This window comes from Prevotella merdae, assembly GCF_900290275.1.
GTDB classification, from domain to species: domain Bacteria; phylum Bacteroidota; class Bacteroidia; order Bacteroidales; family Bacteroidaceae; genus Prevotella; species Prevotella merdae.
Genome location: NZ_LT985323.1, coordinates 1,248,989 through 1,364,331 on the forward strand (window position 1 = coordinate 1,248,989; position 115,343 = coordinate 1,364,331).

A 115,343-nucleotide genomic window follows, 5' to 3' on the forward strand; every position below is an offset into this window, starting at 1 on the left:
TGTATCAACAACGGCATACTCGTCGGCGATAGGCAACCAACCCTCCTTTTTATGATCGGGTAGTATAGGCTTAGATAAGCACAGGTGCTCGCGTGATATGCACCACTTCTGCTTCTGCTCAGGCTTTGTGATAAAGGCATAATCGTCGTTGACGGTAGGTTCTGACACATAGCCCGACTCGCGAGAAAGATTATTGTAGAGCATCTTGAGCAATGCCTGATTGGCAAATGTATAGCCAAAGTACTCCTTAATCTCCTGCTCAGGTATAGCAAGACGCTTTATGCCGAAACTGTTGTACTTGAAGCAATGAGGTGTATCATAGTCGGAATACTTAGGATTCTCACCCTTCTCCACATCGTTAAAGAAGTGGGCTGCGCTCTCAGTTCCGTTCTCACCGATACGGCGGTCGCTCAAAGCTACGCCTACCGTCTTCTGATATATCAGTTCGGCAATGGTAGATGGGATAACCTTACCAACATCAAATCTAACGCTTTCGCGGTTGGTGTCGGTAATGAGGTAAGCCGAATAGAATGGCAACTCAAGCTCAAGACGCTCCACATCGTAGTCGCGCTCGCTAAGGTTCCAAGGTTTGAATAGTCCAAGGTCCATAGCCGACAACTCGGTAAGTGCAACATATCCGTTGGGTTGATAATTATTGGTAGAAGCCCATGACGGATTAGGATGCTCTTCTGGTAGGAGAAGATAAAGAATGATTTTGTTGCTTGACAAATCGGGGAACTGGCGTCTTAGCTGCGCAATAACGTCAACAACACTACCAGAGCCAGTACCACCAGCCAAGCCAGCTATAACATGATATGTAATCTTACGTCCATCTGGATTGTAGCTAAGATTACGCGCCTTAACGCCAACCATACGGTTGAACTCGGGAGCACCGTTGGCAAAGAGCAAACGTCCAAGGCGACGCTTCTGTCCTGCTGCACCTTCACTGATTTTAGGATCATTGATAATATTGCGCCAATCATCAGAATTGCCAAGCCAAGGAGCAAGATAAGGGAAACGAGAACGGTTATTAACATAGTCGGCAAGGTTAGCAGCCGGTATCTTCACGATGCTGTCGGCATCGAGAGCTATGTTGTTGCCCATAACACTCCACTGTGCAGGATCCTTCATCTTGAGATCTTGCTCACTTGAGTCTACATACAAATAGTCGAGCCAAAGGTCCTTAGGCTTTACTTCGCCATTGAATCTCTCGTACATTAGTTTTCGGAAAGCAGCAAGAACACGTCCGCCTGTACCTCCTAGTCCGATAAGCAAATGATTTTCCATGTTTTTTTCGGTTTTATGTTCTGTTTATTTGTTGCAAGTGTTGAACAGTTTTTGTAGAATTGTCTGAAATCAGTATAGAGCGCGTATATATAATTGTCAGAATGTCTAAAGCTCGGTTGTTGAATTTAATACCGAGTCGTTAGAGTGTTGAAGCAAGGTTGTATGGGCATTAAAAGCCCCAGTCAGTACCGCTGCTGCCAGATGAGCCGAAGCAATCGTCTGTGTTAGACGACAAACTCTTTCCGCTTCCCTTGCCAGTACCCGGAACAATGAGCACCACGAATAATGCTACAACTATCATTCCAAGCATCCACCATACACGGTGCCATATAAAAGAACTGAGGTAGCTACGCATAGTTTCGGCCATACGTTCAGGCAATTGACTATAGTCGTTGCCGCCAAAGTCGCAAATACCACAATATGTTCTGATGATAGGAAACTCTTCTCCAACTTTGTCGAGAACCCATTGCGACTCGTTTGTGGAGATTGTTCCATATTCGTTTTCGGTAAGTTGCGTGATGTATATCTCGGCAGCGTCTACCATACCTTTTGCCTTGACAGCACCTATCAGTAACGACGACTGAATAGTGAGTAATACAGCGAGCACCACACCAGTAATGAAGAAAGGAATAGTGCGTACAATGTTTTTATTGTATTCTTTCAGAAAGAAATACATAATAGCCATAAGTGTGGCTGTGACAAGAAGACCGTATAAGATGCAGCTTGCCCCCGTCTGGAAAAGGTTGTATATTGTCATAATCAGTTAGATTTCTGTGGTTAATATATTATATGGTTAGGGTGATTGCGAGTTGTCTCGAATTTTGTGCTTTATTGAGTGAGAGTGAGGTGTTACACCGCAAAGTTATAATAATTTTTGCAATAGAGAAAGTAATGTAGAGGAAAAGTTACACTTTTGTACGAATAGAACCCTTTTTTTACCGTATGACACTAATAGTTGTCGTAGTGTTGTCTTTTCTTTTAACAAGTAGGTAGAGCAACCAAGCTTACAGATAAGCCAAACATCAACAAAAATAAGTGGCTATCGCCCTTTTTATTGCAAATAATCCACTTTCAAGTACGTCTAAGTGGAAAAAGATGTGTATATTTGCCGTAAAAATCTTTAATATACATATTATATATATTCTTTAGATGAAATTTATTAAAATGATAAGGCGTATACTCGAATTAGTTATGCTGCCATTGCGCCGTAACTGGTCGTTCTTCGTGTTTATGTATCTGCTCGGCTGTGTTACGGCATGGGCAACGTTGCCTAATGCGCGTGGTGCAAGGCTTTATGACAATCTTTATCCCGAACTCTTCTTTGACGTGTATGTGCTTGCAGCTATACTTACAGTGTTGCCACATAAGGTGCGTATATGGGTAAGAGGAGTGTTTTATGCGGCATTATACATGGCATCCATTGTGGATGTATATTGCTTTGTAAAGTTTCAGTCGACATTGACACCTACAATGCTATTGCTTGTAGGCGAGACAGACACGCGTGAGGCAAGCGAGTTCTTAAGCTCGTGTGTGTCGCCAGATATATTGTTGAGCAATGTAGGTTGGGTACTTATGCTGCTCTTAATACATATATTAATGACGTTGCGCCTGCGTTTCCCACATTTTATACCTAAGGACTGGTGTCGACTGGTGCGCTCCATACATGCACGTGGCATATACTTCATGCGCCGAGTACGCCCTGTTACAGAGGTAGCTGTGCTTGTGATGCTTGTAGTGTCGATAGTACTTAGCGCGCACAATAAGGCAGCCACCTTTAAACTTATGACAGGCAAGACTATAGGCGAGGTGGAACACACCCTTACAGAATCAAAGCATGCTGTGCTTTATCAGCCTATATACCGCTTGGTGTTCAGTGTGTATGCCAATACGCTAACGGCAAAGCAGGTAGACCGCCTTGTAGCAACTGTGGATAAGGTAAAGGTAGACTCGTGCTCATTCCGATCGCCTAACATCATACTTATAATAGGCGAGAGCTACAACCGTCATCACTCAAGTCAGTATGGCTATGTAATGCCAACAACACCGCGCCAGCAAAAGATGGAGAAGCGCGGACGCCTTGTTAAGTATACCGATGTGGTTAGTCCGTGGAATCTTACAAGTTTTGTATTCAAGCATATCTTCTCTACATATACTGTAGGAGATAAAGGCGAGTGGTGTGACTATCCGCTCTTCCCGGCTGTGTTCCGTAAGGCAGGCTATCATGTAACCTTCATTACCAACCAGTTCTTGCCCAAGGCAAAAGAGGCTGTATACGACTTTAGCGGAGGATTCTTCTTGAATAATCCCAAGCTGTCGGCGGCTCAGTTTGACTCGCGCAATACAAAACTACATGAGTTTGACGAGGATTTGTTGCGTGACTATGAGGAATTGCAAAGCCAAAACCGCGACAACAATCTTATTATATTCCATCTCTTAGGACAGCATGTGCAATATAGACAGCGCTCGCCAAAGGACAGAAAGAAGTTTAAGGGCGATGATTATAAGGAACTAAAGCCAAATCTGAATGCACGCGAACGCCAAACACTTGCCGACTATGACAACGCTATACTGTACAACGACTCCGTTGTTACGGAGATAGTGAAGAAGTTTGAGAACGAGGATGCCATAGTGTTGTATGTTCCCGACCATGGTGAGGAATGCTACGAAGGCGACATGCACTTCTTCTGTCGTATGCACTCGGCAAAGGTAGACGCACGTTTGGCACATGCCGAGTTTGACATACCTATGTGGATATGGTGCTCGCGCAAGTATATAAAGCGACATCACGAGATATTCCGTGAGGTAGTAAATGCGCGTAACCGCAAATTTATGACTGATGCGCTGCCGCATCTGCTGATGTATCTTGCTGGTATAGACTGTCCTTACTATAAAGACTCGCTCAATCTGCTGTCGCCCGAATACAACGAGAGTAGACCGAGAATACTAAAGGGAACAGCTGACTATGACAAGTTGTGAATTAGGAATTAGCAACTCTCAACTCTCAACTCTCAACTTTCAACTCTCAACTCTCAAAATATGTTATCACGTACAGAATGTTCCGCCTTGCGCGGACTCGCAATAATAGGAATCTTCCTGCACAACTACTGCCACTGGCTGGGTTTTGCAGTAAAAGAGAATGAGTATACCTTTACAGTGTCGAAAAGCTCGCAACTGATACAGGCATTGGCTCATCCCGACTTGAATCTGCCTATACATCTATTGTCGTTCTTTGGACATTATGGTGTGCCGGTGTTTCTCTTTCTATCGGCTTATGGCCTGGTTATGAAATATGAGAACCGTGGAGGTGTAAAGCCATCTGCTAAGCAGACATCCTTTCTGCCATTCATCAAGCACCACTACGTTAAGTTGTTCAAGATGATGATAGTGGGCTTTGTAATATTCACCATGGTAGACGCCATAACACCCGGTCCGCATAAGTATCAGGTGATGGATATATTGGGACAGCTATTCATGTTCAACAACATTATGCCCGATCCCGACCATATAATATGGCCAGGTCCATACTGGTTCTTCGGACTGATGATGCAGCTGTATATAGTATATAGACTGATACTTTGGCGTCGTGCCGACATATTTGCAATCTTGCTAATTGTGGCATGTTGGGCATTGCAGGCATTCTGCGACCCAGAAGGCGATACACTCAATCGTATACGCTACAACTTTATGGGTGGTGTGCTGCCATTTTGTGCTGGATTGTTGTATGCACGTAGAGGCAAGACAATGTCGCATGCCTTTTGGGTGACAGAGACAATAGTGAGCATTGCCATAGTGTTCTTCTTCAGCTTTAACTTCCAGATGTGGCTTTGGGCTCCATTGTTTGTGTGCTCAGCATCTGTAGGATTGGCTAAGCTTATGCCACGCAGAATAAACGAGTGGATAGCATGGATGGGTGGCATATCTGCAGCACTCTTTGTGCTTCATCCTATAACACGCAAGATATTTATACCAATATCACGCCATGGCGATGTGTACACCGGACTGCTGCTGTATATAGTAGCGTCAGTAGCACTGGCATGGTTCTATCACAACTTCTCGAAATTGCGTTCAGATAAGAAATCATAATGAAAATACCGAACATTGAACTTGGAAACATATCACGTTATCGTGCCGAGCAGATGGGAGCAGCAATGCTCTTCGTCATACTCTTTCATGTGGCTCTTGACCGTGGCGATCCATTCTATGGATTGCGACGTTGTGGAAATGTGGGTGTAGATATATTCTTGTTCCTTAGTGGTGTAGGACTTTGGTTTGCATGGACCAAGACACCTTGTATAAGTCATTTTTATCGTCGGCGTTTGTTGCGCATATTGCCTACATGGCTTGTATGTTCTACAGCGTTTTATCTGCCAGACTATCTTGGAGCACGACGCTACTCGCAGAGTATTGTTGACCTTATAGACGACATAACAATAAACTGGGACTTCTGGTTGCACGATGAGCTAACGTTCTGGTATGTGCCAGCCATTATGTTGTTGTATCTCTTGGCACCGTGGTATATGATGCTTGTACAGCGACATCCCATATACCGTTGGCTGCCTTTACTAATGGTTGTATGGTGTGTTATGGTGCAATGGGTATTGCCTATACATCATGCTGTAGGCCATTTGGAGATATTCTGGAGTCGTGTACCGATATTCTTTATCGGTATCAACTTTGGCGTTTTAGTAAAAGAGAAGCGCACTATTGGCAGCGATGCGGTGTGGCTGTTGCTGATTACATTTGCCATGACATTCGGCACATGCCTTTATCTCGAACAGGTAAGACATGGCAACTTTCCGCTATTTGTAGAGCGTATGTTGTACATACCCTTTACTGTTTGCTCGGTATTGGTAATGAACCGTATCTTCCGTCGCACACCAGAATGGTTGAACCGTGCTTTCCGTTTGGTAGGAGCATTGAGTCTGGAGGCTTATCTCATACATATACACTTTGTGCTTGTATATGTACAGCCTTGCGGATTGGGCTATTGGGGAACCTTTGCTGTAACGGTGGCCATAACATTGCCATTGGCATGGCTGCTGCAACGCAGCATAGGGTTGATAGAGAGATTTTTTCAAGTAAGAAACTGTAAAAAACAAACTATATGATAAAGGACATACTACGCCTAACGCGTCCAAAACAGTGGATAAAGAACTTCTTTGTGTTTATCCCAATGTTCTTCGGCGGCGAATTGTTTAATATCCACTCTATGTGGCTCACCGCTTTGACCTTCTTTGCATTCAGTCTTGTGGCATCGTCAATATATTGCTACAACGACATAGTAGATGTTGATGCCGACCGCAATCATCCGGTAAAGTGTCACCGTCCTATAGCGTCGGGGGCTTTAAGCATACGTATGGGTTATACGCTTATGGCTGTTACCTTCATGTTAGGAGTAGGTGTTATGCTACTTTTACCGCCAGAGGTAAAGAGTGAGGTAATGGCTGTTGTGGTGTTCTACTATGTGCTAAACCTTTCATACTGCTCAAAGCTTAAGCAGTATGCCATACTTGATGTATGTATTGTGGCTTTCGGCTTTGTGTTGCGCATACTTGCCGGAGGCTTTGCATGCGAGTTGGCTCTTAGCAACTGGATAGTTATTATGACCTTCTTGCTAACCCTCTTCATGTCGTTTGCTAAGCGACGCGACGATGTATTACGTATGAACGAGACAGGAGAGGCACCACGCAAGAACACCGTGCGCTATAATCTAACATTCATCAACCAAGCCATTACTATCACGGCATCGGTTACGCTTGTATGTTATATAATGTATTGTGTGTCGCCTGATGTGGTAGAGCGTTTCGAGACACCTTATTTATATCTTACGTTTGTATTTGTGCTGCTCGGACTGTTGCGTTACATACAGATAGCTGTTGTAGATAAGAAGAGTGGTGACCCAACAAAGATTATCTTGCGCGACCATTTCTCGCAGGTGATAGTTGTGGCATGGACACTTACATTCCTTGTGATGATATACGTGATATGAAAAAGAAGGTATATTTGTTCGACTTTGACGGTACGTTGACAAATGCCGATACATTGCTTGAGTTTATACGCTATGCGTGCGGCAGACGTAGGTTCTACTTGGGTTTTGCTCTGTTCTGTCCGATACTTGTGTTGATGAAGTTGCATCTCTATCCCAACTATCGTGCCAAGGAAAGACTCTTTGCATGGTTTTTTCAGGGAATGGCTGTAGATGACTTCGACATTGTGTGCTGTCGCTTTGCTTGTCATAACCAACGACTTATGCGACTGAAGGCACTTGACAAACTGCGTGAGGTGTTTCATTATAACGAAACAGTATGCGTGGTGAGTGCAAGTATAGACAATTGGGTGCGCCCTTTCTTTGACAATATATCAAAGGCAAGCCATTCCGAGTTTATGGTCATTGGTACAGAAGTGGAGGCTGATACGGATGGTTTGCTTACAGGACGATTCAGAACACACAACTGCTATGGTGCAGAAAAGGTGAGACGTGTGCTTGAAGCAATGCCACAACTAAGGAATTGCAGAGAGGATTTCTGGGTAATAGCTTATGGAGATAGTAAGGGTGACAAGGAAATGCTGGAGTTTGCTGACGAGGCACACTATAAGCCTTTCAGATGATTCTGAAATATGAGAACAATAGAATTGAAATGAATATTAAATATAACAAACAGTTGGGAGAGGTTATACGCTTCGGCATCGTTGGCGTTGTGGCAACATTGGTGCAGTATGCCATCTACTGGGTGCTGGTGATGTGGCTTAATCCAACCTTGGCAATGACCATAGGTTATGCCATAAGTTTTGCATTCAACTTCATTGCTTCTACCCGATATACATTCCGTGTTGAGGCATCAAAGAAACGTGGGGCAGGATTTGCATTGAGTCATGCTGTTAACTATGTGCTGCAGATGCTTATGCTCAATGCGGCTATATGGTTAGGTGTGCCAAAACAATGGGCACCAATACCTATGTTCTGCGTGTGTGTGCCAGTGAACTTTATACTTGTGAGATACTTTTTAAAGGTAAAAAAGTAGAAGAGTAAAAAAGTAAAGAAGTAAAGAAGTAAAAAGGGTAGGGTAAATAAAAAGAAATATAAAATATAGAGATGAAAAATAAAGGCAATTCTTTCTTCCGGATATTCTCGTCCATCTTCTGTGTAAAGCGTGAGGAGCGACTACTTGCTTTGGTTATGCTTGTGTTGCTAATCGCACTCGACACTTTGGTGGTGTGCAAGTACTATGATGTATTCACTCCGCTTAATTCGCATTATTGGCACCTCTTTATAAGCAAGTTTCATATCTCTGGTTTCGACCCAATAACCTATTCGGTTGTGAGCGACTGGACAGCAGGCTATAACGTATATCGCCATCCGTTGTTGGCGTTCTATATGTATATACCATATCTTATAAACCAAGGACTGATATGGCTCACGGGCATCAACTGTGCCGTGTTTGTGGTGTCGGCAATACAGACATTCTCTGCTTTCTACTCAGCATTGTTCATCTACCGCATATTCCGCGAGGTGGTGGGAGTGAGCCGAACCGATTCAACATTGCTGACATTCTTCTATTTCGGATTTGCCTTTGTCATGATATCTGCTATGGTGCCCGACCACTTCATTATATCAATGATGTTGTTGTTGCTCGCCCTATATGTATCGGGCAAGCTTATATTGCGCCGTAGAAAGTTGACTATATGGCAGTCGATGCTATATTTCTTTATAACAGCAGGCACATCGTTGAACAACGGACTGAAGATATACTTGTCCGAATTGTTTGTCAATGGTTGGCGTATATTTCGTCCAAAGTATCTCTTTCTTGCAATACTTCTACCAGCAGGCCTAACTTGGGGAGCCGCCCGATTAAGCTACGACTATATAGTATGGCCACGTGATATGGCTGCCAAGCAAGCACGTGCTAAGGCAAAGGCAGATAAGCAGCGCAAGCAAAAGCAGGAACAGGCAAAGAAAGCACATGAGGATTCTATACGTATTGCATCGTTTACCATTGTACAACGCGATTCATTGCGACGCGATTCTGTTGTTCGCGACTCAGCTGCACGAGTTAAAGCTGCTGCCGATAAGGCTAAGAAGAAGCGTGTAAGCAAGGGAGTACCTATATCTCATAAGCAGTTCCTCGATTGGACCGACGTAACTACATCTCGTACCGAGTCAATAGTAGAGAATCTTTTTGGCGAGTCGATACAGATACATCAGGATTATTTGTTGGGTGATGTTATGCGATCGCGCCCCATAATAGTAAATTACAGATATGCCATCAACTATGTGGTAGAGGGTGTCATCGCATTCTTCTTCATCCTTGGAATATGGGCAGGACGCCGTTCGCGCTTCTTGTGGCTCGTTATGTCTTACTTTGCTCTCGATATGGTGCTGCACGTTGGACTCGGTTTTGGTATCAACGAGGTATATATTATGTCTGCCCATTGGATTTATGCCATACCAATAGCTACGGCATATTTGCTTAAGGCAGCCAAGCCACGTCGTACATCGTTGTTGCTTAAGGGCGTGATAGCAGCGTTGGCTATATTCCTTTGGATATGGAATGTCAATCTGATAGTACAGTATCTTTATTTCTAAAGTTATATGATTATACGCAAGGAAGAGCGTCCGTTAGCGCTCATAGCACTGGTAGTGTTTGTTGTACTCAACGCAATGTTGATATGCAATCACTACGACTCGTTTACACGTGGTGCGCATGTAGGCTTTTGGTCTGTATTCTATAACCACCTGGGCATGTCGGGATATGATGTGTTCTCGCTCATCTTTATCTCGTGCATGCGTTTGCATTGGAATGTTCTGCGCCATCCACTATTTGTTGCTGTGTTGCTGCCGTTATATTGGGTGAATCATTGGCTTATGCCTTCAACCGAATTCAACTTTGCCATATTCCTTATGGCAATTGTTCTGGTGGCATGTGATGTATGGGGAGCAGTGCTATTGCATCGTATACTGCGTGACATTGTAGGATGTACACGCGTGGATGCAATATTGTTGACAGTGCTGTTCTATGGTTTTGCGCATATAATGATAACCGTTATGGTGCCCGACCATTTTGCTCTGTCGCTGCCTTTGCTTCTCCTTACGTTACTGCTTATGGGACGCAAGCTGCAACAAGGCAAACGTTTCACCTATTTGCAACAGGCTTTGCTCTTTATGCTTACAGCCGGCATTACGCTCACAAATGGTATAAAGGTGGCTATTGCCGCATGGTTTGCGGCAGGCAAAAAGGTATTTGCATGGCGCAGCATATTGTCGTTTGTTGTGCCAACCTTGCTATTGGGACTTGTTGTCTTGTGGCAACAAAAGGCAATAATAGAACCACAAGAACAGGGTATAAAGCGTATTGAGGCAGCTGTTAAGAAGAAAGATCCTGGTCGTGTGGAGAAACTAAAGGTGCATGACGACTTTGTAAAACAACAGAATGGTAAGGCTCTTGTCGAAAAAGTGCCATTGCTTGAGTGGAGCGATATAACAACACCTCGACTACAATCGGTTGTAGACAATCTCTTTGGTGAGTCATTGCAGCTGCATCGCGACTATCTTCTTGAGGATGTACAACAAACCCGACCAGTGTTTGTTGGCTATCGTTGGATAATAAACTATGTTGTTGAGGCTGTCGTCCTGCTGTTGCTTCTTGCAGGAGCTTGGGTTGCACGTCGCAGCAAATTCTTTTGGGTTGTAGCATCATGGTTTGGATTTGATATGCTCATGCATATAGGCTTTGGCTTTGGCATAAACGAGGTGTATATCATGACAGCCCATTGGGCATTCATCATACCTATTGCCATTGGCTATCTGCTATGTCATACACGCAGTATATTGCTACGCTTTGCGGTTGCTTCTTTAGCGGTGTGGATGTGGGTATACAATGCCACGATTATAGGTGGATATCTGTTGTAGGAAACTTAAAACTGATAGATGTATGAAAGTGTTTCATCTCATAACCCACTTCGACCTTGGTGGAGCCGAACGAGTGGCTGCCAATATAGCCGAGTCGGCAACATCAGGCATAGAATATCATGTTGTAGAGATAATGCGAGGCCGCTCTGCCTATACCCCACGCTTTATCAACGAGCTACGTTCTGCCAATGTGCATATACACCGATCGGTTGTGCCTGACATCAATTGGCACTTTCTTGTACAAAGAATAGCAGCTCTGCTGTTTCCTATACGACTGCTCTATATAATGTTGCGTTGGCGACCAGATGTTATCCATTCGCATACCGAGACACCAGATCTAGCATTGTATGTAGCATCACTTGTTCTGCCAAGGAGTCTCTTTAGTCATACGCGCATTGTGCGAACTATTCATAATACACGCTTATGGACAGGACTTGATGGAGTAGGACGTCGTGTTGAGACTTTCTTCCGATGCAATAATGCAAATATAGCCATATCCGATTCGGTACGCAATGCATATGCCGAGCGTTATGGTGTCGAAGCTCCTATAATAAATAATGGTGTGGCAGAGGAGAAACATCCGCAGACCTTTAAACCATTGTCTGCCGACCGCATCAATATCTTATTTGCCGGTAGACTTGAACCACAGAAGGGAGTAGCTACTCTCTGCAATGTACTTAAACGTCTTTCTGCCGACCAACGTTATTTCTTTACTATTGCCGGAGATGGTTCGCTGTGTCAGCTTGTAGAGCAAACCATTAATAATGGTGGTATAGATGGAACACCATTGACTAATGCTCGTCTTCTGCCTCCCGTATTCTCTTTGGCATCGTATATGGCTTCATTCGATTATCTGTTTATGCCATCCGAGTTTGAAGGGTTAAGTATGTTGTCTATGGAGGCAAGCATAAACCATTTGCCAGTAATAGCCAATAGTGCACCAGGTTTGAGTGATACGTTGCCACCCGATTGGCCATTAATGGTATATAATAATAATGTAGACGATTGGACTAAACTATTTGCCAACTATCTGCCAACCGTAAACCGCCAGCAACTTGCCGACAAGGCACATACCTTTGCTGTAGAGCATTTCTCGGTAAGAAAGATGCAGCAGAGATACGAGGAGGTGTATAATAATAAAAATGTGTAACTATGAGACAAGCCATATCTTTTGTATTGCCTACATACAACTGCCATTGTGTGCAGTTGGTAGATACATTGTGTAGCCAGTGCCGCAAGGTGCAGGCTACTTATGGCTTTGATTATGAGATAGTGGTGGCTGACGATTGTTCTACCGATCGTTCGTATGTCATTAGTAACAGTGTTATAGAGCGTTTGGACAATGTACGTTATTTAAAACTCGAGCATAACTTAGGCCGTTCGGCAGTACGTAACTTTCTTGCACGAGAGGCACGTTATGATTGGCTGGTATTTATTGACGGCGACTTGACAGTAGATAAATCTGACTTTATAGAGAATTATGCCTTATCTGAGGGTGATGTTGTTGTAGGTGGCACTGCAATAGGAGGCGATGTCAAGTTATGGCGCAACAACTTACGTTATTGTTATGAGAAACGTTGCGAGCCTGCCCATTCGGCAAAGCAACGTATGTTGCTTGCCAATCGTGAGTTTCGTACCACTAATTTCCTCGTATCTCGTCGTGCTGTTATAGCCAATCCTTTTGATGAGGCTTTCAAGCATTATGGCTATGAGGATGTGCTCTTTGGCAAGCAGCTCACAGCCTCAGGCTACGCTATAAACCATATCGACAACCCTGTGCTTATCGACGACTACGAATCTAACCCCGTATATATGGATAAGACAGAAGAGGCATGTCGCACACTGATAGAGTTTAGAAAGCAACTTAATGGTTACTCGTCCTTGCTTTCATTCTCAACAACCCTTGTGCGTTGGCACTTGCAGCCTTTGTGCAAGCTTGTTTACCGTATTATAGGGGCATCATTGCGCCACAACCTTAGTGGCTCAAATCCCAAACTAAGCCTCTTCAACATCTACCGCCTGCTGTATACGCTAAGCGTTTGGGCGTGATACAGCCTTAATAAATAATGTGGTATATAGACATACAAACAATGCCGCTAAAGAGAAGAATATATTAGGCATAATAGTAGATTCCAACTTACTGATATCTATACCTAAAACATATACAAGCAGCCCCTTTAATAGGGTGAATGTTAGTAGATGGTAACCACAGATCCAAAGTGTGTTTGCAGATATTTGTTTAATTAATCGTGGAACTGTAGATGTTGCCGAAAAGAGCATAATTACAGAGAATATCGCTATGGTGGTCTCAATGAAGTAGAGGGGATAGAAGGCATATTCTCTCTTCTGAAGATTAACGGCACCTGTAATACGGAGCAGTATCAGACTTACTGCAAACAGTAGGATGGCAATAAAAATTCTTACTACTACAGCCTTAGCTGCATTATTGCTCATGAATGTATTTATTGTTTTACTGTTTCTCGTCTCACAACCAAGTGAATAAAACACAATCCCTACAAGTGTATGGCTTATAGAGAACGGCAATTCCACAGAATTAAGATAATAGTCAATACCACCGAGAGTGACAAACAACAAAGTTGTTAGTATTCTTGCAATACATCTCTTATGTTTGAATAAGATATAGTATACAATCTCGATATTGAATAGCGTGGTGAAGAAGTACATTGTGGCATTGTGTACCATACCTGTGCTGTTGGCAGTAAGTAGACTTGTCAGTGGTTGCCATATAGATATATTATTGTTGCTGTCAGCACCGTAATGTCTTGCAACTATCAGCCAAAATAGGTATGTCACAATGTTTATCGTGACATATGGGATGATAATTTGTCTAAAGCGTTTTATGGCAAATACCTTGAATATGGGATGCCTGTCGAAGCGGAACAGAAATCCAGACATAAAGAAAAACAGCGGTATTTCAACCATAAAAGCCCAGTTGGCTATAGGGCGTGATATGGTTGTATGGCTCATTACTACAAGGTATATGGCTAAAGCCTTAGCCCAGTCGGCCATTGGTATTCTTGTTGTGGATACATTCATAATTTATTGTTCCTTCCTACTAAGAATGGCATATAGCGGTAAACGATGTAGGTTATAGCCGTTGCACATAAATATACCAATATAAACGCCAGGACTACATAGAGATAATTGCCATTATACATCATTCCGGCTTTATTAAATATCTTGCTCACTAAAAGTGGTACACCGCCACATAGAAAATAGTAAACAAGGCTATGCTTGCCAGTCCAACTGAGTAGCCTAATCATAGGCAGATGCTTAAATATTTGTACCATAAGAAGCGTGCATACACTTAAGTCAAGCAAGAACACAACATAATTGTCAATATTTATATGCCATACAATCAACTGTATATCATTGGCTTGTTCGTATAGTTTTATTGCTACAAGTGCTGCCAATAGGATAAGGTTGACTATTGGCTTGTTTAACATGTAGAGTTGATGCTCGTGTTTGTGATAGAGGTATCCAGCACAAAGAAAGAGTAGAGCCTGCATGGCATTATCCAATTGCCATACGTATGCCTTGCCTTCTTGTGCTAAGAATATAGAAGCTATAAACCCAGTAACACCAGTTGCCAACAACCATAATTCTTTACCTTTTGAAACATGTATAACAACAGAAAATATCAGTTCTGCCACACATAGTGCCGCAATAAACCATGATGCTTGACCATATAATATGTCTGTTATCATATTGACTGTACTGAATGTTCCGTCGTGTACAAGAACTTTTGGTATATATATTATAGAGGTGAATATAAAGTAAGGTACAACAAGAGTTCTAAGTATGGAGTTAGCTTTGTGTCTCAGACTAAACTCCACAATCTCTCCGTTGGTAGTTTTACGAAACATTAGATAACCAGAGATGAAGAAAAACACAACAAGTGCATTGACTACATATAGACTATAGTCGATGATACAGTTGCCAGAGTAGTAGGTCTCTGTATGATCGATTAGAATAGCGAGCATACAAAGTCCGCGCAAGTTATCAATCCAATATTTTCGTTTCGTTGTCATATACATCTTTTATTTCTTTAGTAACATCAACTCGTATAGTTGTTTATGCTTCTTGGTGATAACCTCCAATACCACACCGCAGAAGAAGGTTAGCAGTGAGGCAATACCTATAAATCCACTAACGATAAGAGTAGGGAATCGTGGCACGAGTCCAGTCTGCATATACTCTATAAATACTGGTACAAACATAGCTATGGCTATCAACAGCAGCAAGGCACTAATGATGGTAAAGAATTTTAGAGGGCGATAGTCGCGGAACATCATGAATATAGTGCTCACAACCTTCATACCGTCAAGATATGTGTTGAGCTTGGAAACGCTGCCCTCTTGGCGGTCGCGATAGTTTATCTTCAACTCTCTGATAAGGAAGTTTTTATCAAGTGCATGTATAGTCATTTCCGTTTCTATCTCGAAGTTGCGGGATATGATAGGAAAGTTCTTGACAAATGTGTGGCTCAGCGCACGGTATCCAGTCATGATGTCGTGTATATTGTTGTTGAATATCTTGTTTATGAGAAATCGTACCAGTCGGTTGCCGTCGTTATGGAATGGTCGTTTATTCTCTGTAAAATATGTTGAAGACAATCTGTCGCCAATTACCATATCAGCACCCTCTTCCACAAGTTGGCACATTTCTTTTGCATTCTCGGCAGGATATGTATCGTCTCCGTCTACCATCAGATAGCAGTCGGCATCTATATCTCTAAACATGCTTCTTACTACATTTCCTTTGCCTTGACGGAATTCGTGCTTTACCACAGCTCCAGCACGTCTTGCAATATCAGCTGTGTTGTCGGTCGAATTGTTGTCGTACACGTATATAGTGGCATCAGGCAGTTGTTGCTTGAAGTCGTTTATAACTTTCTCTATTGATGTAGCCTCGTTGTAGCAAGGTATAAGAACGGCTGTTTTCATATCGCTTTAGGTTTTCTGATAGTAAGACATAAGTATGCTGTTAAGCACCACACTGTTAATAAGAAATCTCTCCATGTAAAGAAGATATGCTGTATAGAGTGGTTCTTCATCACTATAAACCATGCTACGGGCATCATTGCAATAATGAGTAGCCAGTAGTGTTGTTTGGTTTGTTCCCAGTGTTTATAGACATATAGAGCCACTAAGACGATGATGGCAACGAAAATAAGTATTATGAGCCACGGGTTTATTATGGCGTACACCTTATTTAATATAAGGTGTATGAAATCAGATAAAGGAATCTCTTTGCCGTTGAATATTAGAGTGTTGCCTACTCTTAGTTTGGCATTGTGCATTGCAGAATCAAAGATGTTTGTTTGGGTAAGTAAGCTTCCTATGCACCATTTTAAGATCCATAGTATTGCATAGCCTGCTCCCCATGCCATACTATTGTATATAATAGTCTTTATAGGTGCTTGTTGATGTCTTCTAGTGTTAGTTGATGGGGGTAGTTGTTTACTGTGATTTTTCTTTTCATTGATTGCGATAAGTGTTACAAGGGGCATGCCAAGGGTTAAAACCGGTGTGGTTAGAAAGTCCATATACGATGTAATGGCTCCTATAATAAAGAATATGTATATACATAAGTCTTTTCTTCTTGTATATTCTGGCTTTATAATAAATAGAGCCATAGCAAGAAGGAATATATAGTAGCACGTACTGAATTGTAGTGCAAAAGGTACAATGAATATATTTGTCAATGCAAGGCTTAGTGTCAAGGTCAAGGCAAACACATTGCCTACTATTCTATATGTTGCTAATATCACGCTTAATATAATAAACAACAATGATACATAGTTGATTACAAGTATGGTGTGGTAACTGAAAAGTGTTAGCAATGGACGAAGCAACACCTGATATCCATGCCAGTATCGTGCGTAATTACTGTATATATCAGAGTTTGTTCTGCCAGTATGGGCTATATGTTTTGTACATACAACAACATTGTTGTATGAGTTGATTGTGTCAATAGTGTTGTCGTATTGTTCAGCCATCATGGCAGCCCATACAGGTCTGTTGGAGTCGGCTGTGGCATTGATGCGTAGCATCTGGCAGTCTGTAAGGTTGTCTATCTGAAAAAGAAAGCAGCCAAGAGGCTTATACCACACTCCGTCGTGTTGTATTTGCATAGCCGACTGTTCCACATTCTTTTGTACAGCAGAGGTTGGAATGCAGAATGTAGCAATAATAAGCCCCGTAAAGATAGTGGCAAGCAGTATGGTTATTATGGATAGTTTCTTTATTATATTCATTACTTTTTATATTATTGCTAATTGTTATGTGTTGTTGTTCTTGCTTTTGTTTCTAAGATTGAGTTGCAGTATGCCGAGTAAACATATCTCTATAATTATGATAAGCATATACATTTGATGCGACTGCCATGGCCCTTGGAACATATAGTAACGTTGGGCAGGCATCTGTAAGTACACATTAATGTCGTATGTAGCGAAAGCTTCGGCTATGCCGTCAGTGTTTATATTGAACCAAAAGGCAGAGCATATAAGTTGCGTTGCCACAATCAGGTATACAATGTATAGCTTTATAACCTTCTTCTCTAATAAGGTTCCCATTATCGGTAGTAGGAATATATAGAAGCATGTTATCTTGCGTGTCTCTATATCCGAGAGAATAACAAGCGAGAGCATCAGTATGAGAACTGCACCTATGCCGAGAATGCGTGTTTCGCGGCATATCTCTTTCCACATTAATAGCACAAACAAGAAGCCTATTCCGAGGTAAAGAAAATGTGTCTCTATAAATATCAGCACATCTGTAGCAGGAAATTGACATATTTGTGCAAACTCATTGACCAGCGAGAATTTGCCCTTGAAGCCATACATAGTGGGCAGTGTATATACCACAACGAATATGGCAAGCCACAGGGCTATAGCTAATATACGTCTACGTGTGCATAGCTGTTTAAGTGTTGTGGCAAAGTCGGCTCGCAACGGCATTGTGGCATAAAAATAGAATATAATGTATGCAATAATGCCTGCCACCGAAATCCATACATTCTGTGGATAACGTGTAACGAACACCGATTGGTAATTATCCATTCCACGCACATATAGTCTGAAGAATATGTATGCCACGAAAGCAGTAGGTAGCCACCATGTGAGTATTGCGCGCATAGTTGCGTTTAGAATATGGTTGGCTTTATCTATCTTGCTTGGTGGATTTGCTGCATTTTCTTTTCTCGGTATATATTCGCCAACACTGTTGTTTGGAAATGCAAGTAGTAGTAATGCCATAAGTGCGAGTAATGGAAAGACTACAATGCTTATCAGTCCGGTAGTAATGAGTCCTGTTTTATTTTGTTTTATAAAGAAATAAGCCAATGCTATGCTAAGTGTATAGGTTGGCATATCGGTCATTACTGGACAGTATCCCATAAACTTGAGCACATGATAGTTGTAGAAACAGAAAGCGAATATCAGAGTTTCAGTCTTCCAATTCCATTTCTTGGCTCGTGAAATACCGAAGAATAGCCACACACTAATAGCAAGAAGACACGTGTTTATAATGCTACTCACAAGCATCACGTTATTTGGCAAAAACGAAAGCGACAGCACCCTCATTATGTAGTGTATTATTAGGAATGGTAACATTCGGTGGGTATGATATTGGCTGATGTTCCCCGATGTGTATTGGTCCAATCCGTTTATAAGGATATCTTTATAGTATACAGACCCATCCCATCCATAACCCTCACAGTGGGCACAATACTCACCGTAATAGTTGTGTACTACTATTATGGCGAGTATAGCAATGAGTATCCACCTATGCAGATTTTTGACAAAGCTTTTAGGGCTATTCATTATTCTCGTTTTTTTTATTATTTTCTGGTTGTTAGTTTACCACCGCAATCTTGCATACTGTTCCCTTGCTGCCGTCTTCAGTAGCAGCTTCAACCATATATATACCACTTGCCACACGTTTGCCTTTAAGGTCGCGTCCATCCCAATGGTATGATCCACCAGTGCTTCTACCTTGGTTAACAAGGGTTCCGTTTGATGTCACTATCTTTACGTCGGCCTTATAGCTTAGGCCTACAATGGTTATAGTACCAGTATAATCGGGGCGTACAGGGTTAGGATATGCATACACATTATCCTTTGTCATCTTGTCGGTAGGTTGTGTTGCGTCGCTTGCATACGAGCACAGACCTGCTGTTGTGGCAAAATACACCATGTTAGAGTTAGGGTCTACTGCAATGTCAATTATTTCGTTCGATATCAGTGGCGAGTTATCGGTAGTGAAGTGTTGCAGCTGCGTGTTGCAGTCGTCACTGATAAGGAACACTCCGCTGCGTGTGCCAATCCATTTACGGTTGCTTCCGTCAATAGCCATACATGTTGTTGTGGTATTGGCAAGCAGATAGTCGGCAAGGTTGGTGCCATCATTGCGTGGAACCTTATGTTGGGTAACAATATTGTTGCCCGATATAAAGTCGTTCGGCGAGAAGTATAGAGGTCCACTTGTTGTGCACATCCATATGTTGCCATCTCTATCCAAAGTTAGATCAAATTGGTCGTTTGGTTCTACAACTGTGCCATCTTCATTGACATACGACGGGCCGAAAGCTCCAAACTGGTTATTGGTTATATCGTATACATAAATTTTTGAATTCTGCCATTCGCGCATTGAGAACCACATACGGGTACCATTATCTGTCATCACGATATTCTCAAGAAAACCGTTGCCGTTTGCCTTAATGTTTGACGATACAGCTTGTACTTCCCATTCGCCCGTAGGGCTTAGCGTAAGTAGACTGTTGTCCACTGCAGCATTGAAAACCCATAACGTGCCGTTTGCATCGTATTTAATGTCTGATACGATAATGTATTTTTTGCTGTTGACGCATGATGTAAGGGGCGAGTTGTCCATATTGTAGCACTTTACAAACTTGCCGTCTTGATATTCGTACAGACCACTCTTTGCCGCCACCATTACATGTCCCGGCTTCAATGGGTCAAAGTCCATGCTTATATAGTCGACGTTATCATGACCGGTAGTGGCTGTTGATGGTTGTTCAAATTCGCTCCACTTGTTTCCGTCCCATACATGCACTTCTCCTGGATACCAACCATCAAGCTCTCTTGAGTAATAGCCGCCTACGGCATACATCAGTCCGTTATTGAAGTACAATCTGTAGAAGTGGTTTGATGCTGGTCCTTCCGGTTGCACACCTTCAGTCTTATATATACGATTGCCCTCTGCGTCCATAGTATAGCAGGCAAGTTTATTGTCTTCAGTACGTGTCCACCATAATTTAGCCTGAGTATCCTCCACATTAGTACGGTTTTCATTCAGCTCTGTATAGTTGCCTATGCGTTGCCAGTTGTTTATATCAAGCAGGTTGTCGGTTTGTTTGCCGCGATAAAGTCCGTTTGTTTTTGAGGCTGCATATAAATATCCATCCTTAGTGTAGGTATAGTTTATGCCGAACCCCAACTGATATGTATCTACAATGATGCCGCGTTTTACGTCGAGCTTAGTCACACCCAACCCCAATGACATATAGGCATATGCTCCGTCTATATAAATATGGTTGATGGTCTTGTCTAATGTTGTCGACTTCATGTAAATATCGGGCACATTAGTAACGTTGCCGTTTACGGTCAGAAGATCGACATTACTGTTTTCGTAGGCAATGACAAGTTGTTTTGCCTGTTTCGACCAAGCAATGTGCTTTATGCTTGCGTCCGACAGGCAATTGGTCTTATCGTATACAGCAGTCTCTCCCGTCTCACTGTTGTATGAGAATAGTCCGCCCGAGCACAAGGCAAATGCTGTGCCTCCTGCTGGCTCTATCTCTGTAATGTCAGAGAAACTATTATATAAAGTCCACTTGCTGTTGGTCTGTGCCAATGCGCTGTTTGTGGTCAGACATGCCATCAAAACGACAGCCATTGTTATTATTGTTCTTGTCATTGCCTAATATTGTTGTAATAACTAATATTCTGTTTTTTTGTCATTGCGTTCCCACATACGGAAAGCCTCAATGGCTTCTGTTCAGAGCAGTCGCATCATTGTCTTGTTGCGTTTCTCTATGGGCAGTGCAATCTCCTGATATATAAAGTCGTCGTCGAAGCCAATTTTGGCAGCGTCCTTGCGGTCGTTGGCATAATATATATGGTCAAGATGAGCCCAGTATATTGCACCGAGACACATCGGACACGGTTCGCATGATGTGTAAATGTCGCATCCGCTTAGGTCGAATGTACTAAGGTGGCGTGTGGCTTTGCGTATGCAGTTCACCTCGGCATGTGCTGTAGGGTCGTTGTCTATAGTAACACTGTTGGATGCTTCTGCGATAATCTCGTCGCCTTTAGCTATTACAGCGCCAAACGGACCGCCTCCGTTGCGCACGCTCTCTTCGGATAGACGAATGGCGCGACGCATTAGTTCGATTTGTTTATTCTCCATAATCTTTTGTTGTTAGAGTTTTTAATGTGTAGTATGTTTTATGTTTTATGTTTTATATCTTCAATAGTTGTATGTAGGTGCTTATAGCATCTTCTATCTCGCTTATCCTTATATATTCGTTAGCCGAGTGCGAGCGTGCCGAGTCACCTGGTCCAAGTTTTAGCGACTGCCATGGCATCAGAGCTTGGTCGCTAAGTGTAGGCGACCCAAATGGTTGCTTTCCCATATCTATAAGTCGCTTTACCAAAGGATGCTCTAAGTCTATTGACGACGAGTGTAGTCTGAACGATCTTGCCTTACACTCGCACTGAGTATGGTTGTTTATAAACTCAAACACTTCCTCGTTGGAGTACATCTCATTGGTACGTACATCCACTACAATATTGCATACATCGGGTACAACATTGTGTTGGGTTCCAGCATTTATTACCGTTGCGTTCATCACTGTAGCGCCAAGATGCGGGCTAATGCGCTTGAACCGATAGTCGCGAATCCATACCAAGTCGTCCAATGCTTTATAAATGGCGTTTATGCCTTCGCCTCTTGCTGCATGTCCGCTTTTACCATGAGCCTTAAGGTCAATTACCATAAGTCCCTTTTCAGCCACGGCTGGTTGCATACCAGTAGGCTCTCCCACAATAGCCACATCTATATGTGGTAGCATAGGTATTGCCCTACTTATGCCGTCTTTGCCCGATACCTCTTCCTCTGCCGATGCCAAGTAAACGAGGTTGTATCCAGCACATCCATATTCGTTAAGGTAGCAGAATGCTTGCAGTAGCGAAACAAGTCCGCCACCGCAGTCGTTAGAGCCGAGTCCGTATAATATGTCTCCCTCAAGCTCAGGCTTAAATGGTTCTCTTGTCCACGACGCTACTGGCCTTACCGTGTCTATATGTGCATTGAGCAGAAGTGTAGGCTTGTTGTTGTCGTATTGCTTGCCTATGGTCCACACATTATTTGCTTCGCGATGGGTTTCAAGTCCAAGTCGTAGCATCTCTTTCTGCATAATGTCTGCTGCAACCTTCTCGTCGCGGCTCACTGATGGAGTAGCTATTAATTGGCTTAGCAGCCTTACGGCGTCTTCGGTGTATTGTTTTATCTGCATTAGCTTATTGTTGTTTTGTATGCGATTGCATATGTCGCAATTCATATATCATTCTGCAAATTTACTATAAATAATCGAGTATTCGTTTATATCGAGAGGTTTTTGTAACTTTGCAGTTGTTTAATACTATAACTATAAAACCTTTAAGATTGTAAACAAATAGATAGCTATGAAGATAAAATTGATATTAGTAGCTTTAAACTTACTATTTGCTTTCGCATCATGTTCCGACCGTCGCACGGTTATAGGAGTGTCGCAGTGCAGTAACGATACTTGGCGACAGAAGGTAAATCGTGAGATAAAGATTGGGCAGTACAAATATAAGAATGTAGACGTTAGCTTTTGTTCTGCCGACAACAATGCCAAGCGACAAGTACAGCAGATAGACAGTTTGGTCGAAAGTAATGTCGACCTTCTTATTGTTGCCCCGAGCGACGCCAGTACAGTAGCGCCGGCGGTTGAACGTGCATATAAGAAAGGTATTCCCGTTATTCTCTTCGACCGCAAGATCGATTCTGACAGTTATACCGCATATGTTGGAGCCGATAATGTAGAGATAGGTCGTGTAATGGCACGCTTTATTGCCGATAAGCTTCACGGTAAGGGTAGGGTGTTGGAGATAGCTGGTCTTGAGGGCTCTACGCCAGTTGAGGAACGTCATAAAGGATTTGTCGAGGTAATGAAACGTTATCCCAATATCGTTACAACCACAGTCAATGGCGATTGGAATGTTGACGGTGCCCGCAAGATTATGTCTCGCTGTCTTGCCAACGATCCTAATATCAATTGTGTTTTTGGTCATAACGATGCCGAGGCTCTTGGAGCATGGGAGGCAGCCAAGGCTGTTGGTAAGGAGCATGACATAATGTTTGTTGGTATTGATGGTTTGCCAGGAGAGCGACAGGGTATTGACCTTGTTAAGAAAGGCTGTTTTGCAGCTTCTTACATATATCCTACACATGGCGAGATGCTGGTGCCCCTTGCTATGCGCATATTAGAGAAGCAGTCGGTTCCTCGTATGAATTACCTTCATTCAAGTCTTGTTACCGTCGAGAATGCCGACATTGTAGAGATGCAAAACAACGAGATTGCCAGTCAAGCCAGCAGTCTCGACGCCATTTATGCCAATATCGACAACTATATGAAGATGTATCGCAGCCAGAAAATCATCAGTTGGCTTGCCTATCTCGTCGTGTTGTTGCTCATTATTCTTGCTGCCTATAATTATTATGTATATAAGACAAAGGCAAAGGTTGGACGCCGCTTGCGCCAGATAGCCGATGAGAAAGTGGCTTTCTTTACCAAGGCAAGTCATCAGTTGCGCACACCTCTTACCCTTGTAGCCGGCCCTCTTCAGCACCTTATATCACAAGGCCACTTCGATGAAAAGCAGCAACAAATGCTCGATATCATACAACGCAACGTTGCCGAACTTGAGCATCTTACTGCCAATGTACTTAATTTTCAGACTCGTGTTGAGGCTGTGGCCGACAATACAGGCCAGATTCAGCAATCTACAATATCAGACGAGACCGTGTCTAAGCTTGTTTTGCAAGACAGCCGACGCAATATAGTTACCAAGAACAATTCTGATGAGGAGCTTGACACCATACTTATTGTCGACGACAATGCCGATATACGCTCATATCTTAGGTCTTTGCTCTCTGCATACTACTATGTTATCGACGCGTCAGACGGACGCAACGGACTTAGATTGGCGCGCGAGAGTGTGCCCGACCTTATCGTTAGCGATGTTATGATGCCTATAATGAACGGTCTGGAGTTTTGTTCTAAGATTAAGGCCGACGACGTTACGTGTCATATTCCGGTTATCCTACTCACTGCACGCAGCAACGAGTCGCAACGTATCGAAGGCTACGAACATGGTGCCGATGCCTATATCACCAAGCCGTTCAATATCGATTTGCTTATGACACGTATTGAAAGTATGCTTGCCAACCGTCGCAAGATAAAGCTTGCCCAGTCAGATAACAGCCAAGAGACAGTTGAGACTGTCGATATCAGCAGTACCGACAATATGTTTATAAGTCGTTTTCGCGAAGTCGCCATGCAGCATCTTGGCGATGTCAATCTCAAGATGGACGATCTTTGCAACGAGTTGCGCCTTTCGCGTGTGCAGGTTTACCGCAAGATAAAGGCTTTAACGGGCAATTCGCCCAGTAATATTATACGCGAGATGCGCCTTAATCGTGGTCATTACTTATTGTGTCATACTGACCGTCCTATCTCCGAGATAGCCTATGAGGTTGGCTTTGCTGTGCCAAGTTATTTTACCACATGTTTCAAAAAACAATATGGAATCAACCCCACTGAACTGCGTGGCGAATGATTCGGATGCAGTACAGTTTCTTCATAAAAAGTCATTTTTTAGCAAAAGGGCTGTGGAAGACAGCCCTTTTACACTAACGGAAAGGACTAACACACAAAATCTCGTTACATGAACGATATGTTTTATCCCATGAACGAAATTTTCAATTGTTAGTCCTTTCATCGTCTTAATTTTGCAACCAGAATTACGACAATAATTAAAAACTTAAACCATTTTCACATGAACAGTTTACAAAGAATGCTCATGAGCTTGGCCCTTACACCGGCTGTTGCCATCGTGAGTGCTCAAGAAGTGAATGTAAGCGGAGTTGTCACCGACGCCACTGGCGAAACGATTATCGGTGCCTCGGTCGTAGAGAAAGGCACGACCAACGGTACGGTTACCGATATTGATGGTAAGTTTACTATCAAGGTAAAGAAGGGTGCACAGCTCGAGTTTTCGTACATCGGTTATAACAATGTAACTCTGGAAGCCAAACCTACAATGAATGTAGTGCTTAGCGAGAATGCAAAGCTTGTTGAGGAGGTTGTAGTTACTGGATACACCACCCAGCGTAAGGCCGATCTTACTGGTGCTGTGTCGGTTGTTAGTGTAACCGACCTACAGAAACAGAACGAGAATAACCCAATGAAGGCTCTTCAAGGCCGTGTTCCTGGTATGAATATCTCGGCTGATGGTTCGCCTTCAGGTTCTGCTACAGTTCGTATTCGTGGTATCGGAACTCTTAACAACAACGATCCTCTCTACATTATCGATGGTGTTCCTACCAAGGCTGGTATGCACGAGCTCAACGGCAACGACATCGAGTCTATCCAGATTCTTAAGGATGCAGCCTCGGCATCTATCTATGGTTCGCGTGCTGCCAATGGTGTTATCATCATCACCACAAAGAAGGGTAAGGACGGTAAGCTCAAGGTAGACCTTGATGCTTCTGTTGCAGCCTCAATGTACAGCCATAAGATGGAGGTGCTCAACGCTAAGGAGTTTGGTCAGGTTATGTGGCAGGGATATGTCAACGACGGTATGGATCCTAACACCAACGGCTTGGGCTATCACTACGATTGGGGGTATAACAATCTTGGACAGCCTATTCTCAACGGTATTTCAATGAAGAAGTATCTTGATGATGCAGGTACAACACCTGCAGCCGATACCGATTGGTACGACCAGACAACACGCACTGGTGTTATACAGAACTATAACGTTAGTGTAAGTAATGGTTCGCAGAAAGGTTCGTCTTATTTCTCGCTTGGCTATTACAAGAACATGGGTATCATAAAGACATCCGACTTCGAGCGTTTCTCAGCCCGCTTCAATACCGAATACAAGCTTATCAACGACAAGCTTACTATTGGCGAGCACTTCACCCTTAACCGCACATCAGAGGTTTCAGCTCCTGGCGGATTCCTTCAGAATGTGTTGCAGTTTAACCCGTCATTGCCAGTTTATACAACCGACGGTAGCTATGCCGGACCAGTAGGTGGCTATCCTGACCGTTACAATCCAGTGGCTGTGCTCGAGCGCAATAAGGACAACCGCTATACATATTGGCGTACCTTCGGAGATGCGTATGTAAACCTTAATCAATTTAAGGGATTCAACCTTCGCTCTACCTTCGGTCTTGATTATTCGCAGAAGGAACAGCGCATATTTACCTATCCCGTAACCGAAGGCAATGTTGCCAATAAGATTAATGCTGTTGAGGCAAAGCAGGAACATTGGACCAAGTGGATGTGGAATGCTGTGGCTACATACAATGCCGAGTTTGGCAAGAATCGTCTCGACGCTATGATTGGTATGGAGCTCAACCGCCAGGACGATATCAGTTTCTCTGGACGTAAGGAAGACTACATTATCCTTAACCCCGACTATATGTGGCCTGATGCGGGTACTGGCACAGCCCAGGCTTACGGCTCTGGTTCGGGCTATTCGCTTGTATCGTTCTTCGGCAAACTCAACTACAACTACGCCGACCGTTATATGGCTTCGTTGACAATGCGTCGTGATGGTTCATCACGTTTTGGTAAGGACAATCGCTTTGCTACATTCCCTTCAGTATCTGCTGGATGGCGTATCAACAACGAGAAATTCTTGCAAGACGTACGTTGGATTGATGACATCAAGTTGCGTGCATCATGGGGTCAGACTGGTAACCAAGAAATTTCAAACCTCGCTCGCTATACGGTTTATGTAAGTAATTACGGCGTAAACGAGAATGGTGGACAGAGCTACGGTACATCATATGATATAGCCGGAACCAACGGTGGACAGACTCTGCCTTCAGGTTTCAAGCGTAATCAGCTCGGCAACAACGGTATCAAGTGGGAGACAACAACTCAGACCAACATCGGTCTCGACTACTCTTTCTTCCGCAATTCGCTATATGGTACCTTTGATTGGTATTTCAAGAATACCAAGGATATTCTTGTAGAAATGATTGGTATCGCTGCTATGGGCGAGGGCTCTACACAGTGGATTAATGCCGGTGAGATGGAGAACAAGGGCTTTGAGTTTAACATTGGCTATCGCAAGACTACTAAGTGGGGTTTGCGTTACGATGTAAATGCCAATATTGGTACCTATCGCAACAAGATTACAAAGCTTCCGGCTACCATAGCAGCTAAGGGCACATTCGGTGGAAATGGTGTTAAGAGCGTAATAGGTCATGCTATGGGTTCGCAAGTAGGCTATGTAGCCGACGGTATATTCAAGTCGCAGGAAGAGATTGACAACCATGCCACTCAGGAGGGAGCTGCTCTCGGACGCATTCGTTGGAAGGATCTTAATAACGATGGCAAGATAACAGAGGCCGACCAGCAGTGGATTTACGATCCGACACCCGACTTCACCTACGGTTTCAACATCTATCTCGAATATAAGAACTTCGACTTCACTGCATTCTTCCAGGGTGTTCAGGGTGTCGATATCATTTCTGACCTCAAGAAGGAAACTGATATTTGGGCAGGCTTGAACATTGGTTACCTCAACAAGGGACGTCGTTTGCTCGACGCATGGAGCCCAACCAATCCTGACAGCAATATTCCGGCTGTTACTCTCTCAGACAATAACAACGAGAAGCGTGTTTCGTCTTACTGGGTTGAGAATGGTTCTTACCTCAAGCTTCGCACTATACAGCTTGGCTATAATGTGCCAAAGAGCTTTGCTCAGAAGCTGGCTATGGAGCGCCTACGTTTCTACCTCAGTGCACAGAACCTCTTTACTATAAAGAGCAGCAGCTTCACTGGTGTTGACCCTGAGAACCCTAACTACGGTTATCCTATTCCTTTGAACATTACCTTCGGACTGAACGTAAGCTTTTAGAAAGTGAAGAGTGAAGAACGAAGAGTGAAGAGTGAAGAACGAAAAATCCAATAGTTAAGGGAAAAGAGAAAAGTAAAGAAGTAAAAAACTTAAAAAGACATTACAATAATGAAAACTAATATATTCAGCCGTATAGCCCTCGCCACCTTCATTACGGCAGGTGCATTGTCATTGGGCAGTTGCGACGACTTTCTCGACAATCAGAAACCTCAAGGTACTTTGGACGAGACACAGGTTAAGGACCCAAGTCGCATCGACAACTTGGTTATCTCGGCTTATGCTGTCTTTATGTCGGCCGAGGATGTAAACTCGTCATTCTCTATGTGGAACTTTGATGTTCGCTCGGACGATGCTTACAAGGGCGGCAACGGTACATCCGACGGCGATGTGTTCCATCAGCTTGAGATATCTCAGGGTATCTTGACAACCAACTGGAATATAAGCGACATGTGGGAACGTCTGTACAACTGTATCTCGCGTGTAAATACAGCATTGGCGCAGCTCGACAAGCTTGACGCTGCAGCCTATCCTCTAAAGGACGAGCGTGTGGCCGAGATGAAGTTCCTGCGTGCTTACGGCCACTTCCTCTTGAAACGTCTGTACAAGAACATCCCGTTTGTTACAAACCCCAATCTCACTGTCGAGGACTATAACAATCTGTCTAACACACAGTATACCAACGATGAGGGTTGGCAGCTTATCATCAACGACCTTGAGGATGCCTATAAGGTTTTGCCAGTTAAGCAGACTGAGGTTGGTCGCCCATCTAAGGCCGCAGCCGCCGCATTCCTTACAAAGGCATACCTTTACAAGGCTTACCATCAGGACAATGCTCAGAGCAACGAGGTTACAAGCATCTCTGCCGACGACCTTAAGAAGGTTGTAGAGTATAGCGACCCCAGCATCTACCAGGCAGGAGGCTTCGATCTTGAGGCCGACTTCCACAACAACTTCCGTCCAGAGGCTCAGTACGAGAATGGTGTAGAAAGTATCTGGGCTATACAGTATTCTATGAACGACGGTACAAAACTTGGTAATCTCAACTGGAGTTACGGACTTATAGTGCCTAACATAGCTGGTGTTACCGATGGTGGTTGCGACTTCTACAAGCCGTCGCAAAATATGGTAAACGCATTCCGCACCAAACCCGACGGTCTGCCTTACCTTGACAACTTCAACGACAAGGACTACGACAAGTCTACCGACTATGCCGATCCACGTCTCTTCCTTACTGTTGGCATTCCCGGACTACCCTACGAGTTCAACAAGAAATATATGATGGACGAGACCGACACATGGAGCCGCTCGCACGGACTATATGGCTACTATGTTACATTGAAGCAGAATGTAGACCCCGATTGTGGCTACCTAATCAAGGGCTCATGGTGGGGTACTTCTGAGAACCGCATAGTATTCCGCTATGCCGATGTTCTTCTCGAGCGTGCCGAGGCTCTTGTTCAGCTCAACAAGATCAACGAGGCCATCGCTCTTGTAAACCAGCTGCGCACACGTGCTAAGCATAGCCTTGGTGTAATATCAAACTACGAGACCGACTATGGCGTACGTATGAATATCTCTACATATAAGGGCACTTACAATAAGGAAGAGGCCCTCAAGATAGTTAAGATGGAACGCCGTTTGGAGATGGGTATGGAGTGCGAACGTTTTTTCGACCTTGTTCGTTGGGGCGAGGCTGCCGAGGTGCTTAACAAGTATTACGCCGAGGAGGCAGGCGACTGCTCTATCTATAAGGATGCTAAGTTCACTAAAAACCGCAACGAGTATTTGCCAATACCGTTCAGTCAGATCTCGGCATCAAACGGCCACTATACTCAGAACATTGGTAACTGGTAAAAAAGAAAATCAATATGAAAAAGATAACAAGCAAGTTTGCACATTATTTATATATGGTGCTGGCTGTAGCTGCGGTGGCTTTTGCCACCACAGCCTGCAGCGACGACAATACGTCGGACCTACAACTTACAGGCAACTGTACTGTAAAGGTATTGGCTCTCGACCAGTATGAGGGCTCGGTAGACATGGCTTCGCGCACCGTTACTGTGCGTGTGCCCGAGACATATGATACTAATGAAATGAGCGTTTCTAAGCTCGAACTGAGCGATGGAGCCACTACCGACATTGCAGTAGGCGATAAGCTCAACATGTCGGTTGCACATTCTATGCGCGTAAGCAACGGTGATGTGTTTCTCGATTGGACTATCAAGGCCATGCGCGACGAGGCTAAGATTCTCTCGTTCAAGCTTAATGGCACTTATGTAGGCACAATCGACGAAGCTGCAAAGACTATTAGCGTGTTTGTTCCAGGCGGTGTCGACGTTACTCAACTTGTGCCTAACATCACAGTAAGCGAGAATGCCACAGTTACTCCACAAAGCGACATGCCGGTAGATTTTACCAATCCGGTACAGTTCACCGTAGAGAACAACACAGCCAAGGCCACTTATACCGTAACCGTAAAGTCTATTGACAAGCCTGTAATGGTATTTGTAGGCATAGCCAAGGATATGAGTGGCTTGAACGCTGAGGAGGCAGATGCTTGCAACTGGATGGTAAAAAACGTTCCAAACTCGCTATACGTATCGTTCGACGATATTCAGAATGGTTCGGTTGATCTATCTGAGTGCAAGGTTATCTGGTGGCACTATCACAAGGATGGCGGTGTCGACGGCAAGGCTGCATTCGAGAAAGCTGCTCCTGAGGCAATAAACGCTGCCGCCAAACTGCGCGACTTCTACAATGCAGGCGGTGCTTTCCTCCTTACACGTTACGCTACAAACCTTCCGGCATTTATAGGTGCTGTAAAGAACGAGGGTTGTCCTAACAACTGTTGGGGTGGCAAAGAGGATAGCCCAGAGATAACAGGCGGTCCTTGGAACTTCTTGATGAACGGCAACAACAGCCATGCTATCTACCAGAATCTTGTAGCTGGCGACGATGCAAACGGTGTTTATACATGCGACACTGGCTATGGCATAACCAACTCTACTGCACAGTGGCACATCGGAGCCGACTGGGGTGGATATGTAAGCAAGGAGATTTGGGAAAACGAAACTGGTGGCAAGGCATTAGGCTTTGGTGGCGACGGTGCTATAGTTGTATGGGAATTCCCTGCAAAAGAAGGCAAGGGCGGCATCATTTGTATTGGCTCTGGTTGCTACGACTGGCATACAACGGTTGATGCCTCAAGCGACCGCTACCACAAGAATGTTGAGACAATGACAATGAACGCCATCAATTATCTTATGAATAAGTAATAAATACTGAAAACAATGAAATCAATGATATATTCAATTCTTATGGCAGCAGCGACTATTATGCCGCTTGCCGCCTGCAGCGACGACAATAACACGCCCGAACAGCGCGACTGGTCTACTACCACTCTATTTGCATCGTCTGATGTTGCGGCTCAGGACATCTACTATAAGCCGCAGAGTGGCTATGTAGGCGACCCTATGCCGTTCTACGACCCAGTTGCCAAGGACTTCAAAATTCTGTATCTTCAGGATTATCGTCCTAATCCAGTAGGCACTTATCATCCTATATGGGTTGTAAGCACTACTGATGCCGCATCTTATACATCGCTTGGCGAGATTATTCCTTGCGGTGGTATCAACGAGCAAGATGCCGCTCTTGGTACTGGTTCTACAATATACAACGAGGCAGACAAGCTCTACTACACCTTCTTCACCGGACATAAGTATCAGCTTAATGCAGGCGACAGCCGCGAGATGGTTATGATGGCTACCAGTCCAGACTTTAAGAACTGGACCAAGAGCCGTACCTTCTATCTTAAGGGAGCCGACTATGGATACGAGATGCACGACTTCCGCGATCCGTTTGTGTTCCGTGGCGACGACAATCTATATCATATGCTGGTGTCTTGCAAGAAGAGTGGCAAGGGTGTTTTGGCTGAATGGACTTCTGCCGACCTTAAGACTTGGGAGCATAAGGGCGTATTTATGCAGTGCATGTGGGACCGCTTCTATGAGTGTCCTAACCTGTTTAAGATGGGCGATTGGTGGTACCTTGTATACAGCGAAATTCACGAAGCTGTGCGCCGTGTGCAGTATTTCAAGGGTCGTACACTCGACGAACTTAAGGCTTGCACACAGAATGATGCCGGTCTTTGGCCCGATTCGCACGAGGGATTTCTTGATGGACGTGGCTTGTATGCTGCCAAGACTGCATCAGATGGCACAAATAGATACATCTGGGGATGGTGCGCCACACGCTCGGGCAAGGATAATACCAAGGCTTTGGAGTGGGCTGGCAACCTTGTTGCACACAAGCTTATTCAGCACGAAGACGGTACTCTTACCTTGGGTGAGGTTCCTGGAATAGCTGCCAAGTTTGACAATGCTGCTGCACCAACCATAGCTGCCAAGAGCGAGAATAATGCAAACGACAAGGTGGAAGGCGACGCTTCAAACCTTAAGCTTACTGGCAATGCCTGGGCTTTGTTCCCACGTCTGGGCTATCAGAACCGTATCGAGTTCACTGTTAAGACAGCTGGCAAGCGCGACAAGTTTGGTATCTCGCTTGTTCGTGGCACTGATGCCGACGTGTTCTACTCGCTTGTCGTTAACGATGAGGGCGAAGAAACTCGCAAGATAAACTTTGAGCAGCAAGGCACAGCAGGTATAGGCTTCCTTGCCAATGGCGATAGCTACGTATTCCAGCGCCCTGCCGACAACACCTATCACATCGTTATCACTACCGACAACAGCATTTGTACCATGTACATCAACGATGTATGCTGCTACACCAACCGCATATACGGCATACAGCGCAACTGCTGGAGCATCAACTCGTATAGTGGAAGCGTTGAGGTTACTGGCCTGACAGTTGCAAGCAAGTAAACATTATTTCATACTTAAATACTATTGGTGTCCTCTCGTTCGGCTTTGCCGAATGGGGGGATTTTTTTGTGCTTTTCGGTGTCAAAGACGTCTTAAAGTCAAGATATAATATTAAATGGCAAAGTAATATAATTAAAATGGCAAAGTAATATAATTAAAATGGCAAAGTAATATAATATACTTTTGGAAGCGCTATTTATACAATAGCACATACTGTAGGAGGTACGGTCTCCGAACCGTACCACGCAAACAGATAGATCGTTCTTAATACCATATAGCCACTTGCGTGAGTATGTGTCTTAACGGATGTTACATGGACATTTTCTTACTTCAACGCAGTTTATAATTACACTAAATCATGTTACATTGTCAATTTTATGCAATACCATGAAACATTTGTTATATGTTTTAGACTGTTTCTCGTTGTAATTTTGCGTCTGAAATTTACCGAGATCCTTAACAAATTTATTTTAAATAATAACTTAAAACTTATATTACAATGAAAAAGTTTACTTTAGTATCATTGGCAATGATGGCTTCAGCATCTTGCTTTGCACAGACAACTTTGTGGAATGGTGAGGATAAAAACTCTGGTTTATGGGATAGATGCAACCCTACGACTGTAGACAATCCTTTAAAGGAAGACGTAAATACTTCGGATAAGTGCGCCAAGTTTACTATCACTGGTAATGATTGGGAACATGGTGATATTGTTCTCGACCTTAAGAGTCTTTTTGGCGAAAGCGGACTTGATATGACAAAGAGCAAACGCTTGTCTATTATGGTTAAGAAGTCGCATGCAAGTAATGTTAAGATTGAGTTGTCTGCTGGTGCAAACACATATACAAAACGCATAGCATCATGGTGTGATGGTGGCGACAAGTGGCAGAAACTTGTATTTGACTTCACTACAAACTGCAACTTTGAAGGCAAGGGTAATCCTACAGAATTGGCTATTTATCCAGGTATTGAGGATGGCCAAGAGCCTTCACAGGAGATATATGTAGACAATATCGTTCTTGAGGATATTCCTACTGTCAATGGTGGATCGATTTGGGATGTTGCTGAAGGTTCACTCACTGGTAAACTCGAACTTACTGGTGGCTATTTCAAGACAGAATGCTCTAATGTAGACAATGGTTGGGAGAAAATTTACATTGACGATTTTACCGAACTTAACAAGAAACTCTCTGCTGATGTTACATCTATAGATATGCGCAAGGCTTCAACCTTAAATGTCGACATCAACCAGTTCTTCTTTAAGAATCCTAATACTATCGTATATGCTGATGCAGCCTATGATCATGCCAACGTTGTAGTTAATGGTACTGCTAAAAAACTTTTGCTTACTGATGCTAACGCTTTCAATGCTCCTTATGACTTCACAGCAGAATCAGTTAAGCTTAAACGCAGTTTGCAGAAGAATGGTATAAACTGTTTTGTGCTTCCATTCGAAGTCTCAGCCAACGAACTTGGTGCAAGCAAGGTTGCTACTTATAAGAGTTGTGATCTTGGCAATGTTGCCAACTTCAAGACCGCTGAAAGCGTAGTTGCCAATACTCCGTTCCTTACAACAGATGCTAAGGAGGCTTCAGAGCTTACCTTTACTAATAAGAGTATTGTAGCAACACCAGAAAATCTTGGCACTGACTTCGTAGGTGTTTACACACGTACCAAAGCAGAAGGCAAGTATGGCATTGATGAAAAAGGCAACCTTCATAAGGGTGGAGCAGATGCTTATGTAAATCCTTTCCACGCTTATCTCAACGTTGAAGGCGTTGCCAGTGTAGCTTTCGATGGTTCGGTTACAGCTATCAACAACATTGCAGCTGACAAGGTAGCCGATACAGCCGTTTACGATCTTAGTGGTCGTCGTGTTAATGGCAAGTTGCAGAAGGGCTTGTACATTATGAATGGCAAGAAGGTTGTTGTTAAGTAAGGCGCGCACACAGAGATAATCAACGATTTATAAAATCTAAAAAAGAATAAGTAGATATGAAGAATAAATATATTGCCCCTAATATTACTGTTGTAGATTTAGAGATTGAGTCGCAGATACTTGCTGCATCGCAGGTGCCAGTTGTGTTCGATAATAGTGAAGAAGATTATATAGGCGACTTCAAGTCTTCAAACCACATCTTTGTTTTTGATGACGAAGAGTTGGAACAAGATTAAAAAAAAGTATATACCCTTCAATTTCACCTAGTTTGTTTTCCCCCTTGCTTGGCAATGTCAAGCAAGGGGGAAGTTTTTTTATGATATAGTAGGAGGTACGGTCGTGTAAAAAAGTGTATCTACAAAGAAACGTTCATTGTACGCGGTGCTTCCACGTGCAATGAACGTTTCTTTTATACGAGTGTATGTTCGTATGTTATATGTTTATTCTTGCTTCATTTTCTCGTTGATGGCATCAATCAGCTTGATGGCATCAACGTATTGGGCGATACCCTCGGCCACTTGTTTGGCATCGCGCATGGCAAGCACAACGGTAGAAGGACGGTTAACAACGTCGCCACCTGCAAATACACCCTTGCGTGTAGTCATGCCATATGGTGTTTCGCGAGTGATGACATAGCCACGATCGTCTACTTCGATTCCGGTTGTTGTAGATACAATACGGCTGGCAGGCTTAGAACCCAGAGCCAAAAGCACATAGTCGGCCTTCTCAACACGGCGCTCACCATCCTTGGTCTCGATAACTACCTCAGTCATATTGCCGTTCTCATCGCTGTGAATCTCTACAATGTTCGACTCCCAATTGAAGTTTACGCCTTCCTTAACAGCATCGTCATACTCGGAACGAAGAGCTGGCATATCGTCGATAGTACGGCGGTAAACAATATCCACACGCTCGGCACCCATACGTACAGCAGTACGTGCGGCGTCCATAGCTGTATTGCCACATCCTATAACAAAGCAACGGTCGCCCTTTCCAACAACAACTTCGCTGCGATCAAGGTTGCCTTCATTGTAAAGACTTACACGACGCAAGAACCATATAGCCTGACGTACACCGTTGATATCGCCGCCAGGTATATCAAGCTTCTGCGGATTGCCGGTACCAGTACCCATAAATATAGCATCGAAGCCTTGATCAAAGAGGTCGTCTACAGTATAGTCTTTGCCGATGGTGGTATTGCAATGTATGATAACTCCCAGTTCCTCCATCTTCTTGATTTCGCGACGTACAATCTCCTTAGGTAGACGATATTCAGGAATGCCGAACATAAGAACGCCACCTGGTTCTGGTTCCATCTCGAATATCTCGACATTGAATCCCTTGCGAGAGAGGTCGCCAGCGATAGTAAGTCCAGCAGGACCCGAACCAATTACAGCTACCTTGCCGCGTGTTTTGGGTAGGAGATTCTCGCGTATAAGTCCCATATTGCCGTCAAAATCGGCAAGGAAACGCTCAAGTTTGCCTACGTGTATGCCTTGACCTTTCTTGCCAAGTACGCAATGTCCCTCGCACTGCTTCTCGTGAGGACAAACGCGTCCGCATACAGCAGGAAGATTACTCTTCTCGTTGATGATGTGCATGGCGTTGCCAAAGTTGCCCATCGAAAGTTCGTGTATCCAGTCGGGTATATCATGGCTTATAGGACATCCCTTCTTGCACTGTGGCACTTTGCAATGAAGGCAGCGTTTAGCTTCCTCAATGGCCTCGTGCATGGTGTAACCCTCGTTAACTTCTTGAAACAGATTCTTGTTATTTTCCATTTGTTTTGCTTTTAGTTTTTAATAGCCGTCAGCCATAATAGCCGTATGGCTCACTAATGTTATATTAATTTGTTATTTCCACTTTGCAAAATTATATATTTATTTTCTAATAGACCTCCTTTTTTGTTGCTTTTACATTGATATATGGGCTATAAGCACAAATGAGTATGTAGATTTGTACGAATTTGTAAAGGGCGGTAGACCTGTGTTTCTTTAGTTTGTTGCTCCTTTGCTTGTAGTTCCCACAGAACTCACGGAATACACAGAAGCCTACGGGCTTATTTTTCTCGAATCCACAGAGCGTATAGACGCTACGCGTCATACGACAGAAGGCACAGAAATGATAGCTTGAGATATATACCCTTCATTTCTGTGGATTCCTGCCTCGCGAAGCGTAGGCCATTCTGTGGATTCCAATAGCTTAACCCCGTAGGCTTCTGTGTATTCCGTGAGTTCTGTGGGAACTAAATCTATATTCTGGTAACCATCAAAAAAGGCTGCAATGGTGTGAACCAAAGCAGCCTTCGTATTTTTAATGTTTTACTTGTTTTCTACTTAAAGTTGATGAACCTCAACGCGTTCGACTTCCGCTCCGTTCATTCGGCGGGGGTGCAAACGATTTACTTTTCGTTGCCCTCTCCCCACATTCCTATTGCAGCACTTGCTGCGAATAGGGTCATCATCATCGTCATCAACATAACTTTTTACCTTTAAACCATTAACCTAACTAAATTCTAATACCTTTCTTACTAATACCTCTACTACTAATACCTTGTCAACCTTCTACTAATACCTTTTATCTACTAATACCTCTCTTACTAATACCTTTCTTCTGTGCGTTATCCTTATCTTCTACCTTTTGTGTTATCCTTGAATCTTCTACCTTTGTTATCCCTAAATCTTCTACCTTGTTATCCTAAATCTTCTACCTTTGTTATCCATAATCTTTTACCTACTCTTGTGTGCGTTATCTCAATCTTTCATCTTGTCTTAGTCATCCTTTTCTACAATCTCCTACTTACCTCTTCAAAGACTTATATCGTTAAATTCTCTCAAAGATTTCTTTCACCTTCTATTTGAAATGTCTTATATAAGGATTGCCAACCTCTCGGTTTCCATCCTTTTGACAATGCAAAGTTACTACTGTTTGCGCACACACACAAGTATTATACTCAATATTTTGCTAATATAGCTTCCTTTTTGATGTAAGTCAACATTTATGTGCACGCACACAGAACAACACAACAACTATATATAATATACGTAACTTGCCGTGTGTATATATAAAAAAAGGGGCTGGACCCTTTCGCAAAGGCGCAACCCCAACTTAAACAACCAATAAAAGAAATAGATAGCTGTTAAGTGTTTTATGTCTGAATATTCCTTCTTATCGGATAAACAGAAGTTCGCGATACTTAGGCAGAGTCCAGAGTTCATCGGCTACGATAAGCTCGAGCTTGTCTATCTGATAGCGTATCTCCTCCATCTTAGGAGCCACAGTGTCGTGGTAGGCAATAGCCTTAAGATGTTCGTCCTCTATCTTATTGGCAACCTTGCGTGCGTTGACCAATTCTTCCACACCACTCTCAATAATCTGAGTGCGTTCAGCTATCTCTTCAATTATCTTCTTGTTGCGTGATGTCAGCTTGTCGGCTGTATCGGCAGGGAATATTTCGTACATGCTCTGTACATTCTTGGCAAGACGGCTTTGATAGTGAGTGCAGACTGGGATGATATGGTTCATAGAAAGGTCGCCGAATACACGTGCCTCAATCTGAATCTTCTTTGTGTATGTCTCCCACTTAACCTCGTTGCGTGCCTCAAGTTCCTTACGTGTCATAACGTTCTGGCTCTCGAACATCTTGATGGTAGCCTCGTCGAGATAGCGCTCGAATATCTTAGGACAAGAAGTCTCGCAGTCAAGACCGCGGCGCTTAGCCTCCTCAACCCATTCGTCTGAGTAGCCATTGCCATCAAAGTGGATTGGCTTGCAGAACTTAACATCCTCGCGTACAACATCAAGTATTGCACATACCTTGTCATAGCCCTTCTCGATAAGAGCGTCAACACGCAACTTGAAATCGTGCAAAGCCTCGGCTACAGCTGTATTAAGCACAATCATGGCAGAAGCACAGTTGGCCTCGGAACCTACAGCACGGAACTCGAAACGGTTTCCGGTAAAGGCAAATGGTGATGTACGGTTGCGGTCGGTGTTGTCTACAAGCAGTTCAGGAATCTCAGGGATATCAAGTTGTAATCCCTGCTTGCCGGCAATATCGAATAGCTCGTCCTTCTCGGAAGTCTCAATACGTGTGAGAATCTCTGTAAGCTGACGGCCAAGGAACGATGATATGATAGCTGGAGGTGCCTCGTTGGCGCCAAGACGATGGGCATTAGTAGCACTCATGATGCTGGCCTTAAGCAATCCGTTGTGCTTGTATACAGCCATCAAGGTTTCAACGATGAATACTATGAAGCGGAGGTTATCCATTGGGGTTTTGCCAGGTCCGTGTAGCAGTACGCCAGTATCGGTAGCAAGGCTCCAGTTCTCGTGCTTGCCCGAACCATTGATGCCGGCAAACGGCTTCTCGTGCAATAATACACGGAATCCATGATGACGAGCAATCTTCTTCATGAGCGACATGAGAAGCATGTTATGGTCGATAGCAAGGTTGGTTTCCTCGAATATAGGAGCAAGCTCAAACTGGTTAGGCGCAACCTCGTTGTGGCGAGTCTTGCAAGGAATACCAAGTTCGAGAGCATGAATTTCAAGATCCTTCATGAAAGCCTGCACGCGCTCTGGGATAGCACCAAAGTAGTGGTCGTCCATCTGCTGGTTCTTTGCAGAGTCGTGTCCCATAAGTGTGCGGCCAGTAAGCATAAGGTCGGGACGTGCCGAATATAGCCCCTCGTCAACAAGAAAGTACTCCTGTTCCCAACCAAGGTTTGATATAACCTTCTTTACCTCTGGATAGAAGTAGTGGCAAACATCAGTGGCAGCCACATTAACGGCATGCAACGAGCGCAGAAGCGGAGCCTTGTAGTCGAGAGCTTCGCCTGTGTATGAGATGAAGATAGTAGGGATACACAGTGTGTCATCAATGATGAAGACAGGCGATGTAGGATCCCAAGCCGAATAGCCACGTGCCTCGAATGTGTTACGTATACCACCGTTAGGGAATGAGCTGGCATCAGGCTCCTGCTGTACAAGCAACTTGCCCGAAAACTCCTCAATCATACCGCCCTTGCCGTCGTGTTCGATAAAGGCATCATGCTTTTCGGCAGTGCCTTCAGTAAGAGGCTGGAACCAGTGAGTGTAGTGTGTAACACCGTTCTCATCGGCCCACTGCTTGATGCCCTTAGCAACAGCATCGGCAATAGAACGGTCAAGTCGAGCACCATTGTCGATAACGTCGATGAGTTTCTCATATACGTCGCGCGGCAGATACTTGTACATCTTGGCACGGTTGAATACGTTCTTTCCGAAGAACTCTGATGGGCGTTCAATCGGTGTAATCACGTCGACGGGTTTCTTCTTGAAAGCGTCGGCTACAACATCAAATCTTAAATTTGCCATTGTTTTCTTTCTTTTATGTTGTTTACTGTTATTGTTCTAAATTTAAAGGGTGACTTTCTTAACTATCTCCATACATTATATAATATGAATCTTCTTTATGCCTTCTTTAGCCATTCCTTAATTCTTCGCATAGCCTCTTTGCAGTCTTCGCGATTGCCAAATGCAGTAAGGCGAATATAGCCTTCGCCACTCGGTCCAAATCCTACACCTGGTGTGCATACAACGCCTACAGCATATAGCATTTGCTCGAAGAACTTCCATGAGTCGGTACCATCTGGTGTCTTAACCCAAAGATATGGTGCATTTTTGCCTCCAAACACCTCGAAGCCCATAGCGGTAAGTGCCTCATGCATTATATTGGCGTTGCCCATATAATAGTTTATGGTTTCCTTTACCTGCTTTTTGCCCTCGGGTGTGTATATGGCAGCAGCGGCTCGCTGTGATATATAGCTTGTGCCGTTGAACTTGGTAGACTGTCGGCGATCCCACAAGTGGTTGAGGTTGATGCGCTCTTTGCCGTCGAGTGTAACAGCAGTTACATCCTTAGGTATTACTGTATATCCGCAGCGCACACCAGTAAATCCGGCAGTCTTTGAATAGCTGCGGAATTCGATGGCACATTTCTTAGCTCCCTTAATCTCGTAGATAGAGTGGGGGATGTCGTCCTCTTGTATGTATGCCTCGTAGGCTGCATCGTATAGGATAAGCGTGTCATTGTCGAGAGCGTACTTAACCCACTTCTTTAATTCCTCTTTTGGCAATACAGTGCCAGTTGGGTTGTTGGGGTAACAGAGGTATATCATATCAACGCGGTGGTCGGGAATCTGCGGTACAAAGTGGTTCTCGGCTGTGCACGGCATATAGTTTACGTTGCTCCATCTGCCGTTCTCAAGCACTCCGGCTCGTCCGCACATCACATTAGAGTCGATATATACGGGGTAGATAGGATCGGTAACACCTATGGAGTTGTCCCATCTTACTATCTCGCCTATATTGCCAGTATCGCTCTTGGCTCCGTCGTTAACGAAAATTTCATTAGGGTCGAGATGAATGCCGCGTGGCGCATAGTCGTTTTTGACAATAGCTTCGCGCAAGAAGTCGTATCCACGTTCAGGACCGTATCCTCTGAATGTTGCTTTACGTGCCATCTCGTCTACTGCCTTGTGCATTGCTTCAATCACTGCAGGGCAAAGCGGCTGTGTAACGTCTCCAATGCCGAGACTAATCACTCGTACCTGGGGGTGTGAAACCTTGAAGGCATTAACCTTCTTGGCTATGTCTGCAAACAAATAATTGTTTGACAGTTTCAAGAAATGTTCGTTTACTAAGGCCATATAATGTCTATTATTCTATTTTCATTTATTGGTGTTGTGTCTTACGATAAAATCACGGTAAGTCTATTTCTCCTTCGAAAGCGAAAGCTGCTGGTCCAGTCATATATACATGTCCATCGTTTTCGTTCCATTCGATGTGTAGCGTTCCGCCGTCCATAACAATATTGCTCTTGCGTGTAGCTCTATCGGTTAAGGCGGCTGCTACTGCTGTGGCACATGCTCCTGTACCGCATGCCATTGTTATCCCGCTGCCACGTTCCCATACTCTTGTGCGTATATCACCGTTGGGCATTACTTGCGCAAACTCAATATTGCAACGCTCAGGAAATGCAGAATCATTCTCCATTATAGAGCCATAACGGCTGATGTCGAGTGTTGCAATGTCGTCGACAAAGCACACAAAGTGCGGATTGCCCATTGATACAAATGTTCCACGGAATGTACGGAACTGTGCTGTAAGCTCATCACCGCATGTCTCGTCATATTGTTTCGGGTTGTGGAAAACCGGAGCAAGCATATCTACTGTAACACTTTCCACCTTATTATATATATTAAGGTGAAGCTCCAGAGTCTTTACACCTGAAAGAGTTTGCAGACGTATAGATGTCTTGTTGGTAAGCCCCTTTTCGTATAGATATTTTCCAATACAGCGAGACGCATTGCCACACATCATAGCTTCAGATCCATCTGCATTGAATATGCGCATGGAAAAATCGGCGTCCACTCCGTCATATGGTTTGCCTATGAGCACAAGCCCATCGCTACCTATTCCTGTGTGATACTTGCTCCAAGCTATTGAAGCTTCTGATGGGTTGGGAATATTATATTGTTGTGTATCCACATATATATAATCATTGCCAGCTCCATGCATCTTGGTGAACTTAACCGACCTTGCCATTTTGTTTGTCTTTTTACCTTAACGATTATCTATTTGCTTTTTACGATTGCAAAATTACAACTATTTGCGTAATAAGCAATAAAAACTGTTGCATTATTTGTGGTTAATTATCATTAAGTTTCGATTTGTAAGCATTTTTCTTGAATTTGCTTACAATATGATGGTTGTTTGTGTAGTATTTGTATCAAAATAAAATTTCGAATAAAATAAATCTGATAAAACGTTATAAATATATGCTTTTATATTTCGTTTTGTTGTAATTTTGCAGCGTAAAGATTGCAAAAGGAAACTTAAAAGTAATAATAACCAATAAAAAGAAAGTTGTATGAAGAAGATTGAAGCTATCATTCGCAAGTCAAGATTCGAAGATGTTAAGCAGGCATTGCTTGCTGCCGACATCGAATGGTTCTCTTATTACGATGTGCGTGGCATAGGCAAGGCACGTCAGGACCGTATCTATCGTGGTATAGTATACGATACGAGTTCAATAGAGCGTATCCTTGTGTCGCTCGTTGTACGTGACAAAAATGTTGAACGCGCTGTTAACGCCATACTTAATGCTGCACAAACTGGTGAGATAGGCGATGGCAGAATATTTATTATTCCAATAGAAGATGCTATACGCATACGCACCGGCGAGAGAGGCGACATAGCACTGTATAACGCAGAGCAGGAACGTTAGTAAATCGTAATAATGTAAATAGTAAGGATATGATGACTACACTACTTTCAGCATACACCCCTGTTTTAAACACAGGCAACACAGCCTGGATGATAATGGCAACTATTCTGGTGCTCCTTATGAGTATTCCTGGTATCGCATTGTTTTACGGCGGATTGGTAAGACAGAAGAATGTGCTAAGTGTGATAATGCAGACAATGCTCATTGTTGGTGTTGTGTCGCTGCTTTGGGTGGCTATAGGATATACTTGGGCATTTGGCACTGGATTTAAGGAGAGTGGTTCTTGGGCTTGGTTTTTTATGGGCGGACTCGACAAGGCGTTCTTGAAGGGTGTCACCATTAACAGTATTACATCTACTGGTATTCCCGAGCTTACGTTTGCAATGTACCAGTGTATGTTTGCTCTGATTACACCAGCACTTATACTTGGTGCCTTTGCAGAACGAATAAAGTTTAAAGGATATATGGTGTTTACTATTCTGTGGGTTATTATAGCCTATTTCCCCATGGCACACTGGGTATGGGGAGGCGGATTCTTGCAGGAGATGGGTGCGCTCGACTTTGCTGGTGGTACAGTGGTGCATATCAATGCTGGTATCTCTGCCCTTATTATGTGTCTTATGATTGGTCAGCGTGATGACTATAAAAAGGGACATGCCATACTGCCTCATAATGTAACGATAGTATTTATGGGTACATCGTTTTTGTGGCTTGGATGGTTTGGATTTAATGCTGGTAGCGGATTGGCAGCCGACGGACTTGCAGCCAATGCTTTTCTTGTAACACATGTGGCAGCAGCTGCAGCAGCTGTTACTTGGATGGCAATTGATTGGATGTGCAACAAGAAGCCTACTACGGTGGGTGCATGTACAGGTGCAGTGGCTGGATTGGTTGCTATAACGCCGGCTGCTGGCTCAACCGACCTTGTAGGAGCGTTTGCCATTGGTATCATAACACCGATAGTGTGCTTCATTATGGTAGCGGTTATTAAGCCTTTCTTTAAATATGACGATGCACTTGATGCCTTTGGCGTGCATGGTATGGGTGGTATTATTGGTTCAATACTTACAGGTGTGTTTGCGACATCTTCTGTAACTGGTGTTGGTGGAGCCGAAGGTGCTCTTTATGGCGATTGGCATCAGTTGTGGGTACAGATAGAGGCTACGTTGATAAGTATCCTATATAGTGCGGTTGTTACATATCTACTATATATATTGGTAGACAAGTTTATAGGAATGCGTGTATGTCGTAGAGTAGAGGAAGAAGGTCTTGACATCTACGAGCACGGCGAGAGTGCCTACAATTAATATTCTGACATATGAATACATATAAAGACATACGACACTAACCTTGAATAATGATTATTCTTTTGACCCGTTCCTCTTGCACAGTCTTTTAAGTGCAGGAGGAGCACCTTAAAAAAAGGCTTGTTGTCGTTAAATGACTAAAGATAGAAAACCAATAAAAGAATTATATATATGTGTGGAATTGTTGCAATGTTCAACTTACGGGAACAAACTCCTGAGTTGCGTGAAAAGGCTTTGCGTATGAGCCGTAAGATACGTCATAGAGGTCCTGATTGGAGCGGCATTTGGTGTGGAGGCTCTGCCATTCTTGCTCACGAGCGACTGAGTATAGTTGACCCTGAGTCTGGTGGACAGCCACTTATAGCTCCAGATAAAAAGCAAGTGCTTGCCGTTAACGGCGAGATATATAATCATAAGGATATACGTGCACGTTATGCAGGCAGTTACGACTTTCAGACAGGTTCGGATTGTGAGTCGATTCTTGCCTTGTACAGAGATAAGGGCATCGATTTTCTTGAAGACTTAAGTGGTATCTTTGCATTTGCTTTATACGACGTTGAGCGCAATGAGTTTCTTATCGCTCGCGATCCAATAGGTGTTATACCTCTTTATATAGGCTACGACGATGACGGTACTGTGTATGTGGCATCAGAACTTAAAGCTCTTGAGGGCGAGTGTCAGCGTTATGAACCGTTTCTTCCCGGACACTATTATTCGAGCCGAGAAGGCAAGATGACCAGATACTATAAGCGCGACTGGTTTAGTTATGATGCGGTAAAGGACAATAAGGCAAGTGTTGATGCTATACACGATGCACTTGAAGACGCTGTTAAACGTCAGTTGATGAGCGATGTGCCTTATGGTGTATTGCTGTCGGGTGGTTTAGACTCGTCTGTTATTTCAGCCATTGCCGAGAAATACTCTGAACGCCGCATAGAATCGAATGGTAAGGAGCGTGCATGGTGGCCAAGGTTGCACTCATTTGCTGTAGGATTGAAAGGCGCACCAGACTTGGCAAAGGCAAGACTTGTAGCCGATCATATAGGAACTGTACATCACGAGATAAACTACACAATACAAGAGGGACTTGATGCCATACGCGATGTAATTTACTTTATAGAAACTTACGATGTTACAACAGTGCGAGCATCAACACCTATGTATCTGTTGGCACGTGTAATAAAGTCGATGGGTATAAAGATGGTGCTTTCGGGTGAGGGAGCTGACGAGATATTTGGTGGCTATCTGTATTTTCACAAGGCTCCTAATTCAAGGGCTTTTCATGAAGAAACGGTGCGAAAACTGTCTAAATTGCATCTTTACGACTGCTTGCGTGCTAATAAGAGTCTTTCGGCATGGGGGGTGGAAGGACGTGTGCCATTCTTGGATAAGGAATTTCTTGATGTTGCGATGCGTACCAATCCTAAGGCAAAACTATGTTCTGGCAATACAATAGAGAAGAAGATTGTGCGTGAGGCATTTGCAGATATGCTACCAGAGGAGGTGGCATGGAGACAGAAGGAACAGTTCAGTGATGGTGTTGGATATTCTTGGATAGACACACTTAAGCAAATAACAGCATCGTTGGTAAGTGATGAACAGATGGAACATGCAGCCGAACGTTTCCCTATCAATCCTCCAAGATGCAAGGAAGAATATTATTACCGCTCAATTTTTGCCTCGCATTTCCCATCAGACTCGGCAGCTCGCTCTGTACCAAGTGTACCAAGTGTAGCTTGCTCAACAGCTGAGGCTCTGGCTTGGGACAAGTCATTCTGTGGTATGAACGATCCAAGTGGCCGTGCTGTTGCAGGTGTACACGAAAAGGCATACTAACTAACCTATCTAAACAGAATAATCTAATTTGTTAAATGACAAGACAACCTTAAATGAAAACGCGCCCGAAACCAAAGAATATAGGTTTCGAGCGCGTTGTTTTATTTATATTGCTTTATTCAAGCAACCTTATTAGTCGAGCTGAGCGAGCTTGTTGTCAGAACCGAGCACGTCAATGATCTTGTGCTTGTACATCTGCTCCATGAGGTCGCGAGCAGGACCGCAGTACTTACGTGGGTCGAACTCACCTGGTTTGTCATGGAATACCTTACGTACAGCAGCTGTAAAGGCAAGACGAGAGTCAGAGTCGATGTTGATCTTGCAAACTGCAGAAGCAGAAGCCTTGCGGAGCTGCTCCTCAGGAATACCAACAGCGTCAGGCAACTTGCCACCGTACTCGTTGATCATGTCAACATACTCCTGTGGTACAGAAGAAGAACCGTGGAGAACGATTGGGAATCCAGGGAGCTTCTCCATGATCTCGTCGAGAACATCGAATGCCAATGGAGGAGGAACGAGCTTGCCAGTCTTCGGGTCGCGTGTGCACTGCTCCGGAGTGAACTTGTAAGCACCGTGTGAAGTACCGATAGAGATAGCCAATGAGTCAACACCAGTGCGGCTTGTGAAGTCGATAACCTCCTCAGGCTTTGTATAGTGGCATACATCTGAAGAAACCTCATCCTCTACACCAGCCAACACACCGAGCTCACCCTCTACAGTTACGTCGAACTGATGAGCATACTCTACAACCTTCTTTGTAAGAGCGATGTTCTCCTCGTAAGGAAGAGCTGAACCATCAATCATTACTGAAGAGAAACCAAGGTCTACACAGCTCTTGCAAAGCTCGAAGCTGTCACCGTGGTCGAGGTGAAGAACGATCTCAGGATGCTTGCAGCCAAGCTCCTTAGCGTACTCAACAGCACCCTCTGCCATATAGCGGAGAAGAGTCTCGTTGGCATAGTTACGTGCACCCTTAGAAACCTGAAGGATAACCGGTGACTTCAATTCTGAAGAAGCCTTGATGATAGCCTGAAGCTGCTCGAGGTTGTTGAAGTTGAATGCAGGAATTGCATAACCACCCTTGATGGCTCTTGCGAACATATCACGTGTGTTCACCAAGCCCAATTCTTTGTAGTTTACCATAATTGTTATTTGTTTTTTATAAAACGTTGTTATCGTTATTCTGTTTTTTTTAGAAGCAACATTCGTGCCATTCGAGCATTTGGCATTATATGAATTTAAAATGTTGCCTTTTCACGTGCAAAGTTAATATTTTAATTTGTCACAACAAAGCGTAGAATGTTTTTTTTATGTTTCCTTTAACTTACAAATTTCTTACAATTAGATTTTGTAATACTTACTTTGCAAATTAAGGTTTAATAGGAATATATTTTAGAGGCAAGATAGTCATTTTGTATTAGTAATACGGGTTTGTCTGTTTTTGCTATATTAATTTATTTGTATCCTCAGTATGGATATGTTTGTATCTACTGCATAGATATTTGTATTAAATGTATGGTTAAGATGAGACATGTGGACATAAAAAAGGGGCTCCGCTGAGTCCCAATCTTGTTAACCTTAAATCTAATACCATGAAAAACATTGCAAATTTATAGTTTTTAATGCAAATGGCAAAACATTTGTAACATTATCTTTATAATAATGTACACGAGAGGATGATTTATTGATATATATCAATGTAAAAACTGATATGTATGGCAATAAACGCGCGAAAAAAGCGTTATTAAAATACAATGAAACAAATATCCCTTATTATATATATGTGTGTCATGGCACTTATGCCGACATGGGCACAAGAGCGTACGGTAGAGAATCGTCCGTATACCGACTTGCGTCCGCTTCACTTTGGTGTGGTGGTAGGTACGCATATGCAGGATATGGAGTTGGTTAATGCCGGACCGCAGATGATAACACTTGACGATGGCTCTACGCAAGAGACGCTTGTAAGTGTAGACCAAAGTCGTTGGGACCCAGGAATAAATGTGGGTGTTATTGCAGAGATGCGACTGTCTACATACTTTCAGTTTCGTGTGGCTCCTATGATGTATTTTGGTTCGCGTCATATTGTATTTCGTGACTTAAAAACACTTGATGCCAACGAGCAACCTACAGAGACACGCCGTGAGATGAAGTCGGCCTATATAGCATGTTCTGGTGATATAATCTTCTCAGCTCCCCGTTTCAACAATCATAGGCCATATCTTATGGCTGGTATTGCACCTATGTTCAACCTTAGCTCTAAAAGTAGCGACTACTTAAGGCTAAAGCGTCAGTCATTCAATATTGAGGTAGGAGTAGGTTGCGACTTTTATCTGCCATACTTCAAACTACGTCCTGAGCTTAAGTTTGTATATGGATTGGGTAATGTGCTCGATACTAAACACCCGAATGAGTTGCGTGACAAGAATCTGCTGAAGTTTGCTAAGTCGGCTTCAGAGGCGAGAACAAAGATGATAGTAATGAGTTTCTACTTTGAATAAAACAACTATACAATTATGAACAAAGCAATTAACACAAACAATGCACCAGCCGCTATCGGCCCTTATTCACAGGCTATAGAGGCTAATGGTATGGTGTTCACATCAGGTCAGTTACCTATTGATCCTGCTACAGGTGCTTTTGCCGAAGGCGGTATTAAGGAGCAGACACGTCAGTCGTTAACCAATGCACAGAACATCTTAAAGGAAGCAGGTACCGATCTTGGTCATGTGGTTAAGACTACTGTCTTCCTTAGTGATATGGACAACTTTGCTGCTATGAACGAGGTCTATTCTGAGTTCTTCGTTCAGCCTTTCCCTGCACGCTCGGCTGTAGCGGTTAAGACTTTGCCAAAGAATGCACTTGTTGAGGTTGAGTGTATTGCGGTGAAGTAGAATATTTTAATGTAGTTTTTATAAACAATAAAAACCGTTGGGCTGAATGTCCAACGGTTTTTTATGTTTATCCCCTAACCAAATGCCATGCTTCTCTTATCCAAAGCACGAAGCTTGAGCCAATGATTATTATAATCCAGTCTTGCAACGACAGTCCAATGACATTGAAGAACTGTTGCAGCACCGGTGTTTCCACCATTATAATCTGTCCAACTATAATAATGCCCGATATATACAGCAGACCGCGACATCCTTTGAAGTGCAAGGCAGAGCGATGTGTCTCGAATGCACGTGCGTTGAACAGATAGAAGAAGTGAGTCATCACGAATATTGTGAATAGCAATGTAAGTTCATACTCAGACAAATTTCCCTCTGTCCAGAACGACAATGTGCCAATACCAGCAAACAGAGCCTGATAGTTTATCGATATCATATCTGTAAGACTCTGCACGTCAGCATGCTTGAATACAAGTAGGAAGAAGAACAACATCACAAAGAAGAATCCACCCACACCGAATATCTCTGAGAGCATAGGACGGTCTAGAATGAATGCTTCACGGTTGCGAGGCTTGTCTGCCATAACCCTTTCAGATGGTGGTAGTGATGCAAGAGCCATAGCTGCAAAGGTGTCCATAATAAGGTTTATCCACAACATCTGGGTAACGGTGAGAGGAGACTCAGTTCCCATAAATGCGCCAATAAGTACTATGAGGCATGCAGTAACATTGACCGTAAGCTGGAAAAGCAGGAATCGTTGTATATTCTGGTACAGCGAGCGTCCCCACATCACAGCCTTGCCTATTGATGCAAATGAGTTGTCGACAATGGTAATGTCGCTTGCCTCTTTTGCAACGGATGTTCCGTCTCCCATAGACAAGCCTACTTGGGCTGCTTTCAAGGCTGGAGCGTCATTAGTTCCGTCACCGGTTACGGCTACAACCTGACCTTTCTTCTGTAGCGACTCAACAAGTCGTTTCTTGTCCATAGGTCTGGCACGGGCTATAATCTTAAAATCGAGCACACGATTCATAACCTCTTCGTCGGTAAGAGCGGCAAACTCAGGACCTGTAATAATGTTATTGTCGGTGTCGGCATCAGTCCAAAGACCTATCTGTCTACCAATCTCACGAGCAGTAGCAGGTGTGTCGCCTGTTACAATCTTGATGCTTATGCCGGCATCAATACATTCCTTTACGGCAGCAGGTACATCGGCACGTACGGGGTCGGCAATAGCAGCAATGCCAATAAAGTGTAAATGTTCGGCAGCCACCTTACCGTCTGCAATAGCCACTTCGTTCTCGTCAAGTATATCAAATGCAAATCCCAGTGTGCGCATTGCACGGTTCTGATATTCCAGAAGTTGCTTCTCAATACTACCGCCAGTAGCTCCCTCGCCAGCAGTCTTGCATAGAGAAAACACTATTTCTGGTGCTCCCTTTACATATATAATACGTTTGCCGGGCATCAGGGCCGACTTTACTACAGTTGCCATATACTTGCGTTCGGTGGTAAATGGTAGCTGTTCAGTAACTTCGGCTTCTTCGCGCACTTTGCGATAGTCGATGGCATGACTATTTAGCCACAGCAACAGTGCACCCTCTGTAGGATTGCCAAGTACACGTGGATGTTCTGGGTCAGTAAAGTCGAGCTGTGCTGTAGAGTTTACAGCAATGCCTTCGGTCACGGCCGAACTATCTGGAGCAACGCCATAGAATTGAGCATCGTCCACACGCATCTGGTTTTGAGTAAGAGTACCTGTTTTATCGGTACATATAACCGTAGTTGCGCCCATCGTTTCACAAGCGTGCATCTTGCGCACAAGGTTGTTTGTTTTCAGCATTCGGCGCATACTGTAAGCCAAACTTAGTGTTACAGCCATTGGTAGACCTTCTGGTACTGATACCACTACCAATGTAACGGCAATCATCAAGGTTTGCAACACGTATGCTATGAACGGCATAAGGTCGAATCCCTGGTATGAGGGTGAGAAGAAATATATAAGTATTCGGCCCACGATAATGCCTACACCTACAACATAACTCATCTTAGCTACCCATTTGCCAAGGCTGTCAAGTTGTTCGTCAAGAGGAGTACGTACAGAGTTGTCTATTTGTACAGCCTCAAACACTTTACCTTGTTCGGTGGCATCGCCAATAGCTGTTACACGCATGATGCCGTGTCCCTCCATAACCTTTGTACCCTTCATTACGTGGTTGGACGCAAATGTTGCCTCTTTGTCGAATAGGCTCTCGTCGGTAGTCTTAGGACACATAGGCTCTCCAGTTAGTGACGACTCGTCAATGCTAAGCTGTATAGATTCCAACAACTCGCCATCAGCTGGCACTTCCTCGCCAGTGTTCAGCACAACGATATCTCCTACCACAATATTGCGTCGTGGCACTTCAGTGATGTTTGATTGGCGAATAACTTCAACGGGTTCGTCATCATTAACCTGGTTGAGTATGGCAAATTCCTTGTCGGCTTGATATTCAAAGTAGAAAGAGAGACCAGTGGCGAGCAATATGGCTACAAATATGCCACCAGGTTCAAAGAATACAGCTGCTCCATGTCCCAGTCCTAAGTACTCGTAGAACGAAATGCCAATCGAAAGCACTCCAGCAAGGATAAGGATGATGATAAGTGGATCTTTGAATTTGTCAAGAAACTGCAGCCATATAGGTTTCTTGGCAGGCGGCGTAAGCACGTTTTCGCCATGTTCTTTTCGGCTGGCTTCTACCTCTTGAGCAGAAAGCCCAGTGTAGTGATGTCTTGTTTCCATTGTTGATTATTGATTGTGATTTTTGTTAATGCTTCTGTAGGTAGTGTATCCTTTAGCTTATGGAAATATTACCCGCTTTGCAAAGGTAACAATTTTACCAAATAAAAAGATATTAATAACAATACAATTGTGTTACAATTATAAAATAAAATGAGTACATTTGCCAATGATATACAACTGTGTTGTATTATACAAGTCATATGCTATGGCATTTGCGTGGTTTACATAGTATAAAACCTATACATTATATATATAGTATGAAACAATCAACAATCTTTGCTATTGCCGCAGCGCTGTTTGCTTCTACATCAGCCGTGGCACAGGTTAGTTATCCGCCCGCTCAAAAGGGCACGACAGTAGATGAATACTTCGGCGAGAAGGTGGCAGACCCATATCGTTGGCTTGAGGATGATATGAGTCAGCTGACTGCCGATTGGGTAAAGGCCGAGAATGCTGTAACTCGAAAGTATCTCAACAGTATCCCTATGCGAGCCAACATTCTAAAGCGTCTTAAGGAAACTGTTAACTATGAGAAAAGTGGCATACCGTTCGAAAAGAACGGCAAGTGGTATGTGCACCGCAACAATGGATTGCAGAACCAATATGTGCTTTATCAGATGGATCGTCCCGATGCTCCTACCTCCGAACAACGTGTATGGCTTGATCCAAACAAACTTAGCAATGACGGAACTGTGGCTCTTAAGGGTGTCTATTTCTCTAACAATGGCCGATATATGGCTTATGTCATATCGCGCAACGGTTCAGATTGGGAAGAGATATACGTAAAGGACTGTCAGACTGGTGCCGATACCAGCGATCATATCGTGTGGGCTAAGTTTACTGGTGCCACTTGGTTGGGCGATGGCTTCTATTATAGTGCATACGATGCGCCCGAGAAAGGTAGGGAGATATCCGCCAAGAACTCGGTACAAAAGATCTATTATCACAAGATGGGCACACCGCAGTCGGCAGATGAGTTGTTTTATATGAATCCTACTCAGCCTTTGCGATTCTATGGCGTTAGCGTTGATCGTGACGAGACTGCTATGATGTTGACAGAGTCGGGTATGGACAATGGCAACAACCTATATGTTCGCGACCTTAAGAAGCCAAATTCGCAGTTCATACAAATGTGTGCCGATACACGATATCAGTATGCTCCTGTTCAGACAGTTGACGGCAAGATATACATACTAACCAATGCAGGTGCTCCAAAGTATCGGCTTATGGTGGCTGATATCGCACGTCCTGGCTTTGTCGATTGGCGTGAGGTGGTAGCTGAAAGCGAAGATGTGCTACAGGATGTAACTTTTGCCGACGACCGTATGATTCTGAAGTACTCTAAGGACAATTGTACCCAGCTCTACACATATACAGTTGACGGCAAACGTACAGGCGAGATAAAGTTGCCTACATATGGCACTGCATCCATCAGTGGCAAGCGTGGAAGTAAGGAAGTATTCTATGACTTTACGTCATATACCATACCCAACTCGGTTTATCGTTACGACCTTGCCACGGGCAAGAGCACTGTACTGTTTACACCGAATATAAAGTTCCGTACACAGGATTACGTAACCGAGATGCAGTTCTATACAAGTAAGGACGGTACACGTGCTCCGCTCTTCATCACATATAAGAAGGGACTTAAGCTCAATGGCAAGAATCCTTTGTTGCTCTACGGTTACGGTGGCTTCAACCTTACTTTAAGCCCGTATTTCCTAACCAATTACATTCCGTTTATGGAACGTGGCGGTGTATATGTGCATGCTGTTTTACGTGGTGGCGGCGAGTATGGCGAAGACTGGCATGTGGCAGGTACAAAGATGCAGAAGCAGAATGTGTTCGACGACTTTATATCAGCAGCCGAGTATCTTATCGACAAAAAGTACACATCAAGCGAACGTCTTGCAATACAAGGTGGCAGCAATGGCGGATTGCTTGTTGGCGCTTGCATGACTCAGCGTCCCGACCTTTTCCGTGTATGTCTTCCGGCTGTAGGTGTGATGGATATGTTGCGCTATCACAAGTTTACTATAGGTTGGAACTGGGCACCCGACTATGGAACCTCAGAGGATTCTAAGGAGATGTTTGAGTATCTTAAGGCCTACTCGCCTTTGCATGCACTTAAGCCTGGAACAAGTTATCCTGCTACTCTTGTCACTACAGCCGATCATGATGACAGAGTTGTGCCAGCTCACTCGTTCAAGTTTGCGGCACGTCTGCAAGAATGTCAGTCAGGAACTGCTCCTGTGCTTATCAGTATAGAAACAAATGCCGGACATGGTGGCGGCAAGCCTCTTGCAAAGCGTTTGGAAGAACAAGCCGACTTGCTGAGTTTCACATTATGGAATATGGGAGTGAAGAAGTAAAAAATAAACTTAAAAAAATAGGAGTTACACAAAGTGTAACTCCTATTTTTTTATAAGTTTTCTTGCAAATTCAATTATTGTATCTTCTCCACGCAGTAGGTCGTCTTGCGATAGAGAGACAGAATAGTCTGGATCAATACCGAATTCGGTAGGTTGTTTGTCGCGGTTGTACATCGGACATGCCGAGAAGCGTATGTTCCATCCTATAGGCAACTCGGAAGAGTAGGGCATACCAGCTCCTCCACCAGTGCGGTCGCCAACAATCGTAACATTAGGGCAACACTTCATGTACTTTACAAACTCGTTTGCGGCGCTGTATACCGATCGGTTAGTCAATACAACGGTGTGTTTCTGCCATCTAACTCCCTTGCCAGGTTTAAGCCATTGCTCCTCCATAGCCGAGAACTCGTTGTGTCCTTTGCCAGTCTTATGCTGCATATATCCCACAAGAATCTTCTCGTTGGTGAATCTTGCCGCCAATTGCTCAGCCGATGAAAGCATTCCACCGGTGTTGTCACGTAAGTCTATAATAAGTCCATTGCATGGTGCGAGGTAGAAGAGTATATCGTCCAGATTGCCTGCACCAATGCCATTGGCAAATGACGAACATTGTATATAGCCCGTGTTGTCGTCAAGTCGGCGGTATTTCATACCTGATGCAATGCGATAGTCGGTACCAAGATAGCGTCTTATCAGAGTATCGCTTACGTTAGACGGATAATCTTCATGCCATGACCAGTTGCGTGCTATGTCCCACGACGAGTACATATTGACGTGTCCGTCACGCAGTTCGGCAAGCATATTGCCTAAAACCTCAAACATTTGCGTGTCGGTCATACCGTCATTTATCTGCTTTGAGTACTTATCATGAATAGCGTCCCAGTTGAGTCCATACTCTGCTTGCTTGTATTCGAAGAAACAATAGTGCTCGTCAATAATTTTCCACAGAGCCTCAAAATTGCCTCGTGGATTGTCGGCATACTCATGTTCGTCTACACATGCCGACATACTGAATATGGCTATACATGCTATAGCTATATTCAGACACTTGCGGCAAAATCTATTAAATGTTATGCTCATTTATGAATGTAAAAGTTTTTCTACTTCTTCAATGCTAAGCCCCGTTCCCTTAGCTGTCTGTAGAACATCAAGTCCCATATCCAATAGACGTTTGGCAGTAGCAAGCTTTTCTTCGGCCATACCTTTAGCCATACCTTTAGCCATACCTTCTGCCATACCTTCTGCCAAGCCTTTCTCTCTTCCTTCAGCCAAACCTTTCTCTTGGGCTGCAATCTCAGCCGCTGCCATACATGCCATATTGTCACGTGCAATCCAAAGGCTATTTTCATAAGCCTCCCATTCCTTTTTTGTCAGTCTATGGCTGTCGGCATACTCTTCCAATTGCTTGAATATTTCCTTCTGTGCCGTAAACGGCATCCTGCTTAATGCTTCCATATGCTTTAAAACGTAAATCCATTTATCAAAATCTGTATCACATTCATCCACCTTCTTTTCGAAAAGTGGAAGTACCAAATAGATGAAGCGAAGTTTGTTTGACGCTATCTCTCCGCTTTCCTTATCCGCCAGAACTATATCGGTTCTGAACTTATCAAGCTCTTCTTTGTTCGAAGTGTAATTCATAAAGCAGACGGTGTATATAGGTAGAAACCTGTATGCGTCTTGCTGTTCTGTCTTACCTTTGTCCACTTGCTCGAGTACACTTCTACACGCATAACAGATGGAGCGGTCGAGAAAGTTCGGCTGCCATCTGTTTTGCATCTCCAATATAAAGCGTTCACCTGTGTCGGTTTCGCAATATACATCATAGATTATTCCTCGCTGGTCTTTGGTTGAGGGCAATTCTTCCTTGTCCCTAAAAACTACATTCTTTACTTGAAGTTCTCCAACCAACAAATCATTAAGAAAGCTAATCAACAAGTCTTTGCTGAATTCCTGTCCGAAGAGTCGTTTGAATCCCCAGTCAGTAAAAGGATTTATGTATTTTCCCATAGTGACGAGTTTTAGATGTCTCAATGCAAAGATATTGATTTTCTGTGAATTTAGTATTGTTTAAGCTTGTTTTTTCTTCCAAAAACTTGGCTAATACATGAAAGTAATGTCTACTTGTTCAGCATATACTCCAATTGTCTTACCTGCTTGTCGGCATTATGTTTGCGTTGAGTTGTCATTCCCTCAGCCTTAAATCCGTCAAGTTCTTTCTGTAATGCGTTATACTTGATGTTCTGTTTCTTTTCCTTGTATTCTTGGCGAAGGATATAAATCTTCTCGGCATCCTGCAGACCTTCTACAAAACGTTCGAAGCGTATACTTGAACGTGGACCTGGATATATACTATAACAGTCGCCCGAAGCCCAAGTGCGGAAGCGTGAGTCGCATAGTGGGTTTTGTGTCCAACTATTGTACGACCAACGCAGATAACCGTCATAGTCGGCAGCCACAGCATGTATGGCTGTCCATGTACCCTCGGCTGGAGGCGAGAATGTAAAGGTATTAGGGAATCCCTCTACACAGCATGTATAGTAGGTGCTAATCTTGCCTTCCTTGCGACGGCGTTCCTTAACTGGTGTCGGGTAATCGTTTCCGTAGGGTATACTATAATAGTATAGATCCTTTTCAATCTCGTCGTGATATGTACCTGCAAGTGTAATCTTGAAATCGGGGTCGGCATCCTTGATAACCTTTATAGCAGCCTTCATTGCTTCCATCGGACGTTCGTCCATAGATATTGCAGTTTTCTCGAACCATCCTTTTGCGCGCAGATGCTTGGCAAAGTCTTTGAGGAACACGCCCCAATACTCTGTGTAGGCATTGTCGCCGGGTTTAGCCTTTACAAATTGTATGCGATTGGTAGCCTCGTCGTAGTAGTCGAACTGCAAGTTCCATGGAATCATGGTGTAGCAAGATATAAGTCTATCGATGCCCACCTCGTTCATCATAAACTCCACCCAACGGTCGAACACAGCATAATCGTATGTCCATGATCCGTCAATGTGTCGTATGCGTGTAACCATCGAGTCGAAGTGGTCCTCAGTCTGTCCATTCCACGGCTTGTGCATAATGCTAGTAGTAATTGAATATTGTCCAGCATCACGCAGCATTCGCATAATTGGACGCATGGCATCAAAATGCTCTTTGCTCCATAGCGGCACGTTATAGTAGCGAGCCACCGAGTAAGGGTTCTGCCAAAGGTCCAAGTTGAGGTGCCATTGTTGAGCGTCGGGCAGAGTATGTGCCAATACCTCTAAGTTTACCTCAAGATGTTGCGCCTTCATATTCGATGCACTAACAGTCATTGTTCCGATATATTTGCCGGGTTTGGCGTTGCGTGGCACGTTGATACATAGCCATAGCGGTTGTGTGGTCTTGCTCTTTACGGGCAACGATGCGTTAATGTCGAGCACATCAGCCACGAGAACCGAGTCGTAGTCGGCAGGTTTGCGGTGTCCGCAACCCGAACCATCAGGATTAAGACAATCGCCCATAACGTATCTCACAAAGTGTGTGCTTAGTGCCGATTGTGGTATAACGTCTTTGTCCGATTTAAGAGCCGACATCTCAATACGCACATCATCAAGATTACCTTTGGTCCAAAGCACAGCCTGTGCATTGACACGTTCGCCTCGCCATGCCTTGAGCAAGGCTTTGTGTTGCTGCTTGACAGCGGGCACATCATACTTGTTGTAGCGTATATCGGTAGAGCCCCAGCTTAGTTGTACTGGTGTCTGCACCTTTGCCCATTGCGTCTCGTAGTTGGCAGGCAAAGGATAGTTGGGCTCGTTATAGGTTCCGAGAGGTGCCGCAGTAGTTTGCGCAGTGGCAATAGTGGTTATTGCGCAGAAGAGTAGGGTGTTAAGAATTCTGTTCATTCAGGTTTGAATTTATTGTTTAAACAAGTTTAGGTCTGTCGAAAAATATATGATATATGATGCAAAGTTAATGATTTTAGATTGAATAGGAAGCAATATTTTCAAGTATTATATATTAAATGGCAAAGTAATCGATGGAGTGATGTAATGAAATATCGATTAAGAACAATGTAGATTTTATGATATAAAGATTCCAATAGGACGGGTCGGGTCTGGTCAGGAGTCAAATCTAACATGAGCATCAATATATAATCTGACATCATTGAATCTACTTTTGCCATCTATAAGAGCAAAAAGTCACCGAACAAGCTGTACGGTGTAACGTCTTTTGTTCTGACGATACCGTTATATTCAAAAGTCTCGAACAAATCCGTTACAAAAACAATTAATTTCAAAGAGCGCATTGTAAATGTTAAATTGAAGGACATCAGTACTTGGTCAACCGAGCACTTGTCCAAAAGCTGAGTAACAGAACGAACCAAAACGCTTAGGAAAGTGAGCTAAAATTGGTACAACGAACTGGACACCCTACCTATTATTTATACATTAGGCGGATTTTACATCATAAAAATGTCCAATAAAAGTATATTGTATTACTTTGCCAAGTATATTGTATTACTTTGCTAAGTATATTGTATTACTTTGCCAAGTATATTGCTCATTTATAAAAATAAATATGATGAATACATACTTAGGTATTTGTAATATGTAGAAGCAAGGGCAATAAACCAGGGGAAATGTCGTTATATAATGTACAATGAAACGATTAGTCAGTATTATATATATGTGTTTGGCGGTGATCTTGCTGTCTCCGCCCAGGACCGAACGGTAGAGAACCGTCCGTATACCGACTTGCGTCCTTTGCATTTTGGTGTATTAGTGGGCACTCATGTGCAGGATGTGGAGTTGATGAATGCCGGTCCGCAGATAATTGTGGCGATGACGGTACACAGTAGGAGGCGCTTGTCACTACCGACCAAAGCCGTTGGGACCCGGGCATAAACGTGGGAGTGCTTGGCGAGTTTCGCCTTTCACAGCATTTCCAGTTTCGTGTTGCTCAGATGATGTATTTCGGTTCGCGCCACGTTGTGTTCTGCGACCTCAAGACGTTAGACGTAATGGCAAGCCCGAGGAGTTGCATCAGGACATGAAGTCGGCATATATAGCTTGCTCTGCCGACATTATTTTTGCCGCGCCACGCTTCAACAACCATCGTCCTTATCTCATGGCTGGCGTGTCGCCAATGATAAACCTCAGTTCCAAGACCAGCGACTACCTTAAGCTCAAGCGTCAGACGTTTGCCCTGGAAGTGGGCATGGAATACGATTTCTATCTGCCTTTCTTCAAATTGCGGCCTGAGCTTAAGTTTGTTTATGCTCTTGGCAACACGCTCGACACAAAGCATCCGCAGGAGATTCGCGACAAGAACCTTCTGAAGTATGCCCAGTCGGCATCCGAGACCAAGACCAAAATGGTGGTGTTCAGCTTCTATTTTGAGTAGTGAGATAAAGGTAGTCGTTGAGCACAGTGGTGAGAAACTCGCGGCTGTTGCCCCAGTCGGCATTGGCAGGCATTTGTATCACCCGAGCTACTTTGGCGGCAAGACTTTCTATACGTTCGTCAGATGCCTTGGCATCTGGTGCTACAGTGCGGCGCAATATGTTAGCTTGGTGAGGCGACAGTTGCGCCGCATTGTCGTATGTGGGCTTATATCCTCGGCGGGCGTAGGCAAATTCGCCAAGCGAGATGTGCATGCGGCTCATGTCGGTTTGGCGTATCACCATAGTGCCAGCAGCAAGGTCGCCAAGCCGTTGGTGGCGGCGTGTGGCGAGTATGAACACCAGTCCCAGGCAGCTCATCCATATATCAACAATCTCGCACACATATCTTAGAAACAGCGCGCCTGCCGTTGGCGACGAGCCGTCGGCCATTACCACACGTGTCTTCATGGCATATTTTCCCACGGTCTGTCCGTCAAACAGCAGTTCCGAGAGGAATGTGTAGGCAAGGGCAGGCAGAAACACGAGAAACACGTAAATGCCCTGCATGACATCGTCGCTGAATCCTGGGGTGTGGCGCAGGAATGTTCCTGTGGCGTACAAATATACAGATATCAGCACAAGGTCGATGATGCGCCCCACGATGCGGTCGCCTACGTTTGCTGGAGTCTGCTCTATGCAGACAAAATTGCCTGTTGTAATGTCCGACATATATTTTCTGTTGATTTTTGATTGCAAAATTAACTTTTTTCTTTAAATTTGCCATTCATAAACACAATTATTTTAACCCGCAAGCAATGAACGAACTCACATTCATACAAAACAACATAGAAAAGTGGGAACATGTGGAGATAATGACCAAAGACCTATCGCAGGAGACGCCCGACGACATAGCCGATGCCTATAGCGACGTGACAGCCGACCTTGCCTTTGCCTACACACATTATCCTTCGTCGCGCATCGCCATGTATCTTAACAACTTGGCGGCTGTGCTCCACAACGCCATCTACCGCAACAAGCGCGAGAGACGTTCGCGCCTTATCACGTTCTGGACGCGTGAGGTGCCGGCCACGATGTATGCCGAGCGGTGTCATCTGCTTGCGTCGTTCGTGGTGTTCTGCATCAGTGTGCTTATTGGGGTGGCGTCGCAGTTGGCTGAGCCCGACTTCTGCCGGATAATCCTTGGCGACGGTTATGTGGAGCAGACGTTGCAGAACATATCCAACGGCACACCGATGGCTGTGTACGACGGTGGAGCGGAGAGCACAATGTTCCTCGGCATAACCATCAACAACATAGGTGTGGCGTTTCGCATTTTCGCCTTTGGACTTATGTCGAGCTTGTTCAGTGCCTTACTGCTGTTGTACAATGGCATAATGCTCGGCTGCTTCGAGACATTCTTTGCCCAACACGGATTGTTAGGCGAGTCGATGCTTGCCGTATTCCTGCATGGCACTCTTGAGATTTCGGCCATCATCGTAGCAGGAACCGCAGGACTTGCCATAGGCAATAGTTGGCTTTTCCCAGGCACTTACTCGCGCTTCTATGCCTTCCGTCAGGGGGCAAAGCGCGGATTGAAAATAGTGGTAGGCACGGTGCCGGTGTTCATCGTTGCCGGATTCGTTGAGGGCTACATCACCCGTCACACCGAGATAGCCGACGGCTTGCGCTTAGGGTTCATACTGCTTTCCTTGGCGTTTGTCTTAGGCTACTATGTGGTGTTGCCATGGTTTCAGAACAGAAAATAATCATTCGTAAATCATTAAAAATTATCAAGATATGGGTTTCATACAGCATCAAGTTCCCCCTCTTTACCGTCGCCGCACATTCAGCGACAAGTTTACCGACACCACCGACTTCATCACCGCCAACTGGCGAGTGCTGTTGCGTATGCTCACCATTGTGTTGCTGCCTCTGTGCTTGCTGCAAGCCTTGAACGTCAATACGCTCATGTCGAGCATGTATGGCGACATGGTGGGCAATGGTGATGTGAGCGACACACTTGTGGGTTTCGCCCTCAACTATGGTGCGCTCATGGTGTTTGGAATCATAGCCACAGTATTGTTTATATGTATAGTATATACACTCATGCAACTGTATCATGAGCAGAACGCCGACGGCACACCTGCCCATCCCAACCTTAACAGCATTACCTTCGCCCAATTTCGTCCGCTGATGATGCGTCAGGTGCGTTCGGCATGCAAGGCAATAGGGGCCTTTCTGCTCTTCTTCGTTGTGCTTATGGTGTTTATGGTGGTAGCGGCAGTGGTGTTTGCCACAATGACCACGTCTTTAGGCTCCAACGAGGCAGGCGTTGTGTTGGTTGTCATCTTTGTATATGCCATTGTGCTTATGCTTTTGCCACCGATAGCGATGGTAGTCCCCGTATTCTCCTTTGAGAAGATAGGCTTTTGGGCAGGTCTCAAGAAGTCGCTTGTGTATGGATTCAAGACATGGCGCGGCGTGGTTGCAGTGACGATAGTTGTAGGTCTTATGGTGGGCATGGTGCTCGGCGTGCTCGGTTTGCCGTTCTTCATGATGACCATGTTCAAGGCGTTGTTTGCTGTTCAAACCTCAGGCGAATATACCTTCACCAACTCCGTTTGGTATTCATTCCTTCAGTATCTGTCGGCCATTGTCTACGTGTATGCCAGCTACATTGGCTATGCCGTGATGCTTGTGGCGCTTGCCTATCAGTATGGTCATGCCCGCGAGAAAATTGATGGCGACGAATTCTTCGACAATGCCAATGGTTATGACTGATACACTGGCTGTAGACACTCTGCTGATAGCCCGGTGGCGCGACAATCCTGAGTTCGACTATGACGCTGAGTTCCGAGGCTCTGGCTTTTCGCTCTGGGATTGGATTGAGCGTAGGATTGCCGATCTTGTGGACAGGCTTTTCGGCAATACTATGTTGGGCGACTGGAGCAATGTGGTGTGGTATGTGCTTGGCTTTTCGGCTATAGTGGCAATCGTGCTGTTTGTGTTCTATCGTCATCCCGAATTGCTGCACGTGTTGCGCCGTGGTGCCAAGGCTAAGGAGGAATATGAGGTGGTGGAGGACACCATCTATGGCATCGACTTTCCCGCTGCCATTGCCCAGGCCATGTCGCGTGGCGACTATCGCGAGGCTGTGCGCCTGAGCTATCTTCAGGCATTGCGCCACTTGAGCGATGCCAATATCATCGATTGGCAACCCTCGAAGACTCCCGCGCAATACGTGCGTGAATATCCCGACGAGCTGTTCAACCGTACTACCGCAGTGTTCATACGTGTGAGGTATGGCGGGTTTGAAGCCACCAAGACCATGGCTGAGACTATGGCAAAGGATGTGGCAGACATCATGTCGAAAGCGATAGAGCAGAAAGGAGGCGGGCAATGAAGCGACTGTATATATATATAATAGGTATAGTGATAGCCACATTCCTCTGCTTCGCTCTAGGTCAGCGTATGCCTCGAACGTTCACGTGGAAGGCAACCTTTGCCCATGCCGACCGCCAACCTTTCGGCTGCTATGTGTTCGACAGTGTGATGGCGCAGTCGATGCCCAAGGGGTATAGTGTGGAGCGTCGCACGTTCAAACAATTGTTAGGCAATGCTGATTTACAGGGGAAGAACATTCTCGTGCTATGCGATTACCTTAATATGAAAGAGCTTGACTTTGAAGCCATGGACAGTCTGTTGCACCGTGGAGCCAAGGTGATGCTTGCTTATCATAATGCGGGCTTCACAGAAACCGACTCCATTCTCGCCTACAACTATGGTGTGAATGTTCATCTTGGCTCGCAATTTTGGTTGCCTACGGTGAAGGGTATGCTTCGCAATGGCGACCATGATCTATATGACACGGTGAGATGGCGAACAGACGACCCCGTGTTCCCGCAACGCAACTATAGACTGTTCAGTCAGCTTGTGTCGGGAATCGTGATTACCGACCGCCATCGCATTGACTCCGTGAAGTATGACTCGCTTGTGCTCAGCACCCTAAACTATTCATATCCCGATGTGCAATGTCCTTTCTTCCCAACGCAACTCAAGCATCTTAAGGAAAAGGCACGCAGCAAGGGCGAACTGAAACAATTGGAATTGGACTATTATGACTACGATTGCGACTGGCAAGGCAAGCAAGCGGATGAGGACACAAGCTGTGAGTTCCCGGTTGCAGTGAAGCGAAAGGTGGGGCAGGGCGAGCTTATCGTCGTCTCCATGCCGTATGTCTTCACCAACTATGGTGTGCTCACCCACGAAGTGTCGCCCTTGCTGATGCGACTGATGACGCAGATAGCCGACCGCCCAGTATTGCGCACCACAAGCTACATGAAGAGTTACGACGAGTTGGAAGCCGAGATGTCGCCCATGCGCTATGTGCTTGGCAGTCGTGAGCTTAGGCGAGCGTGGTATCTGTTGGCTTTTGTCACGGTGCTGTTCTGCGTGTTCAAGGCACGTCGCCGACAGCGCATCATTCCCGTTGTGGCCGAGCCAAAGAATCATAGCTTGGAGTTTGCGCGACTCGTGGGTACGCTCTACTGGCAGCGGGGAGACAATGTAGACCTCGTGCGCAAGAAGTTCCTACTCTTTGCCGAGCGCATACGCATGACATTGGCTGTGGATATAGTAGATGCGAAACCCGATGATGCTACCATAGCTCTCATGGCCCGCCGCACCGGACTTGACAAGGAAACCTTGGACGAGGAGATAGGTCGTCTGCGTATGGACTATTGGACCGAGGGAACGCTGAGCGACATGGAAATGCGCTGGGCGGTGGACTGCATGAACCGAATAGCAGGAAAACTGTAGAGAGAAAGTAATAACAAATGTAGAAAACAAAAAAAACGAAATATAAATAATGGAAACAAGAACCGACCTTACTGCCTTTGCCCGAAAGACGGGCGAGATAAAGCAGCGTATAGCCGAAATAATTGTAGGACAGACTGAAGCCGTGGACCTGCTGCTCACATGCGTCATTGCCGACGGACATGTGCTGCTTGAGGGTGTGCCCGGAGTGGCAAAGACTCTACTCGCACGTCTTGTGTCGCGACTCATCGACGCGCGTTTCTCGCGTGTGCAGTTCACTCCCGACCTCATGCCGAGCGATGTTCTCGGCACATCGGTGTTTAATATGAAGACATCGGAGTTTGACTTCCATCCCGGACCTGCCTTTGCCGACATTGTGCTTGCCGACGAAATAAACCGTGCTCCTGCCAAGACTCAGGCTGCACTCTTCGAGGTTATGGAGGAGCGCCAAGCCACTATCGACGGCACGTCTTATGTCATGGGCGATGTATACACCATCATTGCCACGCAGAATCCGGTGGAACACGAGGGCACGTATCGTTTGCCCGAGGCACAGCTCGACCGCTTTCTGATGAAGATAACAATGGGTTATCCCTCGGTGGAAGAGGAGGTGGAGATATTGAGCAGGCATAATGCACGCTCCAATTTCTCGCGTCTTGACGATGTGCAGCCCGTGATAACCAAGGACGAGTTGCTCGGTCTGCGTGACATGCTCGACAGTGTTGTGGTCGACGCTTCTTTGTTGCGCTACATTGCTCAGATAGTTGCCGAGAGCCGTGAGTCAAGAGCTGTGTATGTGGGATGCTCGCCTCGTGCGTCGGTTGCCATGCTTCAGTGTGCCAAGGCTTACGCTTTGCTTCAAGGTCGCGACTTTGTCACTCCCGACGACATAAAGACTGTTGCCCCCTACGTGATGCAGCACCGACTGCAACTCACTGCCGAGACCGAGATGGAGGGATTCACTCCCTTGGACGTGGCAAGAAAACTAATTGAAAAGGTGGAAGTGCCTAAGTAAACAAAACACAGAGAGAATGTATCTTACAACCCGTTTCTACGCATTCGCCATAGTTGCCATCCTGCTGCTCGCAACCGGCAACTACAGTGCTCCGTTCTACACTGTTGGCATGGCGGCAGTGTGGCTGCTCCTCGCTGCCACCATTGCCGATATTGCAATTCTTTACAGTAGGCGTGGCATTGTTGCCTCGCGACAGCTTGCCGACAGACTGTCAAACGGCGACGACAACGACATACGTCTGCGCGTGGAGAGTAGCTATCCCTTTGCGTTGAGGCTAACTGTCATCGACGAGACTCCGTTTGTGTTTCAGCGTCGCGACGTTGACTTCCTTCTGAGGCTTAAGCCACGCGAGGGCAAGACAATAGTGTATAAGCTGCGCCCCACGCAGCGTGGGGTGTATGGCTTTGGCAGAATACGTGTGTTTGTGAGGTCGGCTTTGTCGCTTGCCGAGCGTCGCTACACATGCGGCGAACCTCAGGATGCCAAGGTCTATCCCTCGTATCTCATGCTCCATAAGTATGAGTTGCTTGCCATGAACAACCGCCTTACCGAGATGGGCGTGAAGCGCATACGTCGTGCTGGCAACAACACTGAGTTTGAGCGTATAAAGGAATATGTAGAGGGCGACAACTACCGGTCGGTCAACTGGAAGGCATCTGCTCGCCGACATCAGCTCATGGTGAATGTCTACGAGGACGAGAGGTCGCAGCAGATAGTGTCGGTCATCGACAAGGGCAGGCCTATGCAGCAGGCGTTCCAGGGTATGACTCTGCTCGACTATGCCATAAATGCCTCGCTCATGCTGTCGTATGTGGCTGTGCGCAAGGCCGACAAGGCAGGACTTGTATGCTTTGCCGACCATACCGACACATTCGTTGCCCCATCGCGCCGTCATGGACAGATGGAGCGGTTGCTCGACGCTTTGTACTCGCAGCAGACAAGGTGGAGCGAGAGCGACTTCGGGGATATGCTTGCCACTATCAACAAGCGACTCACCAAACGCTCACTGCTTGTAGTGTACACAAGCTTTGCCAACACCCAGGCCATGACGCGCCAACTGCCTTATCTCAAGCAGCTTAACTTGCGGCATAAAGTGCTTGTGGTGTTCTTCGCCGACAATGAGATGCGCGACTTCGTCAACAGTTCTCCACGCTCTACAGAGGAATACTACCAGCACGTGATTGTGGAGAAAATGCTCTATGAGCAGCGACTCATTGTGTCGCAATTGCGCCAGCATGGCATATTGAGTATGCTAACCACGCCGCAGAACCTATCGGTGGATGTGGTGAATAGGTATCTGGAACTGAAGGAGAGGCAGGCTATATAGGCTTCAGATAAAGTATATACAATATTAAATATTTGATTACTGAACTTCTGATAGTTCATTTAGATTATTTACTAAGAAATGATTACTCCCAAGGAATATTACTCTTCGCGGATGGATTCGCTTGCTGCACGCATAGCAATACACCGTCGTCGCAACCGACTGTTTGTGGGTGGCGAGATAGCGTCGTTTGCCCTTTTCATTGCTTTCATATTTGCTTACGCTCAGTTGGAGTGGGGCAGTATGGGCGTGTGGGCTGCTGTGTTGTCGATAATAATATATGTTGTGATACGCCGCATGGACGAGCAAAACGAGGCACGGACGGAGTGGCTTGAGGCTTTGCGCGAGGTTTGCAGCAGAGAGTTGGCCTATCTCGATGGCGACTATTCTGCCTTTGACGATGGCGAACGCTATGCCGACCCGCAGCATCCTTTCACTATGGACATGGATGTCTTTGGCAATAAGTCGCTCTTTCAGCGCATCAACCGCAGTGTGACAACGGGTGGCAGCGACCGACTTGCCGCCTTGCTTTCGGCTGAACCTATAGGCAAGGATGGCGTAGTGGCTGACTGTGCCGATGTTTTTGACGCTGAGCTTTCGCCCGTAGAGCGCATTCGTCAGCGTGGCGATGCCATTGACATTCTTGCGCATTGCCCTGATTGGCGCACCGAGTTCTGTGCTGTGGGCATTGCCGAAAAGATAAACACCGATGCCGTGGCTCGTGCCATGCGCGATGTGAGTGATGTTAAGGTGGGCAAATGGGTTATGTCGCCCCTGACTATGGCTGTGGCTATGTTCATGGGGATAGGACTGATAGCCACCATTGTGCTTGCTGCCATGACCGATGTGCCTTCTAATGTGGCTGTGGTGTGGGCGTTGGCCCAACTGGGCATTGTGCTTGGATTGTGTCATGCAAAACTTATGGAGATAAGCCGCACTGTGGGCAAGCTGCATGGACAGATGGCTGCCTATGTTAAGTTGGTGAGGATCATCAGCGAGGACAGAGGGTTAAACGAAGAAGGAAGAGGTTTAAACGAAGAGGGAAGAGCGAAGAGTGAAGAATCCGTATGTAGGGTGGACAAGGGACTTATAGGCAGGCTTGTTGGTGCTACGGGAGGAGCTATAGGCTCGTTTCGCGAGATAGAGAAGATTCTTGCAGGGCTTGACCGCCGTGGAAACATACTTGGACTGATATTCGCGGATATATTCACACTCAGCGACTTCCGTCTGCTGCGCCGTTTTGCCTTGTGGCAGCGTCACTATACTATGCAGATGAGCCGTTGGATAGCGGCTGTGAACGAGATGGATGCTCTTGTGTCGATGGCTACGTTCTGCTATAACGAGCCTCAGGGAGTAAGGGCTGAGGTGGTGAATGGCAATGATGTGGTCTGCGAGGCTCGCGGATTGTATCATCCCTTCATTGGCTCTCACGCTGTGCGTAACGACTTCAATATTGCCGAACGCAACTATTATGTAATAACTGGTGCTAATATGGCTGGCAAGAGCACTTTCCTTCGCTCGCTCGGGGTGAACTGGATTCTTGCCATGAACGGTCTGCCAGTGTTTGCCGACCAGTTGCGCATCTCTGTCTTCCCGCTATTTACAAGTATGCGCACCACCGACGACTTGACGCGTGGCATAAGCTATTTCAATGCCGAACTGTTGCGCCTGAAGAGTTTGATAGCTTTCTGTGCCTCGCACGACAACACGCTCATCATTCTCGACGAGATACTCAAAGGCACCAACTCTGCCGACAAACTCGGAGGTTCGCGCCTTTTCCTCGAATATATGTCCAATAAGCGTGTCACAGGCGTCATAGCCACCCACGACCTTGAACTCTCACGTCTTGCCGATGAGCAACCAGAACGTTTCCACAACTATTGTTTTGAGATAGAGCTTGGCACTGATGTGACCTACACATACAAAATAACGCAGGGCGTGGCACGCAACCAGAATGCCACGTTCTTGCTGAAAGAACTGCTGAAATAGACAAAAAAGCATTCACTTATTCTTTTTATGTAATTAAAAGATGTAATTTTGCACGTATGAAACAAAATAAAGTATCCTTGAGCAGCAAGCAATATGCTGTGCCGTTCGTACTCATCACCTCACTGTTCTTTATGTGGGGTTTTGCACGCGCCATACTTGACGTGCTCAACAAGCATTTCCAGAACGAGCTCGACATAACCATAACCCAGTCGTCGCTCATTCAGGTAACAACCTACCTTGGCTATTTTCTTATGGCTATCCCAGCCGGACTCTTTATCAACCGCCGAGGCTATAGAAGTGGAGTTGTGCTTGGACTCTTGCTCTTTGGGCTTGGTTCGCTTGCCTTCATACCTTGTTCGGCAGCCGGAACCTTTTATGCCTATCTTATAGCCTTGTTTGTTATAGGCTGTGGACTGGTTTTCCTTGAGACATCCGCCAATCCTTATGTAACCGAACTTGGACCCAAGGAGACGGCAACAGCACGTCTCAACTTCTCGCAGTCGTTTAATGGTGTAGGCTCTATGTTTGCCACATTGGTAGTGGGCAGTTTCCTATTCCAAGACAGCGGAACAGGTGATTTGGGCAGTGGCTCAGGCGGCAATGCCGTAGTGCCATATGCCATTATGGGTGCCGTGGTGATGGTTATTGCCATTATCTTTGCCCGTGTCAATCTGCCAGAGATACATCATGATGACGATAACGACACACAAGAGGGAGGATACAATCTCTCGCGTCTGTTCTGCAACTCTTGGTTTGTCTTCGGACTCCTTGCGCTTCTTGCCTACGAGGTAGCCGAGATATCAATCAATTCATACTTTATCAACTTCGTAACCGGTCAGGACTGGATGTCGGCAGCAACCGGCTCTACTATCCTTACCGTGGCTCTTGGTCTTTTTATGCTTGCCCGTTTTGTGGGTGCGGCTATTATGAGCAATATGGCTGCAGAGAAGTATCTGCTTATCTGTGCTGTAGGTTCGGTAGTGTGCATAGCTGTAATGCTGCTTGATTTAGGCAAGACAATATCTGTAGGCGCATTGCTTTGCAACTATATGTTTGAGGCTATAATGTTCCCTACAATCTTCTCGCTTACGCTGCGTGGACTGGGTGGATTGACCAAGAGTGCCTCGTCTATATTGATGATGACACCGGTAGGTGGTTGCGGTTTCTTGCTTATGGGCTTGGTTGCCGATAATACAGGCAATATGGTTGTGCCTTTCTTTATTCCGCTCATAGGCTTTGCCTTTGTCATGGCTTACGCATACAAGTGTGTTAAGCGAGGATAAAAATAATAGTCTGTTTATAGCTGATATTTGCAAAAAAATAAGTATCTTTGGTGCCAATATACAAAAATAGGTCAATGATGAAAAAATCAACGCTAACAACGTTATTTATATGTGTCATTGTCGCTATGCAAACTGCTATATCATGCTCGCCGGCAGGCGATAACGGAGCTCAACTGCGACGTGAGCGTCTACGAAACCTTGACGACTCTATTACAGTTCTTGCCCCGTCTGTGCTTGACAGTATAAACAGTGCTATTGACAATACACAACAGATGCTTGCCAAAAAGCAAGCCAACAATACTATAACCACATCCGATAGTCTTGCATTGCAGGAGTATCGGATGTGCTTGGCACGCTACTATTGGCTTTCCGACCATCCCGAGAAAGCCGATACTATCGTGCAAGACATTATTAACTTTGCATATCGTCAGGATGGCGGCTACTACGATAAACACAAGGTGTGCCGCACTGAAAGACTTAACTCCTTATTGGCTAACGCCTTTCAATTGAAGGCAGCACGCAACCACAATTTTCATCGCGAACCTAAACAAACGCTACAGCTTTATACCGAGTCGTACAGACTTTTGTTTCGGAGCGACAACAAGGAAGCATTGCCAAAGGCATGTGCCAATCTTGCCGATGCTTATATTCAGGTGAACGATATTCCAGGTGCCGCCAAATGGTACCGCAGAGCACTGTTTCTTGTCGACTCGCTGGAACTTCCAAAGAAGGAGAACATAACACTCTATATGGGACTTGCACAGATATACCTTTCTTTGCATGACTTCCGTACGGCACAAATATATTATAACGAAACCGAACGTTATTTTGATTTGATGTCGCCACAGATGCAGGCTTATCATGTCAACAACCTAGGCAACTTCTATTATTATACCAAGAACTATCCAAAGGCGCTTGATACATTCAAGCGAATGGAGCGTTTGCTTATAAAAAGAGGTATGACCAATAAGTTCGACATGTATCTGTGTCGTATAAATCTTGCCGATGTGTATCTTAATCTTGGACAGCTAGACGAAGCACGTCATTGTCTTGAGTTGTGCGAACCTTACTTTCATAAGAATGGAGATGCTACGGCTCTGTATTATTGCAACACCATACATATTGGCATAGCAGCACGTCAGGGCAATGCGGCAGAGGTGGAACGTGTGCTTCGTAGTGAGCACCTTGCGCACGAGATGCCATATACTATGGTAAACATACGCAATCAGTATATGCGCCAATATTATGAACAGAAGGGAAACTACCGTCAGGCATACGTCAATCTGCAAGCCAATATCAACTATGATGACTCGCTCGAGCACAACCGCTCGAATATGCGTTCGGCCGAGATTATGTCTCGATTTACTGCCGATACGCTAAAACTGCATCACGACCTTGCGCTTGAGCACAAGAACGCTATGATACAAACAGCAAATATGAAGACCACGGTGGCTGTATCAGTAGCCATCTTGCTGTTGATGTTGCTCGTTTTGTGGATGATGTATATGCGCAAGAAGCAGTTGCAAAATCAGGTTAGTATAATGAACTTAAAGCTAAACAATGTGCGCAACCGCATATCGCCACACTTTATGTTTAATGTGCTGAACAACAAGATTGTGAACTCAGGCAAGGAGGAGGCTTCAGAACTAATGGAGCTTGCACGACTGATACGCACCAATCTCGACATGTCGAGTCAGCCATATATGTACCTGAACCGCGAGCTTGAGTTTGTAGAGCAATATATTAGGGTGGAGCGTTATTTGTTAGGCGACGATTTCGACTTTAGTATCGATATTGCTCCCGATGTAGACACAGCCAAGATTAGAATACCGGCTATGTTCCTACAGATACTAACCGAGAATGCCATAGTGCACGGTCTGAAAGGTTTGGAAGGACACAAGCAACTGCACATATGCATACGTAGGGATAAAGACATAACCATAATAAGTGTCAGGGACAACGGTCCTGGCTTCAACGCACGCCGTGCACTGAAGAAAGGCACCGGACTTGGCATTATATCGCAGACTATTGCCGTGACCAATGAGCACAACAAGCATAAGATGCGATTCGAGATAACAAACCGTGAGGACAAAGATGGCAACGTAGTGGGATGCGAGGCGACACTGAAGATGCCTGACAACATAACATTTAAATAAAAACAGACTTATTATGAATATAGTGATTGTTGACGACGAGAAGAGCTGTGTTAAGGCGCTCGCCGATAAATTGAATGAATATGACGACACCAATCTTGTGGGTGTGGCATACAATGGTATGGACGGTCTTAAGCTTATGAGCGAGCAGAACCCCGACCTTATGTTTCTTGACATCGAACTGCCAGACATATCGGGTATAGAGTTTCTGGAGCGTATAGAGAGCATAAGCGACGGACGTTGCCGTGTGGTTATGTATACAGCGCATGGCAGATATATGCTTCCGGCATTTCGCAACAAGGCGTTCGACTATCTAATGAAACCTATAGATGATGCCGAACTGCGCACAATATTGCGCCGAGCTTGTATCGACCGACGTCCTAATGTGCCACAATCGGCATCAGTTAAAATGCAGGACGATACAAACCCGGCGCTCGAAGCACTCAACAGTGACGGTATTGCAAAGCGCAACGATGGAAAATTCCTTATATATACCAATTCTGTAGACTTCCTGCTTGTTGACATTCGCGACATAGGTGTATTTACCTATAATCACGAGTTGCGTACATGGGAAGTAACAGTATCAGGTCGTAAGGACCCAATTCGCCTAAAGCGCAATGTTAATAGCGACATGATAATGGAACTCGACGACACCTTGGTGCGTGTGAGCCAAAAACACATCATAAATCTGGGCTATCTTATAGAAGTAGCAGATAATACCTGCCATTTCTATCCGCCATTCGAAAAACTCGATGACGTTAAGGTAGGGCGCTTCTTTAGAAAGAAACTAATCGATCGGTTCAGCAGCTTTTAGTCATTTGTATTTATGGTACAGCGTTATGGTTAAGGCGTGGCCTTAAGCCAAGAGCATTGCTCGGCGCAGGCTGCTTATACTGTTGTTGATAAATTTCTTAAGCTGGATAAACAACTTTTGTTTGGTTCTGGTTTCTACTGCGTAATTTTGTGATGTCATAAATTTCTTGTTTTTGAGTTGTTAATTACTTTTGTTGCTTTATTTAATGATAACTTTGCAAAGATAGGCTTTTTTGTTGAGAAATAATGTCGTAAAAATGTTAAAAAGCAGATAAATGTGGAATAAATAGCAAAAAAATGGATCAAATGAAATATACAAATGATAATGTGTTGCAAAAAGTAAGAGGGTGTGTAGCACACCCTCTTGTTATTTAAGTTTTATTCCAAAGTTGCCAACTTCTATCAAACGGCGTTTGTACAACTCGCCTACTGCACGCTTGAACACCTTTTTGCTCACTTGGAATTGGCGTTTTATGTCCTCTGCATCGCTCTTGTCGCCAAGGTTGCAAGTGCCACCATTGTCTTTAAGATATTGTAGAAGAGTTTCCGAGAAGTCGAGTGTCTGCTGGCGTCCTGTAGGTTGCAGCGTAACATCAATCTTACCGTCTGGTCTTACAGTATTGATGTAACCCTTTACGCGGTTGCCCGTATGCAGATAGCGGAATACCTGATCCTCGTAAACCAGACCAGGATAACAGTTGTCTATAATGACCTTAAATCCCATCTCTGTCTTCTGCCATACCAGCAGGTCAACCTCTTGTCCATGGTTGTAGAATGGGTGTCGCTCGCTGAAGTATCGCTCTATCTTTGCCGATGCCATAATACGGTACGACTCCTCATCAATATGCACGTGTACAATGTAGCTTTCGCCTTTCTGCATGCGCTTCTTTTGCTCGCGGAAAGGACAGAAAAGGTCTTTCATCAGTCCCCAATTGAGGAAGGCACCGTATTCGTTGACCCATGAAACCTCAAGGTAAGCAAAGTCGCCTACCTTGCAAAGTGGATGCTCAGTGGTAGCTACTGGACGTTCGTCCTGGTCTAGATAAATAAATACTTCCAGTTCGTCGCCAGGCTTAGTACCTTCAGGTACGTAGCGTTTGGGCAGCAATATTTCTCCCTCGTTGCCACCATCGAGATATAGTCCGAAGTCAACTTCCTTGACAACGGTCATCTTGTTGTAATCACCAAGTTTTATCATATATTCTGTTTTGTTCTTAGTTGTTATAACGAATAGTTCCCACAGAACTCACAGAATACACAGAAGCCTACGGAGTTAAACTTTTAGAATCCACAGAGCGTATAGACGCTACGCGTCATACGACAGAAGGCACAGAATTGATTGCTTATGTACAAAGTTACGTATACCACGACGCTTCGCAAGCAATCATTTCTGTGAGTTCTTGCCTCGCGAAGCGTAGGCTATTCTGTGAATTCGAAAAGCTTAGGTCCGTTAGGCTTCTGTGTCTTCTGTGAGTTCTGTGGAAGGTACATTTGTGGAAGGTGTATGTATTGGAGGTACATCCCCAATCTTTCCGTCCTCAATATGAATAGTGCGGTCGGTTATCGATGCCAAGTGCTCGTCGTGTGTCACTATAACGAAGGTCTGACCAAACTTATCTCTTAAGTCGAAGAACAGTTGGTGCAGCTCGGCTTTGTTTTTAGAGTCGAGCGAACCAGAAGGTTCGTCTGCCAACACCACAGCAGGATTGTTGACAAGAGCGCGGGCAACAGCCACACGTTGCTTTTCTCCTCCCGACAGTTCGGCAGGTTTGTGCGATGCACGTTCTGAAAGATTCATAAATTCAAGCAATTCCATAGCACGTTGGCGAGCCTCTTTGTTGCTCTTGCCAGCAATGAAGGCTGGAATCATAATATTTTCAAGAGCAGTGAATTCTGGCAGAAGCTGATGAAACTGAAATACAAAACCTATATGCTGGTTGCGGAAGTCGCTCAGTTTTTTTGTGTTTAAGGTTCCAACGTCAACACCGTCTATTACTACCGAACCACTGTCTGCACGGTCGAGTGTACCCATTATCTGCAGCAGTGTGGTTTTGCCTGCACCACTCGGACCTACGATGCTCACCACCTCGCCCTTATTTATATGCAGGTCGATGCCTTTAAGCACCTGCAGCGAGCCGAAACTCTTGGTTATACCTTTGATGTCTATCATATTATATATATTTACTTCCTAATCAAATTCTTTTTAATCCACTTGTTAAGTGTCTCGTAAGCACTTTGGTCCTCAGTATGCTGCGGTTGTGCAAATGTCATTTCTTCCATTGCATCGCCGTGCTGGTCGGGGAATATTATCATAATGTTCTTGCCAGAGAAGTGGCGTTGAATCTCGTCGGGCAATCGTTCAAGTGCATTCTTGAACGACACAGTGCCCTTGCGTGCTGTAACGATGATGAATAACTGGTCGTTGGAAATGCTGGCAGCAATGTTGGGCATCTCGGCCCAATGTACCATTGTTGTGAACGAAACCCTCATCTGTTGATGCTTATTGTGTACATATTGCTCAATCAGTGGCAGCACGTCTTCGCGTCCGTAGAACTCGGTATGGCACTCCATATTTACTGCCATACGGCACAATCGTTCCAACCAGCGGTAGAAGCCAGGCTCAAATTGGGCTCTTGACGGAACTGTAACCTTAATGCGACGTATGGTGGATAGAGGCTGGTTTAGTCGAGCCATTATTATCTGTGAGTTAAGTCCATTGAACAAACTCTGGTGGAAAGCGCCCCAAAACTTCTGTGAAACCTCAGGGTGCATGTGCATGCCTATAAGCACGTCAGTAGCACGAAACTCCTTAAAGGCATGTCTGATGCCGTTGGCAATATTGGCAGCCACGCGCACCTGAGTTTGCATAGACATGTCGGCGGCAGCAGCATACTTGGTCATACGGTCAAGCAACTGTTGTCCTTGTTCCTGGTTGCGTCGCATGTCTTCGTCGTCGTACACCACGTTGAGGCCCACAAGAGTTGTGGTGTTCTTAGGATTACGCATCATCATCGCCACGTTTACAAGACGCTGGGCATATTCTGGATACTTCATAGGTATCAGTATCTTCTCGTCTGTGTTTGCCTTCTGGTCGTTGTCGTCGGGCATTTCTTTGTCGCGTAGTGTTATCTGCTGAGCCGACCGCTCTGTCATCATAGAAGAAATGATGCACGTGAAAAGAATCATTACAACCACAGCGTTAAGCATGTCGTCGGTTATAAGAGGCACGCCAGGTTCAACCTCAATCCTCATTCCTATCATAAGCATGGCTATGGCACCGGCAGCATGAGCGGATGTCAAGCCAAACATCATGTTGCCAGATGATACGGGTAGCTTGAATATAAATGCCGCAACGTATGCTGCTATAGCCTTGCCCAATGTTCCGAGACCGGCAATGCATAGTACCACCATTATGATGTCGCCGCCATCGAACAACACGCGTACATTAATAAGCATGCCAACACCTATAAGGAAGTAGGGTATGAAGAGAGCATTGCCTATAAACTCTATTCGGTTCATTAGCGGTGACACGTGCGGTATGAATCGGTTTAGAATCAAGCCGGATAGAAAGGCTCCGATGATGCCCTCAAGTCCAAGTGCCTCGCCAAAGGCAGCACTCATGAAGAGCATAGACATGACAAAGATAAACTGCATCACAGCATCGCTGTAACGACGCAGAAACCAGCGTGCCAAGCGTGGAATGATGAAGGCAAGCACCAGGCAATATGCCACAAACTTGCCTACAAACATAAGCCAGAACAATACACCGGCATTGCCTTTATACGATTCTACTATGGCTGCCAGTATAACAAGTGCCATGAGCAGGGCAAGCATTGACGAACCCACACTTAGCGTTACGCTTGGCTTTTTCTGCAGGCCGTAGCGTCCTACAATAGGATAAGCAATGAGTGTGTTGGATGCCATGATGCATCCAAGCAGCAAGGAGGCAAACTGCGAATAGTGGAGCAGACTGATGCATCCGACATATGTAAGCAAGAAAGGCAAGCCACAAGTAAGCACGCCAAAGATGCCGAACCGTCTTGAGTTGCGTTTAACACCCTCCATGTCCATCTCAAGCGATGCCAGGAACATTATGTAGTAGAGGCCCACTTTGCCGAATAACTCAAACGAGTCGTCGCGTACTAATATGTTGAAGCCATACTTGCCCACTGCCACACCAGCCAATACCATTCCGATGATGTGCGGAATGCGAAGCTTGCCCATTATGATAGGGACAAAGAGGATGATGAGCATAACCACGAAGAATATCAGGGTGGGGTCGGTTATGGGGAAGTAACTGGCAATGTTGGTCATAAGATGTCGGTTTGAATATGTTGAATGTATGGGTGCTTGTTTTACTGACTGCAAAGGTACTGAAAATTTAATCAAAGATGCGGTGCTTTCTCCCATTTATTTTGTATTTTTGCAAGTGCTATATGCATCTAACGTAGACAAATACAACAATAAAATATGAAGATACTTACAGGAGCCCAGATTAGAGAGCTCGACCAATACACTATTGACCACGAGCCAATAGCTTCTATCGACCTTATGGAGCGTGCCTCACGAGCCATAACACAGGCAATTACCACACGCTTCGAATCAACTACACCAATTGTGGTGTTTGCAGGTCCAGGCAACAACGGAGGCGATGCGCTTGCAGTATCGCGCATGCTGTCAGAGAAGGGATATATTGTAGACGCTTATCTGTTTAATATACACGGCACATTGTCGGATAATTGCGAGAAAAACCGCGATCGTCTAAAGAGTGAGGGACTTGTTCACTCGTACACAGAAATAACATCCAACTTTGACCCTCCAAAACTAACGCAACAGACATTGGTTATTGACGGTCTTTTTGGCTCGGGTCTTAACAAGCCACTTACAGGTGGATTTGCCTCGCTTGTTAAATACATCAATCAGTCTACGGCACGTGTAGTAAGTATAGATATGCCGTCTGGACTTATGGCCGAGGATAATTCTGCCAACAACTCGGCTGCCATCATACGTGCAGACCTTACGTTGACACTTCAGTTTAAGAAACTCTCCATGTATTATGCCGACTGCCAGCAGTATCTTGGCAAGGTGCAGGTGCTCGACATCCGTCTGTCAAAGGAGTATGTAAAGAGCATTCCTTCGCCATTCTCTACGGTTGATGCCGAATACATACGTAAAAATATGCTGACACGTGACGACTTTGCACATAAGGGCACTATGGGCAACGCCTTGCTTATTGCTGGTACTGAGGGCATGGCTGGTGCAGCTGTATTGGCCTCGAAGGCGTGCTTGCGCAGTGGTGTAGGCAAGCTTACAGCACTAACTCCTCGATGCAACACTACCGTTATGCAGATATCAGTGCCAGAGGCTGTGCTTGCTATCGATCAAGAGAACTATTACTCTGAGGCAGTGGCTGCCGATGAGTTTGATGCTGTAGGTATAGGTCCAGGCTTGGGCAAGCAAGAAGGTTCGGCATTAGCTTTGATGTCGCAATTGCAGCAGACTCAATGTCCGGTAGTGCTTGATGCCGATGCCTTGAATATGCTTGGCTCGCACGGCACATGGATTAGTCAGTTGCCTGACAATATGATATTGACACCGCATCCACGCGAACTTGACCGTCTGGCTTCAACCACATGCCATAGCGACAGCGAGCGTCTTGCTGTAGCACGTGATATGGCTGAAAGCTTGCGTGCGTATATAGTGCTAAAGGGACATTATACGGCTTTGTGCTTGCCTGATGGCAATGTTGTGTTTAACACTACCGGAAATTCGGGTATGGCAACAGCTGGTAGCGGCGACGTGCTTACTGGTATCATTACGGGTTTGTTGGCACGTGGCTACTCTCGCAAGAATGCTTGTCTTACAGGTATATATCTGCACGGACTTGCTGGAGATATTGCAGCAGCGCGTGTAGGCAAGGAATGTATGATGGCAAGCGATATTATTGCCGCACTGCCTGAGGCATTTAAGGCAATGTACTAAGCAGGCATGTAGCATAGGGCTTGAGCTTTGTTGCTTGTATAATTGAGCTAACCTATATAATAACAAGAATAAATAAAATGAAGAAGTTACTAACATCAATATTCCTCACAACCGTTGCCGCCACTACAGCAATGGCTGGAGGCGAGAAGAAGGTAGACGGATTGGACTACTATCTGCCTAAGACTGCGGTGCGCATGCAGGTGCTTGTGGAGAAAACATCAATTATGCCTGGGCAGTTGGCCGACTATTCGGAACTCTATTTCAAAAAGAATGCCTCTACAACTCCACAGACTACCTATCGCATTGTGGGTGTAAACTTTACATCGGAGGGTCAGCCAGACACCGACAAGAAGTTTACTGTGGCTGTAGACAAGAAGCACAGTGTGTTCACCATCGACTGTGCTCCAAACGGTGTGCTACGTGCTATCAATACAAAGGGTAAGGCTTTGCCACGTCCAAAGGTATTTCGTGCAGCACAAAAGGCAGCTCCGCTGAATTCGCGCGACTATATGAGTCAGGACATTCTTGCTGCCGCCAACTTGCCTAAGATGGCTCAGCTTGTGGCACAGGAGGTGTATGATATTCGCGACTCACGCAACCAATTGTCGCGTGGCGAGGCCGACAATATGCCTAAAGATGGCGAACAACTACGTCTTATGTACCGCCAACTCGACACACAGGAGCGTGCACTTATGCAGCTGTTTACAGGCACTGTATCTACCGATACTACAGAGACAGTGATGACTTTTGTACCGCAGCCTACCGACCTACGTCGTGTGCTCTTCCGTTTCTCTAAGCGATTTGGACTGACAACAGCCGATGATTTCTCTGGAGAACCTTTCTATCTTAACGTAGAGAATGAGGGAATTATTGCCGACGTGCCAGCAGATGCCTCGAAGGCAGACAAGGAGAAGGACGACTTTAGTCTTGGTGTTAATCTGCCAGGAAAGATTCGCCTTACAATAACTAAGGCAGACGGCACTCCTGTTGCATTGTATGAGACTGATGCGGCCCAGTTTGGTAGAGTGGTGATGCTTAACGGTGCCCTCTTCGGAAAGAAGTTTACATCCGACATTGTGCTCGATCCTACAACGGGTGCTGTGGTTGAACTTAAGACACAGCCGTTGGATTAATAAATAAAATATAACTTTATGGCAAATCACACGATAAAGTCGTGCGACGATAACGGCTTATATCCTTGGCATCCCTAATAAGGAAGTGAGGCAGGCACTTACATTATATGCTCATCCGGAATATGGAGTGATAGATTTGTAATTTGCAGTGAGGGGGTGTCAAAAGTCGCAAGTGGTACGCCCCGAAGGGTAGGGTGTTCAAAATCCTCATAATTCTTATGTCCAATTTGTCTCCCAAATATCCACCTAACTAACAGTAAATCAATAAATTGCATTTTTTAAATCGTGCAGGATTTCCATTCCGATACATTATGCATATAATTGTTGCAGAATATCAATGAGTTATGACGTTTATTGGGTCAAAAATCGTGCAGAAAAAATTGCGGATTTTGAACACCCTACCTTACAGGGCGTATTATTTATAACGTCCGTTTACCCAGGGCGTTCTTGCTTAGGCAAGCGGCAGAGCCGAGCGGCCCTGGGCTAGGCGAAATTTGGGCTTTCAGCCCGCATTGATCTCCACACTGGCACCACCTTTATCACTAATCCTTTATGTTCGATGGTGCGCTGTTGGTTGAAGGTAACGATGGTGCAGTTCTTACACCCAGTATATTCGGCTGCCGCCACGATGCCCTCAACCTCACGGCTTAGGTTGTTGTCGTCAAGTTGCCAGCAAACCTGGATGAGTTGGTCTACATGGTCGGCCCTCACAACGACGAAGTCGCACTCAACAGTCTCGTTGAAATAGAACACCTGGTCGTCTTCCGCAAGTTCTCTCTCCAACTTAGTATACACAATATTCTCAAGCGCCTTACCCTCGTCGTCGCTTTGTGGCAACAGTATAGCGTTGCGCATGGCAAAGTCGGCAATGTAGTATTTGGCAGGCGAGAGGTTCTGCTTAACTATCGATTGTGTATACTTAGGCACCTTACGCAGCAAGAAAATATTGCAAGCATAGTCGAGCCATAGATACAACGAGTCTTTAGAGACGCGCATGCCTTGCGACTTAAGCTCATTGTATATGTTGTTCACGCTTGTAGGCTTTGTTATATTGTTCATCACGCGCTTCAAAAAGTAGCGCACCACCGAAGGCGAAGCCGATATGCCGTAATGTTCTATCATATCGCGGAACAACATAGTGTTGAAGTACGACTGCAGAATCTTTATCTTTTCGGTTGCCACATCGGTTAGCACCACTTGTGGGAAACCGCCCTCCTTACAGTAATTCTTAAACTCGCTTGCCAATACGGCTGCCCCTTCCTCCGTGTATTTGTTGGCCTTTACCTCCTTAAAGTCAAGGTATTCGTCAAAACTTAGAGGATACTCGCGATATTCGTCAGGCCATCCACGCAGCGCCGACGCCATTTCGCCAGACAGCATCTTTGCCGTGCTGCCTGTTACATAGATGTGCTTGCAGTAGTTCTTGAATACGCGCAGCACAAAGAGTTCCCATCCTTCTATCAGCTGTATCTCGTCAAAGAACATATATACGTCCTTTAACGATTGGGTTGGATACATCTCGCGGTAGGCTTGTAGAATCTCGTCGAAGTCGGATGTCTGCATTGATGCAAAACGCTCGTCGTCGAATCCGATATACAATATCTGCTCGGGCTTGACGTCGTTTTGGAGCAAGCGGTTGATGGTAAGACCAAGGAGCGACGACTTGCCACAACGACGTATACCCGTAACAGTAACGATGCTGTCCTTGTTGACAGGCAGTTGCTGCTTGCGTTCTTTTAAACTTAACGGAAACTCTTCCTGATGAAGAGCTATAACCGACTGAAATATACTGCGTAGTTCCATATTGCTCGTTGTTTTGTTCAACTGCAAAGATAGTGTATTTCCTTCTGAAAAGGAAAGAAATGAGTAAAAGTTTCCTTCTCAGAAGGAAAGAAATGGGTAAAAGTTTCCTTTTCAGAAGGAAAGAAATGGGTAAAAGTTTCCTTTTCAGAAGGAAAGGGAGGGGTAATGAAGTGATATATGTGTAAATTGCGTTTGTCGGTGAGAAGTATGTATCACTCCAAGCTTATTATGATTTTTTTAGTTTGCTCCAAAAAGTTGCAAATGTGTCAGTATTCATGTATTTTTATTGTGGCGTAGTTTAGTATTGAAGTTGTAAGGTGTCAGTAGAGTAGATAAAAATAGTAAGGGTGTATCAAAACGTAATAATTGCGTTTTGATACACCCTTATATGTTGTAATTCTGTTTAAATAGCTTATAGAGCGTCAATAACCGAGCAGATGTCGCCGAAGATGCGGTCGAGCTCGCCGAGGCCATTTATGTGGTGGTGGATACCCTCGCCCTTGTACCACTCGATAAGCGGAGCGGTCTGGTTGTGGTAAACGTCGAGGCGCTTCTTGATTGTCTCTGCATTGTCGTCAGAGCGGCCGCTCTGCTGACCACGCTTGATAAGACGTGTCATAAGCTCTTCCTCAGGAACGTCAAGCTCTATCATAGCTGCTACCTTATGACCACGCTCTGCAAGCATCTGCTTAAGAGCCTCTGCTTGTGGGATAGTGCGGGGGAATCCGTCGAAGATAACACCCTTGTGTTCCTTGCCAAAGCTGTCGTAAACGCTAGCGAGGATGTTTACCATAAGGTCATCAGGTATGAGCTGACCATTGTCTATAAAGCCCTTGGCTGTCTTGCCAAGTTCTGTTCCGTTCTTGATTTCGTTGCGTAGAACGTCACCTGTTGAGATGTGGTTGAAGCCATACTTCTCAATCATAAGGTCGCTCTGTGTGCCCTTGCCTGAACCTGGGGCACCGAAAATAACGATGTTCTTCATCTTTTTACTTAAGAAATATAATTATTGTAATGATTTATTTGTTGCGTTATGTTGCTTTTAAAGTCTTGTTTGAGAGGCTTTATTCCTCCACCACGGTGTATATGTCTCTGAGGTTGCGACCCTGCTGGTCGTAGTCGAGACCATAGCCGAGGATGAAGTCGTTAGGTATCTCAATTGCCACGTACTTGATGTCGAGCGGAACCTTGACACATTCGGGTTTTAACAGCAGAGTGCATATTTGTATATCGGCAGGTTCCTGTTCGTGTAGAGTGTCGAGGAGTGCCTTCATTGTGAGTCCCGACTCAACGATGTCTTCCACAATAATTACGGTACGTCCCTTAATGTCCTCGTTTAGTCCGAGCAACTGCTTTACTTTGCCCGTAGACGATGTGCCCTCGTACGAAGCCATCTTTACGAATGATATCTCGCATGGGATATTAATCATACGCATTAGGTCGGCTGCAAATACGAAGGAACCGTTCAGCATGGCAAGCAATAATGGATTCTTGTCTGCCATGTCGGTATTTATGCGGTCGGCTACTGCCTTGACACGTTCTAAAATCTGTGCCTCTGGGATAGAAGTCTTGAATGTCTTGTCCTTGATTTTTATAATGCTCATAAGTAACAGGCTTTTAAATTAGTTGCAAAGTTACTCAATCTTGTAAAATGTCGCAAAAATAAAGAGATAAAAATAGTATGCAGTGGCAAATTAAGGTGCTTTAAGCATCATAATGCCCACATCGCTCACTCCTGGCAATATCTCTCGTTTCATGTCGTGGCGTATGCGTACATGTATGGAGTCGCCTTGCTGTAATTGTATCGGACTCATGTCAAAGATATATTGGTGGTAGCTTATGCCCTTTCCTGCAGCGTTGCCACGTCGGTCGGTAAGGGGGCAGTTGAGTGTGTCGAGCCTAACCTCATTGCGTGGATATATATGGCGTTCCACTATCAGGGTGATTGAGACAAATGGATAGTCGTCGACTACACGAAGTTCAAGTCTTGACTGATAAGTAGATGCTTGGCTCACCGGAGGTACCTCAAACAGTAAAGTGTCGTTCTTCTCCCATCCGGCAACAGGTGTATGCATAAATTTGTCGTACACTAAGTGCCGATTGCAGGCAGCGAGCACCAGTAGTGTCGCTGCCGCTATGATTATGGCAAGAGATTTTCTCATTACTGTTGTAGTTCGGCGTTATTCGTTTTTTTGTTAGCAACAGCTTGTGGCTTGGGTTGGCGCTGTGGACGGTTGTCTTTGCGCTGTTGAGGTTTACCCTCTTTTGGCTGCGGTTGCTGTTGCTGCTTGGCATCCTTGGGTTGTTGCAGCTGCTGTTGTTGCTTACCTTCTTTAGTTTGCTGCTGTGGCTTGGCATCCTTTGGCTGTTGTTGCTGCTGCTTGGCATCCTTAGGTTGCTGTGGTTTCTTGCCTTGTGGCTTCTTCTTTTTCTTCTTAGTCTTGTCGAATCGGCTTATGTCTGCGTCGGCAAGTAGGTCGGCAGGACGTTTAGTTTCCTTTGTCTTACCATCTTCGGTGAGCGATTCAGGTTTCTCGCCACGTTTGTTCATCTCGATGATGGCACGTGCGCGTTCGGCTGTAATTGTCTCAAGATTTGCGGCAACACCCTTACCAGTAGAGTAGGTGACGAGTCCAGCAAGTATATCCGATTTGAAGAGATAGTAATCGCTGTCGATGGTCTGCAACACTACGTCGCGTGAAGGCATCTTTCGACCAGCCTCTACATAGTCGTCAACCTCGTAGTTGAGGCAGCACTTAAGTTTGGCGCACATACCGGCAAGCTTCTGTGGATTGAGTGATATGTCCTGTATACGTGCAGCGTTGGTGCTTACGCTTACAAAGTTCTTCATCCATGTGGCACAGCAAAGTTCGCGCCCGCAAGGTCCGGTTCCTCCTATGCGTCCTGCTTCTTGGCGTGCGCCTATCTGTTTCATTTCTATTCGTACATGGAATGTGTCGGCAAGCACCTTGATGAGTTGGCGGAAATCGACACGTTCGTCAGCTATGTAATAGAATATAGCCTTGTTTCCGTCGCCCTGATATTCCACATCGCCAATTTTCATCTGTAGTCCAAGGTCCTTGGCTATCTGTCGGCTCTGAATCATAGTGCCATGTTCGCGGCTCTTGGCCTCATGGTATTTGTCCATGTCCACGGGTTTGGCTATGCGGTATACGCGTTTGATGTCGTCGGCCGACTTGAGGTTTGCCTTTTTTACTTGCAGCTTGACAAGGCGTCCGGTAAGTGTTACAGTGCCTATGTCGTGACCAGGACTTGCCTCTACTGCCACGATGTCGCCTTTGCGTAGGTCTAGGTGATTGACGTTATGATAGTATCCCTTGCGTGTGTTTTTGAACTGCACCTCAACGAGGTCGGTGTCCTCCTCGTTGCCAGGTACATCATACAGCCAGTCGTATGTGTTGAGCTGCATGTTCTGGCGTCCACAACCATTGTGGTTTAAACCACGGTCGCAGCCACGGGATATTTTGAATTGCATGTCTTTGAAATCTTTCATTTCTTTCTCGTGATTAATATGATGGTCTGCATGGCAATATCGAAGAACACCATCTTAGAGTTGGCGTTTTGCGATATGTCGCGCAGTGCGTGTTCAAACATTTCTGTCATTTCGATGACGTTGTACTCGTTTATGAATGGGGCGAAGCGTTTGGCGAAGTTTTCTTCGTCGTGCGTCATATAGCTCAGTTCGGGGCAGTGGAAGTTGTACATAAAACTTTCGCGCACCATTCGGTTGCAATATACTATCATTCGTTTTTGCTTCTCTCTGCCGAAGGCTGCAATACTTTCACTCCATTTTTTTAGTTCCTTAACACGCTTGCTGTATGCAAGTCGCATAAGCATGGTGAATAGGTCGAAGAACATATGGTTCTCGTTGCCAGCGCTAAGTGTGTCGAGTGCTTGTGTCCATGAGCCTGCGGATATGCGTGCTATACGTTGGGCAGTGTCGTCATCAAGTCCGCGTTGTTGGATAAGAGCAGTGCGGATGTCTTCTTCGGATATGCGTTTAAAGTCGAAGCGTTGTGTACGGCTGCGTATGGTTTCAAGTAGTCGGCCAGGATCTTCGCTTACCATGATGAAGACCGTTTGCTCTGGTGGCTCCTCAAGAAGCTTTAACAGTTTGTTAGCGCTAGCAAGGTTCATGCGTTCGGGCAACCAAATGATGCAAATCTTATATCCCCCCTGACTCGACTTTATGGCTAATCGGCGCGATAGACGGTCGCTTTCGGCAGCAGTGATTATCGCTTGCTGGTTTTCAGCATCCATCTGTGTCATCCATTGTTCAAGGGTGAAGTAGGGACCTTGCATTAGAAGGTCGTGCCACTCAGAAGCGTAGTCGTCACTTGTGGGTTGATGTTCAGCCCCCATGTTAGGTTTCTTTATGGTGGGGAAGGAGAAGTGTAGGTCGGGATGCCCCCATTGGCGTAACAATCGACTGTGTCCTAACAGTTCTGATGCAAACGCAAGTGCAAGCGCCATCTTGCCGCAGCCCGCAGGACCGCAGAAGAGCATGGCGTGGGGTACGCGTCCCTCTGTGATGAGTTGGCGTAGCTGGTGTTTGGCGTTTTGCTGACCTATTACTTCTTCAAATTGCATTACTTTTTTGTTTATTTTTTGTTTAGAGCAGTCGTTTTGCCACTTCACGCACAGAATCGACAGCCGATACTGTATAGAAGTGAATGTTGCTTACGCCTGCTGCATATAGTTGACGACACTGTTCGGTTGTCCATTCAATGCCCAATTGACGAGCGTCGTCATCTGTCTTGCACTTTAATACCTCCTGAGCCAATTCTTGTGGGAGGTCGCAGTGGAATGTCTTTGGCACAACGGTGAGTTGCGACAGTTTGGCAAATGGCTTAATGCCTGGAACTATAGGAATTGTAATACCCATCTGGCGAGCTTTAGCCACAAAGTCGAAATACTTCTGGTTGTCGTAGAACAGTTGTGTAACTGCATATCCGGCACCAAGGTCTTGCTTTTGCTTGAGATATTCCATGTCCATCTCGATGTTTGGAGCCTCCTCGTGCTTCTCTGGGTAACAAGCTACGCCAAAGGCAAATTTCTTTCCGGGTTTCTTGATAGGTGTGCCGTCATAGAAGAATCCATCGTTGAAGCGGTTTACCTGCTCTATAAGTTCGGTGGTGTGGGTATGGCCACCCTCAACAGGAATGAAGCGACTGTCTTCCTTAGCCTTGTCTCCACGAAGCAACAGCAGATTCTCTATGCCGAGAAACTGTAGGTCTATTAGTTCGTATTCAATGTCTTCGGCGCTTGCTCCGCTGCATATTACGTGCGGAATGACAGGAACGCCAAACTCCTGCTGTATTGCTGACGCCACAGCCACTGTTCCGGGACGGCGACGCACACGCAACCTTTTAAACTTGCCGTCTTCTATCTCTCGGTAGACAAATTCGCTGTGATGCGTGGTGATGTTGATGTAAGCAGGATCGAAGTCCTTAAACTTTTCTATAGTTGAAAACAATCTTTCTGTGCCTGTGCCTTTAAGCGGTGGCAGAACCTCAAACGAGAAGTGCTTCTTCCCGTCGCCGGCGGTAAGTATTTCGGCTATGTTCATCTTTTGGTACATTTATATAATGTATGCAAAGATACTGAAAATCTTGCACAAAATACAAAAAGGGCAACAAGATTTTCTTGTTGTCCTTCATTATTAGTTTGTCTATCAAGACTTTCGTACAATTTAAAACTCAGCCGACTTAGGTGTACGTGGGAACGGAATGACGTCGCGGATGTTCTGCATACCAGTTACGAAGAGGATAAGACGCTCGAAACCGAGACCGAAACCAGCATGTGGGCATGAACCATATTTGCGGGTGTCGAGGTACCAGCTCATATCCTTCATAGGAATGTTACGCTCTTCTATCTCGTTCATAAGTTTGTCGTAGCTTTCCTCACGAACAGAACCGCCAATGATTTCGCCAATCTGCGGGAACAATACGTCGGTGCCTTGAACGGTTGCGCCACTCTTGCCTCCAAATCCAGATTCCTCAGCATCTATCTTCATATAGAAGGCCTTGATAGCCTTAGGATAGTTGGTCATGATAACTGGCTTCTTGAAGTATTCCTCAACGAGGAAGCGCTCGTGTTCTGAGGCTAGATCGTCGCCCCACTCGCATGGGAACTCAAACTTCTTGCCTTTCTTTATAGCTTCCTGGAGTATGCGTATGCCCTCGGTATAAGGCAGATGCACGAACTCAGAGTTGAGCACACCTTTAAGACGCTCAATAAGACCCTTGTCAATCATCTTATTAAGGAATTCGAGATCGTCCTTGCAGTGCTCCAAAGCCCAACGGATGCAGTACTTGATGAAGTCTTCTTCTAGTTCCATAAGACCAGCAAGGTCGAGGAAAGCAACTTCAGGTTCTACCATCCAGAACTCTGCCAAGTGACGTGGAGTGTTAGAGTTCTCTGCACGGAATGTAGGACCGAAGGTATATATTGCGCCAAGAGCTGTGGCGCCCAACTCGCCTTCAAGCTGACCTGATACTGTTAGTGAAGTCTGCTTTCCAAAGAAGTCGTCAGAGTAGTCTATCTTGCCATCCTCTGTCTTCTTGAGGTTGTAGAGGTTCTTTGTTGTAACCTGGAACATCTGTCCTGCACCCTCGCAGTCGCTTGCAGTGATAAGCGGAGTATTGAAGTAGAAGTAGCCGTGCTCGTGGAAATAAGTGTGGATGGCCATAGCCATATTGTGACGTATGCGCATAACGGCACCGAAGGTATTGGTGCGAAGACGCAAGTGAGCATACTGACGCATATACTCAAAGGTCTGACCTTTCTTCTGCATAGGATAGTCGTTGCCACACAGACCATAGATTTCAATGCTGTCGCACTGAATCTCAGATGTCTGTCCATTGCCCTGGCTCTCTACAAGAGTACCAACAGCGCTTATGCAAGCGCCTGTGGTGATTTGCTTGAGCATATCAGCGTCAAACTTTGTAGGGTCAACAACAATCTGTATGTTCTTTATTGTCGAGCCGTCGTTGAGTGCAATGAAGTCGACAGCCTTAGAGCTGCGATGGGTACGAACCCATCCCTTCACATTGATTTTGCTTCCGAAGTCGGTGCTACTAAGAGCATCTACAACTTTGGTTCTCTTAAGTGTTTCCATTATAAATTAAACATTACACTATTATATATTATTCGAAGGCGCCCATACGCAGCATCTCAACTTCCTTCTCTGTGAGGAAGCGCCAGTCGCCACGACGGAGGTTCTTCTTTGTGAGTCCTGCAAACTGAACGCGATCGAGTTTAACGACACGATAACCGAGGTGCTCAAATATTCGGCGCACGATGCGGTTCTTGCCGCTGTGGATCTCAATGCCTACTTGGCTCTTGTCTGTATCGCTTGCATACTCGATAGCATCAGCATGTATCTCGCCGTCCTCAAGCTCAATGCCTTCTGCAATCTGCTGCATGTCGTGAGCTGTAACATTCTTGTCGAGATATACGTGATAAACCTTCTTCTTAAGGAATTTCGGGTGTGTGAGCTTAGAGGCCAAGTCACCGTCGTTGGTAAGGAGAAGTACACCAGTAGTGTTGCGGTCGAGACGTCCTACAGGGTAGATGCGCTCAGGACATACGTTTTTAACGAGGTCCATAACAGTTTTGCGTTGCTGTGGGTCATCGCTTGTTGTAACACAATCCTTTGGCTTATTTAGCAGTACGTATACCTTCTTCTCAAGGTTTACAGGCTGGTCGTGGAACTTAATCTCATCGGTGCGCTTGATCTTTGTACCGAGTTCGGTAACAACCTCACCGTTTACTGATACAACACCTGCCTGGATAAATTCGTCTGCCTCGCGACGTGAGCAAATACCTGCGTTAGCAAGGAACTTGTTCAGACGAATTGGTTCGTTCGGATCGAAATTCTCTTCCTTATACTCGATACGCTTTTTCAAGCTATATTTTGCATTGGGATCGTAGCCAGGAGTGTGCTGACGGTTGTATCCGCCTTGTTGTCCGTATCCGCCACGGTTGTATCCACCACGTTGCTGTCCATAACCACCACGCTGCTGTCCATAACCGCCACGCTGCTGATAGCCACCACGCTGCTGTCCATAACCGCTACGGTTGTATCCGCCTTGCTGTCCGTATCCACTCTGCTGACGTGGCTGATAGCTACCTTGCTGCTGTCCGAAGCTATTCTGCTGTTGGTCGTCGTCGCTCTGCTGGTTATAGCGAGGACGATAACCGTTCTGCGGACGTTGCTGATAGCCTCCGCGCTGTTGGTAGCCGTTACGATTATAGCTGCCACGCTGCTGATAGCCACTCTGTTGGTCGTCACCCTGTTGTTGATTGTAGCGAGGACGATAGCCTTGCTGACGTGGCTGGTATCCGCCCTGCTGGCTGTCTCCCTGCTGGTTGTAGCGAGAACGATAGCCTTGTTGACGTGGCTGATAGCCGTTGTTGCCGTTACCTTGCAAACCTGCACCGAATCCCTCGGGGCGGAATCCATTGTCGTCGCTGCTTGTTGAGGCAGAACGGTCGGCATTGTAAGGACGCTGAGTGTGGATGCGTGGACGACGTCCGGTCACACTGCGATACTCTCTCTGATAGTTACCTGCGGGACGGCCATAGCTCTCGCTATTGCCTGTAGTTTGATCCGCTGCTTTCTGTTCCTGGTTCTTTTCCAATTCTGAATCCATAGTTTTTACTTTTTTCGCCTCACGGCAAGTGACACCCATTCCGTTATTCTGCGTTGAAAAGTGAACGGATAGATGCACTTCTGTTCTTACTTAAATAATTACTTACTATTAATTATATATAGATTGCTATAATCTCTTAATTGATTTTTTAATCGCTTAATATTTATATAGACTGCTATAATGTTTTGCTGTTGTTGTGCTTGTTTTAGATGCCAGTGTAGTTAAGCGGCGTGATGGCCATAAGCTCAGCCTTAACGGCGTCGCTAACGTTGAGGGTCTTTACAAACTCGTGTATTGTCTCCTCGGACATCTTTTTGTTGGTGCGTGTGAGAGCCTTTAGTGCCTCGTATGGATGAGGATAGGCTTCGCGGCGCAATATGGTTTGAATGGCTTCTGCTACAACTGCCCAAGTGTTGTTGAGGTCTTCCTCAATTTTCTCTTCGTGGAGAATAAGTTTGCGCAGACCTTTAAGTGTGCTTGCTATGGCTATCATACCATGACCGAAAGGTACGCCTACGTTACGAAGTACGGTAGAGTCGGTAAGGTCGCGTTGCAGACGGCTTACAGGCAACTTCATAGCAAGGAATTGCAGTATGGCATTGGCTATGCCAAGATTGCCCTCTGAATTTTCAAAGTCAATTGGATTTACCTTATGCGGCATAGCTGACGATCCTACCTCGCCTGCCTTAATCTTTTGCTTGAAGTAGTCCATAGAAATGTACATCCAAAAGTCGCGGTCTAGGTCTATGATGATGGTGTTAATGCGACGCATTGCATCGAATACACTACCAAGGCAGTCGTAATTGCTAATCTGTGTTGTGTATTGCTCGCGTTCCAAGCCAAGCTTTTCGCTGACAAAACGGTTGCCAAAAGCCTTCCAATCATATTCGGGATAAGCTACATGGTGAGCGTTATAGTTGCCTGTAGCTCCACCAAATTTGGCTGTCATCTTGCAAGCCTTAAGTTGTGAAAGCTGTTCGTTAAGTCGGTAAACGTATACCATGACCTCCTTGCCTAGACGTGTAGGAGATGCTGGCTGACCGTGAGTCTTGGCAAGCATGGGCACGTCCTTCCATTCGTTGGCATACTGTTGGAGTTGTGCGATGAGTTCTTCAACAAGAGGATAATAAGCTTCCTCAAGTGCCTCCTTGATAGAGAGCGGTACACTTGTGTTGTTTATGTCCTGAGATGTCAAACCAAAATGTATGAATTCTTTGTAGGCATCCAGTCCGCCAATCTTGTCAAACTCCTCCTTTATGAAATACTCCACAGCCTTGACATCATGGTTGGTCACTTTCTCGATGTCTTTAACGCGTTGTGCATTATCTTCGTTAAAGTTCTTGTATATACCACGTAAACGCTCAAACAGCGAGTGGTCAAAGTCCTTTAGCTGCGGAAGGGGTAGTTCGCAGAGAGTGATGAAATACTCTATTTCCACACGCACTCTATATCGTATGAGTGCATACTCTGAAAAATAGTCGGCAAGTTTCTCTGTCTTGCTTCTGTAGCGACCGTCAATGGGCGAGATGGCTGTCAGCAAATCAAGTTTCATAAACGTATTTTCTATATTATATATAATGTGTGTTTATATATTGTGCTGCAAAATTACGAATTTAATCTGAGACTTGATGTTGTATATCGTTTTTTTTTGCTTGGTTAAGTAAAATAAAGCTTTATAAAAACAAAAAACCGAAAAGAATTAACTTCTTTTCGGCTTCTTTGTAGCGGGACCCAGGATTGAACTGGGGACCTCATGATTATGAATCATGCGCTCTAACCAGCTGAGCTATCCCGCCATCGTTCTTGATTGCGGGTGCAAAGGTAGCGATTTTTTATTAACTGCCAAAACTTTTTGAAGAAAAATTTACTTCATCATCAAAAAAAATGTATCTTTGCATCAATTAAACTGCAAATCTCATTCGCTTTTGGGATGAGGATTGATTAATATCAAGATTAATGGGTATAAAGAAAATAGAAATAGAGCATCAACTGAAGTCTACGTCACGCAATATTGTATGGCAACTTATTGGTACTGCTGATGGACTTCAGAAGTGGATTGCCGACAAAGTGACGCTCGAAGGCAACATCCTTACCTTTGTGTGGGGTGATGTTTGGCGGCATCATGAGATGCGTCAGGCTATATTGTTGTATGCCGACTGTCTAAGTCGTATTAGATGGAGTTGGGACGACGAGGATGGTGACGCTTATGTAGAGATAAGTATGTCGTGCAGTCCGGTGTCGGGGGAGATAACATTGCACGTTACAGATTTTACCATAGAGGATGATGCCGAATGGTTGTACTCAACATGGCAACACAACTTTGACCGTCTTCGTCTTAAAAGCGGTGTGTAATAGTTTACAAAAAACATTAAAATTAATTGTTTGTGGAATTTTTATACTAATTTTGCAAACATGTATCCCTATGCGTATGTGCACATTGTTTATAATGATAAAGTACACATTATATATAATAGGGGTGTTGGAGCAAATAGCATAAAAATATGTTTCGAATAAAGAAGTTAGATATATTCATAGCCAAGCAGTTTGGTCTTCTATTCATAGGTACTTTCTTCATCTGCCAGTTCGTACTGATGATGCAGTTCCTATGGCGCTATATCGACGAGCTTATAGGTAAGGGTTTGTCGATGGAGGTTCTTGCCGAATTTTTCTGGCACATGGGCTTAATGCTTGTTCCGCAGGCATTGCCACTTGCCATATTGCTTTCATCTCTTATAACCTTTGGTAATATGGGCGAAAGCTCCGAGCTTACAGCTATAAAGGCTGCTGGTATATCGCTTATGCAGGCGTTTCGTTCGCTGATATTCATATCTGTGCTCATATGTCTTACCTCGCTTTATTTCCAAAATACCGTCGGTCCTAATGCCAACAAGCAGTTAGGCTTGATGCTTATGTCGATGAAACAAAAGAGTCCGGAGCTTGAGATTCCAGAGGGAATATTCTATGATGGTATACCAAACTCTAACCTTTATGTGCAGAAGAAGGATCTTAATACAGGCAAGCTCTATGGTATAATGATATACAGAATGACCGGATCGTATGAAGATCAGGCCATTATCCTTGCCGACTCTGGTATGCTGCAGTCTACTGCTGAGAAGAAACATCTGTTGCTTTCTTTGTGGAGCGGCGAGTGGTTTGAGAATATGAAGGCTCAGGAGATGGCAGGAAGTGCTGCTGTTCCTTATCGACGCGAGACATTTACTGCCAAGCGAATACTGCTCGATTATGATGGCGACTTTAATATGGGCGATGGTTCATCTATGTCGAATAATGCCAGTGCCAAGAGCTTTTCTAAGATAAGACACGATCTTGACTCGCTTAAGGAGCAGTACGATAGTATAGGTCGTATGTATTATAATGAAGACCAGCGCATGGCTTATGCCTTGCCAAAGGTATCTGCCAAAGACTCGTTGCGTTCTTTAGGTCTTGTTGCCACGAATACTTACAACGTTGATTCGGCTTTCTCACATTTGACTCCTGATAGACGCCGTGCTGCGGTTGGCTATGCCTTGCAGCAAGTTAAGCAACGTGCAAGCGATCTTGACTTTAAGCAGATGATAACATCCGATGGCGACCGACTAATACGCCAGCACAAGATAGAGTGGGTGAGGAAGATAACGCTTGCTCTCACTTGTCTTATTTTCTTCTTTATTGGAGCACCGCTTGGTGCTATCATACGTAAGGGAGGACTTGGACTGCCGGCACTTATATCGGTACTCGTGTTTATTGTTTACTATATTCTCGACAACTCGGGCTATAGAATGGCGCGTGGCGGAATGTGGGCTATATGGTTTGGCAATGCTCTTGCTCCGGCTGTACTTGTGCCGATGGCTGTATTCTTCACGTATAAGGCTACCAACGATTCTGTGGTGTTCAATGTTGACTTGTATAAAGATATTTTCCGTAGATTCTTCGGTCTGCGTGTCAAACGACCGATATATCGTAAGGAGGTGGTGATAAACGATCCGGATTATGCTGTCGATCTTGAAAGGTTAGAAAGTATAACCAGCGAGATTGACCTCTACTCGCAGTCGCATCGTTTAAAACATGCGCCCAATTGGATTAAGGTGTTCTTTAAGTACGAACCCGACCATAAGATTGAGGCTATAAACGAAGAGCTCGAAACGGTAATAGAGGATCTTAGTAACTCGCGCGACCGCACTATTGTAAACCATCTTAGCGCATATCCTATAATGTCGGTCAAGGCGCACACAAGACCATTTGAACGCCGTTGGCTTAACATTGTGTCGGCAGTTATTGCTCCTTTTGGATTGGTGCTCTACCTTCGTATGTGGCGCTATAGGTTGCGTCTCTGGCGCGATCTGCGTACCGTTAAGGCCGAGAATGATATAATAATAGGTCGTATAAAGTCGCTGTCAAACCAATGATTGTCATGTCGGTGTATTACGGCTATACATTATAATATATATGTAGAAATCCCAGTGATTTGTATTTAGCATCACCCCTATAATAAAACATTAATATAAACATCTAATAATATAAGAAATGGAAGAGTTCAAGCTTAGTAGCATTGAAGATGCTTTGGAAGATTTCAAGGAAGGTAAATTCGTAATCGTCGTTGACGATGAAGACCGCGAGAACGAGGGTGACCTTATTATTGCAGCCGAGAAGATAACCCCGGAGAAAGTTAATTTCATGCTGAAGAACGCTCGTGGTGTGCTTTGTGTGCCCATTACGTTGTCAAGATGTGAGGAACTTGACCTGCCGCATCAGGTTAGTGATAACACGTCTATGCTCGGCACACCGTTCACTGTGACTGTTGACAAGCTGGAGGGTTGTTCAACAGGTGTTTCTATATACGACCGTGCAGCCACAATCAAGGCGCTTGCCGATCCTACCTCAACACCTCAGACTTTCGGTCGTCCTGGTCATATCAATCCGTTGTATGCACAGGACAATGGTGTATTGCGCCGTTGTGGACATACCGAAGCCGCTGTAGATCTTTGTCGTCTTGCCGGACTATATCCTGCAGGTGCCCTAATGGAGATAATGAATGATGATGGAACAATGGCACGTATGCCCGAGCTACAGAAGATGGCTACCGAGTGGGGTATGCGCATCATTACCATAAAGGATCTTATCGCCTATCGTCTTAAGAAGGAGTCAATTATAGAAGTGGGCGAGGAGGTTGATATGCCTACCGAGTGGGGCCACTTCCGTCTTATTCCTTTCCGTCAACAAAGCAATGGAATGGAGCATATGGCTCTTGTTAAGGGCGAGTGGCGTGAGGATGAGCCAGTACTTGTGCGTGTTCATTCGTCTTGCGCAACCGGTGATATTCTTGGCTCAAAGCGTTGCGACTGTGGTCAGCAGTTGCATAAGGCTATGGAGATGATTGAAAAAGAGGGCAAGGGAGTGCTCGTGTATATGCAACAGGAAGGCCGCGGTATTGGTCTTATGAATAAGATAGAGGCATACAAGCTTCAGGAGGAAGGTTACGACACTGTGGATGCCAACACTCATCTTGGATTTAAGCCAGACGAGCGCGATTATGGTTGCGGTGCCCAGATGCTGCGTCATCTTGGTGTTCACAAGATGCGCTTGCTTACAAATAATCCTACAAAACGTGTTGGTCTTGAGGCTTACGGGCTCGAGATTGTAGAGAATGTGCCTATTGAGGTTGTTCCTAACAAGTACAACGAGCGTTATCTCAAGACAAAACGCGACCGCATGGGGCATACTTTGCATCTTAAGTAATTATAAAGTCCCAGTATGGAACGCACTAAAATAGTCAACGGTTGTATACAACGGCAATTTTAAGTGTCGCATTTCCTCGGCTTTCAATAACGACAGTGTTGAGAATTAAGAACGCGTAAAGGCTGGATTTAGACATAAATTTAATCAAAACCCTCTTGTGGTAAAATCTTTAGGGTTTTAATAAAAGGTATAACGGATGGTTTTGGGGGAGAAATCTCTCGATACCTATTCGTTATACCTTTTATTGTACTATAGGCTACACTTGGTCCATACAAGAGTGGTGAACATAAAAACAGTTGCCTTGTCACCTCCGTCTCTTCCATGTTTTTTCTCCTCGTTCTATCATTTTGCTTGCAAATTCTTCGTATAACTCGATTTTTATAATTAATTTTGCAAGAACTTATAAACGATAGATACTTGATATTATGGCAGAATTATCAAACCGCCTCAATCGTCTAGCTCCATCGGCAACACTTGCAATGTCGCAGAAGAGCAGCGAAATGAAGGCACAAGGCGTAGACGTGATCAACCTCAGTGTGGGCGAGCCCGACTTCAATACTCCCGACCACATCAAAGAAGCAGCCAAGAAGGCAATCGACGAGAACTTCTCAAGATACTCGCCGGTTCCTGGTTATATGGATCTGCGTAAGGCCATCGTAGCTAAACTCAAGAACGAGAACAACCTCGAATATACAACAAACGAGGTGCTTGTGTCTAATGGTGCAAAGCAGAGTGTATGCAACACTGTTATGGCTCTTGTAAACGATGGCGAGGAAGTTATCATCCCAGCACCTTACTGGGTTAGTTATCCACAGATGGTCAAGCTTGCGGGTGGTACACCAGTCATTGTTAATGCTGGCTTCGAGCAGGATTTCAAGATTACACCAGAGCAACTCGAAGCTGCTATCACCCCGAAGACACGTATGCTTATCCTTTGCTCGCCAAGCAATCCTACGGGTAGTGTTTATTCTAAGGAAGAACTCGCAGGCTTGGCAGAGGTTATCAAACGTCATGAAGGAATGTATGTGCTCGCCGACGAGATATACGAACACATTAATTATATAGGACGTCACGAGAGTATAGCACAGTTCCCAGGCATGAAGGAGCGCTCTATTATCGTTAACGGAGTGTCAAAGGCATACGCAATGACAGGATGGCGTATCGGCTTTATCGCCGCGCCAGAGTGGATTGTTAAGGGATGCAACAAACTTCAGGGACAGTATACATCAGGTCCTTGCTCTGTAAGCCAGAAGGCAGCCGAGGCAGCCTATACAATGTCGCAAGATTGTGTTGAGACAATGCGTCAGGCTTTCGAGCGTCGTCGCGACCTTATCGTAGAACTTGCAAAGCAGATACCGGGTCTTGAGGTTAATAAGCCAGAAGGCGCTTTCTACCTCTTCCCCAAGTGCTCAAGCTTCTACGGCAAGACCGATGGTACACGCACAATAAACAATTCTACCGACCTTGCAATGTATCTCCTTGAGGAGGGACATGTGGCAACCGTAGGTGGTGATGCCTTTGGCGATCCAGAGTGTTTCCGTATGAGTTACGCCACAAGCGACGACAATATACGCGAAGCAATGCGCCGTATTAAGGAAACGTTGGCTAAATTGCAATAAAAATATGTTAAAGGTGGCTCTTTCATTCGATAATTTGTCTTTATTTGCTAACTTTGCCCTGAATAAGTAGCAAACCGCAAAATCGCGTGCTTAAACCACTCGCAATTAACCAAAACAACGGATAAATATTTAACCATTAATAACTTATTAAATTCTACAAAAAATTATGGCAACTACACAAGCTAAAGCGAATCCTAAGAAGAAGTCTTCAGGATTCCAGGGTGTTAAAAATGCGTTCTTTATCATCCTTGTATGTTTCGTTCTCGCAGTGTTGTTCTTCAAGTACATCCTTGGTGCACCTGAGCATTTCGTGAACGGTGACCCAACACAGCCAGTTAAGGACGGTAACCTCATGGGTACAGTCTACAAAGGTGGTGTTGTCGTTCCTGTCATCATTACATTGCTCTTCTCTGTAATCGCTCTTTCTATCGAGCGTTTCTTCGCACTCCGTACAGCTTTCGGTAAGAGCTCACTCGGTAAGTTCGTTATCAACGTAAAGCAGGCTATCACCGCTGGTGATATGGCTAAGGCTCAGCAGCTTTGCGACAAGCAGCAGGGTAGTGTAGCTAACGTTGTTGGCGCTTCTATCGCAGCTTACAAGGAAATGGAGAATACTCCTAACCTCAAGCGTGCTGCTAAGGTTTCTAAGATTCAGCAGGCTCATGAGGAGGCTACACAGCTCGAGATGCCTACTCTTCAGATGAACATGCCTATCATCGCAACTATCGTTACACTCGGTACTCTTACCGCTCTTTTCGGTACTGTGGTTGGTATGATCCGTTCATTCGCCGCTCTTGCTTCAGGTGGTGGTGGTGACTCACTCCAGTTGTCAGAAGGTATCTCTGAGGCCCTCGTTAATACCGCATCTGGTATTTTGACATCATGGGTAGCCGTAGTCTCATATAACTACTATTCAAACAAGATCGATAAGCTTACATACGCTCTTGACGAAGTAGGTTACACTATTGCTAAGACATACGAAGCAAACCACGCAGAAGAGGCTTAATTTTACTAACCCTTTAAAACATTTATCATTATGGGTAAAGTAAAAGTTAAGAAAGCGGACGTCTGGATAGACATGACTCCTATGTCGGACGTGATGGTCCTCTTGCTTACGTTCTTCATGTTGACATCAACATTCGTTAAGAACGAGGCAGTGAAGGTCGTTACTCCAGGCTCGGTATCTGAAATCAAGGTACCGGAGACTAATGTCTTGACAGTACTCTGCGATAAGAATGGCCGAATCTTCGTAGGTATGGACAATCCTAGAAGAATGGGCGAACTCGTTCAGGGTATGGCCGACCAGTATGGCGTGCAGCTCACAAAGAAACAGTTTGAAACTGCTCAGGGTGCTGCCACTATCGGTGTCAATATGCAGGATCTTGCAACAGCCTTGAGCCAGGAAGATAGATTGAATGAATACCAGGCATCAAAGGGTATCCCTACTGATAGCGTGGACGGTAAGATGAGCCAGTTCCAAGATTGGGTTAAGATGGCTCGTGATAACAACGGCTCGGAAATGAAGCTTGCCATCAAGGCAGACGCTGGCACTTCGTACAAGGTCATCAAGAAGATGATGTCGGAATTGCAGGACATGAGCGAGAACCGTTACTATCTCATTACCGCACTTAAATCAAATTCGGAGGACTAAGACATGGCAAAGAAAAAAGCAAGCAGACAGAAAAAGATGCAGACCCGCGTGGACTTCACGCCTATGGTGGACATGATGATGCTTCTTATCACGTTCTTCATGCTCTGTACATCTCTGGCTAAGCCTCAGACTATGAACTTGACCATGCCTTCGAACGACGAGAATATCTCTGATAAGGATCGTAACGCTGCTAAGGCATCACAGACCATCACTATCTATGTGTGTGGTAACGACAAGATCTATCACGTTGATGGCTTGCCTAAGTATGATGACCCGAACTGTCTGAAGGAAACTACATGGGGTCAGAAGGGTATCCGCTCGGTTCTCTTCAACCACATTACCGAGGATGGCTCGCAGCCAGTTAAGGACATTATGATGGCTAAGGACGCTCTTGACAAGAAGAAGCTCGCTAACCCAGCTGCTTACCCAGAGGAAGTGTACGACGCTGCTCTGACTAAGATTAAGAAGGGTGAACTTGATTCTGGCAAGGTGCCTACCATGACTATTATCATCAAGTGTACCGACCAGGCTTCATACAAGAACATGGTTGATGCTTTGGACGAGATGACTATCTGCAGTATTGGTACTTACGTCATTGACAAGATCAACGATCAGGATGCTAAGCTTCTTGCATCGAAAGGTGTCAAGTAAATGACTAATAATTAAAGAAAGGACGAAGAAATGTCAAAAATAGATTTGATATCCAATGAGTGGACTGACCTTGTATTCGAGGGCAGAAACCAGTCATACGGAGCTTATAAGCTGCGCAAAACCACAGGCAAGCGCAACCTTTGGGCTCTTATCATCGTAGCCCTTGCTGCAGTACTCCTTTATCTCGGACTTCAGCTACAGCGCATGGCTGAGGCTAACAAGAAGGTTGAGAACACTCAGGCCGTAGCGCTCGCTAAACTCAATACTGAGAAGAAGAAAGAGGCTAAGGTAGAGAAGAAGGAGATCATCAGACAAGAGCCTGAAAAGGTTGTTGAGCAGGTTAAGTCTTCAGTTAAGTTTACCGCTCCTATCATCAAGAAGGACGAAGAGGTAAAGGAAGAGGATGAGATCAAACTCGATGAAGTTCAGAAGAGCGACAAGGCTGTCGGCGCCTTCACAGTTGAGGGTAACGACGAGGTAGGTGGCTCAGTACTTAAGGCTAAGGAAGACATCGCAGCTCCGGAACCTCCGAAGCATGTGGTTGAGGAGACTAAGATCTTCACCGTAGTAGAGCAGATGCCTATGTTCCCTGGTGGCGATGTAGCCCTTATGGGTTACCTCCGCGACAATATCCACTACCCAACAGTAGCTGCCGAGAACGGCGTACAGGGTCGTGTTGTTGTTGGCTTCGTTGTAGAGCGTGATGGTTCTATTACCGATGTGAATGTGATTCGCTCGGTTGACCCATCTCTCGACCGTGAGGCTATGCGCGTGGTTAAGGGCATGCCAAGATGGACTCCTGGTAAGCAGAATGGCTCGGCTGTACGTGTGAAGTATCAGGTTCCTGTTACATTCCGCCTGCAGTAATATCGAAGCGTATGATATCTTACATGTTTAAACTGTAAGATTAATAATAACAACCATCCACGTGGCTCCGGTTCAAGCAACCAGAGCTCATGGATGGTTGTAGCTTAAATGCATGTTTATCTGCAAACAACAATCCAACAAACTACCCCTATCACTCTGCAGCTTTATTGCAGGATTCCACCCCCAAGGTCATCACGTTGTTGACCCACTTAATTAGACATTACTCTTACATTTATATACTATACAGATTATCTTTTTATTAACAGATATTCTTTAAATTAGATGTGATTATGAAGACGAATTTTAGAAACATATCAATACTTGCCTTGCTTGCATTGGTTCTCGTTATGATGTCGTGTGGCGGAGAGAAGAAACGCAAGGACGGACGTACTGACACTACAACACAAGGCGAGATAAGCTTTGCTTGCGACGAGAGTTTTAGTCCTATTATCGACGAACTCATCCAGGTTTACCAGATGCAATGCCCTAACACCAAGCTTAAGCCTATCTATACCAACGAGATTGATGGTATCAACATGCTTCTTCAGCAGAAAACATGGCTTACCATTACTGCGCGCAACTTTACACCTAAGGAATATACTTATATCAAAGATGGTCTTAATATGTTGCCTGAGGCTGTACGTTTGGCTTACGATGGTATGGCGCTTATATGCAATAACCAAAATCTCGACTCGTGCATTTCTGTTAAGGATGTCAAGGATATTCTCTTGGGCAAGAAGACCAAGTGGAGCGAGGTAAACCCAGGTTCAAAGCTTGGCGAGATATGGGTTTGCTTTGACAACCGCAAGTCGAGCGCCGTTAATTATTGCTGCGACTCTATTCTTGGTGGCAAGCCAATCGATAGTCCTAATGTCTTTGCAGCCAAGGACAGCAAGGATGTTATCGACTACGTGTCTAAAACTCCTAACGCCATTGGTGTTATTGGCAGCAATTGGCTTAACGACAAGCGCGACACTACCAATACAACATGGAACAAGGCTATTACCGTTATGTCGGTTTCAAAGCTCGACCATGCAACTGCCCTTAACTCATGGAAGCCTTATCAGGCATGGCTTCTCAACGGTCGCTATCCATTTGTACGCACTATATATGCTCTGCTCAACGACCCTAAGCGTGGATTGCCATGGGGTTTTGCTCACTTTATTGAGCAGCCTAAGGGCCAGCTCATCATCTTTAAGTCTGGCTTATTGCCTACTCGTGGCGAGATAACCATTCGCGACGTACAGGTTCATAACGAGTAAATATCCAGCGTACAATAAGTATTTGTCGCCAGTATGATGCAATATTCTTAGCCGATTTGCGTTATACTAATAAGTAGAATAAAGAAAGACTGTGTATTACTATACAATATTATTAAAATCAAGGTTATACTCTTAAAAATTCCGAATTATGAAGGCAATTAAATATTTCGTAGCAGGTGCTCTGATGCTCAGCATCGCAGCTCCATCAATGGCACAGGACGTTAAGTCTCAGGTTGATGCCATTACAAAGGTAGTAGTAGACGCTAAAGGCGATGTTGTTGCAACTAAGGCCCCAGTTAAGGCGTTTATGAAGCTCAACAAGAAGAATGCTGAGGCTCTTGCTGGTCTTGGACGTGCATTCCTTGCAGCAAAGAACTTCGAGCAGGCTAAGGTTTATGCCGATCAGGCAATGAAGGTAGGCAAGACATGTGCAGCTGGTTATGTTCTTCGTGGTGATATCGCTTCGGCAGAGGACGATGGCGGTATGGCTGCTTCTTACTATGAGATGGCTACACAGCAGGCTCCTCAGGACCCAACAGCTTACGTTAAGTATGCTCGTGTTTACCAGAAGGTAGATCCAAAGGGTGCTGTTGCTATGCTCGAGAAGCTCCGCACTGTTAAACCCGACTATCCAGTAGATGCTGCCGCTGGTTACATGTATTCTTCTAACAATCAGCTTAAGTCGGCTATGAACTACTACGACAAGGTTAGCAATGCCGCTTCGCTTGAGGACTATATCCTCTTCGACTATGCTTCTACAGCATACGTTCTCGAGCAGTACGACAAGGCTCTTACCCTCTCGCAGACTGGTATACAGAAGTATCCTCAGTATGGTTCGTTCAACCGTATCGCTCTTTACAGCTCTGACAAGCAGAAGCAGTATGAGGCTGCAGTTGGATATGGCAAGCAGCTCTTCGCCGCTACCGATACCATCAAGTATACTCCTAATGACTACATCTTCTATGCCGATGCTCTTGTAAATACAGGCAACGTTGCCGCAGCTGTAGAGGCTTACAAGCACCTCCCTGAGGTTGATGCTGATAACAAGGAGTACAACAAGTTCATTGCTCAGGCTTATGCCAAGGGCAAGATGTTCGCCGAGGCTGTTGCTGCTTACGAGCAGTATCTTAAGGATAAGGGCGAGGAAGTTACATATAAGGAATATGACGACTTTGCCGACATCTATCTTGAGGAGGCAGAGGCTGCCGCAAATGATGAGGCTAAGAAAGCTGCTTTCAAGAAGGCTGCCGACATCTATGGCTTGATTGCCGAGAAGTTCGACTATGCTGCTATCTATGCTGTATCTAAGCAGGCTACTGCTTACTATCAGATTAATCCTGATCTTAAGGTAGGTATTGCTCTTCCTTATTATCAGAAGCTCATCCAGCTTATCGAGGCTAAGGACGATAAGACTGCTGCTGATACCAAGAAGCTTGCTACAGCTTATCAGTATCTCGCTGTTCACTACATCCAGAACGACAAGGTTGCCGAGGCTAAGCAGTGGGCATCTAAGTTGCTCGAGGTTCGTCCTGACGATGAGACAGGCAAGCAGATTATGGATTTGAAGTAATTTTTAAACATTAATACAGAGGGTGTGTCAAAAGTCGCAAGTGGTACGCCCCGAAGGGGCAGAAGCTCCTAGCCCAGGGCAGCGCCCTGGGTGTAATACATCCAAAGCAAAGCGCCCTGTAAGGGCAGAAGCGTTGATAAATGCTTTTGCCCTTACAGGGCGTATTATTATAATATCCGTTTACCCAGGGCGCTGCCCTGGGCTAGGCGCAATTTGGGCTTTCAGCCCGTATTGTTTAAGGTTTGACACACCCTCTTTTTTACGTCCAATCGTCGTTCTTTTCTTATGTAATAAGTGGTGTATTATGCGCCAACAACCACGGCGCCTTCTTGTTTCTTGCCATCCATCATTATTCGTAATGGCTTGTTGAATCTTACCACTCTAACATGTTCGGTTTCTTCCACCGCTTCCATTTCGTCGAGCATTTCCTTATGGAACAAACCTTCTCCACGATTGGCGTCAACGGTAAAGTAGCCTACGCCGAATGATGTAAGGTTCTGGAAGAAGTGAGTTCCCTGACTCGGGTCTACTCTATAATTCTTCAGCGCAACTTCTACTATAACTCTTGCAGCCGATATATGTGGCCATTTAACCGGAATACCAAGCCACGGGTCGCTCGACCCCCAGCGTCCTGGTCCAACAAGTACATAGTTCTTGCCTTTGTCCAGATATTCGCGGTTTATCTTCTCTATCTCTCGTGCAATTGCAGGATTGTTGGATGCCGTAAAGTTGTCGTCCGTCTTTATGTATACCACGTCGGTTACGTCTTCCGTAACTCCATGTCCCAGCGAGTTATGCGAGCGTACCACGCATTTATCATCAGGCACAGCAGCCACATCTTCGTCCAGCATCTGCTTTGAGTCCACTATTGGCCTAATCTGCAATAGATACAAATTGCCCGTGCGGTCGTTGTTTATGTTGCATGCAAATTCAATCTCCACCGGTCGTCTCATCGATTCGGCACCATATTTCATCGACATCTGTAGCAGTTCGGGCAATGGAAACACACCATGTTGCAATACGCTTGCAAAGGTTATCACCTTTCGTCCGCCATCGTATATGCCGTCACGTATTACCTGGTCGTATGGGTCGTAGGTCGATGCAATATAGTTTAGCGAGTTGTCGCGCTCGGCCTCCTTCACCTTAAGATTCAGGATGTTGAATCCGTCATCTACCTTAAAATCGCTGCCCACATGCTTTGTGTCCAGTGCATAAAATCTGGTTTGAGTCTCCCTTAACGCCGTTTCAAGCTCGCTTGTTTGCAGCACCTGGTGCGGATGATATGGTGATACTCTCAGCGTCTGACCGCCATCCACGATATACTTGCCCAATCCCAAAGCCAGCGAAGCAATACCGTCTTCGGCACGTTCGTCGCCAATAGGGTAGTAGTTGAGCGACCTGAGCACGCCCGATATATTGGGATAGTATCGTCCGTCATATTGTTTGCCCACCACTTCTTGCAGAATCACAGCCATCTTTTCCTGGTCTATCACGTTGCTCGTGGCAGTCATATACGCTTTCGAATCCTTATAGTAAACCGATGCGTATACGCCCTTGATGGCGCAAGCCAGCATCTCGAGCATGGCATACTTATCGTCTAGATACGGAATCATATATGTAGAATATATTCCGGCAAATGGCTGATAGTGTGCATCTTCCAACAGCGAGCTCGAACGTATAGCTATCGGACTCTTCGTTGCCTCGAAAAAGGTGAAGAAGTCGGCTATAAGCGAGTCGGGCAATTGTGCTCTCATAAAGTGTTGCAATATATCCTCGTCCGACGCATCGCTTAGTGCTATCTGGTACAGATTGTTCTGTTCCATAAACTGGTCGAATACATCCGTACATAGCACCACCGTCTTAGGTATCTGTACTGTTGCACCTTCAAACGAGTTGAATTCTGGGTGCATCTTAATTATATTATCCAAGAAAGCCAAACCTCTGCCTTTACCGCCAAGCGAGCCTTCGCCGATGCGTGCAAAGTGAGAGTAAGAGTCAAACTTCATGCGGTCGAATACAGCCACAACTCCAATATTCTTCATGTGTCGATATTGCACAATAGCGTCGAATATAATCTCTCGGTGCGCCGTAATGTCCTTTAGTCTTTCCCACGTAATCTTTTTAAGATACTCCGACACCGGAAATATGGCTCGAGCCGACAGCCACCGGCTCATGTGGTTGCGCGATATGTGATACAGCATCGAATCGTCTGGTATCTTGAATATGTTGTCTTGCAATTCCTTCAGGCTATGTATGCGCATTATCTCGGCCTTTGTTTTTGGATCGCGGAAGATAAAATCGCCAAATCCCATGTGCTCTTCCATCATCTTTCTAAGGTCGAGCGACATCTTCTTCGAGTTCTTATCCACAAATCTGAAACCCTCAGCTTCTGCCTTCTCCCTATTCTCTGATTCTGCACTCTCCATTATCAAAGGTATATATGGGTTACGGCTATGTATATTGCGCAGCAGTTTCAGTCCGGCTTCGCTATCCTTTACGCCTCCTACGGGGAATCTTACATCGCTAATAACGCCCAGTACATTATCGGCAAACTTGTCGTACAAAGCCATAGCTTCCTCGTAGTTGCGTGCCAATACCACCTTAGGACGACCACGCATACGCAGCGTGGCAGCATGTCGGTTTAGTGCCTCGGTAGAGAATCGCTTGCTTTGTGCCAATATATAATTGTATAGATTTGGCAGAATAGAGCTGTAGAACCTTATGCTGTCCTCAACTACCAAAATCATCTGCACCCCACCTTCTTCAATATCGTGCTCAAGATTCATCTTGTCCTCAATCAGCTTTATTATTGACAGTATAAGGTTGGTGTTGCCCAACCAGCAGAACACGTAGTCGAATATAGACAAGTCCTCGTTCTCCATACGCTTCGTAATGCCATGCGAGAAAGGTGTAAGTACAATGCAATGTATGTCTGGAAATCCTGCCTTTATGTCGTGTGCTACAGAGAATGCGTCGTTGTCGGCATTGCCAGGCATACATATCACAAGATCAATGTTCATTGTGCGCAGTACCTGATAAGCCTCCTCCGTAGTACTAACCTGTGTAAAGGTAGGTGGATAGCGCAGACCCAATTCCATATACTCGTTGTATATCTTCTCTTCCACACGTCCGTCGTCCTCAAGCATAAAGGCGTCGTATGGATTGGCCACGATAAGCACGTTATAGATGCGTCGCATCATCAGGTTGACGAAGGTCACATCCTTAAGATAAAATTTCTGGTATTCTTGTGGTATCATAGATTTAGCCTTTTAGGTTTATATATTATGTTTAATTGGTTGTATCTATCTAAGCGTATGTTATCGGCGACTGCGGAAGAAATCTGTCATCAGCGTTCTGCATTCCTCCTCCAGTACACCCTGCGTAACTGTACATTTAGGGTGTAATGCCTTGGGAGCAAACCGCATAAAGCCACGTTTCTCGTCGGCTGCGCCAAACACCACACGCCTAATCTGCGACCAGCCTATTGCGCCTGCGCACATAATACACGGCTCAACTGTTACGTACAACGTACAGTCGGTTAGGTATTTGCCGCCAAGCTGGTTGGCAGCAGATGTTATGGCTTGCATCTCAGCATGTGCTGTTACGTCGCCAAGGGTTTCTGTCAGGTTGTGCGCACGTGCGATAATACGGTCGGCAGCCACAATTACAGCTCCTACCGGAATCTCTCCCGCCTCGCGTGCAGCCAAGGCTTCGTCCAAGGCACGCCGCATTAACTGCTCGTCTCTCTTCTGTTGTTCGCTATTGTCCATAAGTAAACTTTTTGTTTGCAAATTTACAATAATAATGCCATATATCTCGCATTTTAACGATACCTTTGTACATTAAAAATAATCAATTATGGCTCAACACAACCAACTCGGCAAGTGGGGTGAGGAATATGCAGTCAACTTTCTGCTCAACAAAGGTTACGACATCTTGGAGCGAGATTGGCGCATAGGCCACCGCGATATCGACATAATAGCACGCGCGCCCGAAGGCAACATCATTGTATTTGTAGAGGTAAAGACACGTACAAGCGATGTGGTTACCGACCCGCGCGATGCCGTCGACCTACGCAAGATACGCAACATAGGCTTTGCTGCAAATGCCTATGTCAAGCAACATAACGTTGTCGACCTTCTTCGATTCGACATAATATCCATTGTTGGTAACAACGATGCCAACGCCGATATTACGCACATTGAGGATGCCTTCAATCCTTGCTGCGCCTTCAGATAATAAACCCAGATAAAATGCAAAAAGAGATAATACACCTTTCAGACATCCCTTCGACCAACGACTATCTTATGTCTCTTCCCACTCCCGCGCCCGATGCAATGACCATTGCTGTTGCGTCACACCAAACTGCAGGTCGTGGACAGGGCAGCAACAAGTGGGAGAGTGAGGATGGCAAAAACCTTCTATTCTCCATACTCACCTCGCCTGTAAGCGTTCCCATAGCCAAACAGTTTGTTCTCTCTATGGCTGGAGCACTTGCTCTCAAGCACGTGCTCGACCGCTATACTAAGGACATAACGCTAAAGTGGCCTAACGATATCTATTGGCGCGACCGCAAGATTAGCGGTACGCTCATCGAGACATCTGTTGTAGGCAAGACCCTCAAGCGCTGTATATACGGCATTGGTCTTAATGTCAATCAAAATAGGTTTTTCAGCGATGCCCCCAATCCCGTGTCGCTGCTCAACATTACCAGACATGACACTCCGCTCAACCTTTTACTCGACGACATCTTGCAAAGCTTTGAGCACTATTACACCCTTGCCATAAATGGCAATCACGATGCTATCGTAAGCCAATACAATGCCGCTCTCTATCGCAGCTCGGGCTTTCACGCCTATAAGGATGTTGCTACCGACGAGGAGTTCGATGCCTGCATACATCATGTAGGCACCGATGGACTGCTGCATCTCGTAGACAATAAAGGCAACAACCGCATCTACTCGTTGAAACAAGTAAAGTTTATTATTTAAGTAATATAATATGTCTTTTTGTAAATATGGTTGACTCCCTAAAATGTAAGTGAAATGAAAAAATCATTAGAAGAGACATTAAAGGAAGTTGAATTAAGCAAGGAGATTTATCGTCTTTATGCTTTAGAACACCTTACAATGATTGAAATTTCTGAAANACTTGTATTATCAATAATACTTAGAGTGGTCAACTAAAATCGTTAAACCACAATATAAATCTCTATTCCGTGACACGGAACGGCCATTCGGCGACACGGAACGGCCATTCGGTGTCACGGAACACACATTCGGTGTCACGGAACGGAAACCTTATACAACTAAACTCTCACTTTATAATAGTATACATTATTTTTCCTGGTTTCTATCCATTAAACAGCATTGTATTGGATAAAAACCGGCTTTTTTTATCCAGTACAGCGTGTTTATTGGATAAAAAGTTGTATATTGCCATAATTAACGAGTGAACATACAACGAGCTAATATGAATAATATCATACTAAATCAAAAGAAACTTTATAGTACCAAACGTAAATGATACCATAAAGTTCCCATTATGTGCAAGAAATCAATCTTGCGTAGTTTATATCAGAAGAGGAATTGTTTGCTGCAAATTAGCGATTAACATCCATTAACTCGTCTTTTGCTGTTTCAATGGCTGTAAGTTTCAATTCGTCTTCACCCTCTAAAGCATCCAATACTTTGTCGGCAAGCCACAGAGTGAGCATTTCCTTTTCATCCACTTTGAAATATGTTGCCATTTGAATTACTTGGCTTCTCTTTGCTCGTCTATCGCCACGCTCAATCTTACTGAACATGGGTGTGTCTATTTCTAAGTATGCAGCCACTTGCCGCTGCAATATTCCTTGTTCGTCTCTTAGAGCTTTTATCTTGTTTCCGAATAACATATCCGTTTTATTCTTTGTCTAATATTACGATTTCCCAATAGCCTCTAAATCTACCACCTGTTCGTTTAATTTTGCCTAATTCACGAAGTTTACGTATTTGCTTCTCAACTCCTCGTGAAGACATATTCAATTGCATTGCGATTTCAGCGGCTGTTATATGTGGGTCTTGTTTTATAATATCTATAATCAAGTCCTTTGTTTCCGAACTTCTTTCCGAACTTTTCGTTTTTGTTTCCGAACCGAGTATATCTGTTTCCGAACTTTCATTACATTCTTCATGAACAGGAATAGTAATCAAGAACGTCAAGCGATCATCAGTTGTTTCAAAGATGGCGCGTGGCGACCCGTTCTCTGCTAACTTCGCTTGAATTGTTGGAACACCGGTTGAGCGACCTTCTGTAAGGTCGAGTTCTTTCAAGAAGTCGCCTAACCTTCGATTTCGGTAGCGACGGCTTTTCAGCATATCGCCTTTTGCAATATCTTCTTTGGAGATACTTCTATCTGGGCCAGGACAATTAAGTATAGATATTCCGCTCGGCTCAATGGTTATCTCTATTGGTTCATGCTGTAAGAAATCTCTATGATATACGGAGTTTACAACAGCTTCCTCAATAGCATCGTATGGATAATTCCAAAAACGTTCTGCTTCCTGTCTGCCCGACACTTTACGCACATGTTCTTTGAGAACATTGCTCTTGATGTAATCCATTGTCTGCTTTATCATCTGCGGAACACTGCCCTTGAATGTTACCTCGGTAAAATTGTTGGGGTCTTTCATTTTTCCGTTAGGGAATGTCACCACATCAATCTGGGTGTATGGGAAGAACTTGTTTGGGTTCTCGCAGAACATCATGGCTGCCACGTTACGAAGCAAACGATTCTCTTTCGGACCAGTGTATAGTTCCATTTGGTCAAGAATTGTAGCAAGCGGGATTGTTATCACCTCATCAGCAAGCTTGCTACCCACCTTGACAAGATAATCACGAAGAAGCACCAATGAGATATCTTCCAACTGTATGTCGCTATTTCCTCGTTCGTCAAAAGGCATACGGTTGGCCAACTCACGCAATTCAACAAGAACTTCACCTCTTGCTTCTATGCTACTTGTCCCGCTACGGATGTAGAAATACTCCTTTGAACCTTTTGCTGTAACATTCACCGGTACGGAATAAGGACGATAACTACCTGCTGGACACCAAATTACAATCACCTGTTTGCCGTCCACCTCTTCCACTGAGGTACGAGGCAAATAGTATGGAGCCATCTTGTTATTGTACGCAACCATCTCCTGCAATATGCCATCAATCTTTTCTATTGGCACACCTTCTACAGGACGAATTGCCATACCTGTCTTATCATCGGTATCTACACCTACAATGATATATCCACCGCCAAGGTCATCAAAGTCATTGGCGAAAGCACATATACTGTGATATATGCTTCCTGGGTTCCAACCTTTCTTGAACTCAATGCGGTTAGATTCTATTTTCTGCTTGTTAAGCAGGTCGTTTATGTTTATTGCTAGTGCCATAAATGTTTTTTAATTGGGCATTATGTAGCCTTTGTCTTCAGCCTTGTTCACGATTTTAACCAAACGCTTACATTGTGAGGCAGAAGGTAAATTCTGCTTTGCAATGTAGTCTGCAATTCCTTTTATAAAGCTACAATCACCATAAGAAAGAACGTTCTCTTTCATAAGGTCATTGTATACTTTCATCCAATAATTTGCTCCAAGATTGAAAATTTCCACAGATGCATCAATAGCTGCGTCAAACTTATGTGCACGTTTTGCTGCACGTTCTGCATTTTTTGTTTCTTCGATAGACACTAATGTTGACAAGAATGTTTCACCAAGTGTATATTTGTAATCTTGGAAATTCTTCCATACAGCTTGTGTACGTGATATGGTTCTAACGATACCTCCGTTTGCTTGATCCATCAAGAAGTTATGAGTACAATACGCAAGTCTCAACAATTCTTCTGCCAATTCAGGATAAAGAGTTTGTTTCTGCCATATATAACGCCAGTCAATATCTTTGCCTTTAGGGATGAGAGTCATGAGTTTGGCTATCGTATATGGTACTATCTGGGCTTTGTTACCACCTTTAGGATACCATGAAGCCTTACTAATCAATCCATCAAGAGTATCGAAAAGTATAACGGAGCTAACGCATTTACGGAAGAAATCCTCATTTATACTATCTCTATTCTCATCGTAAATTTTTTCAATAACACCAGCAAATCTATTGAAATTGATTGCAGAACTTTGGCATACTTGATGTGGATTCATCAGTATTGTATTGTAACATTTTGCAAGCTTTTCCTTTTTGATGACTTGATTCTTAGGATGCATCTCACAAAATTTCTTTTTCTGTGCTGGTGTCAGTTTCATTTGTTCCTGTTCCCATTTGCCTCGCGAACGCTCATAAAACCATATCGTTTGATATGGATTTCCATTTACAGGAGGTGCCATTACCTTTTTAGACAATTTTTCCATTAACACATGGAATGGGTGGTTAGAGAAAAAATCAGCCTCAGAAACAGCATTTTGGCTATTTGCACATTGTGAAATAGTCTTTGTTATGCTGTTATATTGCTCTACTTGTTCTTCAGACAAATCATTTTCAACATTCAAGACTGTCAATTTCATCGGAACATACAAATTATCCATGCCATAGCGAGCTTCTTTTTTAATGATGGCATTAGCCAAAGAAGCCGTCGTTTGACCTCCGTTGATAATTTGCAGATCCTTAAAATGTACTATTTGAGTTTTATCTGCAGAAAATGAAACAGAACGAGCAACAACAGCTATACCATTATTGAAAGTGAAGAAATTCTCAGGATGATTTATGATAGTATCTCTAATTCCTTTGTTGACTTTTCCTCTTACACTTAAAAATGCTCGCACATTGCCTTGTAGTAGTTTGCTTCCATATTTTAGGTAAATGTCAGCAAGAAACTTACCTGGCACAATGCCAAGATAGGCATCATATTCACTGTCAACTCCAATGTCTGCTTTTAGACACTGGATACCATCACAACCAAAGTCAGTAGTATCTATTTCTATTATCTCACTTGAATTAGAGGCAAATGTTTGATAGAATCGTTCTAATGTCCATACGTTAAGTTCGACAGGACGACCCAAAAATTCAGGTTTAGACAAATTCTTCACTTGCTTGCTTAGTGTGGCATTAGACAATATAAAGAATTTGAAACGAAGGATTTCTGTAGATAGCAATCCTTTACCTATCTTTTTACGAAACTCATTTGCTATAATCAGTGTTGGATCGGAATCGTCACAATATTTGCTGATATTACCTTGTACACATTCATCAAGGAAATTCAACATATGTGTGTATATATCCTCTATACGTGAATTTGTAAGTGTTGGGGTACTATCACGTTCATTGGTAAAATCACTTGCAATCAAAATTAATGCCCCATCAGCTTCATCATATGCGTAAGCATCAAATGCAAGCAATCTATTTCGAGAACCGCGCATCTCTACAGACATTGGTATAGGATCGTTCAACTCTCCGATTTCTTCCAAGTCCGAAAGATATTTCTCTATGAATTGAGTTTCAGGATCAGTGCCTTCATGTTCGGCATTGAATCTCAATTCATCGATAAATTGTTTTCTATATTCCTTGATGTCCATAATTTAAAGATTTGTTCTTTACGAAATTTTAAACTTTTCTATATTTGAGAGTACAATATCATATTGTATTTTAGAAATTGCTTTAGGTAATTTCTCTCTCATAACTCGTGGAAAATCGTTTCCTTCAACTTTATATATATTCATAGCCTTCAAGTCGTATACATAATTGTCATTTTCGGGAGAAAAGTCAAAGCCGTATAGTCCAAGCTTAGCAAGAAAGTAATCCTTTTGGATAGTGGAACTTATAGAGGCAATAATGTTAGTGACAAGTGCATTTAACCTTAACCCATTATATGATGTGCTCATCTTCTCTAAAGCATATACAACAAGGAAACCGCAGACTTTACTGTCTAATTGCTCTACTGACGAGATATGAACAGTCTCCTTGCCTACAGCTATTGTTTTAATTTCATACCATTCTTCATCAAGCGAAAAATCCTTATGAGTCTTTTCTGGGCCAGTCCAACTTTCCAACGCCTTATCTAAACCTTTATCAAGAATCATCACACCTTTAAGAAAAAGTAGCTCACCAATCAATCCCATGATTTCAATCTCTGAGAGATTTCCATGATTAGGCTTAAACAATTGTTTCCAAGAAAAATAGCGAGTTCTTAAAGTGTGATAAGCGGTTTCATCGTCATTGATAACTGCACATGAAGACATTAAATCTTCACAAAAAGTGCAGAAATACTCAAGTAAAGAAGGTTTCTCCAATGAGAATCGTAAGAAAATGTCGTTGTTACAATTGATGTGAGATACACTTATAATCTCAGAACTTTTTGTTTTGGAGATTTTAAAACTACCTCTAAAGTCGAAAGAATAACGGCCATACTCGTCCCTTCCAACATAGATATTAATATTACGATTATTACCTATGCGGATGAAATGACTTGCAGGGATATCTCCTGAAAGGATTGTGAAAATCTTAGTCTGCATCGTCTACCTCCTCTTCTTCTATATCCTCAATATTGAGACGTTGAAAAATCTTGTTTATTTTGTAATGAACAGCATTTTCCATTCCTTGTACTCCTGGCAAACCTATTGCAAAAGCGATAATTTTGTCATTGCCAAGTTCTGTACGGAATTTGGTCATTCGCTCATTCTCGTCAGATGTCGCTTCCTTGGGCGCTATGGGCATGATAATGAAAATTGGTTTCCTTTGCGGCAAGTATTGAAAATATGCTTTCAGTTTAAATTCACGTCCTTCAGTAGGTTCTCCTTTTGAAATCCAATCCTCTGTACATCTTTTTTCAGCAAGCTGTATCTGCTCCTTTGATAAAGCGAATTTGCCTTCTGAGCTACCACTTAATACTCTACGCCTTGAACTAATTTGTACTACATTTCTATTCCCATATTCAATGGAACGTT

At 44.7% G+C, this 115,343-nt stretch carries 87 protein-coding genes, 1 tRNA gene and 1 pseudogene (2 of these 89 running past the window's edge); 48 read left to right on the top strand and 41 right to left on the bottom strand.

What is annotated here, in order from left to right; translation table 11 throughout:
• A protein-coding gene (locus C9991_RS05010; protein WP_106811469.1) for a tubulin-like doman-containing protein crosses the window boundary here: on the bottom strand, positions 1-1,287 show its start. 1,782 nt of this gene lie to the left of the window's left edge; only the first 1,287 of its 3,069 coding nucleotides appear in the window; it begins with the start codon at positions 1,285-1,287; its stop codon lies off the left edge, out of view.
• 169 nt (positions 1,288-1,456) lie between these two features.
• A complete protein-coding gene (locus C9991_RS05015; RefSeq protein ID WP_106811470.1) occupies positions 1,457-2,044 on the bottom strand; it encodes a hypothetical protein in 588 nt (195 codons plus the stop codon).
• Positions 2,045-2,436: 392 nt separating this feature from the next.
• Between C9991_RS05015 and C9991_RS05020 the strand changes: the two genes are divergently transcribed.
• The 10 genes from C9991_RS05020 (at position 2,437) to C9991_RS05065 (ending at position 13,243) form a co-directional block, all read left to right on the top strand.
• Positions 2,437-4,263 (top strand): phosphoethanolamine transferase, encoded by a 1,827-nt coding sequence (locus tag C9991_RS05020; RefSeq protein ID WP_106811471.1) that lies wholly within the window; start codon positions 2,437-2,439, stop codon positions 4,261-4,263.
• Positions 4,264-4,323: 60 nt separating this feature from the next.
• Positions 4,324-5,370, top strand: coding sequence for an acyltransferase family protein (locus C9991_RS05025; RefSeq protein ID WP_106811472.1), 1,047 nt, complete (start codon positions 4,324-4,326; stop codon positions 5,368-5,370).
• On the top strand, positions 5,370-6,395 hold the full coding sequence (locus C9991_RS05030) for an acyltransferase family protein (RefSeq protein ID WP_106811473.1): 1,026 nt from the start codon (positions 5,370-5,372) through the stop codon (positions 6,393-6,395). The genes C9991_RS05025 and C9991_RS05030 overlap by 1 nt, the downstream gene beginning before the upstream one ends.
• Positions 6,395-7,276 carry a decaprenyl-phosphate phosphoribosyltransferase gene (locus C9991_RS05035; protein WP_106811756.1) on the top strand — a complete coding sequence of 294 codons (882 nt, stop codon included), beginning with the start codon at positions 6,395-6,397 and terminating at the stop codon, positions 7,274-7,276. The genes C9991_RS05030 and C9991_RS05035 overlap by 1 nt, the downstream gene beginning before the upstream one ends.
• Positions 7,273-7,896: an HAD family hydrolase gene (locus C9991_RS05040; protein WP_106811474.1), complete on the top strand. Its 624-nt coding sequence runs from the start codon at positions 7,273-7,275 to the stop codon at positions 7,894-7,896. Before C9991_RS05035 ends, C9991_RS05040 begins: the two co-directional genes overlap by 4 nt.
• On the top strand, positions 7,893-8,309 hold the full coding sequence (locus C9991_RS05045; protein ID WP_198643751.1) for a GtrA family protein: 417 nt from the start codon (positions 7,893-7,895) through the stop codon (positions 8,307-8,309). Before C9991_RS05040 ends, C9991_RS05045 begins: the two co-directional genes overlap by 4 nt.
• Positions 8,310-8,380: 71 nt before the next feature.
• On the top strand, positions 8,381-9,871 hold the full coding sequence (locus C9991_RS05050) for a DUF6080 domain-containing protein (protein ID WP_106811475.1): 1,491 nt from the start codon (positions 8,381-8,383) through the stop codon (positions 9,869-9,871).
• Between the two features lie 6 nt (positions 9,872-9,877).
• Positions 9,878-11,194: a DUF6080 domain-containing protein gene (locus C9991_RS05055; RefSeq protein ID WP_106811476.1), complete on the top strand. Its 1,317-nt coding sequence runs from the start codon at positions 9,878-9,880 to the stop codon at positions 11,192-11,194.
• A 22-nt stretch (positions 11,195-11,216) separates the two neighbouring features.
• A complete protein-coding gene (locus C9991_RS05060; RefSeq protein WP_106811477.1) occupies positions 11,217-12,344 on the top strand; it encodes a glycosyltransferase family 4 protein in 1,128 nt (375 codons plus the stop codon).
• Between the two features lie 2 nt (positions 12,345-12,346).
• Entirely contained in the window at positions 12,347-13,243 is an 897-nt protein-coding gene (locus tag C9991_RS05065; RefSeq protein WP_106811478.1) for a glycosyltransferase family 2 protein, read from the top strand.
• Here C9991_RS05065 and C9991_RS05070 read toward each other — a convergent pair.
• The 8 genes from C9991_RS05070 to C9991_RS05105 form a co-directional block, all read right to left on the bottom strand.
• Complete coding sequence (locus C9991_RS05070) at positions 13,226-14,251, bottom strand: acyltransferase family protein (protein WP_106811479.1); 1,026 nt, start codon at positions 14,249-14,251, stop codon at positions 13,226-13,228. The two genes, C9991_RS05065 and C9991_RS05070, sit on opposite strands and share 18 nt — an antisense overlap.
• On the bottom strand, positions 14,248-15,246 hold the full coding sequence (locus C9991_RS05075; RefSeq protein WP_232823241.1) for an acyltransferase family protein: 999 nt from the start codon (positions 15,244-15,246) through the stop codon (positions 14,248-14,250). Before C9991_RS05075 ends, C9991_RS05070 begins: the two co-directional genes overlap by 4 nt.
• A 9-nt stretch (positions 15,247-15,255) precedes the next feature.
• A complete protein-coding gene (locus C9991_RS05080) occupies positions 15,256-16,161 on the bottom strand; it encodes a glycosyltransferase family 2 protein (protein ID WP_106811481.1) in 906 nt (301 codons plus the stop codon).
• Positions 16,158-17,474 carry a hypothetical protein gene (locus tag C9991_RS05085; RefSeq protein ID WP_106811482.1) on the bottom strand — a complete coding sequence of 439 codons (1,317 nt, stop codon included), beginning with the start codon at positions 17,472-17,474 and terminating at the stop codon, positions 16,158-16,160. Before C9991_RS05085 ends, C9991_RS05080 begins: the two co-directional genes overlap by 4 nt.
• Before the next feature lie 24 nt (positions 17,475-17,498).
• Positions 17,499-19,040, bottom strand: a complete 1,542-nt coding sequence (locus tag C9991_RS05090; protein WP_157949366.1) for a hypothetical protein — start codon at positions 19,038-19,040, stop codon at positions 17,499-17,501.
• Positions 19,041-19,071: 31 nt separating this feature from the next.
• Complete coding sequence (gene porZ / locus C9991_RS05095) at positions 19,072-21,156, bottom strand: type IX secretion system anionic LPS delivery protein PorZ (RefSeq protein ID WP_106811484.1); 2,085 nt, start codon at positions 21,154-21,156, stop codon at positions 19,072-19,074.
• An 81-nt stretch (positions 21,157-21,237) separates the two neighbouring features.
• Positions 21,238-21,651 (bottom strand): nucleoside deaminase, encoded by a 414-nt coding sequence (locus C9991_RS05100; protein ID WP_106811485.1) that lies wholly within the window; start codon positions 21,649-21,651, stop codon positions 21,238-21,240.
• Positions 21,652-21,703: 52 nt separating this feature from the next.
• Positions 21,704-22,759 (bottom strand): M20 family metallo-hydrolase, encoded by a 1,056-nt coding sequence (locus C9991_RS05105; RefSeq protein WP_106811758.1) that lies wholly within the window; start codon positions 22,757-22,759, stop codon positions 21,704-21,706.
• 169 nt (positions 22,760-22,928) lie between these two features.
• Here C9991_RS05105 and C9991_RS05110 point away from each other — a divergent pair, with 169 nt between their 5' ends.
• From C9991_RS05110 to C9991_RS05140, 7 genes are all read left to right on the top strand, one after another.
• Positions 22,929-25,109, top strand: coding sequence for a hybrid sensor histidine kinase/response regulator transcription factor (locus tag C9991_RS05110; protein WP_106811486.1), 2,181 nt, complete (start codon positions 22,929-22,931; stop codon positions 25,107-25,109).
• 219 nt (positions 25,110-25,328) lie between these two features.
• Positions 25,329-28,430, top strand: coding sequence for a SusC/RagA family TonB-linked outer membrane protein (locus C9991_RS05115; RefSeq protein ID WP_106811487.1), 3,102 nt, complete (start codon positions 25,329-25,331; stop codon positions 28,428-28,430).
• A 108-nt stretch (positions 28,431-28,538) separates the two neighbouring features.
• A complete protein-coding gene (locus tag C9991_RS05120; protein WP_106811488.1) occupies positions 28,539-30,284 on the top strand; it encodes a RagB/SusD family nutrient uptake outer membrane protein in 1,746 nt (581 codons plus the stop codon).
• A gap of 14 nt (positions 30,285-30,298) precedes the next feature.
• Positions 30,299-31,705, top strand: a complete 1,407-nt coding sequence (locus C9991_RS05125; RefSeq protein WP_106811489.1) for a DUF4960 domain-containing protein — start codon at positions 30,299-30,301, stop codon at positions 31,703-31,705.
• Positions 31,706-31,720: 15 nt separating this feature from the next.
• Complete coding sequence (locus C9991_RS05130) at positions 31,721-33,310, top strand: glycoside hydrolase family 32 protein (RefSeq protein WP_106811490.1); 1,590 nt, start codon at positions 31,721-31,723, stop codon at positions 33,308-33,310.
• Between the two features lie 499 nt (positions 33,311-33,809).
• Entirely contained in the window at positions 33,810-35,249 is a 1,440-nt protein-coding gene (locus C9991_RS05135; RefSeq protein WP_157949367.1) for a hypothetical protein, read from the top strand.
• Between the two features lie 56 nt (positions 35,250-35,305).
• The gene (locus C9991_RS05140) at positions 35,306-35,485 is read left to right on the top strand and encodes a hypothetical protein (protein ID WP_106811492.1); all 180 of its coding nucleotides are present in this window, start codon (positions 35,306-35,308) and stop codon (positions 35,483-35,485) included.
• Between the two features lie 204 nt (positions 35,486-35,689).
• Here C9991_RS05140 and C9991_RS05145 read toward each other — a convergent pair whose 3' ends face one another.
• From C9991_RS05145 to dapF, 4 genes are all read right to left on the bottom strand, one after another.
• Positions 35,690-37,030 (bottom strand): NAD(P)-dependent oxidoreductase, encoded by a 1,341-nt coding sequence (locus C9991_RS05145; protein WP_106811493.1) that lies wholly within the window; start codon positions 37,028-37,030, stop codon positions 35,690-35,692.
• Positions 37,031-38,417: 1,387 nt separating this feature from the next.
• Positions 38,418-40,607: a glutamine synthetase III family protein gene (locus C9991_RS05150; protein ID WP_106811494.1), complete on the bottom strand. Its 2,190-nt coding sequence runs from the start codon at positions 40,605-40,607 to the stop codon at positions 38,418-38,420.
• Between the two features lie 95 nt (positions 40,608-40,702).
• Positions 40,703-41,941: an LL-diaminopimelate aminotransferase gene (locus tag C9991_RS05155; RefSeq protein WP_106811495.1), complete on the bottom strand. Its 1,239-nt coding sequence runs from the start codon at positions 41,939-41,941 to the stop codon at positions 40,703-40,705.
• A 52-nt stretch (positions 41,942-41,993) separates the two neighbouring features.
• Complete coding sequence (dapF, locus tag C9991_RS05160; RefSeq protein WP_106811496.1) at positions 41,994-42,839, bottom strand: diaminopimelate epimerase; 846 nt, start codon at positions 42,837-42,839, stop codon at positions 41,994-41,996.
• Positions 42,840-43,164: 325 nt separating this feature from the next.
• On the opposite strand from dapF, the gene C9991_RS05165 reads away from it, so the two are divergent.
• The 3 genes from C9991_RS05165 to asnB all read left to right on the top strand — a co-directional run bounded on the left by C9991_RS05165 (position 43,165) and on the right by asnB (position 46,664).
• The gene (locus tag C9991_RS05165; RefSeq protein ID WP_106811497.1) at positions 43,165-43,521 is read left to right on the top strand and encodes a P-II family nitrogen regulator; all 357 of its coding nucleotides are present in this window, start codon (positions 43,165-43,167) and stop codon (positions 43,519-43,521) included.
• A gap of 29 nt (positions 43,522-43,550) precedes the next feature.
• Positions 43,551-44,828, top strand: coding sequence for an ammonium transporter (locus C9991_RS05170; RefSeq protein WP_198643752.1), 1,278 nt, complete (start codon positions 43,551-43,553; stop codon positions 44,826-44,828).
• Positions 44,829-44,999: 171 nt separating this feature from the next.
• Positions 45,000-46,664, top strand: coding sequence for an asparagine synthase B (gene asnB / locus C9991_RS05175; protein ID WP_106811498.1), 1,665 nt, complete (start codon positions 45,000-45,002; stop codon positions 46,662-46,664).
• A gap of 132 nt (positions 46,665-46,796) precedes the next feature.
• Here the strand turns inward: asnB and C9991_RS05180 are convergent, their stop codons facing one another.
• Positions 46,797-47,807, bottom strand: coding sequence for a class II fructose-bisphosphate aldolase (locus tag C9991_RS05180; protein ID WP_106811499.1), 1,011 nt, complete (start codon positions 47,805-47,807; stop codon positions 46,797-46,799).
• A gap of 611 nt (positions 47,808-48,418) precedes the next feature.
• Here C9991_RS05180 and porT (C9991_RS05185) point away from each other — a divergent pair.
• The gene (porT, locus tag C9991_RS05185; RefSeq protein WP_106811500.1) at positions 48,419-49,165 is read left to right on the top strand and encodes a type IX secretion/gliding motility protein PorT/SprT; all 747 of its coding nucleotides are present in this window, start codon (positions 48,419-48,421) and stop codon (positions 49,163-49,165) included.
• A 15-nt stretch (positions 49,166-49,180) separates the two neighbouring features.
• On the top strand, positions 49,181-49,558 hold the full coding sequence (locus C9991_RS05190; protein ID WP_106811501.1) for a RidA family protein: 378 nt from the start codon (positions 49,181-49,183) through the stop codon (positions 49,556-49,558).
• Positions 49,559-49,625: 67 nt separating this feature from the next.
• Here the strand turns inward: C9991_RS05190 and C9991_RS05195 are convergent, their stop codons facing one another.
• The gene (locus tag C9991_RS05195) at positions 49,626-52,337 is read right to left on the bottom strand and encodes a calcium-translocating P-type ATPase, PMCA-type (protein WP_106811502.1); all 2,712 of its coding nucleotides are present in this window, start codon (positions 52,335-52,337) and stop codon (positions 49,626-49,628) included.
• Positions 52,338-52,594: 257 nt separating this feature from the next.
• On the opposite strand from C9991_RS05195, the gene C9991_RS05200 reads away from it, so the two are divergent.
• Entirely contained in the window at positions 52,595-54,709 is a 2,115-nt protein-coding gene (locus C9991_RS05200; RefSeq protein ID WP_106811503.1) for a prolyl oligopeptidase family serine peptidase, read from the top strand.
• Between the two features lie 42 nt (positions 54,710-54,751).
• Here the strand turns inward: C9991_RS05200 and C9991_RS05205 are convergent, their stop codons facing one another.
• From C9991_RS05205 to C9991_RS05215, 3 genes are all read right to left on the bottom strand, one after another.
• Positions 54,752-55,717: a S41 family peptidase gene (locus C9991_RS05205; RefSeq protein ID WP_232823263.1), complete on the bottom strand. Its 966-nt coding sequence runs from the start codon at positions 55,715-55,717 to the stop codon at positions 54,752-54,754.
• 72 nt (positions 55,718-55,789) lie between these two features.
• Positions 55,790-56,719 carry an Rpn family recombination-promoting nuclease/putative transposase gene (locus C9991_RS05210; protein ID WP_106811505.1) on the bottom strand — a complete coding sequence of 310 codons (930 nt, stop codon included), beginning with the start codon at positions 56,717-56,719 and terminating at the stop codon, positions 55,790-55,792.
• Positions 56,720-56,829: 110 nt separating this feature from the next.
• Positions 56,830-58,596, bottom strand: a complete 1,767-nt coding sequence (locus C9991_RS05215) for a DUF4091 domain-containing protein (protein WP_106811506.1) — start codon at positions 58,594-58,596, stop codon at positions 56,830-56,832.
• 757 nt (positions 58,597-59,353) lie between these two features.
• Here C9991_RS05215 and porT (C9991_RS05225) point away from each other — a divergent pair.
• Positions 59,354-60,097: pseudogene (gene porT, locus C9991_RS05225) on the top strand (type IX secretion/gliding motility protein PorT/SprT).
• On the opposite strand, the gene C9991_RS05230 reads toward porT (C9991_RS05225), so the two are convergent.
• On the bottom strand, positions 60,078-60,806 hold the full coding sequence (locus tag C9991_RS05230; RefSeq protein WP_106811507.1) for an RDD family protein: 729 nt from the start codon (positions 60,804-60,806) through the stop codon (positions 60,078-60,080). The pseudogene porT (C9991_RS05225) and the gene C9991_RS05230 sit on opposite strands and share 20 nt — an antisense overlap.
• 86 nt (positions 60,807-60,892) lie before the next feature.
• Here C9991_RS05230 and C9991_RS05235 point away from each other — a divergent pair, with 86 nt between their 5' ends.
• The 10 genes from C9991_RS05235 to C9991_RS05280 all read left to right on the top strand — a co-directional run bounded on the left by C9991_RS05235 (position 60,893) and on the right by C9991_RS05280 (position 73,470).
• Positions 60,893-61,843 carry a stage II sporulation protein M gene (locus C9991_RS05235; protein ID WP_106811508.1) on the top strand — a complete coding sequence of 317 codons (951 nt, stop codon included), beginning with the start codon at positions 60,893-60,895 and terminating at the stop codon, positions 61,841-61,843.
• A 31-nt stretch (positions 61,844-61,874) separates the two neighbouring features.
• Positions 61,875-62,858 (top strand): hypothetical protein, encoded by a 984-nt coding sequence (locus C9991_RS16635; protein ID WP_157949368.1) that lies wholly within the window; start codon positions 61,875-61,877, stop codon positions 62,856-62,858.
• The gene (locus tag C9991_RS05245; RefSeq protein ID WP_157949369.1) at positions 62,851-63,480 is read left to right on the top strand and encodes a DUF4129 domain-containing protein; all 630 of its coding nucleotides are present in this window, start codon (positions 62,851-62,853) and stop codon (positions 63,478-63,480) included. The genes C9991_RS16635 and C9991_RS05245 overlap by 8 nt, the downstream gene beginning before the upstream one ends.
• Positions 63,477-64,895, top strand: a complete 1,419-nt coding sequence (locus tag C9991_RS05250; protein ID WP_106811511.1) for a DUF4350 family protein — start codon at positions 63,477-63,479, stop codon at positions 64,893-64,895. Before C9991_RS05245 ends, C9991_RS05250 begins: the two co-directional genes overlap by 4 nt.
• 49 nt (positions 64,896-64,944) lie before the next feature.
• Entirely contained in the window at positions 64,945-65,907 is a 963-nt protein-coding gene (locus C9991_RS05255; RefSeq protein ID WP_106811512.1) for an AAA family ATPase, read from the top strand.
• 16 nt (positions 65,908-65,923) lie between these two features.
• Positions 65,924-67,234, top strand: coding sequence for a DUF58 domain-containing protein (locus C9991_RS05260; RefSeq protein WP_106811513.1), 1,311 nt, complete (start codon positions 65,924-65,926; stop codon positions 67,232-67,234).
• Between the two features lie 78 nt (positions 67,235-67,312).
• Complete coding sequence (locus tag C9991_RS05265) at positions 67,313-69,220, top strand: MutS-related protein (protein ID WP_106811514.1); 1,908 nt, start codon at positions 67,313-67,315, stop codon at positions 69,218-69,220.
• A 56-nt stretch (positions 69,221-69,276) separates the two neighbouring features.
• Positions 69,277-70,503: an MFS transporter gene (locus tag C9991_RS05270; protein ID WP_106811515.1), complete on the top strand. Its 1,227-nt coding sequence runs from the start codon at positions 69,277-69,279 to the stop codon at positions 70,501-70,503.
• Between the two features lie 74 nt (positions 70,504-70,577).
• On the top strand, positions 70,578-72,659 hold the full coding sequence (locus C9991_RS05275) for a tetratricopeptide repeat-containing sensor histidine kinase (RefSeq protein ID WP_106811516.1): 2,082 nt from the start codon (positions 70,578-70,580) through the stop codon (positions 72,657-72,659).
• A gap of 13 nt (positions 72,660-72,672) precedes the next feature.
• Positions 72,673-73,470 carry a LytR/AlgR family response regulator transcription factor gene (locus C9991_RS05280; protein WP_106811517.1) on the top strand — a complete coding sequence of 266 codons (798 nt, stop codon included), beginning with the start codon at positions 72,673-72,675 and terminating at the stop codon, positions 73,468-73,470.
• Between the two features lie 366 nt (positions 73,471-73,836).
• Here C9991_RS05280 and C9991_RS05285 read toward each other — a convergent pair whose 3' ends face one another.
• From C9991_RS05285 to C9991_RS05295, 3 genes are all read right to left on the bottom strand, one after another.
• Positions 73,837-74,667, bottom strand: a complete 831-nt coding sequence (locus tag C9991_RS05285) for a CvfB family protein (protein WP_106811518.1) — start codon at positions 74,665-74,667, stop codon at positions 73,837-73,839.
• A 252-nt stretch (positions 74,668-74,919) separates the two neighbouring features.
• Positions 74,920-75,639 (bottom strand): ABC transporter ATP-binding protein, encoded by a 720-nt coding sequence (locus tag C9991_RS05290; protein WP_106811519.1) that lies wholly within the window; start codon positions 75,637-75,639, stop codon positions 74,920-74,922.
• 11 nt (positions 75,640-75,650) lie between these two features.
• Positions 75,651-77,783: a cation:proton antiporter gene (locus C9991_RS05295; RefSeq protein ID WP_106811520.1), complete on the bottom strand. Its 2,133-nt coding sequence runs from the start codon at positions 77,781-77,783 to the stop codon at positions 75,651-75,653.
• Positions 77,784-77,939: 156 nt separating this feature from the next.
• Here C9991_RS05295 and C9991_RS05300 point away from each other — a divergent pair, with 156 nt between their 5' ends.
• Together C9991_RS05300 and C9991_RS05305 are read left to right on the top strand one after the other, a co-directional pair.
• Positions 77,940-79,451 carry an NAD(P)H-hydrate dehydratase gene (locus tag C9991_RS05300; RefSeq protein ID WP_106811521.1) on the top strand — a complete coding sequence of 504 codons (1,512 nt, stop codon included), beginning with the start codon at positions 77,940-77,942 and terminating at the stop codon, positions 79,449-79,451.
• 77 nt (positions 79,452-79,528) lie between these two features.
• A complete protein-coding gene (locus tag C9991_RS05305) occupies positions 79,529-80,584 on the top strand; it encodes a DUF4831 family protein (protein ID WP_106811522.1) in 1,056 nt (351 codons plus the stop codon).
• A gap of 483 nt (positions 80,585-81,067) precedes the next feature.
• Here C9991_RS05305 and C9991_RS05310 read toward each other — a convergent pair whose 3' ends face one another.
• The 11 genes from C9991_RS05310 to C9991_RS05360 form a co-directional block, all read right to left on the bottom strand.
• Entirely contained in the window at positions 81,068-82,387 is a 1,320-nt protein-coding gene (locus C9991_RS05310; protein WP_106811523.1) for an ATP-binding protein, read from the bottom strand.
• Between the two features lie 412 nt (positions 82,388-82,799).
• Positions 82,800-83,372, bottom strand: coding sequence for an adenylate kinase (locus tag C9991_RS05315; protein WP_106811524.1), 573 nt, complete (start codon positions 83,370-83,372; stop codon positions 82,800-82,802).
• A gap of 79 nt (positions 83,373-83,451) precedes the next feature.
• Positions 83,452-83,991 (bottom strand): hypoxanthine phosphoribosyltransferase, encoded by a 540-nt coding sequence (gene hpt / locus C9991_RS05320; protein ID WP_106811525.1) that lies wholly within the window; start codon positions 83,989-83,991, stop codon positions 83,452-83,454.
• Positions 83,992-84,081: 90 nt separating this feature from the next.
• Complete coding sequence (locus C9991_RS05325; protein WP_106811526.1) at positions 84,082-84,549, bottom strand: gliding motility lipoprotein GldH; 468 nt, start codon at positions 84,547-84,549, stop codon at positions 84,082-84,084.
• Positions 84,549-85,901 carry a PSP1 domain-containing protein gene (locus C9991_RS05330; protein WP_106811527.1) on the bottom strand — a complete coding sequence of 451 codons (1,353 nt, stop codon included), beginning with the start codon at positions 85,899-85,901 and terminating at the stop codon, positions 84,549-84,551. Before C9991_RS05330 ends, C9991_RS05325 begins: the two co-directional genes overlap by 1 nt.
• The gene (locus C9991_RS05335) at positions 85,898-86,998 is read right to left on the bottom strand and encodes a DNA polymerase III subunit (RefSeq protein WP_106811528.1); all 1,101 of its coding nucleotides are present in this window, start codon (positions 86,996-86,998) and stop codon (positions 85,898-85,900) included. Before C9991_RS05335 ends, C9991_RS05330 begins: the two co-directional genes overlap by 4 nt.
• Positions 86,999-87,020: 22 nt before the next feature.
• Positions 87,021-87,977 (bottom strand): methylenetetrahydrofolate reductase, encoded by a 957-nt coding sequence (locus tag C9991_RS05340; protein WP_106811760.1) that lies wholly within the window; start codon positions 87,975-87,977, stop codon positions 87,021-87,023.
• A 123-nt stretch (positions 87,978-88,100) separates the two neighbouring features.
• Complete coding sequence (gene asnS / locus C9991_RS05345) at positions 88,101-89,528, bottom strand: asparagine--tRNA ligase (protein ID WP_106811529.1); 1,428 nt, start codon at positions 89,526-89,528, stop codon at positions 88,101-88,103.
• A 28-nt stretch (positions 89,529-89,556) separates the two neighbouring features.
• Positions 89,557-91,065: a pseudouridine synthase gene (locus C9991_RS05350; protein WP_106811530.1), complete on the bottom strand. Its 1,509-nt coding sequence runs from the start codon at positions 91,063-91,065 to the stop codon at positions 89,557-89,559.
• A 205-nt stretch (positions 91,066-91,270) separates the two neighbouring features.
• Positions 91,271-92,617 carry an adenylosuccinate lyase gene (gene purB, locus C9991_RS05355; protein WP_106811531.1) on the bottom strand — a complete coding sequence of 449 codons (1,347 nt, stop codon included), beginning with the start codon at positions 92,615-92,617 and terminating at the stop codon, positions 91,271-91,273.
• A 170-nt stretch (positions 92,618-92,787) separates the two neighbouring features.
• Positions 92,788-92,861: transfer RNA gene (locus tag C9991_RS05360), tRNA-Met, on the bottom strand.
• 160 nt (positions 92,862-93,021) lie between these two features.
• Here C9991_RS05360 and C9991_RS05365 point away from each other — a divergent pair.
• From C9991_RS05365 to C9991_RS05410, 10 genes are all read left to right on the top strand, one after another.
• Positions 93,022-93,417 (top strand): START-like domain-containing protein, encoded by a 396-nt coding sequence (locus tag C9991_RS05365; RefSeq protein ID WP_106811532.1) that lies wholly within the window; start codon positions 93,022-93,024, stop codon positions 93,415-93,417.
• A gap of 149 nt (positions 93,418-93,566) precedes the next feature.
• Positions 93,567-95,471 carry an LptF/LptG family permease gene (locus C9991_RS05370; RefSeq protein WP_106811533.1) on the top strand — a complete coding sequence of 635 codons (1,905 nt, stop codon included), beginning with the start codon at positions 93,567-93,569 and terminating at the stop codon, positions 95,469-95,471.
• Positions 95,472-95,589: 118 nt separating this feature from the next.
• Positions 95,590-96,801 (top strand): bifunctional 3,4-dihydroxy-2-butanone-4-phosphate synthase/GTP cyclohydrolase II, encoded by a 1,212-nt coding sequence (locus C9991_RS05375; RefSeq protein ID WP_106811534.1) that lies wholly within the window; start codon positions 95,590-95,592, stop codon positions 96,799-96,801.
• A gap of 425 nt (positions 96,802-97,226) precedes the next feature.
• On the top strand, positions 97,227-98,420 hold the full coding sequence (locus C9991_RS05380) for a pyridoxal phosphate-dependent aminotransferase (RefSeq protein ID WP_106811535.1): 1,194 nt from the start codon (positions 97,227-97,229) through the stop codon (positions 98,418-98,420).
• Between the two features lie 166 nt (positions 98,421-98,586).
• Positions 98,587-99,426, top strand: coding sequence for a MotA/TolQ/ExbB proton channel family protein (locus C9991_RS05385; protein WP_106811536.1), 840 nt, complete (start codon positions 98,587-98,589; stop codon positions 99,424-99,426).
• Positions 99,427-99,456: 30 nt separating this feature from the next.
• Positions 99,457-100,071 (top strand): ExbD/TolR family protein, encoded by a 615-nt coding sequence (locus C9991_RS05390; protein ID WP_106811537.1) that lies wholly within the window; start codon positions 99,457-99,459, stop codon positions 100,069-100,071.
• A gap of 3 nt (positions 100,072-100,074) precedes the next feature.
• A complete protein-coding gene (locus tag C9991_RS05395) occupies positions 100,075-100,722 on the top strand; it encodes an ExbD/TolR family protein (RefSeq protein WP_106811538.1) in 648 nt (215 codons plus the stop codon).
• 30 nt (positions 100,723-100,752) lie between these two features.
• The gene (locus C9991_RS05400) at positions 100,753-101,589 is read left to right on the top strand and encodes an energy transducer TonB (protein ID WP_106811539.1); all 837 of its coding nucleotides are present in this window, start codon (positions 100,753-100,755) and stop codon (positions 101,587-101,589) included.
• A 290-nt stretch (positions 101,590-101,879) separates the two neighbouring features.
• Positions 101,880-102,851, top strand: a complete 972-nt coding sequence (locus tag C9991_RS05405; RefSeq protein ID WP_106811540.1) for a PstS family phosphate ABC transporter substrate-binding protein — start codon at positions 101,880-101,882, stop codon at positions 102,849-102,851.
• A 148-nt stretch (positions 102,852-102,999) separates the two neighbouring features.
• Entirely contained in the window at positions 103,000-104,421 is a 1,422-nt protein-coding gene (locus tag C9991_RS05410) for a tetratricopeptide repeat protein (protein ID WP_106811541.1), read from the top strand.
• Positions 104,422-104,723: 302 nt separating this feature from the next.
• On the opposite strand, the gene C9991_RS05420 is transcribed toward C9991_RS05410, so the two are convergent.
• Entirely contained in the window at positions 104,724-107,678 is a 2,955-nt protein-coding gene (locus C9991_RS05420; protein WP_106811543.1) for a PEP/pyruvate-binding domain-containing protein, read from the bottom strand.
• A gap of 60 nt (positions 107,679-107,738) precedes the next feature.
• A complete protein-coding gene (locus tag C9991_RS05425; RefSeq protein WP_106811544.1) occupies positions 107,739-108,191 on the bottom strand; it encodes a nucleoside deaminase in 453 nt (150 codons plus the stop codon).
• Positions 108,192-108,279: 88 nt separating this feature from the next.
• Here C9991_RS05425 and C9991_RS05430 point away from each other — a divergent pair, with 88 nt between their 5' ends.
• On the top strand, positions 108,280-108,660 hold the full coding sequence (locus C9991_RS05430; protein WP_106811545.1) for a YraN family protein: 381 nt from the start codon (positions 108,280-108,282) through the stop codon (positions 108,658-108,660).
• Positions 108,661-108,674: 14 nt separating this feature from the next.
• Positions 108,675-109,412, top strand: a complete 738-nt coding sequence (locus tag C9991_RS05435) for a biotin--[acetyl-CoA-carboxylase] ligase (RefSeq protein ID WP_106811546.1) — start codon at positions 108,675-108,677, stop codon at positions 109,410-109,412.
• 611 nt (positions 109,413-110,023) lie between these two features.
• Here C9991_RS05435 and C9991_RS05440 read toward each other — a convergent pair.
• The 5 genes in view from C9991_RS05440 to C9991_RS05460 are tightly spaced (at most 18 nt apart) and all read right to left on the bottom strand, a layout consistent with a single transcriptional unit that may run on beyond the window.
• Positions 110,024-110,317 (bottom strand): helix-turn-helix domain-containing protein, encoded by a 294-nt coding sequence (locus tag C9991_RS05440; RefSeq protein WP_106811547.1) that lies wholly within the window; start codon positions 110,315-110,317, stop codon positions 110,024-110,026.
• A gap of 7 nt (positions 110,318-110,324) precedes the next feature.
• Positions 110,325-111,848, bottom strand: a complete 1,524-nt coding sequence (locus C9991_RS05445) for an RNA-binding domain-containing protein (RefSeq protein WP_106811548.1) — start codon at positions 111,846-111,848, stop codon at positions 110,325-110,327.
• A 9-nt stretch (positions 111,849-111,857) separates the two neighbouring features.
• A complete protein-coding gene (locus C9991_RS05450) occupies positions 111,858-113,975 on the bottom strand; it encodes an AIPR family protein (RefSeq protein ID WP_106811549.1) in 2,118 nt (705 codons plus the stop codon).
• A gap of 18 nt (positions 113,976-113,993) precedes the next feature.
• Complete coding sequence (locus C9991_RS05455; protein WP_106811550.1) at positions 113,994-114,911, bottom strand: PD-(D/E)XK motif protein; 918 nt, start codon at positions 114,909-114,911, stop codon at positions 113,994-113,996.
• A protein-coding gene (locus C9991_RS05460; RefSeq protein WP_106811551.1) for a Z1 domain-containing protein crosses the window boundary here: on the bottom strand, positions 114,901-115,343 show its end. 2,431 nt of this gene lie beyond the right edge of the window; 443 of the gene's 2,874 nt are visible here — the last part of the coding sequence; the start codon falls outside the window, past its right edge — the gene reads right to left on this strand; the stop codon is at positions 114,901-114,903. Before C9991_RS05460 ends, C9991_RS05455 begins: the two co-directional genes overlap by 11 nt.

Coding starts and splice junctions, on each gene's coding strand:
- C9991_RS05065 (WP_106811478.1), top strand. CDS start 12,347: ATGAGACAAGCCATATCTTTTGTATTGCCTACATACAACTGCCATTGT.
- C9991_RS05390 (WP_106811537.1), top strand. CDS start 99,457: ATGGGTAAAGTAAAAGTTAAGAAAGCGGACGTCTGGATAGACATGACT.
- C9991_RS05335 (WP_106811528.1), bottom strand. CDS start 86,998: ATGCAATTTGAAGAAGTAATAGGTCAGCAAAACGCCAAACACCAGCTA.
- C9991_RS05015 (WP_106811470.1), bottom strand. CDS start 2,044: ATGACAATATACAACCTTTTCCAGACGGGGGCAAGCTGCATCTTATAC.
- purB (WP_106811531.1), bottom strand. CDS start 92,617: ATGAAACTTGATTTGCTGACAGCCATCTCGCCCATTGACGGTCGCTAC.
- C9991_RS05135 (WP_157949367.1), top strand. CDS start 33,810: ATGAAAAAGTTTACTTTAGTATCATTGGCAATGATGGCTTCAGCATCT.
- C9991_RS05260 (WP_106811513.1), top strand. CDS start 65,924: ATGTATCTTACAACCCGTTTCTACGCATTCGCCATAGTTGCCATCCTG.
- C9991_RS05235 (WP_106811508.1), top strand. CDS start 60,893: ATGAACGAACTCACATTCATACAAAACAACATAGAAAAGTGGGAACAT.
- C9991_RS05170 (WP_198643752.1), top strand. CDS start 43,551: ATGATGACTACACTACTTTCAGCATACACCCCTGTTTTAAACACAGGC.
- C9991_RS05060 (WP_106811477.1), top strand. CDS start 11,217: ATGAAAGTGTTTCATCTCATAACCCACTTCGACCTTGGTGGAGCCGAA.
- C9991_RS05025 (WP_106811472.1), top strand. CDS start 4,324: ATGTTATCACGTACAGAATGTTCCGCCTTGCGCGGACTCGCAATAATA.
- C9991_RS05395 (WP_106811538.1), top strand. CDS start 100,075: ATGGCAAAGAAAAAAGCAAGCAGACAGAAAAAGATGCAGACCCGCGTG.
- C9991_RS05085 (WP_106811482.1), bottom strand. CDS start 17,474: ATGAATATAATAAAGAAACTATCCATAATAACCATACTGCTTGCCACT.
- C9991_RS05435 (WP_106811546.1), top strand. CDS start 108,675: ATGCAAAAAGAGATAATACACCTTTCAGACATCCCTTCGACCAACGAC.
- C9991_RS05420 (WP_106811543.1), bottom strand. CDS start 107,678: ATGATACCACAAGAATACCAGAAATTTTATCTTAAGGATGTGACCTTC.
- C9991_RS05265 (WP_106811514.1), top strand. CDS start 67,313: ATGATTACTCCCAAGGAATATTACTCTTCGCGGATGGATTCGCTTGCT.
- C9991_RS05080 (WP_106811481.1), bottom strand. CDS start 16,161: ATGAAAACAGCCGTTCTTATACCTTGCTACAACGAGGCTACATCAATA.
- C9991_RS05300 (WP_106811521.1), top strand. CDS start 77,940: ATGAAGATACTTACAGGAGCCCAGATTAGAGAGCTCGACCAATACACT.
- C9991_RS05130 (WP_106811490.1), top strand. CDS start 31,721: ATGAAATCAATGATATATTCAATTCTTATGGCAGCAGCGACTATTATG.
- C9991_RS05055 (WP_106811476.1), top strand. CDS start 9,878: ATGATTATACGCAAGGAAGAGCGTCCGTTAGCGCTCATAGCACTGGTA.
- C9991_RS05295 (WP_106811520.1), bottom strand. CDS start 77,783: ATGACCAACATTGCCAGTTACTTCCCCATAACCGACCCCACCCTGATA.
- C9991_RS05310 (WP_106811523.1), bottom strand. CDS start 82,387: ATGGAACTACGCAGTATATTTCAGTCGGTTATAGCTCTTCATCAGGAA.
- C9991_RS05385 (WP_106811536.1), top strand. CDS start 98,587: ATGGCAACTACACAAGCTAAAGCGAATCCTAAGAAGAAGTCTTCAGGA.
- C9991_RS05315 (WP_106811524.1), bottom strand. CDS start 83,372: ATGAAGAACATCGTTATTTTCGGTGCCCCAGGTTCAGGCAAGGGCACA.
- C9991_RS05425 (WP_106811544.1), bottom strand. CDS start 108,191: ATGGACAATAGCGAACAACAGAAGAGAGACGAGCAGTTAATGCGGCGT.
- C9991_RS05020 (WP_106811471.1), top strand. CDS start 2,437: ATGAAATTTATTAAAATGATAAGGCGTATACTCGAATTAGTTATGCTG.
- C9991_RS05030 (WP_106811473.1), top strand. CDS start 5,370: ATGAAAATACCGAACATTGAACTTGGAAACATATCACGTTATCGTGCC.
- C9991_RS05330 (WP_106811527.1), bottom strand. CDS start 85,901: ATGAAAGATTTCAAAGACATGCAATTCAAAATATCCCGTGGCTGCGAC.
- C9991_RS05155 (WP_106811495.1), bottom strand. CDS start 41,941: ATGGCCTTAGTAAACGAACATTTCTTGAAACTGTCAAACAATTATTTG.
- C9991_RS05440 (WP_106811547.1), bottom strand. CDS start 110,317: ATGTTATTCGGAAACAAGATAAAAGCTCTAAGAGACGAACAAGGAATA.
- C9991_RS05410 (WP_106811541.1), top strand. CDS start 103,000: ATGAAGGCAATTAAATATTTCGTAGCAGGTGCTCTGATGCTCAGCATC.
- C9991_RS05280 (WP_106811517.1), top strand. CDS start 72,673: ATGAATATAGTGATTGTTGACGACGAGAAGAGCTGTGTTAAGGCGCTC.
- C9991_RS05070 (WP_106811479.1), bottom strand. CDS start 14,251: ATGAATGTATCCACAACAAGAATACCAATGGCCGACTGGGCTAAGGCT.
- C9991_RS05400 (WP_106811539.1), top strand. CDS start 100,753: ATGTCAAAAATAGATTTGATATCCAATGAGTGGACTGACCTTGTATTC.
- C9991_RS05405 (WP_106811540.1), top strand. CDS start 101,880: ATGAAGACGAATTTTAGAAACATATCAATACTTGCCTTGCTTGCATTG.
- C9991_RS05270 (WP_106811515.1), top strand. CDS start 69,277: ATGAAACAAAATAAAGTATCCTTGAGCAGCAAGCAATATGCTGTGCCG.
- C9991_RS05325 (WP_106811526.1), bottom strand. CDS start 84,549: ATGAGAAAATCTCTTGCCATAATCATAGCGGCAGCGACACTACTGGTG.
- C9991_RS05450 (WP_106811549.1), bottom strand. CDS start 113,975: ATGGACATCAAGGAATATAGAAAACAATTTATCGATGAATTGAGATTC.
- C9991_RS05445 (WP_106811548.1), bottom strand. CDS start 111,848: ATGGCACTAGCAATAAACATAAACGACCTGCTTAACAAGCAGAAAATA.
- C9991_RS05145 (WP_106811493.1), bottom strand. CDS start 37,030: ATGGAAAATAACAAGAATCTGTTTCAAGAAGTTAACGAGGGTTACACC.
- C9991_RS05305 (WP_106811522.1), top strand. CDS start 79,529: ATGAAGAAGTTACTAACATCAATATTCCTCACAACCGTTGCCGCCACT.
- hpt (WP_106811525.1), bottom strand. CDS start 83,991: ATGAGCATTATAAAAATCAAGGACAAGACATTCAAGACTTCTATCCCA.
- C9991_RS05050 (WP_106811475.1), top strand. CDS start 8,381: ATGAAAAATAAAGGCAATTCTTTCTTCCGGATATTCTCGTCCATCTTC.
- C9991_RS05290 (WP_106811519.1), bottom strand. CDS start 75,639: ATGATAGACATCAAAGGTATAACCAAGAGTTTCGGCTCGCTGCAGGTG.
- C9991_RS05190 (WP_106811501.1), top strand. CDS start 49,181: ATGAACAAAGCAATTAACACAAACAATGCACCAGCCGCTATCGGCCCT.
- C9991_RS05370 (WP_106811533.1), top strand. CDS start 93,567: ATGTTTCGAATAAAGAAGTTAGATATATTCATAGCCAAGCAGTTTGGT.
- C9991_RS05100 (WP_106811485.1), bottom strand. CDS start 21,651: ATGGAGAATAAACAAATCGAACTAATGCGTCGCGCCATTCGTCTATCC.
- C9991_RS05140 (WP_106811492.1), top strand. CDS start 35,306: ATGAAGAATAAATATATTGCCCCTAATATTACTGTTGTAGATTTAGAG.
- C9991_RS05275 (WP_106811516.1), top strand. CDS start 70,578: ATGATGAAAAAATCAACGCTAACAACGTTATTTATATGTGTCATTGTC.
- C9991_RS05245 (WP_157949369.1), top strand. CDS start 62,851: ATGACTGATACACTGGCTGTAGACACTCTGCTGATAGCCCGGTGGCGC.
- C9991_RS05365 (WP_106811532.1), top strand. CDS start 93,022: ATGGGTATAAAGAAAATAGAAATAGAGCATCAACTGAAGTCTACGTCA.
- C9991_RS05150 (WP_106811494.1), bottom strand. CDS start 40,607: ATGGCAAATTTAAGATTTGATGTTGTAGCCGACGCTTTCAAGAAGAAA.
- C9991_RS05105 (WP_106811758.1), bottom strand. CDS start 22,759: ATGCAGATAAAACAATACACCGAAGACGCCGTAAGGCTGCTAAGCCAA.
- C9991_RS05455 (WP_106811550.1), bottom strand. CDS start 114,911: ATGCAGACTAAGATTTTCACAATCCTTTCAGGAGATATCCCTGCAAGT.
- C9991_RS05250 (WP_106811511.1), top strand. CDS start 63,477: ATGAAGCGACTGTATATATATATAATAGGTATAGTGATAGCCACATTC.
- C9991_RS05075 (WP_232823241.1), bottom strand. CDS start 15,246: ATGACAACGAAACGAAAATATTGGATTGATAACTTGCGCGGACTTTGT.
- C9991_RS05340 (WP_106811760.1), bottom strand. CDS start 87,977: ATGAACATAGCCGAAATACTTACCGCCGGCGACGGGAAGAAGCACTTC.
- C9991_RS05040 (WP_106811474.1), top strand. CDS start 7,273: ATGAAAAAGAAGGTATATTTGTTCGACTTTGACGGTACGTTGACAAAT.
- C9991_RS05195 (WP_106811502.1), bottom strand. CDS start 52,337: ATGGAAACAAGACATCACTACACTGGGCTTTCTGCTCAAGAGGTAGAA.
- C9991_RS05255 (WP_106811512.1), top strand. CDS start 64,945: ATGGAAACAAGAACCGACCTTACTGCCTTTGCCCGAAAGACGGGCGAG.
- C9991_RS05375 (WP_106811534.1), top strand. CDS start 95,590: ATGGAAGAGTTCAAGCTTAGTAGCATTGAAGATGCTTTGGAAGATTTC.
- C9991_RS05125 (WP_106811489.1), top strand. CDS start 30,299: ATGAAAAAGATAACAAGCAAGTTTGCACATTATTTATATATGGTGCTG.
- C9991_RS05215 (WP_106811506.1), bottom strand. CDS start 58,596: ATGAACAGAATTCTTAACACCCTACTCTTCTGCGCAATAACCACTATT.
- C9991_RS05200 (WP_106811503.1), top strand. CDS start 52,595: ATGAAACAATCAACAATCTTTGCTATTGCCGCAGCGCTGTTTGCTTCT.
- C9991_RS05285 (WP_106811518.1), bottom strand. CDS start 74,667: ATGATAAAACTTGGTGATTACAACAAGATGACCGTTGTCAAGGAAGTT.
- C9991_RS05165 (WP_106811497.1), top strand. CDS start 43,165: ATGAAGAAGATTGAAGCTATCATTCGCAAGTCAAGATTCGAAGATGTT.
- C9991_RS05210 (WP_106811505.1), bottom strand. CDS start 56,719: ATGGGAAAATACATAAATCCTTTTACTGACTGGGGATTCAAACGACTC.
- C9991_RS05045 (WP_198643751.1), top strand. CDS start 7,893: ATGATTCTGAAATATGAGAACAATAGAATTGAAATGAATATTAAATAT.
- asnB (WP_106811498.1), top strand. CDS start 45,000: ATGTGTGGAATTGTTGCAATGTTCAACTTACGGGAACAAACTCCTGAG.
- C9991_RS05115 (WP_106811487.1), top strand. CDS start 25,329: ATGAACAGTTTACAAAGAATGCTCATGAGCTTGGCCCTTACACCGGCT.
- porZ (WP_106811484.1), bottom strand. CDS start 21,156: ATGACAAGAACAATAATAACAATGGCTGTCGTTTTGATGGCATGTCTG.
- C9991_RS05120 (WP_106811488.1), top strand. CDS start 28,539: ATGAAAACTAATATATTCAGCCGTATAGCCCTCGCCACCTTCATTACG.
- C9991_RS05350 (WP_106811530.1), bottom strand. CDS start 91,065: ATGGATTCAGAATTGGAAAAGAACCAGGAACAGAAAGCAGCGGATCAA.
- C9991_RS05110 (WP_106811486.1), top strand. CDS start 22,929: ATGAAGATAAAATTGATATTAGTAGCTTTAAACTTACTATTTGCTTTC.
- asnS (WP_106811529.1), bottom strand. CDS start 89,528: ATGGAAACACTTAAGAGAACCAAAGTTGTAGATGCTCTTAGTAGCACC.
- C9991_RS05230 (WP_106811507.1), bottom strand. CDS start 60,806: ATGTCGGACATTACAACAGGCAATTTTGTCTGCATAGAGCAGACTCCA.
- C9991_RS05380 (WP_106811535.1), top strand. CDS start 97,227: ATGGCAGAATTATCAAACCGCCTCAATCGTCTAGCTCCATCGGCAACA.
- C9991_RS05205 (WP_232823263.1), bottom strand. CDS start 55,717: ATGTCGGCATGTGTAGACGAACATGAGTATGCCGACAATCCACGAGGC.
- porT (WP_106811500.1), top strand. CDS start 48,419: ATGAAACAAATATCCCTTATTATATATATGTGTGTCATGGCACTTATG.
- C9991_RS05430 (WP_106811545.1), top strand. CDS start 108,280: ATGGCTCAACACAACCAACTCGGCAAGTGGGGTGAGGAATATGCAGTC.
- C9991_RS05090 (WP_157949366.1), bottom strand. CDS start 19,040: ATGAATAGCCCTAAAAGCTTTGTCAAAAATCTGCATAGGTGGATACTC.
- C9991_RS05180 (WP_106811499.1), bottom strand. CDS start 47,807: ATGGTAAACTACAAAGAATTGGGCTTGGTGAACACACGTGATATGTTC.
- C9991_RS16635 (WP_157949368.1), top strand. CDS start 61,875: ATGGGTTTCATACAGCATCAAGTTCCCCCTCTTTACCGTCGCCGCACA.
- dapF (WP_106811496.1), bottom strand. CDS start 42,839: ATGGCAAGGTCGGTTAAGTTCACCAAGATGCATGGAGCTGGCAATGAT.